Origin of the sequence: Rothia kristinae NBRC 15354 (genome assembly GCF_001570865.1) — a bacterium.
Lineage (GTDB): Bacteria > Actinomycetota > Actinomycetes > Actinomycetales > Micrococcaceae > Rothia > Rothia kristinae.
The window spans coordinates 1-106,128 of record NZ_BCSM01000010.1; the positions used below are offsets into that span (position 1 = coordinate 1).

Annotated in this window: 92 protein-coding genes, 4 tRNA genes and 1 pseudogene; 32 read left to right on the forward strand and 65 right to left on the reverse strand. The window is 71.1% G+C overall.

From position 1 onward, the window contains the following. The 3 genes and pseudogenes from KKR01S_RS06970 to KKR01S_RS06980 form a co-directional block, all read right to left on the reverse strand. Positions 1–243: pseudogene (locus KKR01S_RS06970) on the reverse strand (hypothetical protein); the annotation flags it as partial. A 502-nt stretch (positions 244–745) separates the two neighbouring features. Next, on the reverse strand, positions 746–1,411 hold the full coding sequence (locus KKR01S_RS06975; RefSeq protein WP_058731183.1) for a DUF6318 family protein: 666 nt from the start codon (positions 1,409–1,411) through the stop codon (positions 746–748). A 138-nt stretch (positions 1,412–1,549) separates the two neighbouring features. Continuing rightward, the gene (locus KKR01S_RS06980) at positions 1,550–1,984 is read right to left on the reverse strand and encodes an acyl-CoA thioesterase (RefSeq protein WP_058731184.1); all 435 of its coding nucleotides are present in this window, start codon (positions 1,982–1,984) and stop codon (positions 1,550–1,552) included. 150 nt (positions 1,985–2,134) lie between these two features. On the opposite strand from KKR01S_RS06980, the gene serB reads away from it, so the two are divergent. Continuing rightward, positions 2,135–3,277 (forward strand): phosphoserine phosphatase SerB, encoded by a 1,143-nt coding sequence (gene serB / locus KKR01S_RS11350; protein WP_244884122.1) that lies wholly within the window; start codon positions 2,135–2,137, stop codon positions 3,275–3,277. A gap of 55 nt (positions 3,278–3,332) precedes the next feature. Here the strand turns inward: serB and KKR01S_RS06990 are convergent, their stop codons facing one another. Beyond that, the gene (locus KKR01S_RS06990; protein WP_058731185.1) at positions 3,333–4,076 is read right to left on the reverse strand and encodes an SDR family oxidoreductase; all 744 of its coding nucleotides are present in this window, start codon (positions 4,074–4,076) and stop codon (positions 3,333–3,335) included. A 113-nt stretch (positions 4,077–4,189) separates the two neighbouring features. Further along, entirely contained in the window at positions 4,190–4,927 is a 738-nt protein-coding gene (locus KKR01S_RS06995) for a beta-ketoacyl-ACP reductase (protein WP_058731186.1), read from the reverse strand. A 206-nt stretch (positions 4,928–5,133) separates the two neighbouring features. Between KKR01S_RS06995 and KKR01S_RS07000 the strand changes: the two genes are divergently transcribed. The 3 genes from KKR01S_RS07000 to KKR01S_RS07010 are packed head-to-tail and all read left to right on the forward strand — an operon-like array spanning position 5,134 to position 6,866. After that, positions 5,134–5,586: a DUF3099 domain-containing protein gene (locus KKR01S_RS07000; RefSeq protein ID WP_058731187.1), complete on the forward strand. Its 453-nt coding sequence runs from the start codon at positions 5,134–5,136 to the stop codon at positions 5,584–5,586. Next, a complete protein-coding gene (locus tag KKR01S_RS07005) occupies positions 5,577–5,822 on the forward strand; it encodes a hypothetical protein (RefSeq protein ID WP_058731188.1) in 246 nt (81 codons plus the stop codon). Before KKR01S_RS07000 ends, KKR01S_RS07005 begins: the two co-directional genes overlap by 10 nt. A 57-nt stretch (positions 5,823–5,879) precedes the next feature. Then, the gene (locus tag KKR01S_RS07010; protein WP_244884123.1) at positions 5,880–6,866 is read left to right on the forward strand and encodes an SURF1 family cytochrome oxidase biogenesis protein; all 987 of its coding nucleotides are present in this window, start codon (positions 5,880–5,882) and stop codon (positions 6,864–6,866) included. A gap of 54 nt (positions 6,867–6,920) precedes the next feature. Here the strand turns inward: KKR01S_RS07010 and KKR01S_RS07015 are convergent, their stop codons facing one another. From KKR01S_RS07015 to KKR01S_RS07040, 6 genes are all read right to left on the reverse strand, one after another. Beyond that, positions 6,921–8,519, reverse strand: coding sequence for an ABC-F family ATP-binding cassette domain-containing protein (locus tag KKR01S_RS07015; RefSeq protein WP_061225638.1), 1,599 nt, complete (start codon positions 8,517–8,519; stop codon positions 6,921–6,923). Between the two features lie 129 nt (positions 8,520–8,648). Then, positions 8,649–8,984, reverse strand: a complete 336-nt coding sequence (locus KKR01S_RS07020) for a metal-sulfur cluster assembly factor (RefSeq protein WP_058731191.1) — start codon at positions 8,982–8,984, stop codon at positions 8,649–8,651. Next, complete coding sequence (sufC, locus tag KKR01S_RS07025) at positions 8,981–9,754, reverse strand: Fe-S cluster assembly ATPase SufC (RefSeq protein WP_058731192.1); 774 nt, start codon at positions 9,752–9,754, stop codon at positions 8,981–8,983. The genes KKR01S_RS07020 and sufC overlap by 4 nt, the downstream gene beginning before the upstream one ends. Positions 9,755–9,806: 52 nt before the next feature. Then, the gene (gene sufD / locus KKR01S_RS07030) at positions 9,807–11,021 is read right to left on the reverse strand and encodes a Fe-S cluster assembly protein SufD (RefSeq protein ID WP_061225671.1); all 1,215 of its coding nucleotides are present in this window, start codon (positions 11,019–11,021) and stop codon (positions 9,807–9,809) included. Between the two features lie 97 nt (positions 11,022–11,118). Beyond that, a complete protein-coding gene (gene sufB / locus KKR01S_RS07035) occupies positions 11,119–12,576 on the reverse strand; it encodes a Fe-S cluster assembly protein SufB (protein WP_058731193.1) in 1,458 nt (485 codons plus the stop codon). After that, complete coding sequence (locus KKR01S_RS07040; protein WP_369472975.1) at positions 12,569–13,351, reverse strand: helix-turn-helix transcriptional regulator; 783 nt, start codon at positions 13,349–13,351, stop codon at positions 12,569–12,571. The genes sufB and KKR01S_RS07040 overlap by 8 nt, the downstream gene beginning before the upstream one ends. 111 nt (positions 13,352–13,462) lie before the next feature. On the opposite strand from KKR01S_RS07040, the gene KKR01S_RS07045 reads away from it, so the two are divergent. The 3 genes from KKR01S_RS07045 to KKR01S_RS07055 all read left to right on the forward strand — a co-directional run bounded on the left by KKR01S_RS07045 (position 13,463) and on the right by KKR01S_RS07055 (position 16,576). Then, positions 13,463–14,530, forward strand: a complete 1,068-nt coding sequence (locus KKR01S_RS07045; protein ID WP_081101624.1) for an ABC transporter ATP-binding protein — start codon at positions 13,463–13,465, stop codon at positions 14,528–14,530. Next, positions 14,527–15,315: an ABC transporter permease gene (locus KKR01S_RS07050; protein ID WP_058731195.1), complete on the forward strand. Its 789-nt coding sequence runs from the start codon at positions 14,527–14,529 to the stop codon at positions 15,313–15,315. Before KKR01S_RS07045 ends, KKR01S_RS07050 begins: the two co-directional genes overlap by 4 nt. A 196-nt stretch (positions 15,316–15,511) precedes the next feature. After that, positions 15,512–16,576 (forward strand): COX15/CtaA family protein, encoded by a 1,065-nt coding sequence (locus KKR01S_RS07055; protein ID WP_061225640.1) that lies wholly within the window; start codon positions 15,512–15,514, stop codon positions 16,574–16,576. Between the two features lie 35 nt (positions 16,577–16,611). Here the strand turns inward: KKR01S_RS07055 and KKR01S_RS07060 are convergent, their stop codons facing one another. Further along, the gene (locus KKR01S_RS07060; RefSeq protein ID WP_058731203.1) at positions 16,612–17,556 is read right to left on the reverse strand and encodes a heme o synthase; all 945 of its coding nucleotides are present in this window, start codon (positions 17,554–17,556) and stop codon (positions 16,612–16,614) included. A gap of 391 nt (positions 17,557–17,947) precedes the next feature. On the opposite strand from KKR01S_RS07060, the gene tkt reads away from it, so the two are divergent. From tkt to pgl, 5 genes are all read left to right on the forward strand, one after another. Continuing rightward, positions 17,948–20,056, forward strand: coding sequence for a transketolase (gene tkt, locus KKR01S_RS07065; protein ID WP_058731197.1), 2,109 nt, complete (start codon positions 17,948–17,950; stop codon positions 20,054–20,056). Between the two features lie 45 nt (positions 20,057–20,101). Further along, positions 20,102–21,202: a transaldolase gene (gene tal / locus KKR01S_RS07070; protein WP_058731198.1), complete on the forward strand. Its 1,101-nt coding sequence runs from the start codon at positions 20,102–20,104 to the stop codon at positions 21,200–21,202. 130 nt (positions 21,203–21,332) lie between these two features. Beyond that, entirely contained in the window at positions 21,333–22,844 is a 1,512-nt protein-coding gene (gene zwf, locus KKR01S_RS07075) for a glucose-6-phosphate dehydrogenase (protein ID WP_058731204.1), read from the forward strand. Further along, positions 22,844–23,833, forward strand: a complete 990-nt coding sequence (locus tag KKR01S_RS07080) for a glucose-6-phosphate dehydrogenase assembly protein OpcA (protein WP_058731199.1) — start codon at positions 22,844–22,846, stop codon at positions 23,831–23,833. The genes zwf and KKR01S_RS07080 overlap by 1 nt, the downstream gene beginning before the upstream one ends. Next, entirely contained in the window at positions 23,826–24,653 is an 828-nt protein-coding gene (gene pgl / locus KKR01S_RS07085) for a 6-phosphogluconolactonase (protein WP_058748412.1), read from the forward strand. The genes KKR01S_RS07080 and pgl overlap by 8 nt, the downstream gene beginning before the upstream one ends. A gap of 121 nt (positions 24,654–24,774) precedes the next feature. Here pgl and secG read toward each other — a convergent pair whose 3' ends face one another. The 11 genes from secG to uvrA form a co-directional block, all read right to left on the reverse strand. Beyond that, entirely contained in the window at positions 24,775–25,014 is a 240-nt protein-coding gene (secG, locus tag KKR01S_RS07090; RefSeq protein WP_263619119.1) for a preprotein translocase subunit SecG, read from the reverse strand. Positions 25,015–25,223: 209 nt separating this feature from the next. Continuing rightward, entirely contained in the window at positions 25,224–26,036 is an 813-nt protein-coding gene (gene tpiA / locus KKR01S_RS07095) for a triose-phosphate isomerase (protein ID WP_058730510.1), read from the reverse strand. A gap of 50 nt (positions 26,037–26,086) precedes the next feature. Further along, on the reverse strand, positions 26,087–27,310 hold the full coding sequence (locus KKR01S_RS07100) for a phosphoglycerate kinase (RefSeq protein WP_058730511.1): 1,224 nt from the start codon (positions 27,308–27,310) through the stop codon (positions 26,087–26,089). 52 nt (positions 27,311–27,362) lie between these two features. After that, on the reverse strand, positions 27,363–28,367 hold the full coding sequence (gene gap / locus KKR01S_RS07105) for a type I glyceraldehyde-3-phosphate dehydrogenase (protein WP_058730512.1): 1,005 nt from the start codon (positions 28,365–28,367) through the stop codon (positions 27,363–27,365). A 355-nt stretch (positions 28,368–28,722) separates the two neighbouring features. Further along, the gene (whiA, locus tag KKR01S_RS07110; protein WP_061225641.1) at positions 28,723–29,694 is read right to left on the reverse strand and encodes a DNA-binding protein WhiA; all 972 of its coding nucleotides are present in this window, start codon (positions 29,692–29,694) and stop codon (positions 28,723–28,725) included. Between the two features lie 109 nt (positions 29,695–29,803). Then, positions 29,804–30,829 (reverse strand): gluconeogenesis factor YvcK family protein, encoded by a 1,026-nt coding sequence (locus tag KKR01S_RS07115; protein WP_058743508.1) that lies wholly within the window; start codon positions 30,827–30,829, stop codon positions 29,804–29,806. Positions 30,830–30,833: 4 nt separating this feature from the next. Beyond that, complete coding sequence (rapZ, locus tag KKR01S_RS07120) at positions 30,834–31,685, reverse strand: RNase adapter RapZ (protein ID WP_081101633.1); 852 nt, start codon at positions 31,683–31,685, stop codon at positions 30,834–30,836. 249 nt (positions 31,686–31,934) lie between these two features. After that, positions 31,935–33,956 (reverse strand): excinuclease ABC subunit UvrC, encoded by a 2,022-nt coding sequence (uvrC, locus tag KKR01S_RS07125; RefSeq protein ID WP_061225643.1) that lies wholly within the window; start codon positions 33,954–33,956, stop codon positions 31,935–31,937. 51 nt (positions 33,957–34,007) lie between these two features. Continuing rightward, entirely contained in the window at positions 34,008–34,694 is a 687-nt protein-coding gene (locus tag KKR01S_RS07130; RefSeq protein ID WP_061225644.1) for a lysophospholipid acyltransferase family protein, read from the reverse strand. Positions 34,695–34,822: 128 nt separating this feature from the next. Continuing rightward, positions 34,823–35,551: an HAD family hydrolase gene (locus KKR01S_RS07135; RefSeq protein ID WP_081101626.1), complete on the reverse strand. Its 729-nt coding sequence runs from the start codon at positions 35,549–35,551 to the stop codon at positions 34,823–34,825. Further along, positions 35,548–38,454 carry an excinuclease ABC subunit UvrA gene (uvrA, locus tag KKR01S_RS07140; RefSeq protein WP_061225645.1) on the reverse strand — a complete coding sequence of 969 codons (2,907 nt, stop codon included), beginning with the start codon at positions 38,452–38,454 and terminating at the stop codon, positions 35,548–35,550. The genes KKR01S_RS07135 and uvrA overlap by 4 nt, the downstream gene beginning before the upstream one ends. 281 nt (positions 38,455–38,735) lie before the next feature. Here uvrA and KKR01S_RS07145 point away from each other — a divergent pair, with 281 nt between their 5' ends. After that, entirely contained in the window at positions 38,736–39,404 is a 669-nt protein-coding gene (locus KKR01S_RS07145; protein WP_061225646.1) for an MBL fold metallo-hydrolase, read from the forward strand. Positions 39,405–39,538: 134 nt separating this feature from the next. On the opposite strand, the gene KKR01S_RS07150 is transcribed toward KKR01S_RS07145, so the two are convergent. Beyond that, positions 39,539–41,233, reverse strand: a complete 1,695-nt coding sequence (locus tag KKR01S_RS07150; protein ID WP_061225647.1) for a formate--tetrahydrofolate ligase — start codon at positions 41,231–41,233, stop codon at positions 39,539–39,541. Positions 41,234–41,373: 140 nt separating this feature from the next. On the opposite strand from KKR01S_RS07150, the gene KKR01S_RS07155 reads away from it, so the two are divergent. The 3 genes from KKR01S_RS07155 to KKR01S_RS07165 all read left to right on the forward strand — a co-directional run bounded on the left by KKR01S_RS07155 (position 41,374) and on the right by KKR01S_RS07165 (position 46,134). Then, on the forward strand, positions 41,374–44,046 hold the full coding sequence (locus KKR01S_RS07155) for a DEAD/DEAH box helicase (protein WP_081101628.1): 2,673 nt from the start codon (positions 41,374–41,376) through the stop codon (positions 44,044–44,046). Further along, positions 44,043–45,464, forward strand: a complete 1,422-nt coding sequence (locus KKR01S_RS07160) for an alpha/beta fold hydrolase (protein WP_061225648.1) — start codon at positions 44,043–44,045, stop codon at positions 45,462–45,464. The genes KKR01S_RS07155 and KKR01S_RS07160 overlap by 4 nt, the downstream gene beginning before the upstream one ends. Positions 45,465–45,630: 166 nt before the next feature. Next, a complete protein-coding gene (locus KKR01S_RS07165; RefSeq protein WP_058731696.1) occupies positions 45,631–46,134 on the forward strand; it encodes a GNAT family N-acetyltransferase in 504 nt (167 codons plus the stop codon). 94 nt (positions 46,135–46,228) lie between these two features. Here KKR01S_RS07165 and KKR01S_RS07170 read toward each other — a convergent pair whose 3' ends face one another. Then, positions 46,229–47,020 (reverse strand): SOS response-associated peptidase, encoded by a 792-nt coding sequence (locus tag KKR01S_RS07170; RefSeq protein ID WP_058731697.1) that lies wholly within the window; start codon positions 47,018–47,020, stop codon positions 46,229–46,231. Between the two features lie 144 nt (positions 47,021–47,164). Between KKR01S_RS07170 and KKR01S_RS07175 the strand changes: the two genes are divergently transcribed. After that, the gene (locus KKR01S_RS07175; RefSeq protein WP_058743674.1) at positions 47,165–48,013 is read left to right on the forward strand and encodes a tripartite tricarboxylate transporter TctB family protein; all 849 of its coding nucleotides are present in this window, start codon (positions 47,165–47,167) and stop codon (positions 48,011–48,013) included. A 698-nt stretch (positions 48,014–48,711) separates the two neighbouring features. Here KKR01S_RS07175 and KKR01S_RS07180 read toward each other — a convergent pair. Continuing rightward, positions 48,712–49,413 (reverse strand): lipoate--protein ligase family protein, encoded by a 702-nt coding sequence (locus KKR01S_RS07180; RefSeq protein ID WP_058730944.1) that lies wholly within the window; start codon positions 49,411–49,413, stop codon positions 48,712–48,714. A 164-nt stretch (positions 49,414–49,577) separates the two neighbouring features. Here KKR01S_RS07180 and KKR01S_RS07185 point away from each other — a divergent pair, with 164 nt between their 5' ends. Then, on the forward strand, positions 49,578–50,804 hold the full coding sequence (locus KKR01S_RS07185; RefSeq protein ID WP_061225649.1) for a SulP family inorganic anion transporter: 1,227 nt from the start codon (positions 49,578–49,580) through the stop codon (positions 50,802–50,804). A 40-nt stretch (positions 50,805–50,844) separates the two neighbouring features. On the opposite strand, the gene KKR01S_RS07190 is transcribed toward KKR01S_RS07185, so the two are convergent. The 6 genes from KKR01S_RS07190 to KKR01S_RS07215 all read right to left on the reverse strand — a co-directional run bounded on the left by KKR01S_RS07190 (position 50,845) and on the right by KKR01S_RS07215 (position 57,055). After that, positions 50,845–51,459 carry an SRPBCC domain-containing protein gene (locus tag KKR01S_RS07190; protein WP_165590109.1) on the reverse strand — a complete coding sequence of 205 codons (615 nt, stop codon included), beginning with the start codon at positions 51,457–51,459 and terminating at the stop codon, positions 50,845–50,847. Between the two features lie 128 nt (positions 51,460–51,587). Beyond that, a complete protein-coding gene (nrdF, locus tag KKR01S_RS07195; protein WP_058730954.1) occupies positions 51,588–52,562 on the reverse strand; it encodes a class 1b ribonucleoside-diphosphate reductase subunit beta in 975 nt (324 codons plus the stop codon). A gap of 64 nt (positions 52,563–52,626) precedes the next feature. Further along, positions 52,627–54,780: a class 1b ribonucleoside-diphosphate reductase subunit alpha gene (gene nrdE, locus KKR01S_RS07200; RefSeq protein WP_058730955.1), complete on the reverse strand. Its 2,154-nt coding sequence runs from the start codon at positions 54,778–54,780 to the stop codon at positions 52,627–52,629. Continuing rightward, on the reverse strand, positions 54,777–55,271 hold the full coding sequence (nrdI, locus tag KKR01S_RS07205) for a class Ib ribonucleoside-diphosphate reductase assembly flavoprotein NrdI (protein WP_420911600.1): 495 nt from the start codon (positions 55,269–55,271) through the stop codon (positions 54,777–54,779). The genes nrdE and nrdI overlap by 4 nt, the downstream gene beginning before the upstream one ends. Before the next feature lie 133 nt (positions 55,272–55,404). Continuing rightward, on the reverse strand, positions 55,405–55,641 hold the full coding sequence (gene nrdH, locus KKR01S_RS07210) for a glutaredoxin-like protein NrdH (RefSeq protein WP_058730947.1): 237 nt from the start codon (positions 55,639–55,641) through the stop codon (positions 55,405–55,407). A gap of 328 nt (positions 55,642–55,969) precedes the next feature. Continuing rightward, entirely contained in the window at positions 55,970–57,055 is a 1,086-nt protein-coding gene (locus KKR01S_RS07215) for an App1 family protein phosphatidate phosphatase (RefSeq protein ID WP_061225650.1), read from the reverse strand. 194 nt (positions 57,056–57,249) lie between these two features. On the opposite strand from KKR01S_RS07215, the gene KKR01S_RS07220 reads away from it, so the two are divergent. After that, positions 57,250–58,713 carry an anion permease gene (locus tag KKR01S_RS07220; protein WP_061225651.1) on the forward strand — a complete coding sequence of 488 codons (1,464 nt, stop codon included), beginning with the start codon at positions 57,250–57,252 and terminating at the stop codon, positions 58,711–58,713. Between the two features lie 96 nt (positions 58,714–58,809). On the opposite strand, the gene KKR01S_RS07225 is transcribed toward KKR01S_RS07220, so the two are convergent. After that, entirely contained in the window at positions 58,810–59,571 is a 762-nt protein-coding gene (locus KKR01S_RS07225) for a GNAT family N-acetyltransferase (RefSeq protein ID WP_081101629.1), read from the reverse strand. A gap of 134 nt (positions 59,572–59,705) precedes the next feature. Between KKR01S_RS07225 and KKR01S_RS10580 the strand changes: the two genes are divergently transcribed. Next, on the forward strand, positions 59,706–60,383 hold the full coding sequence (locus KKR01S_RS10580) for an LppP/LprE family lipoprotein (protein WP_081101630.1): 678 nt from the start codon (positions 59,706–59,708) through the stop codon (positions 60,381–60,383). Positions 60,384–60,564: 181 nt separating this feature from the next. On the opposite strand, the gene KKR01S_RS07240 is transcribed toward KKR01S_RS10580, so the two are convergent. Both KKR01S_RS07240 and KKR01S_RS07245 read right to left on the reverse strand, forming a co-directional pair. Further along, a complete protein-coding gene (locus KKR01S_RS07240) occupies positions 60,565–61,005 on the reverse strand; it encodes an OsmC family protein (RefSeq protein ID WP_058730952.1) in 441 nt (146 codons plus the stop codon). Positions 61,006–61,078: 73 nt separating this feature from the next. Next, positions 61,079–61,151: transfer RNA gene (locus KKR01S_RS07245), tRNA-Ala, on the reverse strand. Positions 61,152–61,340: 189 nt separating this feature from the next. Here KKR01S_RS07245 and KKR01S_RS07250 point away from each other — a divergent pair. The 4 genes from KKR01S_RS07250 (at position 61,341) to panD (ending at position 63,167) form a co-directional block, all read left to right on the forward strand. After that, a complete protein-coding gene (locus KKR01S_RS07250; protein WP_244884124.1) occupies positions 61,341–61,862 on the forward strand; it encodes a TspO/MBR family protein in 522 nt (173 codons plus the stop codon). 21 nt (positions 61,863–61,883) lie between these two features. Further along, the gene (locus KKR01S_RS07255; protein ID WP_061225656.1) at positions 61,884–62,288 is read left to right on the forward strand and encodes a DMT family transporter; all 405 of its coding nucleotides are present in this window, start codon (positions 61,884–61,886) and stop codon (positions 62,286–62,288) included. Beyond that, positions 62,289–62,603, forward strand: coding sequence for a DMT family transporter (locus tag KKR01S_RS07260; RefSeq protein ID WP_061225657.1), 315 nt, complete (start codon positions 62,289–62,291; stop codon positions 62,601–62,603). A 138-nt stretch (positions 62,604–62,741) separates the two neighbouring features. Next, positions 62,742–63,167, forward strand: coding sequence for an aspartate 1-decarboxylase (panD, locus tag KKR01S_RS07265; RefSeq protein WP_058730703.1), 426 nt, complete (start codon positions 62,742–62,744; stop codon positions 63,165–63,167). A 230-nt stretch (positions 63,168–63,397) separates the two neighbouring features. Here panD and KKR01S_RS07270 read toward each other — a convergent pair. The 11 genes from KKR01S_RS07270 to KKR01S_RS07320 form a co-directional block, all read right to left on the reverse strand. Next, a tRNA-Ala gene (locus KKR01S_RS07270) sits at positions 63,398–63,473 on the reverse strand. Positions 63,474–63,622: 149 nt separating this feature from the next. Then, entirely contained in the window at positions 63,623–64,048 is a 426-nt protein-coding gene (rsfS, locus tag KKR01S_RS07275) for a ribosome silencing factor (protein ID WP_061225658.1), read from the reverse strand. A gap of 100 nt (positions 64,049–64,148) precedes the next feature. After that, positions 64,149–64,934, reverse strand: coding sequence for a hypothetical protein (locus KKR01S_RS07280; RefSeq protein WP_061225659.1), 786 nt, complete (start codon positions 64,932–64,934; stop codon positions 64,149–64,151). Between the two features lie 50 nt (positions 64,935–64,984). Continuing rightward, positions 64,985–65,803 (reverse strand): nicotinate-nucleotide adenylyltransferase, encoded by an 819-nt coding sequence (gene nadD / locus KKR01S_RS07285; RefSeq protein ID WP_081101631.1) that lies wholly within the window; start codon positions 65,801–65,803, stop codon positions 64,985–64,987. Positions 65,804–65,856: 53 nt separating this feature from the next. Further along, positions 65,857–66,090 (reverse strand): hypothetical protein, encoded by a 234-nt coding sequence (locus KKR01S_RS10680; RefSeq protein WP_058730706.1) that lies wholly within the window; start codon positions 66,088–66,090, stop codon positions 65,857–65,859. A gap of 70 nt (positions 66,091–66,160) precedes the next feature. After that, complete coding sequence (locus KKR01S_RS07295) at positions 66,161–67,468, reverse strand: glutamate-5-semialdehyde dehydrogenase (protein ID WP_058730707.1); 1,308 nt, start codon at positions 67,466–67,468, stop codon at positions 66,161–66,163. A gap of 32 nt (positions 67,469–67,500) precedes the next feature. Continuing rightward, the gene (proB, locus tag KKR01S_RS07300) at positions 67,501–68,703 is read right to left on the reverse strand and encodes a glutamate 5-kinase (RefSeq protein WP_058730708.1); all 1,203 of its coding nucleotides are present in this window, start codon (positions 68,701–68,703) and stop codon (positions 67,501–67,503) included. An 88-nt stretch (positions 68,704–68,791) separates the two neighbouring features. Then, on the reverse strand, positions 68,792–70,378 hold the full coding sequence (gene obgE, locus KKR01S_RS07305) for a GTPase ObgE (protein WP_058730709.1): 1,587 nt from the start codon (positions 70,376–70,378) through the stop codon (positions 68,792–68,794). A gap of 203 nt (positions 70,379–70,581) precedes the next feature. After that, on the reverse strand, positions 70,582–70,839 hold the full coding sequence (gene rpmA, locus KKR01S_RS07310) for a 50S ribosomal protein L27 (RefSeq protein WP_058730710.1): 258 nt from the start codon (positions 70,837–70,839) through the stop codon (positions 70,582–70,584). Positions 70,840–70,884: 45 nt separating this feature from the next. Then, complete coding sequence (rplU, locus tag KKR01S_RS07315; protein ID WP_058730711.1) at positions 70,885–71,196, reverse strand: 50S ribosomal protein L21; 312 nt, start codon at positions 71,194–71,196, stop codon at positions 70,885–70,887. Positions 71,197–71,411: 215 nt separating this feature from the next. Then, on the reverse strand, positions 71,412–74,570 hold the full coding sequence (locus tag KKR01S_RS07320) for an Rne/Rng family ribonuclease (RefSeq protein WP_058730712.1): 3,159 nt from the start codon (positions 74,568–74,570) through the stop codon (positions 71,412–71,414). A gap of 525 nt (positions 74,571–75,095) precedes the next feature. Between KKR01S_RS07320 and KKR01S_RS07325 the strand changes: the two genes are divergently transcribed. Continuing rightward, complete coding sequence (locus tag KKR01S_RS07325) at positions 75,096–75,731, forward strand: vitamin K epoxide reductase family protein (protein ID WP_224799522.1); 636 nt, start codon at positions 75,096–75,098, stop codon at positions 75,729–75,731. 165 nt (positions 75,732–75,896) lie between these two features. Here the strand turns inward: KKR01S_RS07325 and ndk are convergent, their stop codons facing one another. The 5 genes from ndk to ileS all read right to left on the reverse strand — a co-directional run bounded on the left by ndk (position 75,897) and on the right by ileS (position 83,074). Continuing rightward, positions 75,897–76,310: a nucleoside-diphosphate kinase gene (ndk, locus tag KKR01S_RS07330; protein ID WP_058730713.1), complete on the reverse strand. Its 414-nt coding sequence runs from the start codon at positions 76,308–76,310 to the stop codon at positions 75,897–75,899. 83 nt (positions 76,311–76,393) lie between these two features. Beyond that, positions 76,394–77,653 (reverse strand): folylpolyglutamate synthase/dihydrofolate synthase family protein, encoded by a 1,260-nt coding sequence (locus KKR01S_RS07335; RefSeq protein ID WP_058730714.1) that lies wholly within the window; start codon positions 77,651–77,653, stop codon positions 76,394–76,396. Continuing rightward, positions 77,650–78,093 (reverse strand): DUF4233 domain-containing protein, encoded by a 444-nt coding sequence (locus KKR01S_RS07340; protein ID WP_058730715.1) that lies wholly within the window; start codon positions 78,091–78,093, stop codon positions 77,650–77,652. The genes KKR01S_RS07335 and KKR01S_RS07340 overlap by 4 nt, the downstream gene beginning before the upstream one ends. Beyond that, positions 78,081–79,766, reverse strand: coding sequence for a bifunctional folylpolyglutamate synthase/dihydrofolate synthase (locus tag KKR01S_RS07345; protein WP_224799523.1), 1,686 nt, complete (start codon positions 79,764–79,766; stop codon positions 78,081–78,083). The genes KKR01S_RS07340 and KKR01S_RS07345 overlap by 13 nt, the downstream gene beginning before the upstream one ends. A gap of 8 nt (positions 79,767–79,774) precedes the next feature. Next, positions 79,775–83,074, reverse strand: coding sequence for an isoleucine--tRNA ligase (gene ileS / locus KKR01S_RS07350; RefSeq protein ID WP_061225660.1), 3,300 nt, complete (start codon positions 83,072–83,074; stop codon positions 79,775–79,777). Positions 83,075–83,467: 393 nt separating this feature from the next. Between ileS and KKR01S_RS07355 the strand changes: the two genes are divergently transcribed. After that, a complete protein-coding gene (locus KKR01S_RS07355; protein WP_174520377.1) occupies positions 83,468–83,872 on the forward strand; it encodes a DoxX family protein in 405 nt (134 codons plus the stop codon). A gap of 65 nt (positions 83,873–83,937) precedes the next feature. Here the strand turns inward: KKR01S_RS07355 and cobA are convergent, their stop codons facing one another. The 4 genes from cobA to KKR01S_RS07375 form a co-directional block, all read right to left on the reverse strand. Continuing rightward, positions 83,938–85,155 carry a uroporphyrinogen-III C-methyltransferase gene (cobA, locus tag KKR01S_RS07360; protein WP_061225661.1) on the reverse strand — a complete coding sequence of 406 codons (1,218 nt, stop codon included), beginning with the start codon at positions 85,153–85,155 and terminating at the stop codon, positions 83,938–83,940. Beyond that, entirely contained in the window at positions 85,152–86,867 is a 1,716-nt protein-coding gene (locus tag KKR01S_RS07365) for a nitrite/sulfite reductase (protein WP_061225662.1), read from the reverse strand. Before KKR01S_RS07365 ends, cobA begins: the two co-directional genes overlap by 4 nt. Before the next feature lie 173 nt (positions 86,868–87,040). Beyond that, on the reverse strand, positions 87,041–87,856 hold the full coding sequence (locus KKR01S_RS07370) for a sirohydrochlorin chelatase (protein ID WP_058730258.1): 816 nt from the start codon (positions 87,854–87,856) through the stop codon (positions 87,041–87,043). Next, positions 87,853–88,629, reverse strand: coding sequence for an SDR family oxidoreductase (locus KKR01S_RS07375; RefSeq protein ID WP_058730257.1), 777 nt, complete (start codon positions 88,627–88,629; stop codon positions 87,853–87,855). Before KKR01S_RS07375 ends, KKR01S_RS07370 begins: the two co-directional genes overlap by 4 nt. A 105-nt stretch (positions 88,630–88,734) precedes the next feature. Here KKR01S_RS07375 and KKR01S_RS07380 point away from each other — a divergent pair, with 105 nt between their 5' ends. The 4 genes from KKR01S_RS07380 to KKR01S_RS07395 all read left to right on the forward strand — a co-directional run bounded on the left by KKR01S_RS07380 (position 88,735) and on the right by KKR01S_RS07395 (position 94,948). Further along, the gene (locus tag KKR01S_RS07380; protein ID WP_099049752.1) at positions 88,735–90,636 is read left to right on the forward strand and encodes a solute carrier family 23 protein; all 1,902 of its coding nucleotides are present in this window, start codon (positions 88,735–88,737) and stop codon (positions 90,634–90,636) included. Between the two features lie 84 nt (positions 90,637–90,720). Next, a complete protein-coding gene (valS, locus tag KKR01S_RS07385; protein ID WP_061225663.1) occupies positions 90,721–93,366 on the forward strand; it encodes a valine--tRNA ligase in 2,646 nt (881 codons plus the stop codon). Beyond that, entirely contained in the window at positions 93,356–93,655 is a 300-nt protein-coding gene (locus KKR01S_RS07390; protein ID WP_061225664.1) for a hypothetical protein, read from the forward strand. The genes valS and KKR01S_RS07390 overlap by 11 nt, the downstream gene beginning before the upstream one ends. A 3-nt stretch (positions 93,656–93,658) precedes the next feature. Continuing rightward, complete coding sequence (locus tag KKR01S_RS07395) at positions 93,659–94,948, forward strand: LssY C-terminal domain-containing protein (protein ID WP_061225665.1); 1,290 nt, start codon at positions 93,659–93,661, stop codon at positions 94,946–94,948. Positions 94,949–95,062: 114 nt separating this feature from the next. Here KKR01S_RS07395 and KKR01S_RS07400 read toward each other — a convergent pair whose 3' ends face one another. The 8 genes from KKR01S_RS07400 to KKR01S_RS07435 form a co-directional block, all read right to left on the reverse strand. Then, positions 95,063–95,683 (reverse strand): mycothiol-dependent nitroreductase Rv2466c family protein, encoded by a 621-nt coding sequence (locus tag KKR01S_RS07400; protein WP_058730255.1) that lies wholly within the window; start codon positions 95,681–95,683, stop codon positions 95,063–95,065. Positions 95,684–96,028: 345 nt separating this feature from the next. Then, a complete protein-coding gene (locus KKR01S_RS07405; protein ID WP_058730254.1) occupies positions 96,029–96,220 on the reverse strand; it encodes a hypothetical protein in 192 nt (63 codons plus the stop codon). 88 nt (positions 96,221–96,308) lie between these two features. Further along, on the reverse strand, positions 96,309–96,767 hold the full coding sequence (locus tag KKR01S_RS07410) for a hypothetical protein (RefSeq protein ID WP_058730253.1): 459 nt from the start codon (positions 96,765–96,767) through the stop codon (positions 96,309–96,311). Positions 96,768–96,853: 86 nt separating this feature from the next. Further along, positions 96,854–98,149 carry an ATP-dependent Clp protease ATP-binding subunit ClpX gene (gene clpX, locus KKR01S_RS07415; RefSeq protein WP_058730252.1) on the reverse strand — a complete coding sequence of 432 codons (1,296 nt, stop codon included), beginning with the start codon at positions 98,147–98,149 and terminating at the stop codon, positions 96,854–96,856. 190 nt (positions 98,150–98,339) lie between these two features. Next, the gene (locus KKR01S_RS07420) at positions 98,340–99,014 is read right to left on the reverse strand and encodes an ATP-dependent Clp protease proteolytic subunit (protein ID WP_058730251.1); all 675 of its coding nucleotides are present in this window, start codon (positions 99,012–99,014) and stop codon (positions 98,340–98,342) included. 55 nt (positions 99,015–99,069) lie between these two features. Then, a complete protein-coding gene (locus tag KKR01S_RS07425) occupies positions 99,070–99,705 on the reverse strand; it encodes an ATP-dependent Clp protease proteolytic subunit (protein WP_061225666.1) in 636 nt (211 codons plus the stop codon). A 259-nt stretch (positions 99,706–99,964) separates the two neighbouring features. Then, complete coding sequence (gene tig, locus KKR01S_RS07430) at positions 99,965–101,290, reverse strand: trigger factor (RefSeq protein ID WP_061225667.1); 1,326 nt, start codon at positions 101,288–101,290, stop codon at positions 99,965–99,967. 163 nt (positions 101,291–101,453) lie between these two features. After that, positions 101,454–101,526 (reverse strand) — tRNA-Pro (locus tag KKR01S_RS07435). A gap of 231 nt (positions 101,527–101,757) precedes the next feature. On the opposite strand from KKR01S_RS07435, the gene KKR01S_RS07440 reads away from it, so the two are divergent. Further along, positions 101,758–101,828: transfer RNA gene (locus KKR01S_RS07440), tRNA-Gly, on the forward strand. 152 nt (positions 101,829–101,980) lie between these two features. On the opposite strand, the gene KKR01S_RS07445 is transcribed toward KKR01S_RS07440, so the two are convergent. Then, positions 101,981–102,886: an Fpg/Nei family DNA glycosylase gene (locus KKR01S_RS07445; protein WP_061225668.1), complete on the reverse strand. Its 906-nt coding sequence runs from the start codon at positions 102,884–102,886 to the stop codon at positions 101,981–101,983. Next, positions 102,879–103,373 (reverse strand): ribose-5-phosphate isomerase, encoded by a 495-nt coding sequence (locus tag KKR01S_RS07450; RefSeq protein WP_061225669.1) that lies wholly within the window; start codon positions 103,371–103,373, stop codon positions 102,879–102,881. The genes KKR01S_RS07445 and KKR01S_RS07450 overlap by 8 nt, the downstream gene beginning before the upstream one ends. 166 nt (positions 103,374–103,539) lie before the next feature. Here KKR01S_RS07450 and pepN point away from each other — a divergent pair, with 166 nt between their 5' ends. Beyond that, on the forward strand, positions 103,540–106,086 hold the full coding sequence (gene pepN, locus KKR01S_RS07455; RefSeq protein ID WP_061225670.1) for an aminopeptidase N: 2,547 nt from the start codon (positions 103,540–103,542) through the stop codon (positions 106,084–106,086). Positions 106,087–106,128 lie beyond the last annotated feature (42 nt).

Genomic DNA, 106,128 nt, shown 5'->3' on the forward strand with positions numbered 1-106,128 from the left:
CGAGGTGGGGGTGTCCCAGCTGTTCTCCGGCAAGGCGCGCCCGGGGTCGGTGGTGGGGCCGGTGGTGGTGCCGTCGCCGTAGCCGAAAGTGTAGGAGACCGGGGTGGCCCGCACCCGCACCGGCTGCCCCAACAGGGTGACCTCCAGTTCCTGGGGCCGGCTGTCGACGTAGATGTTGGTGTGGTAGTTCTTCAGCGTGTTGGGGCCGGGCTGGATGCTCACGGTCCCCGGCTGGATGGGCATCTTCTGCAGATCTTCGGCGGTGACGGTCGGGTTCGGCGGTGCGGTGACTCGTTGGGCGGCATCTTCGGGGGACTGGGAGCCGGGGGCGGCGCAGTATTGCGTTCCCGTGGACTCCCATTCGCCCCCTGCTCTGAGGCGACGGAAGATCAGGTGCACAATCCCCCGCTTCCCCTCCCCCACCGAACAGGAGGCGTTGAGTGTGCAGGCGTCTCCGGGAACGTCATCACCAGGTTTCGGGCACCCATAATATGCGAAATATTCGTAGGGGTCTTCTTCCGTCGGCTTAGACGGGCTTCCCGCCCCAGCTGAATCATTTCCCGAGGAAGGGGGTTGGTCCTCCGGTGGCCGCCCTCCCGGGCGTGTTGACTCCTTCCCGTGGATGCTGATCGTTCGCTCATCGCTCCACCCTCCCCCTGTGCCATCAGCCAACGCAGCGGGTGAATTGAGGAAGAGTGTCCATGACGCGAGGAGGAAGATCCAAGCCTTCCAGGGCGTCTTTGCATCAGAGACCGTAATCGACATCTTGGATACCCCCGAATCCCGACAGTTTCCACACACCTTGGTCCCGCGTCAGGTAGGCCTCAAGAGGCTGATTGTTGAAGTCCTGTCCCGCGATCCCCTCATCCATCCCACTGCGAGAGTAGATCTTTCCGGGAGTGCGGTTCAGGCTGACATTGATCATCCACTCACCGTCAGGGTTCTTGGTGAGCTCCTGAGCTTTGATGTCGATCTGCTGCTCCGTGCCCACGCTCCACTTGCCCTCGCGGTAGTACCGCTCGTAGTTCTCCATGACTTTGGTGAACTGGTCGTTGTCCGCCGACATCGCTTCGCGGACGTACTGCGGGTCCCCGGTCTGCAGGAGGTAGTTCAGGGAGTCCGCCCAGTACTGGAGGAACGCCCTCGCCCCGGCGTCGGTCTCCTCCCTGCCCACGTCCGGCAGGCTCGGCACCGGCACGTTGCGGGCCGGGTGCTCCGGCGTCGCCTTCTCGTACCCGGTCGAGGACGCCGACGGGGATCCAGCGCCGCCGGCCGAGGCGCTGGCCGATGCCTGCGGATCCGCGGTGCCGACCACCTCACCGCTGCTCTCACCCCCGCAGCCGGACAGCAGGAGGGCGCCGGCCAGGACCAGCGGCGCCAGGGATGATGCGGGACGGTGCGAACGGGCCACGGGAGCCTCCGGGTGCTCGAGGGTCAGACGAGGATCATGCGATGTGAATCACTCAAGTCCCCCGAGACTAGCCCATCCCACGCCCCGGCCGGAAGGTTGTCCACAGCTCCGGGGGGGCGACGCCTCCGCACCGGCGACTCAGTCCAGCCGCGTCGGGTCCTCCGGGTCGAAGCTGCCGTAGCGACCGAGCAGATCCCGCTCCCGCTCGCTCAGGGCCGTGGGCTCACCGGTCTCGGCATCGACCATGACCATCACCGTCAGGCCGTCGAAGGCCACCCGACCGTCCTGGATGCCGCGGCAGGTGATCGTGTACGAGCTGCGGCCCACGCGCCCGACGCCGAGCTCCACGCTCAGCTGCGGCCCGTAGACGACGGGGCGGCGGTAGTTCAGCTCCATTCCCGCCACGAGCGTCGGGCGATCCCGCACATCGGTCCGGTCCCAGGCCTCTCGGAGCCACCGGATGCGGGCCTCCTCGATCAGGGTGATCACCCGGGCGTTGTTCACGTGCCCCAGCAGATCCTGATCCGACCAGCGCACCTCGGGGGTGCACACGTACGCGGGATACTCGGCCATGACGTCCTCTTCCGACGAACCACCCGCGGGCATCCGAGGACGCCGGCGGCTTTCGATCACCGTACCGCCGCCCGGACGCCAGCCGCACCCGCGACCGCTCTCCGATCCCCCACCGACGGTCCCTCTCGGCACGGCACCTACGATGGGGACATGTCCGACCCCCGCCGTCTCATCGCCTTCTCCTCCCGTCCCCCGTCCGAGGAGAACCGGTCCTCCTCCGCCCCCGCCTCGGCCGCGCCGCCGCTGGGGCAGCTGCCCGTGCCAGCACCCGGGGAGAGGACGGAGGCCGTGCCCGGGCTGCTCGGATCCCGTACCCGGCCCACGGCGCTGGTGCAACGCGCAGCCGCCGCAGGAATCGGCCTTCCGGCGGGGGTCGAGGAGATCCACGTGCCGCCCCTTCCCCCGCGCGACGGCGGCACCTCCGCTCGCCGGGGACCCCGCCAGGCCCCCGGCCCCGGGTTCCGCGTGCTGCGCTGGCCCCCGACGCTCGCAGCCGATGCGGAGTCTTCCGCTCACGGAGCCGCCGCAGGGTCGGAAGCTGACGTGAACCTGGAGGTCCCGGACCCCGGCGTCGAACGGGTGCAGAGCGTCCTGGACGCCCTGGATCCGCAGGCGCGCTGGCAGGTCATGGCCGTGCCCGCGCTGCCGGAGGGCACCCCCCGACTGGTGGTCACGGACGTGGACTCCACACTGATCGGCCAGGAGGTCATCGACGAGCTGGGCGCCCGCGCCGGGGCCCGCGAGCGGATCGCGGCGATCACCGAGCGGGCCATGCGGGGGGAGCTGGATTTCGCGGCCTCCCTGCGCGAACGAGTCGCCGCCCTGGCGGGCCTGTCGGCCAGCGTGCTGGAGGAGGTGCGCGAGGACCTCGTCCTGAATTCGGGGGCGCGCGAGCTGGTGGCGCGGCTGCACGCCCGGGGGGATCGGATCGGCGCCGTCTCCGGCGGCTTCTGTGCGATCCTGGATTCCCTGGGTGCAAGCCTCGGGCTGGATCGGACCCTGGCCAACGGCCTGGAGATCGCCGACGACGGGTCCGGACCCCGCCTGACCGGTCGGGTGCTCGGGCCCGTGGTGGATGCCGCGGCCAAGCGCCGCGCCCTGACCGCCTGGGCCGGGGAGCTCGGCGTCGCCGAAGAGGCGACGACGGCGATGGGCGACGGCGCCAACGACCTGCTCATGGTCGAGGCCGCCGGACTGGGCGTCGCCTACTGCGCCAAGCCGACCCTGGACGCGGCAGCCGCGGCACGGATCCCCGTGCCGCGGCTGGATGCGCTGCTGGCGCTGCTGGGCTGAGCGCGACAGCACGGGTGCCGCCGATCCGGGACCGGCGGCACCGAGGCGGTGTCGATCAGTCTACGAAGCCCTTGGCCCCGCCGACCAGCTCCACGTGGCCGGTGGGAACACCGGCCGTGACCATCGCGGCGACCTCGGAGGCGAACTCCTCGACCGAGTACAGCTTCCCGGCCTCCGCCCGACGGGCCTCCAGCGCCCCGGGGCGAGCCCGGTTGAGCAGGGTCGCGGTGACGGTGCCCTCGATCATGTCCCCCGAGACGACGACGAAGTCGATGCCCCTCTCGGACAGCTGCGGGATCTCCTCGGTGAGGGCGTCCTCTCCGGCGCGCTTGGAGCGGGCGACGGCCTCGTACTCGGGCATCGTCTCGACCTCGCGGATGAAGTGCGCCTGGTGGCTGGTCACGTACACGACCCGACCCCCGGGGCGCATCACGGCGGCGGCGGTGCGCAGCACATCCAGCTGCGCGTCGCGGTTCAGCCGCAGCGCGTAGTCCTCCCCCAGATCGGTCTCCATGCCGCCGGAGGCGTTGAGCACCAGCACGTCCAGGCCCCCGTAGGTCTGCACCGCCGTGTCCACCAGGGTCTGCACGTCCTCGTGCTTCGTGACGTCCGCTCCCACGGCGACGGCGCGGCCCCCGGCCTCCTCGATCGCCTGGACCACCTTCTTGGCCCGCGGGGCCTTCTGCCGGTAGTTCACCACGACGCCGGCGCCCTCGGCGGCCAGCAGCTTGGCCGTGTCCGCCCCAACCCCCCGCGAGGAGCCGGTGATGATCGCGGACTTCCCGTCCAACTGTCCCATTGCTTCGTGTCCTTTCCTCGATGCCGCACCCGGGCCCGCCTCGTTCAGGCGGGCCCGGCTCGCGGCGGATGATCGGTGCGCGGGTCCCCCGGAGGGGATTCCCGCGATGTGTCTCAGTGGCCCATGCCGAGCCCGCCGTCGACGGGGATCACGGCTCCGGAGATGTACCCGGCGTCCTCCCCGGCCAGCCAGCGGACCACGCGCGCGACCTCCTCGGCCTGCCCGTAGCGCTTGGCGGGGATCGCCTCGAGGTACTTCTGCTGCGTCTCCTCCGGCAGGGCGTCGGTCATCTCGGTCTGGATGTACCCGGGGGCCACGACGTTGGCCGTGACGTTGCGCGACCCCAGCTCGCGGGTCAGGGAGCGGGCGATGCCCACCAGCCCGGCCTTGGAGGCCGCGTAGTTCAGCTGGCCCGGGGAGCCGTAGAGCCCGACGACGGAGGAGATCAGGATGACGCGACCGAACTTCTTCCGCAGGAACCCCTTGGCCGCCCGCTGCACCACCCGGAACGCGCCGGTGAGGTTGGTGTCGATGACCGCGGAGAAGTCCTCCTCCTTCATCCGCAGCAGGAGGGTGTCGCGGGTGATCCCGGCGTTGGCGACCAGGACCTCCACCGGGCCGAACTCGGCCTCGATCTCGGAGAAGGCCCGGTCCACGGAGGCTGCGTCGGTCACGTCGGCCTGCACCGCGAAGAAGCCCTCAGGCGCCTCGCCCGAGCGGTAGGTCACGCAGACCCGGTGCCCCTGCTCGCGGAAGGCCTCGGCGATGCTGCGTCCGATCCCCCGGTTGCCGCCGGTCACCAGCACGGTGCGGGGGGTCGTGGCGGGTTCGTCGGGGTGCTCGATGCTCATCGGGGTCCTTCCCGGGATGCGGTGGATGGAATCGCCCCCATCCTAGCCGAGGTCCCCTCCGGCCCGCCCGGTGGGATCCCGGACACCGGCCCCTGCCGATCGGAGCCGGAGGTGACACAATGGGCACGGTCATCAACCCAGCGGGTCCCCCTCTCCATGAGCACCGGGCGGGCGCCGCGATCATCCGGTGAGGAGGGCGGTGTCCCATGTCCGAGGCCACGACGTCGCGCTCCCGCGCATCCCGCCGGGAGGAGCCCGAGGCGTACTCCATCACCGGGGCGCAGGCCCCGCACAGTCAGGGCGTCGAGACGCGGATGCGCCGCTACGCGCTGAAGATGGCCCTGCGCCTGGTGTGCATCGTCCTGGCGCTAGTCACCGACGGCTGGATCCGCTGGACCTGCGTGGGCGCGGCCATGGTGCTGCCGTGGGTGGCGGTGGTCCTGGCCAACGGCAGCGATCGCGCGGAGGTGCGCGACGTCTCCGCCTACACCGATCCCGCGCCGCGCCCCCTGCCCTCGCCCGATCTCTCCGGGGATCACGCGAGCACGCCGCGGGAGGACGTCATCGAGGGCGAGTTCCGCGAGGGCCCGGGCGCCTCGCCGACGCGCGGAACCGGCGGGGACGGGCCGGATCCGCGCAAGGGGCGGTCATGGACCTGACCGACCTGCTCGGCGTCGGCCGGGAACCGCCCGCACCGGAGCGGCCCGTGTGCTCCCGCCGCGGGTGCACCGCCCCGGCCCGCTGGCGCCTGGAATGGAACAACCCGAAGATCCACGCCCCCGAGCGGCGCAAGACGTGGCTGGCCTGCGAGGAACACCGGGAGCACCTGGCGCGATTCCTGCGGGCCCGCGGATTCCTGCGGGACATCCGCCCGATGGACGCCCCCGACGACTGACGCCCGCCCTTTCCCCTCCCTTACCCTTTCCCGATCCGAGAGGAGCCCCTGACTTCCGTGTACCGATTTCTCGTCAGCGGCCGGTGGATCGCGGGCTTCCTGGTCTGCGTGCTGTTCTCCCTGCTGTGCGTGTACCTGGCCGGCTGGCAGATGGACCGCAAGGAGGCCCTGGATCACCGCAACAACCTGATCAGCGAGAACTACGACGCCCGCCCCCTGGAGGGCCAGGCCGCGCTGGAGCAGTTCGAGCGCTTCGATCCCGACCGGCAGTGGACCCCGGCCCGCGTGCAGGGGCGGTACCTGCCCGAGCACCAGGTGCTGGTGCGCAACCGCCCGCACGAGGGCGCCGTCGGCTTCGAGGTGCTGGTGCCGCTACGCACCTCGCAGGGTGAAATCGTGGTGATCGACCGCGGCTGGGTGCCCGCCGGGGACTCCAACGCGGCTCCGGCCCAGGCAGTGCCCGTCCCGCCGTCGGGGACGGTGCAGGTCACGGCCCGGCTGCACGCGGGTGAGCCCTCCACGGACCGCTCCGCCCCGGCCGGGCAGATCCAGTCCGTGGACCTGCCGGACTACGCCCGGCAGACGGGACTGGATCTGGCCGAGGCCGCCTACGGGATCATGGCCTCGGAGGATCCCGCCCCGGCCCAGCGGCCGCAGCAGCTGTCCGCCCCGGAGCAGAGCGCCGGACCCAACCTGTCCTACTCCCTGCAGTGGTACTCCTTCGCGGTGCTGGTGTACGTGGCCTACGGCTGGTGCGCCCGGCAGAAGGTGCGCAACGATCGCCTGGATGCCCAGCTGGCCGAGGAGCTGCAGCGCCGGTTCCGCAGCTACTACGCCGAGGACGGCACCTACATCGGCACCGAGGACGAGGCGGTGGTGCGCCGTCAGATGGAGATGATCGACGACATGCCCCCGCACATGAAGTCGATCGTGCGCCCCAAGCTCGCCAAGGCCCGCAGCCGTCCGACGGACGCCGAGGAGGAGGACGCCCTGCTGGACGCGATGGCCCGCTCCCGCGACGCGGACCCGGTGGATCGCGACTGAGCCGACAGAGCCGACGGCCCCGACGCCGACCCGGGACCGCCCCGGCCCGCCGGCTCAGGCGAGGCTGATGAGGTCCTGGTACTCCTGGGACCAGTGGTCCTCCACCGCGTCGGGCAGCATGAGCACCCGCTCCGGGTTCAGCGCCTCCACCGCGCCCTCGTCGTGGGAGACCATGACGATCGCGCCCTCGTAGGTCTTCAGCGCGTTGAGGATCTCCTCGCGGCTGGCCGGATCCAGGTTGTTGGTCGGCTCATCCAGCAGCAGCACGTTGGCCGAGGAGGCCACCAGGGTCGCCAGGGCCAGGCGGGTCTTCTCCCCGCCGGAGAGCACCCCGGCGGGTTTGGCGACGTCGTCCCCGGAGAACAGGAAGGATCCGAGGATGGTGCGCACCTGGGTGTCCTGCAGATCCGGTGCGGCGGTGCGCATGTTCTCCAGCACGGTGCGGCTGCCGTCCAGGGTGTCGTGCTCCTGGGCGAAGTAGCCCAGCTTCAGCCCGTGCCCGGGCTGCACCTGGCCGGAGTCCGGGGCGGACACCCCGGCGAGCATGCGCAGCAGGGTCGTCTTGCCGGCCCCGTTCAGGCCCAGCACCACCACGCGCGAGCCGCGGTCGATGGCCAGGTCCACGTTGGTGAAGATCTCCAGGGACCCGTAGGACTTCGACAGCCCCTGGGCCCGCAGCGGGGTCTTCCCGCAGGGGGCCGGCGCCGGGAAGCGGATCGCGGCCACCCGGTCCTGGGCCTGCTCCGGCTCGACCTCGCGCATCAGCCGCTCGGCCCGCTTGATCATCTGCTGGGCGGCCACGGCCTTGGTCGCCTTGGCGCGCATCTTCTCCGCCTGGGCCATCAGGGCCCCGGCCTTCTTCTGCGCGTTGGACCGCTCCCGCTTGCGCCGGGCCTCGTCCTGCTCGCGCTGGGCGAGGTAGTGCTTCCAGTCCATGTTGTATTCGTCGACCACGCAGCGTATGGCGTCCAGGTACAGCACCTTGTTGACCACCAGCTCCATCAGGGCGACGTCGTGGCTGATCACCAGCAGGCCGCCCGAGTAGGTGCGCAGGAACTCCCGCAGCCACTCGATCGAATCGGCGTCGAGGTGGTTGGTCGGCTCGTCCAGCAGCATGGTGTCAGCACCCTGGAAGAGGATGCGGGCCAGCTCCACACGACGCCGCTGCCCGCCGGAGAGGGTGGACAGGGGCTGGTCCAGGACGCGATCGGGCAGGTCCAGGTTGTGGGTGATGGTCGCGGCCTCGGATTCGGCCGCGTACCCGCCGCCGGCGATGAACTCGGCCTCCAGCCGGTCGTAGCGGCGCAGGGCCTTGGCCCGCACGGACTCGTCCTCGCTGGCCATCTCCTCCTGGGTGCGCCGCATCCGGGAGACGACCCCGGCGAGGTTGCGGGCGGAGAAGATCCGGTCCCGGGCGGACTGGGTCATGTCCTCGACCTTCGGGTCCTGCGGCAGGTAGCCGATGGACCCGGAGCGGGTGACCTCGCCGTCGGCGGGCAGGGTCTGCCCGGCCAGGACCTTGGTCATCGTGGTCTTGCCGGCGCCGTTGCGTCCGACCAGCCCGATCTTGTCCCCGCGGTTGATGCGGAAGCTCACATCCTCCATGAGCAGTCGGGCGCCGGCGCGCAGTTCGAGGTGGGAGACGGTCAGCAAGGGCTTACGGCCAGCCTTTCGGTTGCGGGAGTGGGATGGGGCGAGACGAGGGGCCGGCGGGCCCACAGGCGCCCGCCGACCCCTCATCCTAGCGGCGTGCGGTCACCGCGTCGGGTCGGTGCCGCGGGATCAGATGTTGAAGCCGAGGGCGCGCATCTGGTCCCGGCCCTCCTCGGTGATCCGCTCGGGACCCCACGGCGGCATCCACACCCAGTTCACGTGCCACTGGTCGATCAGCGGCTCGAGGTTCTGGGCGACCTGCTCCTCGATGACGTCCTGCAGGGGGCAGGCGGCGGTGGTCAGGGTCATGTCCATGACCAGGGCGCCGTCCTCCTCGTTCCAGCGGGTCCCGTACAGCAGGCCCAGGTCCACGATGTTGACCCCGAGCTCCGGGTCGATGACGTTGGCCAGGGCGTCCTCGATCTCCTGGTCGGAGGGCCGCCCGGCGGGTGCGGTCTCGGTCATGCCTGGGCGGCCTCCCGGTTCTGGAGGTAGTTGACGTAGCCCTCCTCCTCCAGGCGCTCGGCCAGCTCGGGCCCGCCCTGGTCGGCCATCTTGCCGTCCACGAAAACGTGGACGAAGTCGGGCTTGATGTAGCGCAGGATGCGCGTGTAGTGGGTGATCAGCATGACGCCCATGTCGTTGGCGTCGTGGGCGCGGTTCACGCCCTCGGAGACCACCTGCAGGGCGTCGATGTCCAGCCCGGAGTCGGTCTCGTCCAGGATCGCGAACTTGGGCTTGAGCAGCTCCAGCTGCAGGATCTCGTGGCGCTTCTTCTCCCCGCCCGAGAAGCCCTCGTTGACGTTGCGGGTCACGAAATCCGGGTCGATCTTCAGCTGGCCCATGGCCGCCTTGACGTCCTTGGTCCAGGTGCGCAGGGCCGGGGCCTCGCCGTCCACGGCGGTCTTGGCCGAGCGCAGGAAGTTGGACATGGTCACCCCGGGGATCTCCACCGGGTACTGCATGGCCAGGAACAGCCCGGCGCGGGCGCGCTCGTCCACGGACATCTCGGTGACGTCCTCGCCGTCGAGCAGGATCTCGCCGGAGTCCACGCGGTACTTGGGGTGCCCGGCGATGGTCGAGGCCAGCGTGGACTTGCCGGAGCCGTTGGGGCCCATGATCGCGTGGATCTCGCCGGAGTTGATGGTCAGGTTCACGCCCTTGAGGATGGGCTTGGTGTTCTCGTCATCGAGGATGACCGAGACGTGCAGGTCCTTGATTTCCAGAGTGGACAAGGGATTCCTCCTTGGGAAGGGAAGTCGGGGCGGGCCGCACGGGCCCGAGGGGTCAGTTGTCGCTGATGGCCAGCTCGTCCTCGAGGGCGTCCATGAGCCGCTCCTCGAGCTCATCCACCCGGATCTGCTGGATGATCTCGTTGAGGAAGCCGCGCACCACCAGGCGGCGGGCCTGCTTCTCGGGGATGCCGCGGGCCATGAGGTACCACAGGTGGTCCCCGTCCAGCTGACCGGTGGTCGAGGCGTGCCCGGCGCCCTCGATGACGCCGGTCTCGATCTCCAGGTTCGGCACGGAGTCGGCGCGGGCGCCGTCGGTGAGCACGAGGTTCTGGTTCTTCTCGTAGCTGTCGGTGCCCTCGGCCTCCTTCTGGATCAGCACGTCCCCGACCCACACGGTGTGCGCGTCCTGCCCCTGCAGCGCGCCCTTGTAGAGCACGTTGGAGGTGTTGTCCGGGGCGTTGTGGTCCACGAAGGAGCGGTGCTCCAGGTGCTGGCCGGCGTCGGCGAAGTACAGCCCGAACAGCTGGGCGTCGGCGCCCTCCCCGGCGTAGCGGACGTTCGCGTTCAGCCGCACGATGCCGCCGCCGAGGGTCACGTTGACGTGGCGGTAGTGGGCATCGCGCCCGACCTGCGCGTCGTGCTGGCCCACGTGGATCGCGGAGTCCTCCCACAGCTGCAGGGAGATCACGGACAGGCTCGCCCCGTCGCCGACGATCACCTCGACGTTGCCGTTGTGGTAGGCGGTGCCGGTGTGCTCCAGGACCACGGTCGCGTGGGAGTTCGGCCGCGCCTCGATGACCAGGTGGGAGTTGGCTCGGCGGCCCTCGGCCTGTCCGCGCAGGCGCACGGTCACGGGTTGGCTGCGCTCCTCATCCTGCGGGATGACCAGGTGGGTCGCGGACTCGGCGTTGGCGGAGCCGACGACGGCGGCCCGGTCGGCCGGGCGCAGCACGGTCCCGCGCGGGGCCTCGGTGCGGCCCAGGGCCGGAGCCTGCCAGGCCTGCGGGGCGTCGACCTCGATCTGCAGGGCGCCGTCCTCGGTGGGGGCGTCGGCGAAGACGGGGGCGAGCTTCTTCACCGGGGTGAAGCGCCATTCCTCCTCGCGCCCGGTGGGCTCGGCGAAGTCGGCGACGTCGTGGCTCCAGGGCCGCTCGGCCCGGGAGTGCATGACCTGGGACCCGGGCTGCCCGGCGTTGGCGGACTTGCGCACCCGGATCGTGTCGTCGGCGGTCAGCTCCGGGGAGAGCTTCTCGCCCTCCTCGCTCATCCCGGGGATGGCCACCCGGGACTCGCCGGTGTGCACGCCGTCGACCTTCTCCGGTTCGGCGGCGGGGTGCTCCTTGTTGATCTGCTCAGTCATCGGGTTAGCCTACGGATCCTTCCATCTGGAGTTCGATCAGACGATTCAGCTCGAGCGCGTACTCCATGGGCAGCTCGCGCGCGATCGGCTCGACGAACCCGCGCACGATCATCGCCATGGCCTCGTCCTCGGGCAGGCCGCGCTGCTGGAGGTAGAACAGCTGCTCCTCGGACACGCGAGACACGGTGGCCTCGTGGCCCAGGGTCACGTCGTCCTCGCGGATGTCGATGTACGGGTAGGTGTCCGAGCGGGAGATGGTGTCCACCAGCAGGGCGTCGCACACCACGTTGTTCTTGGAGTTGTGCGCCCCCTCCCGGATCTGCACGAGCCCACGGTACGCGGCGCGTCCGCCGGAGCGGGCCACGGACTTGGAGACGATCGAGCTGGAGGTGTTCGGGGCGATGTGCACCATCTTGGAGCCGGTGTCCTGGTGCTGGCCCTCGCCGGCGAAGGCGATGGACAGGGTCTCGCCCTTGGCGTGCTCGCCGACCATGTAGACGGCCGGGTACTTCTGGGTGACCTTGGAGCCGATGTTCCCGTCGATCCACTCCATGGTGGCGCCCTCGTGGGCGATGGCCCGCTTGGTCACCAGGTTGTAGACGTTGTTGGACCAGTTCTGGATGGTCGTGTAGCGCACGCGGGCGTTCTTCTTGCAGATGATCTCCACGACCGCGGAGTGCAGCGAGTCCGACTTGTAGATCGGGGCGGTGCAGCCCTCGATGTAGTGGACGTAGGAGTCCTCGTCGGCGATGATCAGGGTCCGCTCGAACTGGCCCATGTTCTCGGTGTTGATGCGGAAGTAGGCCTGCAGCGGGATCTCCACGTGCACGCCCTTGGGCACGTACACGAAGGAGCCGCCGGACCACACGGCCGTGTTCAGCGCCGCGAACTTGTTGTCCCCGACGGGGATCGCGGTGCCGAAGTACTCCTCGAAGAACTCGGGGTGCTCCTTCAGGGCGGTGTCCGTGTCCATGAAGATCACGCCCTGCTTCTCCAGGTCCTCGCGGATCTGGTGGTACACGACCTCGGACTCGTACTGCGCGGCCACGCCGGCCACCAGGCGGTTGCGTTCGGCCTCGGGGATGCCCAGCTTCTCGTAGGTCTCCCGGATGTCCTCGGGCAGCTCCTCCCAGGACTCGGCCTGCTTCTCCGTGGAGCGCACGAAGTACTTGATGTTGTCGAAGTCGATCCCGGACAGGTCCGCACCCCACGTGGGCAGGGGCTTGCGGTCGAAGAACTTCAGGCCCTTCAGCCGCAGCTGCAGCATCCACTCGGGCTCGTTCTTCTTCGCGGAGATGTCCCGGACGACCTCCTCGCTCAGCCCGCGCCGGGCGGCCTGCCCGGCGGCGTCGGAGTCGTACCAGCCGTACTGGTAGTTCCCGATGCCCTCGAGCTCCGGGTTCTTCTCCAGGATCTCGGAGATGACTCCTCCGTCGGCCTGGCGCTCAACCTGTTCAGTCATGTGAGCCTTCCTTGGTGGGTCGGACGTTTCTTCCTGAAACGCTGGCTTGTGCTCCCCGCGCGAGCGGGATGTGCGTGGTGCAGACGTGGGCCCCGCCGGCCATGGTGGACAGCCTGCGCACGTCCACCCCCAGCAGCGAGGCGATCATGCGGGTCTCCTCGTCGCAGAACTCCGGGAACTCCTCGGCCAGGTCCCGCACCGGGCAGTGGCCCTGGCACAGCTGGACGCTGGAGAGCAGGTGCTCCGGAAGCTCCACCGCCTTGGCGGCTTCGCTCATGGCCATCGTGGAGGTGCTGGCGACGAAGCCGTCGCGGGTCATCGCGTCCCCCAGGGCCCGGGCGCGGGCGCCGATGTCCGGGCCCGCCGCCTCAACGACGGGGCGGTAGCGCCGCTCCATCTCCTCGAAGCGCGACTGGGCGAAGCGCTCCAGGGCCCCCTCCCCGAGTGCCGCCCGCAGGGTGCGCAGGGAGTCCAGGGCGATGTCCAGGTAGTCGTTGCCCAGCTGGGCGTGACCCTGGGGGGCGACGACGTAGCGCCGGGCGGGCCTGCCGGCCCCCGCCCCGGGCTTGCGCACCAGGGTGACTTCCACGAGCTGGTCCTTCTCCAGGGCCTCGAGGTGGCGCCGGATGGCCCCCGGGGTGAGCCCGAGGGCGCTGGCGAGGTCGGCCGCGGAGACCGGACCGTGAGCCAGCACGCCCTGGAGGACGCGGTCGCGCGTCCTCTCCTCGGGCTCCCCGGCACCGGCGGCGCGGGGCGCGGACTGCTTCTGCTTCACGGAATACACAACCAAAGTATGTGCTTATTTGTTCCGGGCGATCCAGTGAGGCAGACCTTTCCTCGTGCCACCCGCCCGCAGGGACCACTCGGTGGAGGCGCGAGCCCCGAGATGCCCCTGCCCTCCCGCCGCGGACCGTACACTGGGACGGTGCCGAACCACGGATCCACCCCGACCGCCGTGGCCCCCGCGGAGACCGCGCCGGGGCCCCTCGCCGACGAGCAGCCCGCCGTGCTGGTGCAGCGGCTGCGCAAGGAGTTCCCCGCCGCCGGTTCCCGCCGGACCCGGGGCGGGCGCACGGTGTGCGCCGTCGACGGGGTGAGCCTGAGCGCGCGCGCCGGGTCCGTGACCGCCCTGCTGGGCACCAACGGCGCCGGCAAGACCACCACGCTGTCCTGCGCCCAGGGCCTGGTGCGCCCGAGCTCCGGTACCGTGCGCCTGCTGGGCGAGGATCCATGGCGGGCCGGGCCGCAGCTGCGCGCCCGCGTGGGCATCATGCTCCAGGACGGCGGACTGCCCCAGGCGATCCGGCCCGTGCCCCTGCTGCACCACGTGGCCTCGATGTATGAGGACCCGGTGGACATGGATGCCCTGATCCGGCGACTGGGCATCGATGAGTTCGACGGGACCACCATCCGGCGCCTGTCCGGCGGGCAGCGCCAGCGGGTCAGCCTGGCCGCCGCCCTGGCAGGCGGCCCGGAGGTGCTCTTCCTGGACGAGCCCTCGGCCGGGCTGGACCCGCACTCGCGCAAGGTGGTCTTCGACCTGATCCGCGAGGTGAGGGCTGCCGGGACCGCCGTCGTGCTGACCACCCACCTCATGGACGACGCCGAGCGGCTGGCGGACCAGGTCTACATCATGGACGCCGGGAAGGTGGTCCTGGAGGGCACGGTGGATCAGCTGCTGGCCGGCTCCCGCGACGCCCAGACCCTCGTGTTCACCCTGCCGCGCTGCGGGCTCGGGATCGAGGACCTCCTCCCCCAGCAGCTGCGCGCGGGGCTCACGCTGTCGGAGGACTCCCCCGGCGCGTACACCCTCACCGGCCCCCTGGGCCCGGCGCACCTGGCGGCGCTGACCGCCGGGTGGGAGCGGCAGGACGTGCTGCCGACGCACCTTGAGCTGACCCCGCGCTCCCTGGAGGACCTGTTCCTGGACATCTCGGAAGGAGAGCGGTCGTGAGCGCGACTCCCACGGACTTCACCCGCCGCACGGGCCGGCCGGCACCGGCCGCCCGGCGGATCCTGCGCCAGGGCGGATACGAGATCCTGGCGATGCTGAAGAACGGCGAACAGCTGCTGCTGCTCATCCTGTTCCCGCTGATGGCGCTGATCGGCCTGACCAGCACGGGTTTCCTCGACGGATGGGCCCGGGAGTTCGGCGCGTCCCGGGTGGACCTGGCGATGCCCGGGATCCTCGCCCTGTGCACGATCTCCACGGCCCTGTCCGGTCAGGGCATCGCCACCGGCTTCGACCGCCGCTACGGGGTCCTGCGCTTCCTGTCCACCACTCCCCTGGGTCGCGGCGGGCTGATCGCCGGCAAGGCCCTGGCGGTGCTGGGGGTCATGGTCGTGCAGTACGCCGTGATGGGCGCGGTCGGGCTGTTCCTGGGCTGGGAGCCGCGCCCGACGGCGGTGCTGGCCTCCGTGCCCACCCTGGTGCTCGGGGCCGCGGCCTTCACCGCCCTGGGGCTGCTGGTGGCCGGTACGATCCGGGCCGAGGCGACCCTGGCCGTGGTCAACACGCTGTGGGTCCTGCTGGCCACCGTCGGCGGCACGCTGCTGCCGGCCCGGCACTTCCCCGGCGCGGCCGCCGCCCTGATCGAGCTGCTGCCCTCCGGGGCCCTGGGCTCGGCGCTGCGCGCGGAGATGCTGGGCCAGGGGCCGCTGTGGGGTCCGCACCTGGTGCTGCTGGTCTGGGCCGCGGCCGCCGGGCTGCTGGCGCGCCGGCTGTTCCGGTGGTCCTGAGCATTCCCTGCGCCTGCCCGCCAGCGTCGGCGTCGCAGGCATCTGACGCGGGCATCACGGCGTCACGGTTGGCTCCGCGCACCACCGACGGCGGATAATCGACGGGGGCCCAGCGCCCCGCACGCACGCGGAAACCGGGAATGCGCCCCGGCCCCTTTTGACGATTCAGCCCACGACCAGGACGCGAGGTGTCCGCTTGAGCACGAGCAGCACACAGCCCCAGACCCGCACCCCTTCCGACTCCGCGCCGGCCCGCCTCTGGCGCGTGCTGACCCCGCTGACCGTCACCGGGTGGGTGCGCGGCACGGCCCTGGCGTCGGTGCTGGCGAACCTGCTGCTGGTGATCACCGGGGGGCTGGTGCGCCTGACCCAGTCCGGGCTGGGCTGCCCCACCTGGCCGCGCTGCACGGACGACTCCTGGAACAACGTCCCGGAGATGGGGATCCACGGCTTCATCGAATTCGGCAACCGCACCCTCACCGGGCTCCTCGGGATCGTCGCCGTGCTGACCGTCCTGGCCGTGATGCGCCTGCGCACCGAGTACCGCGACCTGTTCTGGCTGGCGATCCTGCTGTTCGCGGGGATCCCGGTGCAGGCCGTGGTCGGCGGCTTCTCCGTATGGCTGCGCCTGAATCCCTGGATGGTCGGGGTGCACTTCGTGCTCTCGGCCGTGATGATCGCGCTGGCCGCGGCCCTGTGGAGCCGCACCCGACGCTACTCATTGCCGCGGGTGCGCGAGGTCGAGCGGCTGGAGCGCCTCGAGGAGTCGGATCCGACGATGGGACGCCTGGGGGCGATCCTGCTGGCGCTGACGGGCATCGCCGTGTACCTGGGCACCCTGGTCACCGGCACCGGCCCGCATTCCGGGGACGCCACCAGCGCCCGCCACGCCTTCGACGCCGTGATGGTCGCCCGGATGCACTCGATCTCCGTGTGGTTGACCGTGCTGACCGTGGCCCTGGGCATCACCCTGTGCGTGCGCCGGGGCTGGGCCCCCGGGGTGCGGGCGGCGCTGCTGCGGATGGTGGGGGTGCTGGTGCTGCAGGGCGGCATCGGCTACCTGCAGTACTTCAACGGCCTGCCGATCTGGATGGTGGAGCTGCACCTGCTGGGCGCCGGGCTGACCGTGTGGGCCGCGGCCGCCGCCTACGACCGGATGGCGGTGCTGGCCCAGCCCACCCGTCGGGAGACGGCCCTGGTGCACACCGTCACGGCCCCGGAGTGGCGTGCGGCGCAGGAGATCGCGGGGACCGAGGCCTGACGCAACGCCGCCCCGGAACGCGGCGGGCGCCGTCCTCAGAGGACGGCGCCGCCGACGAAGGGGTCCACGGCCACCGCGACGAACAGCACCGTCAGGTAGGTGATGGAGGCGTGGAAGACGACCATCGCGGTGCGGCTGGTGGCCTGCTCGGCCATGGCCAGCGCGTGCAGCCGGTGGCAGGTCCAGATGAACCAGGCCCCGGCGCCCAGCGCCGTGAGGCCGTAGACCCAGCCGGCCCCGCCCACTGGGATCAGCAGCAGCGAGCAGATCACCGTGGCCCAGGCGTAGAGCACCACCTGCACGGACACGGCCTTGGCCGACGCGATCGCCCCGAGCATCGGGATCCCCGCGCGCTGGTAGTCCTCCGCGTACTTCATCGACAGCGGCCAGTAGTGCGGCGGGGTCCACAGGAAGATCACGAGGAACAGCACGACGGCGGCCCAGCTGAGGGTCCCCTGCACGGCGGCCCAGGCGATGAACACGGGCATGCACCCGGCGATCCCGCCCCAGACGATGTTCTGGGAGGTCCGGCGTTTGAGGAACAGGGAGTAGAAGACCACGTACAGCAGGATCGCGACGAGGCCCAGCGCCCCGGCCAGGAGATTCACGGCCAGGCTCAGGTACACCACGGAGACCGCGGACAGCGCCCAGGCGAAGATCAGCGCCTCGCGATCCGAGACCTCCCCGGTGACCAGGGGGCGGCGCTCCGTGCGCTTCATGAGCCGATCGGCCTCGCGGTCGATCCAGCAGTTGAAGGCGCCGGCGCCCCCCGCGGCCATCGCCCCGCCGAGCATCGTGTTCAGGATCAGCCACAGCGAGGGCATCCCGCCGGCCGCGAAGATCATGGTCGGCGCGGTGGTCACCAGCAGCAGCTCGATGACCTGCGGCTTGGTCAGCAGGAGGTAGGCGCGCAGCTTGCGGCGCAGGCCCACCCGGCCGGTCTTCCCGGCGGGGGCGGGGACGGCGGGCTTGGCCTCCAGGAGGGATCCATGGTCCGTGCTCTGGCGCTTCACAGGTGCTTCCTTACGCGATCGATGCCGCTGTCCTCCCGGTCTCGGGGCGGGCGCGCACGACGGGCGCGCGATGGTCACAGCTTCCTTCGAGCATATATCCCAGCCCGCGCGGCCTTCCAGGACGGTGCGGTGATGTTTCACTCCCTCGGCGGGCCGCCCCCCCGGGACTCGCGGCGTCCGCCCACAGCGTCACCGACAGACGCGCGGCGCGGCGGTGGCCTAGAGTTGGGTGGAGCACCGCGGCCCCTTCAGGTATACGGTGGCCGCGCGGCGGGCTCGGGAATCGGGCCGGCGCCGCGGCGACGCCGTCGGACCGGGGCCACGCGAGACGACTTCCGAGACGAAAGGGGCATGCCTCGTGTCCGACGACCGCGAGAACCTCGAGTGGACCGACCTGGACCGACGGGCGGTGGACACCGCCCGGGTCCTCGCCGCCGACGCCGTGGAGAAGGTCGGCAACGGCCATCCCGGCACCGCGATGAGCCTCGCCCCGGTGGCGTACCTGCTCTTCCAGAAGATCATGCGCCAGGATCCCTCCGATGACCGCTGGACCGGACGGGACCGCTTCATCCTCTCCCCCGGCCACACCTCCCTGACCCAGTACATCCAGCTGTACCTCGGCGGGTACGGCCTGGAGCTGGAGGACCTGCAGGCCCTGCGCACCTGGGGGTCGCTGACCCCGGGGCACCCCGAATACAAGCACACCCGCGGCGTGGAGATCACCACCGGCCCGCTGGGGCAGGGCCTGGCCTCCGCCGTCGGCTTCGCCTACGCCCAGCGCTACCTGCGCGGCCTGCTGGATCCTGACACCGCTCCGGGGCGCAGCCCCTTCGACCACACCGTGTTCACCATCGCTTCCGACGGGGACCTCGAGGAGGGGGTGACCAGCGAAGCCTCCTCCCTGGCCGGGCACCAGCAGCTGGGCAACCTCGTGGTCATCTACGACCAGAACCAGATCTCCATCGAGGACGACACCGACGTCGCCTTCACCGAGGACGTCGCCGAGCGCTACCGCGCCTACGGCTGGGACGTGCGCACCGTGGACTGGCGGGCCGGCGGGGAATACCGCGAGGACGTCCAGGCCCTCTACGACGCGATCCAGGAGGGTCGGAAGGTCACGGACAAGCCGACCTTTATCAGCCTGCGCACCATCATCGGCTGGCCCGCCCCGACCAAGCAGAACACCGGCGGGATCCACGGCTCCAAGCTCGGCGCCGACGAGGTGCGCGCGACCAAGGAGGTCCTCGGCTTCGATCCGGAGAAGACCTTCGACGTCGCCCCCGAGGTCATCGAGCACACCCGGGCCCTGCAGGCCCGCAGCGACGAACGGCGCGCCGCCTGGGATCGGTCCTACCAGCAGTGGCGGGAGGCGAATCCGCAGCGGGCCGAGCTGCTGGATCGGCTTCAGGAGGGCCGCCTGCCCGAGGGGTACAGGGACGCCTTCCCGGCCTTCGAGGCCGGCGGCTCCCTGGCCACCCGCGCGGCCAGCGGCCAGGTGATCAACGCGGTCGCCCCGCTGCTGCCCGAGCTGTGGGGCGGCTCGGCGGACCTGGCCGGATCCAATAACACCACCATCGAGGACGCCTCCTCCTTCAACCCCACCTCCCGCTCCACCGCCAAGTTCACCGCCAGCCCCTACGGGCGGGTGCTGCACTTCGGGATCCGGGAGCACGCGGCGGCCGCGATCGTCAACGGCATCGTGCTCTCCTCCCCCACGCGCGCCTTCAGCGGGACCTTCCTGATCTTCAGCGACTACCAGCGCCCGGCGATCCGCCTGTCCGCGCTGATGGGAGTCCCCTCCATCTACGTGTGGACCCATGATTCCATCGGCCTGGGCGAGGACGGGCCCACTCACCAGCCGGTCGAGCAGCTCTCGAGCCTGCGGGCCATCCCGGGCCTGGACGTCGTGCGCCCGGCGGATGCCAACGAGACCTCGGTGGCCTGGCGCACGATCCTGGAGCACCGGGACCGCCCCGCCGGCCTCGTGCTGACCCGGCAGAACCTCACCACCCTGGCCCGCCAGGACCTGCACCCGGAGGCGGACGGGGAGAAGTTCGCTTCCGCGGAGGGTGTCGCGCGCGGCGGCTACGTGCTGGCCGACGCCGAGGGCGAGCCCGACGTCATCCTCATCGCCACCGGCTCCGAGGTGGAGCTGGCCCTGCAGGCCCGCACCCAGCTGGCTGACGACGGCATCGCCGCCCGCGTGGTCTCCATGCCCTGCCGGGAGTGGTTCGACGCCCAGGACGCCGAGTACCGCGAGCAGGTGCTCCCCCGCGGGATCACCGCCCGGGTCAGCGTGGAGGCGGGCCTGGCCCAGTCCTGGCACGACCTGCTGGGCTCGCGCGGGCGCGCGGTCTCCCTGGAGCACTTCGGTGCCTCCGCGGACTATCAGACCCTCTTCCGCGAGTTCGGCATCACGGCCGACGCCGTGGTCGAGGCGGCCCGGGAATCCCTCGCCGCCCGCTGAACCCCCACCGACATCCATCCCTCGAGCGAAGGAGCACGAGAACCCATGACCGAAGCGACCCAGAAGCTCTCCGACGCGGGAGTCTCCCTCTGGCTGGACGACCTCTCCCGTGAGCGCCTGGAGACCGGCAACCTGCAGGAGCTGGTCGAGACCCGCAACGTCGTCGGCGTGACCACCAACCCCACGATCTTCGCCCAGGCGCTCTCGCGCGGGGACCGCTACGACGCCCAGATGCGCCGCCTGGCCGAGGAGGGCCGCGACGTCGAGGAATCCGTGTTCGCGGTGACCACTGACGACGTGCGCGAGGCCTGCGACGTGCTCGCCCCGATCTACCGCCAGACCCGCGGGCAGGACGGGCGGGTCTCCATCGAGGTGGATCCCCGCCTGGCCGTGAAGGGCGAGGAGACCGCCGAGATGGCCCGGCGCCTGCACCGGACCGTGGACCGTGAGAACGTGATGATCAAGATCCCGGCCACCGAGGAGGGCCTGGAGCCGATCGCCGCGACCCTCGCCGAGGGGATCAGCGTCAACGTGACCCTGATCTTCTCCCTCGAGCGCTACCGCGCGGTGATCAACGCCTACCTCACGGGGCTGGAGCGGGCCCTGGAGCAGGGCCGCGACCTGTCCAAGATCCACTCCGTGGCCTCCTTCTTCGTCTCCCGCGTGGACTCCGAGGTGGACGCCCGCCTGGAGCAGATCGGCACCGAGCAGGCACTGGCCCTGAAGGGTCGGGCCGGCCTCGCCAATGCCCGGCTGGCCTACCAGGTCTTCCAGGAGGCCTTCTCCTCCGAGCGCTGGAAGCTGCTGGCCGAGGCGGGGGCCGTGGTCCAGCGGCCGCTGTGGGCCTCGACCGGCACCAAGGACCCGGCCTACCCGGACACGATGTACGTGGACGGCCTGGTGGCCCCGGACACCGTGAACACCCTGCCGGAGAAGACCCTGGAGGCGGCCGCCGACCACGCGGAGGTCACCGGGGACACGATCACCGGCACCTACGACGACTCCGAGCGGGTCCTCAACGAGCTGGAGCAGCTGGGCATCTCCTACCAGGAGGTCGTCGAGAAGCTCGAGCGCGAGGGGGTCGACAAGTTCGTGGCCTCCTGGGAGGAGCTGCTCGAGACCGTCACCGCCAATCTGCACGACTGAACCCCGCCTCCGCCCCGCCCGCCGGCCTCCTCTCGACGTCGGCGGACGGGGCGGGAGCGCGCCGCACCCATCCCCGACACGAGGAGCCCCTGTGTCCCCTTCCCCGGCTCTGCCGCCGGATCCCAATCCCCTGCGCGACCCGAAGGATCGGCGCCTGACCCGGGTCGCCGGTCCGTCGGCGCTGGTGCTGTTCGGCGTCACCGGCGACCTGGCGCAGAAGAAGCTGCTGCCGGCGATCTACGACCTGATGAACCGCGGCCTGCTGCCCCCGAGCTTCGCGCTGGTGGGCTTCGGGCGCCGGGACTGGTCCGATGAGCGGTTCCAGCAGGTGGTTCGGGAGTCGGTGGAGGCCCACTCCCGGACCCCGTTTCGGGAGGACGTCTGGCATCAGCTGACCACCGGCATCCGCTTCGTGCAGGGCGCCTTCGACGACGGCGAGGCCTTTCGGCGCCTGGGTGAGACCCTCGCGGAGCTGGACGAGACGCGCGGGACCCAGGGCAACCACGCCTTCTACCTCTCGATCCCGCCGAACGCCTTCGAGACGGTGTGCCAGCAGCTGGCCGACCACGACCTGGCGGGCCGGCACACGGAGCACGGGTGGCGGCGAGTGGTCATCGAGAAGCCCTTCGGGCACGATCTGGACTCCGCCCGGGAGCTGAACGCGATCGTCGAGCGGGTGTTCCCGGCCGACTCCGTGTTCCGCATCGACCACTACCTCGGCAAGGAGACCGTCCAGAACATCCTGGCCCTGCGCTTCGCCAACCAGATGTTCGAGCCGCTGTGGAACGCGAACTTCGTGGACCACGTGCAGATCACCATGGCCGAGGACATCGGCATCGGGTCCCGCGCCGGGTACTACGACGGGGTGGGCGCCGCCCGCGACGTCATCCAGAACCACCTGCTGCAGCTGCTGGCCCTGACCGCGATGGAGGAGCCGATCACCTTCGACGCCCAGCAGCTGCGGGCCGAGAAGGCGAAGGTCCTGGCGGCGGTCACCCTGCCCGAGGACCTCTCCGCCGGCTCCGCCCTCGGGCAGTACGAGGCCGGGCTGCAGGGCGGTCGCGCGGTGAGCGGATTCCTGCAGGAGAAGGACATTCCCCCGGATTCGCGCACGGAGACCTTCGCCGCGCTGAAGCTGGGCATCGACACCCGCCGCTGGGCCGGAGTGCCGTTCTACCTGCGGGCCGGCAAGCGGCTGGGGCGGCGGGTCACGGAGATCGCCGTCGTGTTCAAGCGCGCCCCGAACCTGCTGTTCCAGAAGAACGACCACGAGGAGTTCGGACAGAACGCGATCGTGCTGCGCATCCAGCCGGATGAGGGCATGACGATCCGCTTCGCCTCCAAGGTCCCCGGGACCCAGATGGAGCTGCGCGATGTGTCCATGGACTTCGGCTACGGCCAGTCCTTCACCGAGTCCAGCCCGGAGGCCTACGAGCGGCTGATCCTGGATGTGCTGCTGGGTGAGCCGCCGCTGTTCCCCCGCCACGAGGAGGTCGAGCTGTCCTGGAAGATCCTCGATCCCTTCGAACGGCACTGGGCCGAGCACGACGTGCGGCCCGAGCCGTACGCGCCCGGATCCTGGGGTCCGGAATCCGCTCATGAGCTGCTCGCCCGGGACGGGCGGGCCTGGAGGAGGCCGTAATGAGGACCGAGCTGAAGGACACCACCACCTCCGAGGTGGACAAGGAGATCTCGCGCCTGCGCGGCGAGATCGGGTTGCGCACCCAGGGTCGAGTGCTCACGCTGGTCATCATGGCGGAGAAGGGGCACTCCAAGAACGCGGTTCAGGCCGCGATCTCCGCCAGCCGGGAGCACCCGTGCCGGATCATCGTGCACATCGCCCACAGCGTCGAGAAGCCGAACCGGCTGGACGCCGAGGTGAGCATCGGCGGGGACGCCGGAGCCAGCGAGGTCATCGTGCTGCGCGGCTGGGGGGAATCCTCCCACCCGACCGAGTCCCTGCTCTCCGCGCTGCTGCTGCCCGACGCGCCGATCGTGGCGTGGTGGCCGCACGCGCTGCCGGAGTCCCCGGTCGATCACTCGGTGGGCCGGATCGCGACCCGCCGGATCACCGACTCCGCCCGGGAGCCGGATGCGATGCGCGCCCTGCACCGGCTGCGCGAGGTCTTCGCGCCCGGGGACACGGACCTGGCCTGGACGCGGCTGACGCAGTGGCGCATCCAGCTCACCGCCGTGCTCGATGACCTGGAGCCCTCCCCGGTGCGCAAGGTCATCGTGGAGGGATCGGACCGGTCCCCCTCGGTGATCCTGCTCGGGGCGTGGCTGGGCCACCGGCTGGGCGCCCCCGTGGAGTTCTCCGGCGCAGACCAGCCGCGGGGCCTGTACCGGGTGCGGCTGGAGCGGGAGGACGGCGAGGTCGTCCTGTACCGTCCCGGCCGCAGCGTGGCCACGCTGAGCCCGCCCGGTGCCCCCGAGCAGCAGATCGCGCTGCCGGTGCGCACCCTGTCCCAGTGCCTGGCCGAGGAGCTGCGTCGACTCTATCCCGACGAGGCCTACGGCGAGGTCCTGATGGACGCCCTCACCTCGACGCCGCTGGACTGGTGCCGCACGCACCAGGAGCCCGCGGCGGATGAGGATCACTCTCGATACACGGAGGTCTTCGATGCCTGAGCAGTCCCCTCTCTCCCCCGCCGAGCCCCTGGTGCCCGCCCCGGCCCCGGTGGTCGTGGAGCACCCCGACAAGGAGGCCCTGGCTCAGGCGGCGGCGGCCCGCCTGGCGCTGACCCTCTCGGATGAGCTGGCCGAGACCGACGAGGACGTGCACGTGTGCCTGACCGGCGGCTCCCTCGGCATCGCCGTGTGGGAGCGGCTGGCCGACTCCGCGCTGCACCGGATCGTGGACTGGTCCCGGGTGCACTTCTGGTGGTCCGATGAGCGCTACGTGCCGGAGGGCCACGAGGACCGCAACGTGCAGCAGGTCCGCGAGGTCTTCTTCGACCGGGCCGAGGTACCGGCGGGCAACATCCACCCGATGGGTTCATCGGACGCCTACCCCACCCCCGGGGAGGCCGCCGAGGCCTACGCCCGGGAGCTGGCCGAGCACGCCCCGACCGGCGAGAAGGCCCCGGTGTTCGCGGTGTCACTGCTGGGCATGGGTCCGGACGGGCACATGGCCTCCCTCTTCCCGGGACGCCGGGAGATCCTCGACGACGCCGTGGACGTGCTGCCCATCGAGGACTCCCCGAAGCCGCCGCCGCGCCGGGTGACCATGACCCGACCGATGATCGACCTGGCCGCGCGCATCTGGTTCCTGGTCTCCGGGGCGGATAAGGCCGAGGCGTTCTCCCGGCTCGAGCAGGCCGCCCGCGTCGAGGCCCGGGACGGGCGCGCCCCGGATGAGCAGGCGCTGCTGGAGGCACCGGCGGTGGCCGCCCGCGGCTGGGCCCAGACCCTCTACCTGGTCAGCCGGGAGGCGCGACCGGCCTCCTGACGACGGGTTCCAGGTCCCGGCCCGCGGCCGTCACGGGCCGCGGGTGCGGAGAAGGCCCCGGTGAGCCGAAGCTCACCGGGGCCTTGTCATACCGGGGTCCGGGCGACACCGCCCGTGGTGCTCACACCGCGTCGAAGCGCAGCACCAGGCCGTAGCCGATGATCGCGAAGACCCAGATGAGGATCGTCGTGACGGTCAGGCGCACCAGGTTGCGCGAGGCGACGCCGGAGGAGTTCAGGGAGCTGGTCATCCCGCCGCCGAACATGTCCGACAGCCCCCCGCCCTTGCCCTTGTTGAGCAGGACGAAGAAGATCGTCATGATGCTGGTCAGCACGATCACGCCCAGCAGGATCCAGCGCAGCGTCTCCACGGGTGTTCCAGGCCTTTCCTCGGCGGGCGGTGCCGGCGCCTCGAGCGCTCCGGCTCACCGCCGCGCATGATGTTCGCGGGTGTCCTCGCCCCACTGTACGCCATCGGGCGCGCGGGACTCGGGTGGGCGCAAGCCCGAGGCCGCCCGCGGGGATCATCCGATCCGACCGGGGCGGCCTCGGGCTCATGAGAGCGGGTGGCTCATGCCACCACGTGCTTCTCGAAGCGGGCGATGTTGGCGAACTCCTCCGCCTTCAGGGAGGCCCCGCCGACCAGGACGCCGTCGACGTCCTTCTCCGCCAGCGTGCCGGCCGCGGTCGCGGCCTTGACGGAGCCGCCGTAGAGGATCCGGATCTTCCCGGCGGTCTCCTCATCGAACAGCTCGGCCAGCTGCCCGCGGATGGCCGCGGACATCTCCTGGGCGTCCTCGGGGCCGGCGGTCTCGCCCGTGCCGATGGCCCAGACGGGCTCGTACGCGACGACGAGGCTTGCGGCCTGCTCCTTGGTGAGCCCGTCGAGGGAGCCGCGCAGCTGCTCGAGGGTGTAGGAGACGTGGTTGCCGGCCTTGCGCTCCTCCAGGCCCTCGCCCACGCACAGCACGGGGGTGAGCCCATGGCGGTAGGCCGCCTGGACCTTCTGGGCGCACAGCGCATCGGACTCGTGGTGGATGCTGCGGCGCTCGGAGTGCCCGACCAGCACGTAGGAGCACTCCAGCTTGGCGAGGAACTGCCCGGAGATGTCACCGGTGTAGGCCCCGGAGTCCTGCTCGGAGAGGTCCTGCCCGCCGTAGGCGATGCTCAGCTTGTCCCCGGCCACCAGGCTCTGCACGGAGCGCAGGTCGGTGAACGGCGGGAAGACGGCCACCTCGACGCGGTCGTAGTCGAAGTTCGCGTCATCCAGGGTCCAGGCGAGCTTCTGCAGCAGCGCCACGCCCTCGGAGTGATCCATGTTCATCTTCCAGTTGCCGGCGATCAGCGGCTTCCGGTCGAAGCTCCCGTTGGTCTGGGTGGTCATGCGGATGGTCCTTTCGGGTCGTCTGCTCTCGGTGCGGTGGGGATCCGGGCTCAGGCGCCCAGGGCCTCGAGACCCGGCAGGGTCTTACCCTCGATGAACTCCAGGGAGGCCCCGCCCCCGGTGGAGATGTGCCCGAACTCGTCGTCCGAGAAGCCGAGGTTGCGCACCGCGGAGGCGGAGTCGCCGCCGCCGATCACGCTGAAGGCGTCGGAGTCGGCGATGGCCCGGGCGATGGCCTCGGTGCCCTTGGCGAAGGCGGGCATCTCGAACACGCCCATGGGGCCGTTCCAGAAGATGGTGCGGGCGTCCTTGATCCGCTCGGAGAACAGCTTGACCGTCTCGGTTCCGATGTCCAGGCCCTCGCCCTCGGGGCCGATCTTCCCGCCCTCGAGGTCCTCCACGGGGCGGATCTCGTGCTCGGCGTCGGCGGCGAAGTCCGCGGCCCAGGTGACGTCCACGGGCAGCACGATCTCGGTGCCCTTCTCCTTCGCCTCGGCCAGGTACCGCTTGACGGTGTCGATCTGGTCCTTCTCGAGGATGGACTTGCCGACCGCGTGACCCTGCGCGGCGGCGAAGGTGTAGCTCATGCCGCCGCCGATCAGGAGGGCATCGGCCTTGCCGATGAGGTTCTCGATCACGGCGAGCTTGTCGGAGACCTTGGCCCCGCCCATCACGACCACGAAGGGCCGCTGTGGGTCCTCGGTGATCCGCTTGAGGACCTCCAGCTCGGTCTTGACGAGGTCGCCCAGGTAGGCCGGCAGCTTCCGGGCGACGTCGTAGACGGAGGCGTGCTTCCGGTGCACGGCGCCGAAGGCATCGTCCACGTAGGCGCCGTCCTGACCCGTCAGGGCCACGAGCTCGTCGGCGAACGCCTCGCGCTCGGCGTCGTCCTTGGAGGTCTCCCGGGGGTCGAAGCGCACGTTCTCGACGACGAGGACCTCGCCGTCGGACAGCGCCTCGGCCTTGGCACGGGCGTCATCCCCCACGACGTCCTCCGCGAGCTGCACGGGGAAATCCGCGAGCTCACGGAGGCGGTCGGCCGCGGGCTTGAGGGAGTACTTGGGGTTGTGCTCCCCCTTGGGCCGACCGAGGTGGGCGGTCACGATGACCCGGGCACCGGCGCCGGTCAGCTTCTCGAGCACGGGCAGGGACGCCCTGATGCGTCCGTCGTCCGTGACCTGCTGTCCGTCCAGCGGGACGTTGAGGTCGGACCGGACCAGGATCCGGCGTCCCTTCACGCCCGCGTCGATCAGTTCATCCAGTGCCTGTGCCATCGCTTGCTCCCTTGCCTCGCGTCGAAAGGTGATGTTCCCGCTCAGTCCGCGCTTACAGCGCGGCGGCGATCTTGTTGGTGAACTTCACCGTGCGGGAGGTGAAGCCCCACTCGTTGTCGTACCACGCGAAGACCTTGACCTGGCCGTTCAGCACGGAGGTCAGCTGCGCGTCGAAGACCGTGGAGATCTCCTCGCCGACGATGTCGGTGGAGACGATCGGGTCCTCGGTGTACTTGATGATGCCCTGGTACTCGCCCTCGGCGGCCTCCTTGACGGCGGCGTTGATCTCCTCGACGGTGGCGTCCTTCTCCAGGGTCAGGGACAGGTCCACGATGGAGCCGGTGATGGTCGGCACGCGGAAGGCCATGCCGTCCAGCTTGCCGGCGACCGGCTCGTAGACCTTGCCCACGGTGCGGGCGGCGCCGGTGGAGGTCGGGATCATGTTCACGGCCGCGGCCCGGGCGCGACGCAGATCCTTGTGGGGGGCGTCCTGCAGGCGCTGGTCCGCTGTGTAGGAGTGGATGGTGGTCATCAGGCCGGACTTGATGCCGAACTTCTGGTCCATCACCTTGGCCAGCGGGGCCAGGCAGTTGGTGGTGCAGGAGGCGTTGGAGACGACGTTGTGCTTCTCGGCATCGTAGGTGTCGTCGTTCACGCCCATGACGAAGGTGCCGTCCAGGTTGGTGCCCGGGGCGGAGACGATGACCTTCTTGGCGCCGGCCTCGATGTGGGCCTTGGCCTTGTTGCCGTCGGTGAACAGACCGGTGGACTCCAGGACGATGTCCACGCCCAGGTCCTTCCACGGCAGGTTGGCCGGGTCCTTCTCGGACAGGACCTTGATCTCCTTGCCGTCGACGACGATGTTGCCGTCCTTGACGGACACCTCGGCCTTCAGCGGCCCGAGGATGGAGTCGTACTTGAGGAGGTGAGCCAGGGTCTCCGGGGAGGTGAGGTCGTTGACGGCGACGATCTCGATGTTCTCGCCCTGCTCCCGCACGGCGCGGAAGTAGTTGCGCCCGATGCGTCCGAAGCCGTTGATGCCGATGCGTACAGTCACTGTGATCAAACTCCTCAGTTTGAGTATTCGTGGTCGAGGGGACCCGCGGGGGCCTCCCCAGGTCCGGACCCGGCGGCGGGTGGAACCGCCCTCGCATCCGGTGCTGGTTCCAGCCTAGTGGATCGCGTGTGTGTTTGGGTGCGATTCCGGGGGTGAATTTTGTTTCCGGTGGGATTTCACACCCTCCGAGCCCTCCTTCTCGTGACGCCCGCCACCGAAATGGCCGTCTCCCGGGCCGCTGAGCCGCCGGATCTGGGATCGTGTGGGTTTCTCATCGCCGATGGCGAACAGCGCGGGCGGCGCGGCGTCATCGACGCGCGGGCTCACCGGCCCGCGGCGTCATCGACGCGCGGGCTCACCGGCCCGCGGCGTCCTGCTCCTCGCCCGCCCGCGCCTGCTCGGCCTCGGCCGTGCGCCGGGCCAGGGCCAGCAGCCGCCGGATCCGCCCGGCGATCGCGTCCTTGGTCAGCGGCGGATCCGCCAGGCGCCCCAGCTCATCCAAGCTCGCGTGTCGGTGCTCCAGTCGCAGCCTCCCGGCCTCGCGCAGATGCTCCGGGACGTCATCGCCCAGGATCTCCAGGGCGCGCTCGACCCGCGCCCCGGCGGTCACGGCCGCCTGCGCGGAGCGCCGGAGGTTGGCGTCGTCGAAGTTGGCCAGCCGGTTGGCCGTGCCGCGCACCTCCCGGTGGACGCGGCCCTTCTCCCATCGGCGCAGCGCCCGGGTGGCCCCCAGGGCGCGCAGCAGCGCGCAGATCCCGGCGCCGTCGCGCACGAGCACCCGGTCAGCCCCCCGGGACTCCCGGGCCTTGGCCAGCACGTCCAGGCGCCGGGCGCAGCCGACCAGCGCCAGGGCCGCCTCGGAGCCCGGGCAGGTGAACTCCAGGGCGGCGGAGCGGCCCGGCTCCGTCAGGGATCCGCGGGCCAGGAAGGCCCCGCGCAGGGCGGCGGCCGCATCATCGACGGAGCCGTTGACCACGGCCGAGGGCAGCCCGCGCGCCGGCCGACCCCGGGCATCCAGCAGGCCCGTCTGGCGCGCCAGGGCCTCCGCGCCCCGGTCGATGCGCAGGACGTAGTGCCCGCCCTTCTTCAGCGCGCCGCCGGCCACCGAGTACAGCCGTCCCGTCTGCCCGTACAGCTCCCCGATCTCCGCGAGCAGCCGCCGCCCGGTGGGCAGGTGATCCAGCTCGGCCTCGATGACGATGCGCCCGCCGACCAGGTGCAGACCCCCGGCGAAGCGCAGCAGCGCGGCGGTCTGCGCCTGGCGCGCGGAAGCCCGGGGCGTCTCCAGGCCTGCCAGCTCGTCCTTAGCCAGTGCGGTCAGGGCCATGGTGGGGGATTCCTCTCCGAAGGGGGTCTGGGCCGGGTGCCCGCGGTGAGACGGCGCTCAGCGGAGGCACCGGCCGGGATGGTCAGTGGGTGGGGTCAGTCGCGGGGCCTCAGTCGTGAGGCGCCGCGGGCGGGCTGAGCACGGGCTCCTCGGGCAGGCCCATGGCCTCCTGGTAGGCCGCGGCCAGGCGCAGGTGGCTGTGCACGTCCTCCCCGCGGCGCCGACGCAGCGACTGGCTGACCAGCCGCGCGCCGCGTTCGCGCACCGCCGCGTCGAACCCCTGCGGATCCGACAGGGCCGAGGGGTCCGCGACGACGGCGTCGATCTGCAGGCCGGGAGCGTACCGCTCCAGGACCTCCAGGTGCCCGACGGCACCCAGTCCGGCGGTCTCGCGCCGCTCCATCGCGAGGTTCATGCACACGCACACCCGCGCCGCGGAGGAGCAGATCGCCTCCCGCAGCTCCGGCAGCAGCAGGTGCGGGATGACCGAGGTGTACCAGGACCCGGGGCCCAGCACGAGCCAGTCCGCCGCGCGGATCGCCTCCAGCGCTTCGGGGCAGGCCCGGGCCTCGGCCGGCTCCAGGCTGATCCGCTCGACGCGCTCGGCGGTGGCCAGGCGCGCCTGGCCCGTGATCCGCTTCGGGGCGCCCTGATGGTCCCGCACCCACCCGGAGACCACGAGGGGATCCACCGCCATCGGCAGGACCCGCCCGCGGGCCTTCAGCAGCTGGGAGGCCCAGTCCAGTCCGGCCACCGGATCATCCAGCAGCTGCCACAGGCTCAGCAGCAGCAGGTTGCCCATCGCGTGCCCGTCCAGCTCCCCCGAGGAACCGGGCAGGGTCGAGAAGCGATGCTGCATCGCCTCCCGCCACAGGTGCCCCCACGCGGAGTCGTCGCACAAGGCGGACAGCGCCATGCGCAGGTCCCCCGGCGGCAGCACGTCGAACTGCTCCCGCAGCCGCCCGGAGGAGCCGCCGTCATCGGCGACCGTGACCACCGCGGTCAGCTGCGGGGTGAGCAGGCGCAGCGCCGAGAGCGAGGCGTAGAGCCCGTGGCCCCCGCCGAGGGCGACGACGCGCGGGGCGCCGGCCCCGGCCTCCGGGACGGCCTCGCCCCGGGATCCGATCGCGGCCACGGCGCTACTCCCGCCCCAGATCGCGGTGCTGGACGTTCACGGTGACGTTGGGCAGGCCCTTGAGCCGCCGGGCCAGCTCCTCGGTCACCGCGACCGAGCGGTGCTTGCCGCCGGTGCAGCCGATCGCGATGGTCGCGTAGTGCTTGTTCTCCGAGCGGTAGCCGGCGATCACGGGCTTCAGCGCCTCGGCGTACTGGTCCACGAAGGTCTGGGCGCCGCTGTCCTTGAGCACGAAGTCCCGCACCTCCGGGTCCTGGCCCGTCTTGGGCCGCAGGGCGGGAACCCAGTGCGGGTTGGGGACGAAGCGCATATCGGCCATGAAGTTCGCATCGGCCGGCACCCCGTACTTGAAGCCGAAGCTCATGACCGTCAGGTTCACCACCGAGGGGCCCGTGGCCGAGTAGGTGCGGGAGATGACCTTGGACAGCTCGTGCACGTTGTACTCCGAGGTGTCCAGCACGACGTCGGCCCGGCGCTTGAGATCGGCCAGCAGCTCCCGCTCGGCGTGGATCCCGTCCAGGATGCGCCCCTCCCTCTGCAGCGGGTGGGGGCGGCGCTGGGCCTCGTAGCGGGCGATGATCGCCTGATCCGAGGCGTCGAGGAAGAGCACCGTGTACTCGACCGGGGCGGCGTTGAGCACGTCCAGGGCCTCGCGGAAGTTCTCGAACAGGGCGGTGCCCCGGATGTCGATGATCACGGCCAGGCGCGGCATGGCCTTGGGGCTGCGCGCCACCAGATCCACCAGGGGGGTGAGCATCTGCGGCGGCAGGTTGTCCACGACGTACCAGCCGTTGTCCTCCAGCGTGTGCGCGGCGGTCGAGCGCCCGGCCCCGGAGATCCCGGTGATCACGAGCATCTCCGACTGGGCGGCGGGCTTCTGGGGCACGAGCGGATCATTCCCGGCGTCGGGGGCGGGGGTCTCGGACCGGTCGCGGGGCGGTTGTGGGGCGGATGCTGAGGGGGGCTGCTGCGAGGTCACCGGGTGCTCGTCTCCTGCTGGGTCGTGCCTGTGGTCAGGGGCGCGTCCCCGGACGGGGGAAGCGGGACGCGGCTGCCCCTCCAGGATACTCCGGCGCCCCAAGACCCCAGGGCCCCAAGGCCCCGATCAGGCGCCGTCGGCGGCCGGTGCCGGTCCCGATGCCGATTCCGGCTGCGGATCCGGCGCCGGTTCCGGCTCCTCGGCGCGCAGGTGCTCCTGCACGGCCTCGGCCAGCTTCGGCCCGATCCCGCGCACCCGGGTGAGCTGCTCGACGTCGGCCTCCCGGATGGCCTGCAGCGTGCCGAACTGCGCCAGCAGCGCATCCCGGCGGGCGGCCCCGAGCCCCGGGATCCCGTCCAGGGCCGAGGAGAGCATGGCCTTGCCGCGCTTGGAGCGGTGGAAGGTGATCGCGAACCGGTGGGCCTCATCGCGCAGGCGCTGCAGCAGGAACAACCCCTGCGAGGCGCGCGGCAGGATGACCGGGAAGTCGTCGTCCGGCACCCAGATCTCCTCCAGGCGCTTGGCCAGCCCGACCACCGCGACGTCGGAGATCCCCAGCTCGTCCAGGGCCTGGCGGGCCGCGGCGACCTGCGGGGGCCCGCCGTCCACGACGACGAGATTGGGCGGGTAGGCGAAGCGCTGCGGCTCCGGGGCCCCGGCCTGCTCGGCGTCGATCTGCCCGGTGCGCACCCCCGCCCGGGCCCGCTCCTCCTGATCTGCCAGGTGGCGCTTGAAGCGGCGGGTGATGACGTCGTGCATCGAGGCGGTGTCGTCGCGGGCCGCCTCCCCGCGGATGGAGAACTTGCGGTACTCGGATTTGCGGGGCAGCCCGTCCTCGAAGACCACCATGGAGGCCACCACGTTGGTGCCCTGCACGTGGGAGATGTCGTAGCACTCGATGCGCATCAGCGGGTCCGGCAGCCCCAGGGCCTCCTGCAGCTCCTGCAGGGAGGCGCTGCGGGTGGTCAGGTCCCCGGCCCGGCGGGACTTGTGCAGCATCAGGGACTGCTTGGCGTTGTCCGCGACGGTGCCCATCAGCTGCGCCCGCTCCCCGCGCTGCGGCACGGAGATCCGGACACGCGAGCCGCGCAGTCCCGTCAGCCACTGCTCCAGCTGCTCGCGGTTGCTGGGCAGCACGGGCACCAGCACGGTGCGGGGGATCTCGTGGGCGCTGGTCTCGTCCTCATGCGGGGTGGAGGCCAGGGTCACGGCCGATTCCCCGTAGACCTGCTGCAGCAGCTGCTCGACCATCTCCCCCGGGGTGAGGTCCTCGACCTTCTCCACGATCCACCCGCGCTGGCCGCGGATGCGCCCGCCGCGCACGTGGAAGACCTGGGCGGCGGCCTCCAGCTCGTCCTCGTGGAAGGCGAACAGGTCCGCGTCCACCGAATCCGAGAGCACGACGGCGTTGCGCTCGAAGGCGGTGCGCAGGGCCTGGATGTCATCGCGCAGCCGGGCGGCGACCTCGAAGTCCATCTCCTCCGCCGCCCGGTGCATCCGCCGGGTCAGCTCCCGGATGAACCGCTCGGAGTCCCCCGCCATGAACCGGCAGAGTCGATCGGCCAGCTCTCGGTGGTCCTCCGCGGAGATGCGCCCGACGCACGGGGCGGAGCACTTGTCGATGTACCCGAGCAGGCAGGGCCGATCCTGCTGCTCGGCGCGGCGGAACACCGCCCCGGAGCAGGTGCGCACGGGGAAGACCCGCAGCAGGGCGTCCAGGGTCTCGCGGATGGCCCACGCCTGGGAGAACGGCCCGAAGTAGCGGGTGCCCTTCTTCTTCTCCCCGCGCATCACCTGCGCGCGGGGGTACTTCTCGGCCATGGACACCGCGAGGTACGGGTAGGACTTGTCGTCCCGGTATTTGATGTTGAACCGCGGGGTGTACTGCTTGATCCAGGTGTATTCCAGCTGCAGGGATTCCAGCTCGGAGGCCACCACGGTCCATTCGACCCCGGCCGCGGTGTGGACCATCGCGTAGGTCTTCGGCGCCAGCTGCTCGGGTTTGGCGAAGTAGCTGGTCAGCCGGTTGCGCAGGTTCTTGGCCTTGCCCACGTAGATGACCCGCCCGACGTCGTCCCGGAAGCGGTACACGCCGGGGTCGGTGGGGATGTCCCCCGTGCGGGGCCGGTAGGTCGCCGGATCGGCCATGGGAAGGGTGTCCTCCTGAGTGCTCGGGCACCGGGTCCTCCCCGCGGGACGTCAGGCGCCGGCGTCCTTGGCCAGGGAGGGCGAGGTGTTGTATTCGTTCTTGCGCGGCTGCCCGCACAGGCGGGCGATCTCGTCCATGATCGCGTCCGTGGTGGCCCGCCGCTGGGCCCCGGACTGCTTCTCGCCGAGCTTCTCGAAGCTCATCGGCTCGCCGACGCGCACCGTGAAGCGCACCGGGCGCAGCAGCTTCGTGCCGGGCGGCTGGATCCGCTCGGTGCCGATCAGCCCGACGGGGACGACGGGGGCGCCGGTCATGTGCGCCAGCCACGCCACCCCGATCTTGCCGCGGTAGAGGTAGCCGTCCAGGGAGCGGGTGCCCTCCGGGTAGATCCCGAAGACCCCGCCGCGCTCCAGGCGCTCCAGGCCGATCTCCAGGGCCTTGAGCCGTTCGATCTGATCCGCGCGGTTCACGGGGATGATGTCGATCAGCTCGAAGATCCGCTTCATCAGCCGACCCTTGAACCCCGGGGAGTTCACGTACTCGGCCTTCGCCAGGAAGGCCACCCGCCGCGGCATGAGCGCGGAGATGATGACGGAGTCCAGGAAGGCCCGGTGGTTGGAGGCCACGATCACGGGACCGGAGGCGGGGAAGCGCTTCAGACCGGTGACCCTGGCCCGGAAGACGGTCTTGATCAGGCCGGTCACGGCCGTCTGCGTCAGCCGGTACAGCTTCTCCATGGGTCTGGTCAGGGTCCTTCCCTCATCCGAGCCGGCGACCTCGCCGGTGTGGTGCGCGTGTCATGAACACTGTACATTTCCCCGACACCGGCTCCCACCCCCGGGCGCGGCACGTCACGGCGGCGAGGTCATCCCGTCCCCTCCAGCCGCAGGTCGCAGCGCCGGGCCAGCTGGGCCCGCAGCGCGTCGACGTCCTCCGCGACGGCGGCGGCCCCGTGTGCGGTGAGCTCTCCGGGGGCGGCGAACCCCCAGGCCACTCCGATGCAGTCCAGGCCGTGGACCCGGGCGCCCTCGACGTCGTACTCCCGGTCCCCGACCATCACGGTGCGCCGCGGATCGGCCGCCAGCCCGCGCCGGGCCAGCAGGTCCAGGGCGCGGGCGATGACCCCGGCCTTGTCCACGGGCAGGTGGGCGGTCTCCGGGCGCAGCTCATCCCTCGCCCCGGAGATGACGTCCGCGAGGGCGTCCAGCCCGAAGTGCGCGGCGATCCGCTCGGCGCTGGGCTGCGGCTTCTGGGTGGCCAGGGCCACCGCGGCCCCCGCGGCGCGCAGGTCCCGCAGCAGCTGCGCCACCCCGGGGTAGAGCCGGGAGTCCCGGGCAGCCCGGGCGGGATACGCCTCGCGGTAGGCGGCCAGGGCGGCGCGGCGCTCGGCCGGGGAGAGGTCCGTGTGCCGCTCCAGGCCCACCGAGGCGGGCGGCCCTACGAACCGGCGCAGCGTGGCCTCCTCCGGGCGCGGATGGCCCTGGGCCTGGATGGCCTCGGCGATGGTCTCGGTGATGGCCCCGGCCGGATCCAGCAGGGTCCCGTCCAGGTCGAACAGCACCGCCGGGACGGATCCGGCGGGAGCGCCGCTCACGCGCCGTGCCCGTCGTCGTCGGTCCCGAGGATCTCCGCCAGGAAGCGCCCGGTGTGGCTGCCCGGCTCCTGGGCGACCTGCTCCGGGGTGCCCTGGGCGATGACCTGCCCGCCGCCGGAGCCGCCCTCCGGACCCATGTCCACGATCCAGTCCGCGGATTTGATGACGTCCAGGTTGTGTTCGATCGTCAGGACGGTGTTGCCCTTGTCCACGAGGGACTGCAGGACCTTGAGCAGCTTGGCGATGTCCTCGAAGTGCAGGCCCGTGGTCGGCTCATCCAGCACGTAGATGGTCCGCCCGTTGGAGCGCTTCTGCAGCTCGGAGGCGAGCTTGACCCGCTGGGCCTCACCCCCGGAGAGGGTGGGGGCGGGCTGACCCAGCCGGATGTAGCCCAGCCCGACGTCGACGAGGGTGTTCAGGTGCCGGGCGATCGGGGTGAAGGCGGAGAAGAACTCGGCGGCCTCCTCCACGGGCATGTCCAGCACCTCGGCGATGTTCTTGCCCTTGTAGCGGATCTCCAGGGTCTCCCGGTTGTACCGGGCCCCGTGGCAGACCTCGCACGGCACGTACACGTCGGGCAGGAAGTTCATCTCGATCTTCAGCGTCCCGTCCCCGGCGCAGGCCTCGCAGCGCCCGCCCTTGACGTTGAAGGAGAAGCGCCCCGGCTGGTAGCCGCGCACCTTGGCCTCGTTGGTCTCGGCGAACAGCCGCCGGATGTGGTCGAAGACCCCCGTGTAGGTGGCGGGGTTGGAGCGGGGCATCCGGCCGATGGGGCTCTGATCCACGTGCACGATCTTGTCCAGGTGCTCCAGGCCCTCCACCCGCCGGTGCCGACCCGGAACCTGCTTGGCGCCGTTGAGCCGGTTGGCCAGCGCGGTGTAGAGGATGTCGTTGACCAGGGTGGACTTGCCCGAGCCGGAGACCCCGGTGACGGCGGTGAGCACGCCCAGGGGGAAGGACACCGTGACGTCGCGCAGGTTGTTCTCCTTCGCCCCGACCACCTTCACCATCCGCTTGCGGTCCACCGGGCGCCGCCGCGCGGGCACCGCGATCTGACGGCGCCCGGACAGGTAGGCCCCGGTCAGGGACTCCCGGTTCTCCAGCAGCTGCCGGTACGGCCCGGAGTGCACGATGCGCCCGCCGTGCTCGCCCGCGCCGGGTCCGACGTCGACCACCCAGTCGGATTCCCGGATGGTGTCCTCATCGTGCTCCACGACGATCAGGGTGTTGCCCATGTCCCGCAGCTTGGTCAGGGTCTCGATCAGCCGCCGGTTGTCCCGCTGGTGCAGGCCGATCGAGGGCTCGTCCAGGACGTAGAGGACCCCGACCAGCCCGGAGCCGATCTGGGTGGCCAGGCGGATGCGCTGGGCCTCCCCGCCGGACAGGGTCGCGGCCGCCCGGTCCAGGGTCAGGTAGTCCAGGCCGACGTCGAGCAGGAACTGCAGCCGGGCATTGATCTCCTTGAGCACCTGCTCGGCGATGTGCCGCTCGCGCTCATCCAGGCGCAGCCCGGCCATGAACTCCTGGGCCCCGGTCATCGGCATCGCGGTGACCTCGGCGATGGACTTCCCGCCCACGTGCACCGCGAGCATCGTCGGGTTCAGCCGGGCGCCGCCGCAGGCCGGGCACGGGGTCTGGCGCATGTACTGCTCGTAGCGGTCCTTGGCCCAGTCGGACTCGGTCTCCTCGTGCTTGCGCTGGATGTACGCGTAGACGCCCTCGAAGCCGGAGGTGTAGCGCCGCTCGCGGCCGAAGCGGTTGCGGTAGGCGACCTCCACCTTGAAGTCCTTGCCGTGCAGGATCGCCCGGCGGGCCTTCTTCGGCAGCTCCTCCCACGGGGTGTTCAGGTCGAAGCCGACCTCCCGGCCGAGCCCGCCGAGCAGACGCAGCCAGTACTCGGTGGTGGACTTGCCCTGGGACCACGGGGCGATGGCCCCCTCCCCCAGGGTCTTCTCCGGGTCGGGGACCACCAGGGACTCGTCGACCTCCAGCCGGGAGCCGATGCCGTCGCACTCGGGGCAGGCGCCGAAGGGGCTGTTGAAGGAGAAGGAGCGCGGCTCGATCTCGGTCTGGCCCAGCTCGTGGCCGTTGGGGCAGGCGAGGTTCTCGCTGTAGGTGCGGCTGCGCGCCTCGGAGTCCTCGGGCTCGTCCACCCAGTCGATGGTCACTCGCCCCTCGGCCAGACCCAGGGCGGTCTCGATGGAGTCCGTGAGCCGCTGGTGGGCGGAGTCCTTGATGGCGATGCGGTCCACGACCACGGAGATGGTGTGCTTGTACTGCTTCTTCAGGCTCGGCGGCTCGGTGAGTCGGATCTGCTCCCCGTCCACCACGGCCCGGGAGTAGCCCTGCTGGGCCAGGGAGGAGAACAGGTCCTGGAACTCGCCCTTGCGGGCGCGGACCACCGGGGCGAGGACCTGCAGGCGGGTCCGCTCCGGGCGGGTCATCAGCTGGTCCACGATCTGCTGCGGGGTCTGCTTCTCGATCGGCTCCCCGCAGACCGGGCAGTGGGGGTGCCCGATGCGCGCCCAGAGCAGGCGCATGTAATCGTAGATCTCGGTGATGGTGCCGACCGTCGAGCGGGGGTTCTTGGAGGTGGACTTCTGATCGATGGACACCGCCGGGGACAGGCCCTCGATGAAGTCGACGTCGGGCTTGTCCACCTGGCCGAGGAACATCCGGGCGTAGGCGGACAGGGATTCGACGTAGCGGCGCTGGCCCTCGGCGAAGATGGTGTCGAAGGCCAGGGAGGACTTGCCGGAGCCGGACAGACCGGTGAACACCACCATGGCGTTGCGGGGGATCCGCAGGTCCACGGTGCGCAGGTTGTTCTCCCGCGCCCCCTTGACGATGATCTCGGTGGGGTCCTGGGCGCCCGCGGCGGGCGCGGCGGCGGTGGTGCTCATGGGTGCGGGAGGGCTCCCTTCCGGGTTGGGGGCGGCGCGGTCGCCGGGCATTCGAAGATCTATTCTACGGCTCGCGAAGCTGTCCGGAACGACCGCCGGGCGGATTTCCCTCACCGGCGAACGCACCGGCCCGCCCCTTCCGCGCCCCATGAGCCCGGCAGGGGTCGCGGCGTGTCCGAGGCTCACGGGCGCGGGTCCACGGGTGCGGAGGGGCGGTCGCGTTGCGCGTGCGTCACGCGCGTGTTGCGGGGGCGGGGCCGCGGGGCCCTAGAATCGTGCGCATGATGGCACTCGCGACCGAGAAGCTCGACCTGTCCGAGGTGACGATCCGGTGGATCAGCGTCTCCTCGATGGACAACAACGTGTACCTGATGACCTGCCGCTCCACCGGGGCCCAGCTGCTGATCGACGCGGCCGACGAGCCGGAGCGGATCTCCGGGTTGGTGGCCGCCGGGCGCGAGGACGTCTCCGGGTCCTGCACCTGCTGCGGCAACGTGCAGCTGATCGTGACCACGCATTCGCACTGGGATCACGTGCGGGCGCTGGCGGAGATCCGCTCCCGCTCGGAGGCACTGACCGCCTGCGGGGTGCGGGACGAGCAGGACATCGACGTGCCCATGGACATCACCTTCCAGGACGGGGACACCGCGGATCTGGAGGGATTCTCCCTCAAGGTCATCGAGCTGCGCGGGCACACCCCCGGCTCGATCGCCCTGGCCTACGAGGACCCGGCCGGGCGCACCGTGATCTTCACGGGCGACTCCCTGTTCCCGGGCGGGGTGGGCAAGACCGACTCCCTCGAGGCCTTCCGCGCCCTGCTGCACGATGTGCGCACCAAGATCTTCGACGTCTACGACGACGGCACCCTCATCCTGCCCGGTCACGGCGAGTCCACGACTCTGGGAGCCGAGCGCCCGCACCTGGACGAGTGGGAGCGGCGCGGCTGGTGAGCCGCGGATCGGCAGCCGGGAGCGTGGTCTCGGCCGATCGCTGATCCCTCCCCCGCCCTCCCGACGACGCCGCGACGCCCCGTCGACCGCCCTCGTGCGAGCGGTCGACGGGGCGTCGTCGCGCCTGAACCGGCTCAGAACAGCCCGTGCACGGCGCCGTCGGCGTCGAGCCCGATGCGCTCGGCCGCCGGGGAGGCGGACAGCCCCGGCATGGTGCGCATGGTCCCGCAGATCGCGTAGACGTAGCCGGCCCCGGCCGCCAGGCGCACCTCCCGCACCGGCAGGCGCCATCCCGTCGGGGCGCCCTTCCGACTGGGATCCGCGGTCAGGGACAGGTGCGTCTTGGCGATGACCACGGGCAGGTCCCCGCAGCCCTGCTCTTCGCAGCGGGCCAGCTGGCGGGCAGCCGCCGGGGCGATCTCCAGCCCGTCGGCCCCGTAGACCTTCCGGGCCACGGCGTCGAGCTTGTCCGTCAGGGAATCCTCGGGGGCGTAGGTGGGCACCAGCTCGTGCGGCTGCTCGCAGGCCTCGGCCACGGCGTCGGCCAGCTCGGTGGCGCCGTCTCCACCGCGGGCCACGCCCTCGTGCACGGCCACCCGCGCCCCGGCCCGCTCGGCGATCTCCCGGATGACGGCGTGCTCGCTGGGGTGGTCGGTCGGGAAGGCGTTGATCGCCACGACGGGGCTGATGCCGAAGCCGCGCAGGATCTCCAGGTGCTTGAGCAGGTTCGGGGCCCCGGCGCGCACGTCCTCGGGGTTCTCGGCCAGCAGCTCCTCGGGCAGGGGCTTGCCGGGCACGATCCGGTGGCGTCCGGAGTGGGCCTTCAGCGCCCGGACGGTGACCACGAGGACCGCGGCGTCCGGGGTCAGCCCGGAGACCCGGCACTTGACGTTGACGAAGCGCTCGGCACCCATGTCCGCTCCGAATCCGGCCTCGGTAATGACGTAGTCGGCGTGCTCCAGGGCGGCGTAGTCGGCGAGGATCGAGGAGTTGCCGGTGGCGATGTTGCCGAAGGGCCCGGTGTGGATCAGGGCGGGGACCCCTTCGAGGGTCTGCATCAGGTTCGGGTGGATCACGTCGGCCAGCAGAGCCGCCAGCGCGCCGTCGGCCTTCAGGTCCTCGGCGGTCACGGGCGCGCCGTCCCGGGTGGAGGCCACGACGATGCGGGCCAGCCGGGCCTTCAGATCCGCCAGATCCGTGGCCAGGGAGAGGATGACCATGATCTCGCTGGCCGAGGTGATGTCGAAGCCGCTCTGGCGGGTGACCCCGTCCTGGCGCTCCCCCAGGCCGATGACGACGTGGCGCAGGGAGCGGTCGTTGATGTCCAGGACGCGCCGCCACGTGATGCTGCGCTCGTCGATGTCCAGGGCGTTGCCGTGGTGCAGATGGTTGTCCAGCAGCGCCGCGAGCATGTTGTGCGCGGCGGTGACGGCGTGGAAGTCCCCGGTCAGGTGCAGGTTGAGCTTGTCCATGGGGATGACCTGCGAGTACCCGCCGCCGGCGGCCCCGCCCTTGATCCCGAAGGTCGGGCCCAGGGAGGGCTGGCGCAGGGTGAGCATCGCGGAGCGGCCGGTGCGCGCCATGCCCTGGGCCAGGGAGACGGAGGTGGCGGTCTTGCCCTCCCCCAGCGGCGTCGGAGTGATGGCGGTGACCAGGACGTAGCGGCCGCGACGCCATTCGGGGGCGGCGTCGGCGGCGGGCAGGAGCTTGGCGACGTGGCGGCCGTAGGGCTCCAGCCGGTCGCGCTCGATGCCGGCGGTCGCGGCGATCTCCTCGATGGGCCGGGGCTGGGCCTGCTGGGCGATCTCGAGGTCGGAGGGCATGCTCATGGGGACTCCCGTCGTCGTGGGGATGGGTGCGTTCCCTCTCCAGTATGGTGGCGGCGGGACCCAACCCGGCCGAGGCGGCGGGGTCGGGTCGGGCGGGCGCAAGCGGGGCCGACCCGGGCGGGTCGGTAGACTCGGGCCCGATGAGACTGCTCGAAGCCCTGGACCCCCGCCTCGCCGATGACGACCGCCGCTACTTCCGGGGAGATTTCGCCTCGAATCCGCTGACCGCGGAGGAGATCGCCGACGGCTTCTCCCGGTGGATCGACTCCCGGGGGATGCAGCTGTACCCGGCGCAGGAGGAGGCGGTGCTGGAGCTGGCCTCCGGGGCCAACGTCATCCTGGCCACCCCGACCGGCTCCGGGAAGTCCACGGTCGCGGTGGCCGCGCACTTCACGGGCCTGGCCCGCGGGCAGCGCTCCTACTACACGGCGCCGATCAAGGCGCTGGTCTCGGAGAAGTTCTTCGACCTGTGCGCGATCTTCGGCGCGCAGAACGTCGGGATGGTCACCGGGGACTCCTCGATCAACGCCGGTGCGCCGATCGTGTGCTGCACCGCGGAGATCCTGGCGAACGTGGTGCTGCGCGAGGGCGCGGGGGCCGATCTGTGCCAGGTGGTCATGGACGAGTTCCACTTCTACTCGGATCCCCAGCGGGGCTGGGCGTGGCAGGTGCCGCTGCTGGAGCTGCCGCAGGCGCAGTTCCTGCTGATGTCCGCGACCCTGGGGGATGTGACCCGGTTCCGGCGGGAGCTGAGCGAGCTGACGGGCCGGGAGACGGCCTACGTGACCTCCTCGGAGCGGCCGATCCCGCTGCACTACTACTACTCGGAGCAGCCCGTGCACGAGGCCATCGAGGAGCTGGTGCGCACGGACCGGGCCCCGGTGTACGTGGTCCACTTCTCCCAGGCCCAGGCCATGGAGCAGGCCCAGGCGCTGATGAGCATCGCGGTGCTGTCCAAGGAGGAGCAGCAGGCGGTCTCCGAGGCGATCGCGGGCTTCCGGTTCTCGGCGGGCTTCGGCAAGACCCTGAACAAGCTGGTGCGCCACGGCATCGGGGTGCACCACGCCGGGATGCTGCCCAAGTACCGGCGGCTGGTCGAGCAGCTGGCCCAGCGCGGGCTGCTGAAGGTCATCTGCGGCACGGACACCCTCGGCGTCGGCATCAACGTGCCGATCCGCACGGTGCTGATCACGGCCCTGTCCAAGTTCGACGGACGCCGCACCCGGCGGCTGAAGGCCCGGGAGTTCCACCAGATCGCCGGACGGGCCGGGCGGGCCGGATATGACACGGCCGGGACCGTCGTCGTGCAGGCCCCGGAGCACGAGATCGAGAACGCGAAGCTGCTGGAGAAGGCCAGGAACCGCTTCGGGGAGGACGAGAAGCGGATCGAGCAGTCCCTGCGGGGCAAGCGGAAGAAGCCCCCGCAGGGCTTCGTGACGTGGTCGCGCCAGACCTTCGAGCAGCTGGTGGCCGCCGAGCCTGAGCCGCTGACCAGCTCCTTCGGGGTGACCCACTCGATGCTGCTGAACCTGCTGCACCGGCCCGGGGACCCCTTCGCCGCGGCCGGCCGGCTGCTGCGGGAGAACCACGAGACCCCGGCCCGGCAGCGGGAGATGATCCGCCGGGCCCTGGGCATCTACCGGGAGCTGCTGGCTGCCGGCGTCCTGCGCCGCCTGGATCGCCCGGATGAGGAGGGCCGCCCGGTGGCGCTGACCGTGCAGCTGCAGGAGGACTTCGCGCTGAACCAGCCGCTGTCCCCCTTCGCCCTGGCGGCCCTGGAGCTGCTGGATCGGGAGTCGCCGGACTACGCGCTGGACGCCGTCTCCGTGATCGAGGCGACCCTGGATGACCCGCGGCAGGTGCTCATCGGCCAGGAGCGCAAGGCCCGCGGGGAGGCCATCGCCGCGATGAAGGCCGAGGGCATGGAGTACACGGAGCGGATGAACGCCGCGGACCGGATCACCTACCCGCAGCCCCTGGCCGAGCTGCTGGAGCAGGCCTTCGAGACCTACCGCTCCGGGGCGCCGTGGATCGCGGAGTTCGAGCTGTCCCCGAAGTCGGTGGTGCGGGACATGTACGAGCGGGCCATGTCCTTCGGCCAGTACGTGCAGTTCTACGAGCTGTCCCGCTCGGAGGGCATCCTGCTGCGCTACCTCTCGGACGCCTACCGGGCCCTGCGCCAGACGGTGCCCCCGGCGGCGCTGACCGAGCAGCTGGAGGATCTCATCGCGTGGCTAAGCGAGCTGATCCGGCAGACGGACAACTCCCTGATCGACGAGTGGGAGCGAATGAGCGCCGGGCAGGACGCGGCACCCGCGCAGGAATCCCTGGAAGAGCTGGTGGCCGAATCCGCCCCGAAGGTCACGGACAACCCGCGGGCCTTCCGCGTCATGGTGCGCAACGCCCTGTTCCGGCGAGTGGAGCTGTTCGCCGACGAGCGCGAGCGCACCCTGGGCTCCCTGGACGGGGACTCCGGGTGGGATGCCGACCGGTGGGCGGATGCGATGGACGAGTACTTCGAGACCTACGACGACCTGTTCACCGATGCCCAGGCGCGCTCCCCGCAGCACCTGATGATCGATGACTCGCAGTCCGGGATCTGGCGGGTGCGGCAGGCCTTCGCGGATCCGGAGGAGGCCTACGACCACGGGATCACGGCGGTGGTGGATCTGGCGGCCTCGGATGAGGCGGGCGCCCCGGTGCTGCGCATCGGGCACGTCGGTCCCTTCGCCGAGGCCGGACCGCTGGAGGCCGCGGAGGACCTGCTGGAGGGTGAGGCGCCGATGGGCGGGCCCGAGGGGGTGCGGCGATGAGCCGGGTTCTGCCCGCGCCCGGCGCGACCCCGGTGCCGCACCGGGCCGGTCCCGTGCACGAGGTCGGGAGCCTGCGGCTGAGCGAGCATCGGTTCCGGGTGCCGCTGGCGCACGCCCGGGCCTGGACCCACCCGGAGGATCCGGCGGTGCCGAAGGCGGTGGCGGACCGGGAGATCGAGGTCTTCGCCCGGGTGGCCACGAGTGCTGATCCGGAGGCGCCGGTGCCGGTGCGGCGTCGTCCGTATCTGGTGTATCTGCAGGGTGGGCCGGGGATGGCCTCCCCGCGTCCGGCGTCGGATTCCGGGTGGCTGGGGCTGCTCGCCCCGCACTACCGGGTGGTGCTGCTGGATCAGCGCGGCACGGGCCTGTCCACCCCGCTCAGCGCAGGTTCCCTGGCGCGGGAGGGCGACGCCGCGGCGCAGGCGGCGTACCTGGAGCATTTCCGCGCTCCGGACATCGTGGCCGATGCGGAGGCGGTGCGCGCGACGCTGCTGGCCGGGGAGCCGGAGACCCGGTGGGCGAGCCTGGGGCAGAGCTTCGGAGGCTTTCTGACCCTGACCTATCTGTCCTTCGCCCCGGAGTCCCTGCTGCACTGCTGGATGACCGCGGGCCTGGCCCCGATCCATCGGAGCTCCGAGGAGGTCTACCGGGCGACGTACCGGAGGATGGCCGAGCGCAGCCGGGAGTTCCACTCCTGGTACCCGGAGGATGCCGAGCGGGCCGGGCGCATCGCGGATCTGCTGGCGGGGCGGGAGGCGCTGCTGCCGGATGGGTCTCCGCTGAGCCCGGAGCGGTTCCAGAGCGTCGGGATGCTGCTGGGCGGCACCGGGCGGGTGCACCGGCTGCACTACCTGCTGGAGTCGGCCTTCGCCGAGGGCCCGGATGGCCTTGCGGAGGGCTTCCTGGCGGAGGCGGCCGGCGTCGTCGGCTTCGCGGGGCACCCGCTGTACGCCCTGATGCACGAGGCCATCTACGCGGATGGCCCGGGCACGGCGACGGCGTGGGCGGCGCAGCGGGTGCGGGAGGAGCTGCCGGAGTTCTCCCCGGGGGCCCGGCCGCTGCTGTTCACCGGGGAGATGATCCAGCCGTGGCACTTCCGCCTGGATCCGGCGCTGCGCCCGCTGCGGGAGGTCGCGGAGCTGCTGGCGGCCAAGCAGGACTGGGGGCGGCTCTACGACCTGCGGGTTCTGCGGGGCAACGAGGTGCCGGTGGCGGCCAGCGCGTATGAGCACGACGTGTACGTGGACTTCGACGCGGCCCGACAGACCGCGGCGTCGGTGGGGTCGCTGGACCTGTGGACCTCCCCGACGCTGCACCACGACGCCCTGGGCAACGACTCCCGGGAGGTGCTGCACGGGCTGGGCGAGCTGCTGGCCCGCGCCGGGGCCCTGCCGGGCAATCCGGTGTCGCCCGCGTGAGGTCCGGGGCGGCCCTGAACGCGGCCCTGAGCGGACGCAGACGGTCATCTGCCCGGTCCCCATGTGGCGCCGGGTACACTGACGTGCAGGTTCCCGGGCGCCCACCCCGGTCCCGCCCGATCCTCGGCGCGGGACCCGAGGCACCCTCTCCCGGAAGGAGCAACCCATGAGCGGAAAGATCACGCTGATCGGGGACACGTGGACGTCCACCCGCCCGGTCACGGTCAGCACCCGTCCGGTGGCCCGCCAGGACGCCGACGGCCTGGCCCGGCTGTTCTTCACGGCCTACGATGACGGTTCGGTGACTTCCCAGGCCCACGCTCTGGAGATCCTGCACCACATGTTCGACGGCGAGTACGGCGCGGTGCTGCCGAAGGCCTCCCCCGTGGTGGTGGATGATGCGGGCCGGATCATCGCCGCCGCCCTGGTGCTGGAGTCCCGGGTGGGCGATGACCTACCGGATTCGCCGTATATCTTCGAGCTGTTCACGGAGTCCTCCCGGCGCCGGGAGGGCTTCGCCGAGCAGCTGCTGCGCGTGGCCATCACAGAGCTGAAGGAGGAGGGGTTCGAGCACGTGGCCCTGCGGATCAGCGAGGACAACGCCGCGGCGCTGGCCCTGTACCTGACCCTGGACTTCCACCGGTGGTTCCCCGAGGAGGATGAGCTCTAGGCTCCCACGGGACGCCGCCGCGCGGGCCCGATCGCACCGAGGTGCGCTCGGGCCCGCGCGCGTCTGACGGGTCTGCTGTGTCTGCCGTGACTGCTCAGAGCAGCCGCCGCTGCCCCGCCGGTTCCAGCAGCTCGGGCCCGTTGTTCCGGGGGCTGCCCACGGCCGGTCCCACCTCGCGCAGGCGCCATGCGGCGGCGACATCGTAGGCTCGTTCCCGCACCGCGTCGATGGCCCGCTGGGCGGCCTCGGCGCCCTCGGCGGCGGTGCGCAGCCAGGTGCTCAGCCCGTCCTGCGGGTCCCCGGTGGTCTCCAGGGGGATCGGCAGGCGGTCGTGCAGCCGGGAGAGCTGGCGCAGGGTCTCGGAGTTCCGGGTATCGGCCTCCTCGGCGGACGGCGAGTCCATGGTGAGGATGGTCGCCGAGAGCAGCCACTGTCCTTCATCGGGGCCGCTGGGGATGCGCCACCAGTCGTAGAGGCCGGCGAAGTAGATGCTCTGCTCCTCGGCGGGAGGGTGCACGTAGTACGGGGTCTTCTCGGGGGTCTTGCGGCCGGGGACCTCGGTGCGCAGCCACTCGTAGTAGCCGTTGGCGGGGATCGCGCAGTGCTGGGCACGGGCGGCGTGGCGGAAGGCGGGCTTGGTCGCGGCGGTCTCGCTGCGGGCGTTTAAGGTCCGGGAGGAGAAGGTCTCGTCCTTCGCCCACCGGGGCAGCAGGCCCCAGCGGGCCGGGTGGATGGCGCGGGACCAGGTGCCGTCCTCCTGGGCGTGGTCCACGATCACGGGCACCGTGTGCGTGGGTGCGACGTTGTAGTCCGCGCAGCTCTCCTCCAGCTCCACCCCGGCCAGCAGGTCCCCCGCCGCCCGGGCGATCACGTAGCGTCCGCACATCGCCGGTCCCCCTCTCCCAGTCCTCGGCGTCTCCCCTCGTCCGACGGCCATCATGCCACGCCGACGTCGCCTCCCCCACACCCTGGGAAAAACCTGTAAGGTTCTTCGGGTTCCCATCCATCTCGCACCAACAGGAGATCCCCCGTGTCCGAGAACCCCCACGGCTCCCACCCGAGCCAGGAGCCCACCCCCGAGGGCTACCCCACACCCACCCACCAGAGTGGCCAGCAGCAGGCCGGCTACCCGCAGGCCCCCTACGGCGCTCCCCAGGTTGCGCCCCAGAGCAAGGCGCGCAACGTCGTCGGCATCATCGCCATGATCTGCGCGATCCTCGGGACCATCCTGGCCTGCATCCCCGGGATCTTGGCCCTGGGATGGATTCTGCTTCCGGTGGGCTTCATCATGGGCATCGTCGCCGTGTGCCTGAAGGGCAAGGTCAAGTGGCAAGGGATCACCGCGATCATCGTGTCGGTGGTCGGGACGCTGATCGGCTTGCTCGTGTTCTTCCTCGTCATCGCCGACGCCGTCAACGACGCCGTGCAGGATAGTGATACCTCGCCGTCCACTTCAGCGTCCTCCTCCGCCGCGGCGGGTTCCGCCGCCGAGGAGACGGGCAAGTTCGGCCAGACCGTCCAGTGGGATGATGGTCTCAAGGCCACCGTGGGCGAACCGCAGGAGTTCACCCCCTCGGAAAGCGCTTCCGTCCAGGGCGATGGACAGGCTCGGAAGTTCACCATCACCGTGCACAACGGCACCGACAAGGCCATCGATGCCATGGGCATCAGCTCCACGGTCCAGTCGGGTGGAAAGCAGGCTGACTCCGTCTTCGATTCCGCGCAGAACATCGAGATTCCTTCTGGGAAGATCCAGCCCGGCAAGGATCTGACCTTCGACGTCGTCTACCAGGTGGCCGATCCGTCGGACATCAGCTTCGACCTGTCGATCATCGATCCGGACAGCTTGGACACCCATGAGGTGACCTTCGTTTCCTGATCGCCCTCGCGATCCGCCTCGGGCCCCGACATCCCAGCGATGCCGGGGCTCTTTGCGTCCATCCGGATTTTCCCTGCCGCGCAACATGGTCCTTCTTCCGCTCCCACGCGACGAAGACCCCTCCACGCCGTGTTCCGCGGGCTCGCGATGCCACGCCGACGTCGCCTCTCCCATACCGTGGGAGAACCCGGTAATGTCCTGTGCACCCTCATCCCGTCTCGCCCCGCGGGAGATGCCCCGTCTCCGAGACACCCCACGGTCCCCACCCGAGCTGGCAATCCGGTCCCGCGGGCCTACCCCTCCCGGGCGGCCACCCGCAGGTCCCCGACGGGACTCCCCCGTTCCCGCCGGGAAGGACCGGATCCAACGTCGTCGGCATCATCGCGCTGGTCTGCTCGATCCTCGGCACCGAGCTGATCTTCCTCCGTGTCCCCCTGCTGGGGCTGTTCGGCGTGATCCTGCTGCCGATCGCCTACTCCTGGGCATCATCGGCGTGTGTCAGAGACGGAAGGCCAAGTGGCAGGGCGCCACCGCGATCGTCGTGTCGGCGGCCGGCACGGTGGCCGGCTTCATCACGCTCACCCTGCTCATCGCGATCCCGATCTTCGGCCTCCACCTTAGACCTCCGACCCGATGCCATCCGCCGTGTGCACTTCGAGCTCACACGCCATCCGGGCGATGAGGCCGACCGCGCCCGCTCACCCGAGCCCGCCCCGGGCAGCCCGCTCCCACGCGGCGTAGCGTTCCAGCACGGCATCCTCGACGTCTTCGATCCTCGCCTCGGGGATCAGCTGCCGGACCGCTCCCACGGTGCCGGGATCCAGCTCGAGACCCAGGGCCGCATAGACCTCGGTGAGCACGGCGGCCAGCGGCTCCCGCCGGTCCACGACGACGGCGGCGGAGAACCACCAGGCGCCGGCCACCACCCGCTGCGCGGTGCCCACCAGCTTCGTCAGTCCGATGCCACCGGCCGCGCCGTGGACGCTGAACTCCCCGGGACAGTATTCGCCCGGCAGCTCCCCCACCCCGGCGTCGACCCCCAGGTCGGCCAGGGCCCGCGCCCACAGCGCCCCGAACTCGCGGTAGCGGCGCTGGTTGCCGCCGGTGGCATCGGCGTCAGGGCACAGGTGGTCCACGATCAGGCAGTCCCGGTGATAGGCCGCAGCCCGCCCGCCGACCTTGCGCACCCACGGTTCGAAGCCGTGAGCCGCGGCGGACGATGCCGCCCGGGCGAAGCCGGGGTTCAGCTCATCCCGACGCCCGAAGGCCACCACCGGCGCCGGACGGGACAGGCGCAGCACCTCCGGGTGCTCCCCGCGCCCGACGGCGCGCAGCAGCTCCAGGGTCCGCGCGTAGTCCGCGGCACCCGGGGCCGCGGCCTCGACCCGCTCGATGCGCACCGGCGCCTCCTTCTCCCGATTCCCGGCCAGCCTAGTCCAGCGCGGACGCTCGCTGTGGCCCCTATTCCGGTTCGGGGCACCGGGCAGGTGCCCGTCCCGGGCGCGGGGGTATCCTCGAACAGCGCCGCCCCCCTCATTCCCGTCTCGAACCGAGGTCTCCGCCCGTGCCCACCGCCACCCCGTCTTCCGGGCGCGATCAGACCGACCCGTCCGAAGGCGGCGCCGTCCTCAACGCGCTGCGTCACCCCCGGGTGCTGGGACGGGAGGTGACCGCCGGGTTCATGACCTCCCTGGCGCTGATCCCGGAGTCCACGGCCTTCGCGGTGGTGGCCGGGCTGGATCCGCGGATGGGGCTGTACGGCGCCGTCATCGTCGCGGTGGTGACCTCGGTGCTCGGCGGGCGCCCCGGCATGGTCTCGGCCGCGGCCGGCTCGGTCGCGCTGGTCGCCGCTCCCCTGGTCCGCTCCCACGGGGTGCAGGCCTACCTGCTGGCCGTCATCCTCTCCGGGGCGCTGCAGGTGGTGCTCGCGGTGTGCGGGGCGGCGAAGCTGATGCGGCTGATCCCGCCGGCGGTGATGCGCGGGTTCGTGGATGCCCTGGCCATCCTGATCTTCACCTCGCAGCTGCCGGAGCTGATCGGCGTCCCCTGGGCGGTGTACCCGCTGGTGGCCCTCGGGCTGCTCGTGGTCTTCCTGCTCCCCCGCCTGAGCACGGCCGTGCCGGGGCCGCTGGCCGCCGTCGTCGTGGTGACGGCCGCGGCGTGGCTGCTGGGGTGGACGGTGCCGACCGTCGGGGACCGCGGCGCGCTGCCCCACGGCCTGCCCAGCCTCGGGCTGCCGAGCCTGCCCACGGATGCGGGCGCGTGGACGGCGATCGTGCCGATCGCGGCCGCGATGGCCGTGGTCGGGCTGGTGGAGTCCCTGCTGACCGCCCGTCTGGTCGATGACATCACCGGCACGGGCTCGGATAAGACCCGGGAGGCCTGGGCGCTGGGCGCGGCGAACATCGCGGCGGGATGCTTCGGTGCGATGGGCGGGTGCGCGATGATCGGGCAGACCATGATCAACGTCCGGCACGGCCGGGCCCGGACCCGCCTGTCCACGCTGGCCGCGGCCGGCTCGGTGCTGCTGCTCGCCCTGGTGCTCGCGGACCTGCTGGCGGCGATGCCGATGGCGGCGCTGACCGCGGTGATGGTGTTCATCGCCGTGACCACCTTCGACTGGCGCTCGGTGGCCCCGCGGACCCTCAAGCGCTCCCCCTGGCCGGTCACCGTGGTGCTGGTGGCCACCGTCGGACTGACGGTGGCCACCCATGACCTAGCGATCGGCGTCATCGTCGGCACGGTGCTGGCCCGGCTGCTGCCGCGCGGGACCCGCCCGCAGGTCATCTGACCTCAGCGGGCGGGCCTCGACGGAGGGATGAGCGGGCGGCTCAGCCGAGCAGCCGCGCCGCGGCCTCGGAACGCTGCCGCGCGTCATCCTCCTCGGCGCCGGCGGCCACGTGCTCCTGACGCCAGGCCTCCACGAGCCGGCCGCGCAGGGCATCCTTGCCCTGTTCGGCGTGGATCTGCTCGAGGACTTCGCGGGTGTGCCCGATGTTGCCGGACAGGTGCACGTCCAGGGCGGCCAGGGCCTCGTCCCACGCGACGCCGAGCTCGGCGGGACCGTACTGGCCCCACCGCTGGTCATCGACCACGGTGTGCCGCACGGTCACTGAGGTCCCGGTGACCCCGGTGGTCACGGCGACGGCGACCTTGCCGGTGCGCTCGGCCTCGGTCCACTCCAGCTGCAGGGCGCGGTGGCGGTCGCAGTACTGGATGGTGCCGGTGACGCCGCGGTCCTCGACGGCGAAGCTCCCGCCGGTGCGCAGCTCCCCGGTGACGGTTCCGAACCAGTCGGCCAGGCGCTGCGGCTCGGTGAGGGAGTCCCAGACCTCGGCGATGGGGTTGGTGTAGTGGGTGGCCAGCATGACCACGTGGGTCTTCTCGTTGTCCTTGACGTGGCGGTCCACGCGCTCGAACTGCTCGGTGGGATCGGGAATGCTCATGATCTCCGTCATACAGGACCGCGGGCCCCGGCGCCACTCGTAAAGACCGGAGACGCCGAGGAGCCCGGTCTGCGCCCCCGGGTGGGGGCGGGCCGGGCTCCTCGACGCCGGAGGATCCGCTCAGCGGATCAGAAGTCCCAGTCCTCGTCCTCGGTGTTCACGGCCTTGCCGATCACGTAGGAGGAGCCCGACCCGGAGAAGAAGTCGTGGTTCTCGTCGGCGTTCGGGGACAGGGCGGAGAGGATCGCCGGGGAGACGTCGGTGACCGAGGCCGGGAACATCGCCTCGTAGCCCAGGTTCATCAGGGCCTTGTTGGCGTTGTAGTGCAGGAACTTCTTCACGTCCTCGGACAGCCCGACGCCGTCGTAGAGGCTGTGGGTGTAGGCCACCTCGTTCTCGTACAGCTCGAACAGCAGCTCGAAGGTGTAGTCCTTGATCTCCTGCTGGCGCTCCGGGGACTCCTTCTCCAGGCCCCGCTGGAACTTGTACCCGATGTAGTAGCCGTGCACGGCCTCGTCGCGGATGATCAGGCGGATCAGGTCCGCGGTGTTGGTCAGCTTCGCGTGGGAGGACCAGTACATCGGCAGGTAGAACCCGGAGTAGAACAGGAAGGACTCCAGCAGGGTGGAGGCCACCTTCTTCTTCAGCGGGTCCTCGCCCTGGTAGTAGTCCATGACGATGTTGGCCTTCTTCTGCAGGTGCGGGTTCTCCCGGGACCAGCGGAACACCTCGTCGATCTCCTTCGTGGAGGCCAGGGTGGAGAAGATCGAGGAGTAGGACTTCGCGTGCACGGACTCCATGAACGCGATGTTCGTGTACACGGCCTCCTCGTGCGGGGTGAGCGCATCCGGCAGGAGGGAGACGGCCCCGACGGTGCCCTGGATGGTGTCCAGCAGCGTCAGGCCCGTGAAGACCCGCATGGTCAGCTGCTTCTCCTCCTCGTTCAGGGTGTTCCAGGACTGGACGTCGTTGGACAGCGGGACCTTCTCCGGCAGCCAGAAGTTCCCGACCAGCCGGTCCCAGACCTCCTGGTCCTTCTCATCCTGGAGGCGGTTCCAGTTGATCGCCTCGACCTGGTGGACCAGTTCGACCTTCTCGCTCATCATGGCGTTCTCGGTGCTCCTTGTGCGTGGTGGCGGATTCGACGACGGCGGCGGGCGGGGCCGCTCACAGCATGCAGGACACGCAGCCCTCGACCTCGGTGCCCTCCAGGGCCAGCTGGCGCAGCCGCGAGTAGTAGATCGTCTTGATCCCCTTGCGCCACGCGTAGATCTGGGCCTTGTTGATGTCCCGGGTGTTCGCGGTGTCCCGGAAGAACAGGGTCAGGGACAGGCCCTGGTCCACGTGCTGGGTGGCCGCGGCGTAGGTGTCGATGACCTTCTCGTACCCGATCTCGTAGGCGTCCTGGTAGTACTCCAGGTTGTCGTTGGTCAGGTACGGGGCGGGGTAGTAGACCCGGCCCAGCTTGCCCTCCTTGCGGATCTCGATCTTCGAGGCGATCGGGTGGATCGAGGAGGTGGAGCCGTTGATGTAGGAGATGGACCCGGTCGGCGGCACGGCCTGCAGGTTCTGGTTGTACATCCCATGGGCCTGCACCTGCTCGCGCAGCCGCTCCCAATCCTGCTGGGTGGGGATGTGCACGCCGTCGAACATCTCGCGCACCTTCTGCGTGGCCGGGGCCCACTCCCGCTGGATGTACTTGTCGAAGAACTCCCCGGAGGCGTACGCCGAGTCCTCGAAGCCCACGAAGGACTCCCCCCGCTCCTTGGCGATCAGGTTGGAGGCGCGGATCGCGTGGTAGAGCACCGTGTAGAAGTAGATGTTCGTGAAGTCGATGCCCTCCTCGGACCCGTAGTACACCTCCTCGCGGGCCAGGTAGCCGTGCAGGTTCATCTGCCCCAGCCCGATGGCGTGGCTCATCCGGTTGCCCCGCTCGATCGAGGGCACGGAGTCGATGTCGGACATGTCCGACACGGCGGTCAGCCCGCGGATCGCGGTCTCGATGGTCTTGCCGAAGTCCGGGGAGTCCATGGTGTGGGCGATGTTCAGGGAGCCCAGGTTGCAGGAGATGTCCTTGCCCACCTCGGCGTAGCCGAGGTCCGCGTCGTAGGCGGAGGGCTCGGAGACCTGCAGGATCTCGGAGCACAGGTTGGACATGATGACCTTGCCCTGGATGGGGTTGGCCCGGTTCACCGTGTCCTCGAACATCACGTACGGGTAGCCGGACTCGAACTGGATCTCCGCCAGGGTCTGGAAGAACTCGCGGGCGTTGATCTTCTTCTTCTGGATCCGGGAGTCATCGACCATCTCGTAGTACTTCTCCGTGACGGAGATGTCCGAGAACGGCATCCCGTAGACGCGCTCGACGTCGTACGGGGAGAACAGGTACATGTCCTCGTTGCGCTTGGCCAGCTGGAAGGTGATGTCCGGGATGACCACGCCCAGGGAGAGGGTCTTGATGCGGATCTTCTCGTCCGCGTTCTCCCGCTTGGTGTCCAGGAACTTGTAGATGTCCGGGTGGTGGGCGTGCAGGTACACCGCCCCGGCGCCCTGGCGGGCCCCGAGCTGGTTGGCGTAGGAGAAGGAGTCCTCCAGCAGCTTCATCACGGGGATGACCCCGGAGGACTGGTTCTGGATCTTCTTGATCGGGGCGCCGGACTCGCGCAGGTTGGTCAGGGCGAAGGCCACCCCGCCGCCGCGCTTGGACAGCTGCAGGGCGGAGTTGATGGAGCGCCCGATGGACTCCATGTTGTCCTCCACGCGCAGCAGGAAGCAGGAGACCAGCTCACCGCGCTGCTTCTTCCCGGCGTTGAGGAACGTGGGGGTGGCCGGCTGGAAGCGCCCGGAGATGATCTCCTCCACCAGCTCGGTGGCCAGCTGCTCGTCGCCGCGGGCCAGGGTCAGGGCGACCATGACCACCCGGTCCTCGAAGCGCTCCAGGTACCGCTGCCCGTCGAAGGTCTTCAGCGTGTAGGAGGTGTAGAACTTGAACGCGCCGAGGAAGGTCGGGAAGCGGAACTTCTTGGAGTAGGCCAGCTTGGACAGGCCCTTGATGAACTCGAAGCTGTACTGCTCCAGGACCTCCGGCTCGTAGTACTGGTTCTCCACCAGGTACTCCAGCTTCTCCTCCAGGTCGTGGAAGAACACGGTGTTGGTGTTCACGTGCTGGAGGAAGTACTGGCGGGCGGCCTGCCGGTCGGCGTCGAACTGGATCATGCCGTTCGCGTCGTAGAGGTTCAGCATAGCGTTGAGCTCGTGGTAGCCCAGGCCCTTGTACTTCTCGGGGATGGTCTTGTCGGCGGCGGGGGCCTCGTCGGTCATGCCGGCAGCGGCGGGCAGTTTCGTGTCCAAAACGCGGTGAGTCCTTCGTGTACGCGGGTCACGTCCTCGGACGTGCCCATGAGTTCGAATTTGTAGAGTACGGGGACCTGGCACTTGGCGGCGATCTTGTCCGCGGCGATGCCGAAGTCCTCCCCGAAGTTGGTGTTGCCCGCGCCCATCACGCCGAGCATCAGCTCGCGGTTGCGGGGCTCGCGCAGGAACTTCATGACCTGCGGCGGGATGGTCTCCCCGGAGCGGGGACGCCCGTAGGTGGGCACGCACAGGACGAACGGCCGGTCCATGATCGGGGTGTCCTCCCCCGTGCGCAGCGGGATGCGCACAGTGGGGAAGCCCAGCTTCGCCACGAACTTGGCGGTGTTGCCGGAGATCGAGGAGAAGTAGACGACGAGGGGGTCCTGCGGTGCCGCGGCCCGAGGGTGCGGCGGGGTGTTCGGATCGATGGTGTGCGATGAGTCCGCGGCGCTGGACACTTCGACCTCATTCCTCACAGGGGTGGTGCGGTGGACGACGTCGGGCGGGCGCGTCCTGGGGTGCGTGCGCGGTCCGCGGGCGGCTCGTGGAGGAAGGCGACCGGCCCGGTGCCCGCGCGTGCAGGCGGGGGCTTCAGGAGACGAACGTGGCCTCCAGGGCGGCGATCTTGTCCGGGCGGAAGCCGGACCAGTGGTCGTCCTCGGTGATCACGACGGGGGCCTGCAGGTAGCCCAGTTCCTTGATCCGCTCGAGGGCGGCGGCGTCCTCGGTGACGTCGACGACGTCGTAGGAGATGCCCCGCTTGTCCAGGGCGCGGTAGGTCGCGTTGCACTGGACGCAGGCGGGCTTGGTGTACACGGTCACAGACATGGTGCTCCTCCGAAGACTGCTGGGATGGATCCGCTCGGAACGGGTGCGCGCGGGCCTGATGCGGCGGGTCGCGCTCGTGGGCGGCGGAACGGCTCCAATACTACATCTAGTGGCGACCCCCGCAAGGACCCCCAGATAGTGTGCTCAACACCCCTGTCCGGGGTTATCCCCAGGCGCGGCCGCGGGTTTCCGCGGGGCGGTCTCGGTTGTCCACAGCGGCGCCCCCGATGCCGCGCCGTCGGGAGGCCCGGCATGGAACATCTCACAGCCGGATCTGCCCGTCTGGACCCCCTCGCGGGGGTAGTGGGAGCGTTCGGCGCGGGCCGGGTCAGAGCAGCCCGGCCGAGCCCAGCTTGTCCGACAGGCTCGCCCCGTCGTTGGCCTCCATCCACAGGGAGCCGGCGGCGATCTGCTTGGCCCGGTCATCGCTCCACACCCGCCCGGAGGCCAGCACGGACTCCCCCACCGTGAGGTTGCGGATCAGGATGGCGGCCACCCGGTCCGGGTAGCGCAGCGCGAAGCCGTTGTACACGTCCGGGTCCCGCTGCCCGTCGTCGCCGATGAGGATCCAGCGCACGTCCGGGAACTCCTCGGCCAGCCGGCGCAGGGAGCCGACCTTGTGCTCGGCCCCGGAGCGGAACCAGCGGGTGCGAGTAGGACCCCACTCGGTGAGCAGCAGGGTGCCCTCGGGGTAGGCGTTGCGGGACAGGAAGCGGCGCAGCGCCGGGGCCACGTTCCACGCCCCGGTGGACAGGTACATGATCGGCGCCTCGGGGTGGGCCCGGTGGATCCGCTCCAGCAGCACGGGCATGCCCGGGGTGGGCATGCGCGCGTGCTCGCTGAGCACGAAGGAGTTCCACGCCGCCAGCAGCGGGCGCGGCAGAGCGGTGACCATCACGGTGTCATCCACATCGCAGACCACCCCGATGCGCTGCCCGTCCGGGACCACGTACACCGTGGTCTCGGTGGGCTCGGCACCGGGCATGGTCAGGGTGACCCGGTGCTGGCCGGGGGCCAGCACGAGGGGCAGGCGCACGTCCAGCACCCCGCCCTCGTCGGCCCACACTGGGAACTCCCGGCCCTCGATGCGCACCGTGATCGGCGCTTCGGAGATGGGCACGGAGGTGAAGGAGCGCCAGCCGCGGGCCGCGCTGGTGCGGCGGGGATTGCCGGTGAGCATCTCCGTGAGCTCGGTGAACAGCTGGGTCTTGTACAGCGCCCGGCACAGCACCCGCACCCAGGAGGTGGTGCCGTAGCCGACGAAGGGCACGATGACGGGTTCGTTGCCGGCCTCGCGGGCGGCCCTCTCCCGGTGCTCGTGCACCCGGTCCATGATGCGGTAGCCGAGGTTCAGGGCCTCGGCGCCGACGACGGAGGTCGAGGAGCCGCGGACGCGGCGGCGGGGCAGGCGCATGGGTTCCAGTCTGGCACAGGCGACCCGGTCGCGAATCCTTCGCCGCCCCCTCCACAGACGCACACGAACCCACGGAAACACAACAGAAAGCGGGTGCCGGCGGAGTAGCATCGGGGACGGGCTCGGTCCGCCGTCGGCCGAAGGCGCCGGGCCCGCGCACCGACGCCGAGATCGCCACGGGAGGGCCGCAACAGATGAGCGCCGAGAAGACCAGCACCACCGCCGCTTCGGAAGCCAGGCGACCGCCCACGGGAATGATCATCAAGATCGCGGCGATCCTCCTGGTCACCGTCGTCGTGTACTTCCTGCCCGTACCCGACGGCGTGGATCCGCGGGGCATGCACATGGCCGGGATCTTCGCCGGGACCATCCTCGGGCTCATCCTGCAGCCGCTGCCCACCGCCTCCGTGGCGCTGATCGGTCTGGCCGCGGCCATGATCACCGGCACCATGGACGCCTCCAAGGAGGCCCTGCAGGGCTTCGGCAACGCCTCGATCTGGCTGATCGTCGCGGCGTTCTTCATCGCCGACGGCTTCCTGATCACCGGGCTGGGCCGTCGCATCGCGCTGATGTTCGTCTCCGTGCTGGGCAGGTCCTCCCTGGGCCTGTCCTACGGGATGGCCCTGACCGACCTGATCCTCGCGCCCGCCACCCCGTCGAACACGGCGCGCGCCGGCGGCGTCGTCTACCCGATCATCAAGTCCCTGGCGGAGGTCAACGGCTCCCGCCCGGACGACGCCGAGTCGCGCCGTCGGCTGGGCTCCTACCTCTCCCTGACCTCCGTCCAGGTCAACACCATCACCTCGGCGATGTTCGTCACCGCCATGGCCGGCAACCCGCTGGCCGTGGGCTTCGCCGCGAAGCAGGGCGTGGAGATCTCCTGGGGCACCTGGGCCCTGGCCGCGATCGTACCGGGGCTGGTGGCGCTGGCGGTCATGCCCTGGCTGATGTCCAAGATCTACGCCCCGACCCTGAAGCAGACCCCCGAGGCCCCGTCCCGGGCGAAGCAGGAGCTGGCCGAGCTCGGGCCGATGTCCCGCGGCGAATGGGTCATGCTGGCCACCTTCGTGCTCCTGCTGGTGCTGTGGGTCCTGGGGTCGACCCTGCACGTGAACGCGACGGCGGCGGCCTTCCTGGGCATCGCGATCCTGCTGGTCACCAAGGTGCTGACCTGGAAGGACATGGCGAAGAACTCCGGGGCCTGGTCCACGCTGATCTTCTTCTCCGTGCTGGTGGGCATGGCGACCCAGCTCAACGACCTGGGCGTGATCGACTGGATCGGGCACGGCGTGGCCTCCCTGGTCGGCGGGCTGCCGTGGATCGCGGCCTTCGCGGTGCTGAGCCTGGTGTACTTCTACGTGCACTACCTGTTCGCCTCCAACACCGCCCAGATCGTCGCGATGTACTCGGTGTTCCTCGGGGCGGCCATCGCCACCGGGACCCCGCCGATGCTCGCGGCCCTGGCGCTGGGCTTCATCGGCAACCTCTTCGGCGGCATCAGCCACTACGCCTCCGGGCCGGCCGGGGTGATCTTCGGCTCCGGATACGTCCCGACCAGCGAGTGGTTCCGGGTCTCGTTCATCGCCTCGGTGGCCAACATCCTCATCTGGTCCCTGGTCGGCGGCGGCTGGATGTTCGTGCTGGGCATGTGGCACTGACCCTCCGTCCCCGCTCGATCTGAGACCAGGGCCCCCGGCGCACCGCCGGGGGCCCTGGCCGTTTCCGTCCGGCCTGGCGTCAGTCGATCGATGGCGTCAGCCGATCCCGGCGTAGGCGGCGAACTCCCGGTGCCCGGTGACCCGCAGGTCCCAGGAAGGGCGCACGAACTCCTCGGCCTCCACCCGGTAGCGCACCTCCTCCTCGGCCTGCCGCCCGTGGGCGTCGGGCACCAGGTGGGTGCCGTTGGGTCGGTACCCGAGCTTCTCGGAGACCGCCCGGGAGGCGTCGTTCCAGGCGTAGGCGCCGCTGGATGCGGCCCGGGCGCCGAGGTGGTCGAAGGCCCACAGCAGCACGGCCTCGCGCATCTCCCGTCCCAGGCCCTTGCCCTGGTGGGCCCGGACCAGCCAGCTCGCCGTGCTCACCTGGTGCAGGAGGGTGAAGTCCCGGGCTCCCACGTCCTGCATCCCGATCAGCACCTCACCGGCGTCGGTCTTCAGGAACACGCCGAACAGCAGCATCAGGTCGGCCTGGTCCATCCGGGATCGGCATTCCCAGAGCCACGCGAAGCTGGCGTGCGCCTTCTGCTCCGGGGTCCCTTCGTTCCACGGGCTGCTGAAGGGATTGCTGCGGGTGTGGGCGATGGGCTCGGTGGTCGCGGCGAGGTAGGCCGGCAGGTCCGCGTCGCGCAGCAGCCGCAGCACCAGCCGCGGGGATTCCAGGCGCAGCCCGAACGGGGGCCACACCCGCTCCAGCGGCAGCGACGGGTCCCCGGCGGGGACGCGGAAGCCCGCGGGCTCCCCCTGCTCCTTCCCAGGCTGCGGTGACCGGTCACGGGGATCGGGTGTGGTGGTGCTCATCACCCTATTCCATCACAGGAGCCGAAGCTCGGATGCGGTGGGATGGCATTCTCGGCAGGTCACCCATGGTGTGATGTCCTTCACCTCTGCTAACTTCAGGGGTGAAGAACCCCTCCTCCAGGAAGGTGCCGCAGATGCGCCCCTCGAGACTCTCGCCCCTGGCCCTGGCCGGACTGCTGCTGCTCAGCGGCTGCGGCACCTCCCCCGGGAGCGACGCCGATCCATCGACGAGCAGCCCCGTGACGTCGTCGACGGCGTCGTCGTCGGTCGCCGCCCCCTCTCCCCCGGTGGCATCCCCTTCCGAGCCTGCGCCGGCGCCGAGCACCCTGGCCACCCTGGCCCCGGGACCGGGCCACACCGGGGACACCCTGCCCACGGATGATCCGACCGCGGCCGAGGCCTCCTGCGCCTCGGTGACCGCGCAGCAGGCGCAGGAGTCGGCCCTGCCCCAGGTCCCGCAGTTCGACGATGGCGAGCGGTGGGCGTGGGATGCGTCCACGGCGGACACCGGCGGCTTCAGCGACTGCGCGCAGCTGTCCTGGATCACGGTGGGCATCCAGGGTGCCACGGGGTCCTCCCCGTATCAGATCCTGCTGTTCCACCGGGGCGAGTTCATCGGGCCGGCCACCGAGCGGGCCTACGGCTTCGCCCCGCGGGTCCAGCGCATCGACGACGCCGCGATCCAGGTGACCTACCGCTGGGCCGGGCGCGGGGAGACCACCGCGGGGGCTTCCCGGACCGCGGTGTCGGTCTTCCGGTGGAATGAGCTGCGCGGCGCGGCGGACCGAGCCGGGGAGCTGCCGCCGACCTGATCCTGACGCCCCGCGAGACCGTACATCGCCGCCCAGACCGTACGAACGTGCCGAGACCGCACCCGTCGGGTCCGGTCTCGGCACGTCTGTACGGTCTCGGCCGATCTGTACGGTCTCAGCAGGGGTGCGCGCGGAGGAGAGGCTGCCCACGCGCCGTCGATCCCCTGGCGATCGGGGCCCCTCAGGTACCCGACTCCACCGCGGGTACCCGCACCGCGTCCTGGGCGGTGAGCAGCCGGGAGACCGGGCATCGCTGGTGGGCCCGCGCGGTCAGCTCCCGCACCTCCTGATTGGGCAGCCCGGGAATGGCCACGACGGCGGTGGGTTCGAAGCGGTAGGAGCCGTCGGGATTCCGGTGCAGCTCGACCTCGACGCAGACCTCGGGCCGATGCTGCGCGGGATCGAGTCCCTGATCAGAGAGGACGGCTTCAAGGGTCGCGGCGAGACAGGTGGACCAGGCCATGCCCAGCAGCTGCTCGGGATTGGCGCCGGACGAGGTCCGCTCAGGCGGCCCGGTGCGCAGGCTGAGGCCGTCGTCCGCGGTGACGGTGCCCTGGATGCCGCCCCGGTTGGTCACGCGGGTGCGGTACAGGACGGGATCGGAGGATTGCGGCTGGCTCATGCCCCCACGGTAGACCCCGTACAACGCAGAAGATCCCGGGCCATCCGTGCGGATGATCCGGGATCTTCGATCGTGGAGCTGAGGGGACTCGAACCCCTGACCCTCTGCATGCCATGCAGATGCGCTACCAGCTGCGCCACAGCCCCAACGGATGAAGACTGTACCAGCTGCGGGCCGCCTGTCCAACTCGGCGGATCCAGGGTGGTGCGCGCCGGCCGAGCCTCCGGGAGATCCGCGCCGCGTCTACCCTCCGCGTCCGCCCTCCGGGACCGGGCGACGTCGACGGGCCGCCTCCGCGTCCTGCGGCGCGACCCGCCTCTGACATGCTGGAAGACATGAACCACGAGAGCCCCGCACAGCAGCCCGCGAAGGCCACGTCCGTCATCGTGCTGGCGCTGATGATCATCATCCCGCTGGCCGTCGGCATGGTCGGCTCCCTGGCCAGCGCCTCCGCCGTGGACGGCTGGTACGCCGACGCCGACAAAGCCCCCTGGACTCCCCCGAACTCCGTGTTCGGCCCGGTGTGGACCGTGCTGTACGTGATCATCGGGGTGGCCGCATGGCTGGTGTGGCGCGAGCACGGGCGCCCCGGACGACGCCGTGCCCTGACCCTGTACGTCGTCCAGCTGGTGCTCAACAGCCTCTGGACCCCGCTGTTCTTCAACGGCTACACCCACTGGGGCACCACCGGGCTGATCCTGGCCGCCCTGGACATCCTCCTGCTGCTGGCCTGCGCCCTGGGCACCTTCGCCGCGTTCCGGCCAGTCCAGAGGCTTGCGGCCTGGCTGCTGGTGCCGTACCTGCTGTGGATCGCGTACGCGACCACCCTGAACCTGTACATGGTCTTCACCAACTGACCCACGAGAGGAGGGCCCCGGATGAAGCGCGCGCTGCTGCTGGTCGCCGCGATCCTCGCGGAGGTCTCGGCCTCGCTGAGCCTGAAGGCCGCGATGAGCGCTCCGTGGCTGTACGCCTGGACGGTCGCGGGATACACGCTGGCCTTCGTGCTGCTGGGGCTGCTGCTGTGGGCCGGCATGGCGCTGGGCGTGGCCTACGGATTGTGGGGCGCCGGCGGCGTCGCGCTCACGGCCCTGGCGTCCGCGGCGATCTTCGGCGAGGCCCTCTCCCCGCGGATGGGTCTGGGACTCGTGCTGGTGATCGCCGGTGTGCTGTGCGTGGAGCTGGGCTCCCAGCGGGTGCGCCGCCGGGCCCTGCGCTCGGTCGACGTCGGGCGGGCCGACGTCGGCCCGGCCGGGGACGCTCGGGACGGGAGGGTGAGGTAGGTGGCGTGGACCGTGCTCATCCTGGCGGTGGTGTGCGAGGTCGCGGGCACCTCGAGCCTGCGCCTGGCCGTGGATCGGGGCCGGGCCTGGTACGCGCTCACCGCCCTGCTCTACATCGCGGCGTTCACCGCACTGAGCGCGACCCTGCACCTGGGTATGCCCCTGGGCATGGCCTACGGGATCTGGGCGGCCCTCGGCGTGGCCCTGACCGCGGTGGTCAGCCGCGTGGCGTTCAAGGAGCCGCTGGACGCAGTGATGGCCGCGGGCATCGCCCTGATCGTGGGTGGGGTGCTGCTGCTGGAGACCGGCTCCTGAGCCTGGGCCGCGGGGAGTAGAGTATTCGGGCGCGCCCCGCCCCGGCTTCTTCGGGAGGGCGCCATCGCCGGGGGCGACGTCGTGCCGAACGCCGACCGTCTCCTGCCCCCGTACCCACACACTTCTCCAGGAGGAACCATGCTGCGCACCGTGCTGGGCGCGAAGATCCACCGCGCCACCGTCACGCAGGCGGATCTGCACTACGTCGGATCCATCACCATCGACGCCGACCTGCTGCAGGCCTCCGGGATCGTGGAGGGTGAGCAGGTGCAGGTGGTGGACGTGACCAACGGCTCCCGCCTGCAGACCTACGCGATCGCGGGACCCGCCGGCTCCGGGGTGATCGGCATCAACGGGGCGGCCGCCCACCTGGTGCATCCCGGGGATCTGGTCATCATCATGTCCTACGTGATGGTCGATGCCCGGGAGCTGACCGAGCACGAGCCGCAGGTGGTGCACGTGGACGGGGAGAACCGGGTGGTCGCCCTCGGTGCGGACCCGGCGCAGCCGGTGCCCGGGGCCGAGGACCAGATCGACCCGCGACGCGCCGCCGTCGACGCCTGACGCGGGTCGGGGCGCAGCCATCGTCCGGCGCCGAGACCGCACGCGGTCGCCGAAACCGCACAAAACTGCCGAGACCGTACCCGTCGGGTGCGGTCTCGGCGCGTCTGTGCGGTCTCGGCACATCGGTGCGGTCTCGGCACATCGGTGCGGTTTCGGCGGTGAACGCCGAGGACGCCCGGACACACGACGAGGGCCCCACCGGATTCCTCCGGCAGGGCCCTCGTCCTCACTGGTGGAGCTGAGGGGACTCGAACCCCTGACCCTCTGCATGCCATGCAGATGCGCTACCAGCTGCGCCACAGCCCCAAGATCACTCTCGCGATCCCGTGTCACCTCGCGGCGACTCATCTACTGTACTCAGACCGTCTCCCCCGCGCCAAATCCGCGAAGGGTGATCTGTCACACCCGCGCCGCCCCATGCCGCGGACCCCGCACCGCGGGCCCGGCGTCGCGGCTCAGGAAGCCGGATCCTGGGCCAGTTCGGGGCTGTCGGGCATCTGCTCGGGATCGGCCAGCTCCTCCTCCACGCCCAGGGGGATCCGCGGGGCGTCGCTCCACAGCCGGTCGAGGGCGTAGAAGATCCGTTCCTGCTCGTGCTGCACGTGCACCACGATGTCCCCGAAGTCCAGGAGCACCCAGCGGCCCTCGGCCTTGCCCTCCCGGCGCACCGGCTTGATCCCGGCCTGCTCGCGCAGCTGATCCTCCACCTCGTCCACGATCGCGTCCACCAGCCGCTCGTTGGCGGCCGAGGCGAGCAGGAAGCCGTCGATCAGGCCCATCGCCTCGGAGACGTCGTAGGCGTTGAGCTGAGTGGCGTGCTTGTCGGCGGCGGCCCGCGCGGCGATGCGCAGGGCCTGCACGGACTCGGGTGCTGCGGTCATGGGAGGTCCTTTCGGTGGGGACGGCGGCGGGTGGCCGTCCGCTGACGGTTCAGTGGGTGCGGGCCGGGTCGGTCGCGGTGAGCACGGTGAGCGGGGGGGGTTACGGAATCAGGAAGATCACGCCGAGCACGACGGCGGCCACCAGCACCAGCAGGATCAGGGTGATCAGCCAGGCCCGGCCGGTGCCGCCCGGGGCCTTCGCATCCAGCCCGGACAGGTCCAGTCCGTGGGCGTCCACCGCCCGCACGGGACGGGCGTCCTCGGGCTGCGCGGCGCCCTCCGCGGTCTCATCCTGGGCGGCGGACTCCGCCGGGGAGGTCTCCTCGGGCCCGGTCTCCTCCGGGGCGGCCACGGCGTCGTCGGCATCCGCCGACGCCCCCACACCGGCCCCCGCATCGGCATCCTGCACTCTCGGGGTGCTCCCGGTGATCACCGGGATCCCCATGGTCTGCGGGCCCAGCAGGCGCTCGTCGTAGACGGTGCCGGCGAAATCGGTGTTGCCCAGCCCCGACAGGTGCGCCGGGTTCACCGAGACGATCCCGCCGGAGACCGTCCCCGGGCCGGCCCCGAGGATCTGGCGCTGCACGTCCTCCAGCAGGGCCCGGTCCCGGTAGGTGGTGGCGGTGCGGTCCCCGACGATCGCCGCGAACTCCTCATCCGCGCTGAGTCGGACGAACTCGCCCTGCTCGCTGATCGCCTGGAACCGCCGCTGGAACTCCAGCAGCCGATCATCCGGCTCCATGACCGGCACCACCGGAACACCCTGGGTCTCGGGGTCCGGGGCGTTGCCGCGCAGGCGGTCCAGGTACTGCTCGCGGTAGCGTCGCAGCCTCCGGGGTCCCAGATCCTCCGGGGCGGGCGGGACCTGCAGGCCGTCCTCGGCCACGAACGTCTTCTGCGGGTCCGCGGTGATGTCCGTGGTGGTGCGCTGCGCGTTCAGTGCTGACTCCTTGACGAGATGCTGCCCTCCGGGGCCTCGGGGGCTCCGGTTCTCCCCGCCGGTGTGGGGACGGCGTCGTTCGGCTGCGATTCTACCGGCCGGGCCGCCGGATCCGCCCGGCATCCCGGCAGCTCATCGGGGCCCTGCCCGGCCCGCTCGGGCACCGTGACGTCCTCGCGGTGGTAGAGCTCGTACTTGTTGATGTACTGCACCACGCCGTCCGGGACCAGGTACCATACGGGCTTGCCGTCCGCGGAGCGGCGCCGGACGTCGGTCGAGGAGATCGCCATCGCCGGCACCTCCAGCAGACCCACCCCGGCCGCACGCTCCGGGGCGGCCAGCTCGTGGCCGGGTCGGGTGACCCCGACGAAGTACGCCAGGTCCCACATCTGGGCGGCGTCCTTCCAGGACAGGATCTGCGCCATCGCATCCGCCCCGGTGATGAAGAACAGGTCCGCGTTCGGGCGCAGCTGGTGCAGGTCCCGCAGCGTGTCCACGGTGTAGGTGGGGCCGGGCCGGTCGATGTCCACCCGGGAGACCGTGAACCGGGGGTTCGACGCCGTGGCGATCACGGTCATCAGGTACCGGTGCTCCGCCTCGGTCACCCGCTGGTCGGCTTTCTGCCACGGCGTGCCGGTGGGCACGAAGACCACCTCGTCGAGGTCGAAGACCGCCGCGACCTCGCTGGCCGCGACCAGGTGCCCGTGGTGGATCGGGTCGAAGGTCCCGCCCATCACGCCCAGCCGGGTCCGCCCGGGGCGGCGCGGCGGGACGGTCAGGGTGGTGTGCCCGGAGGTCTCCAGCTGGGGGTTCATGCGCTCCTGCCCGCGACGGCGCCCCGCGCGGGCGGGACGCCATCGATCATGACTCAGTGCCGGTGGTACTCGGCGTCGTACTTCTCGACGGACTCCCGCTCAACCTCGCTGAGCTCGGACGGCGCGGAATCCGGGCGCACGACGCCGCGGCCGCTGTAGGAGTGGCAGATCAGGGCCAGCGCGATGAAGCCGACCATGAACAGGATGGCGAACCAGTGCGGCGCCAAGGGCAGCTCGTTGACCACGTGCTCCTCGGCCACGGTGGAGGCCAGGACTGCGATGCTCATGGGCGCTTGCTCCTCTCCGGCGGCCGGCGCGGCCGCGGCGTTCGGTGTGCGATGGATGCTGAAGGCCAGTCTAGCCCCTGGTCTGCCCCTGACCCCGCACGACCCACTTGCTCGTGGTCAGCTCCGTCATGCCCATGGGCCCGCGGGCGTGCAGCTTCTGCGTGGAGATCCCCACCTCGGCGCCCAGCCCCAGCTGGCCGCCGTCGGTGAAGCGGGTGGAGGAGTTGACCATGACCGTGGCGGCATCCACCCGGGAGACGAACTCGTCGGCCTCGGCGAGGTCATTGGTGATGATCAGCTCGGTGTGCCCGGTGGAGTGCCGCTGGATGTGGCGCAGCGCCTCCTCCATGTCCGGGACCACCCGCACGGACATCTCCAGGGCCAGGGACTCATCCGCCCAGTCCCCGTCCTGCGCTGCCAGCACCTGCTCCGAGAGCCCGCCGGCCAGCCGGGCCGCGGCCTCGTCGGCGTGCAGGCGCACCCCGGCCTCCAGCAGCCCGCGCAGCACGGCCTCGGCGGCCGGGGCGCCCTCCTGGATGAGCAGGGTCTCCGCGGAGTTGCAGGCCGAGGGCTTGTCGGTCTTGGAGTCCACCACCAGGTCCACGGCCATCTGCTCCGGGGCCGAGGCGCCCAGGTAGATGTGCACGTTGCCCTCCCCGGTCTCGATCACCGGCACCCGGGCGTTCGCCACGACGGACTGGATCAGCCCGCGCCCGCCGCGCGGGACCAGCACGTCCACGCGGCCGCGGGCCAGCATCAAGGCGGTGGCCCCGTCTCGGCCGTACTCGTCCACGGACTGCACGGCATCCATCGGGAACCCGGCGGCATCCAGGGCGTCGCGCAGGATCCCGACCAGGGCGGTGTTGGTCTCCTGGGCGGCCGAGCCGCCGCGCAGCATCGCGGCGTTGCCGGATTTCACGGCCAGCCCCGCGATGTCCACGGTGACGTTGGGGCGGGCCTCGTAGATCGCGCCGACCACGCCCATCGGCACCCGGATCCGGGAGACCCGCAGCCCGTTGGGCAGGGTCTGCCCGTCGATGATCTGCCCGACCGGGTCGGTCTGCCCGGCCAGCTCGTGCAGAGCCGTGATCAGCGCGTCGATGCGCGCATCATCCAGGGCGAGCCGGTCCAGCAGGTTCTCCGCCATGCCCTTCTCGCGTCCGCGGGCCAGGTCCCGGGCGTTGGCCTCCAGGATCACGGATCGCCCGGCGTCGATCCCCTCGGCCATCCGGCGCAGGGCGGTGTCCTTGTGGGAGCGGTGCGCGGTGGCCAGCACCCGGGAGGCGGCGCGGGCGTCATCGGCCATGGCCTCGACGGCCTCCTGCACCTCACGGGGCACGGTCGGAACGGACGGAGTGCTGCGATCGGTGTCGGTCATGGACCCGATGATAACGAAGGTGCGCGGCGGATTCAGCGGCGGCGCAGCACGGCCAGGTTGTCCACGTGCACGACGACGCCGTCGAACCCGTCGCCCAGCTCCTCCTCCGCGGCCGCGCTGGCCAGCCCCGCGATCCGCTCGATGTCCTGGCTGGAGTAGGCGGCCAGCCCGTGGGCGAAGGTGCGCCCCTGCGGGTCCTTGATCGCGATGGGCTCGCCCGGGCGGAAGATGCCCTCCACCCCGGTGATCCCGGCGGCCAGCAGGGAGGTGCGCCGGCGCACGGCCCGCTCCGCCCCGGCGTCGACGGTCACCGCGCCCTTGGTCTTGGCCAGCTGGGACAGCCACACCAGCCGGATCGAGCGGCGCCCACCCGTGGGCTGGAACCACGTGCCCACATCCGCCCCGTCCAGGGCCGCGGCGGCGTTGGCGGCGGAGGTGACCAGCGCGGGGATGCCGGAGGAGGAGGCGATCTTCGCGGCCTCCACCTTGGTGACCATGCCCCCGGAGCCGACCCCCGCGCGTCCGATCGTGCCGATCTCCACGCCCTCCAGGTCCCGCTCCGGGTCCGTCACGGTGCTGATCCGCTCCCCGCCCTCGGCCGGGTGCTTGGTGTACAGCGCATCCACGTCGGACAGCAGCAGCAGCGCGTCCGCCTTGATCGTGTGTGCGACGAGTGCGGCGATCCGGTCGTTGTCCCCGAACTTGATCTCGTGGGTGGCCACGGCGTCGTTCTCGTTGACGATGGGCAGCACGTTCAGGTCCAGCAGCCTCTCCAGCTGACGGTGGACGTTGTGGTAGCGGCTGCGGTGCATCAGGTCCTCCGCGGTGACCAGCACCTGGGAGATCGTGACGTCGTAGCGGGAGAAGATCTCGGTGTAGCGGGTCATGATCAGGGACTGCCCGACGGCGGCCGCCGCCTGCTGGGTGGCCAGGTCCTTGGGCCGCTTGGTCAGCCCCAGCGGGGCCAGCCCGGCCGCGATCGCCCCGGAGGAGACGAACACGACCTCCACCCCGCGCCCGTGGGTCTTCGCCAGCACGTCCGCGATCGTCGCGACGGCCAGCTCGTCCAGGGAGTGGGCGATCGAGGTCAGGGAGGAGGAGCCGACCTTCACGACGATGCGCTTGGCCTTGGGCAGATCCTCCCGCCGCTCGATGGGGCTGATCCTGTTCTTCCCCCGGGACTCGGCCGAACGCTGGATCTCGGCGCGGGACAGGGACGCGGACGGGGTGAGCATGGGTTCTCCTCTTCTGCGTGGACGGCGATCGCGGGTCGGTATCAGACGGACGGTGTCGAAGCGGCCCCGGTGGGGTCGTCGCCGGGGGTCAGTCGGCGTCCTCGGCGCGACGGCGGGCGCGCCGGTCGCGGGCGGCGTCCACGGACTCCGTCCACTTGCCGGCCAGGCGCTCGGCCTCCAGCTCCTCGCGCGCGGCGGCCTTCGCGTCCTTGCGCTGCTGGTAGTCCTCCCGCTTCTCGGCGCGGGTGGGGCGGATGATCTCCTCGAGCCTGGAGTCGGTGCCGCGCGGGCTGGACAGCAGCTCCGCGCCGCCGACCATCGTCGGCTCCCAGTCGAAGACCACGGCGTCGGCCTCCTCCCCGATCACCACGGCGTCCCCGGGGGTCGCGCCCTGGGCGAATAGCTCGTCCTCGACGCCGAGCTTGGCCAGCCGGTCCGCGAGGAAGCCCACGGCCTCGTCGTTGGCGAAGTCGGTCTGCTTGATCCACCGCTCGGGCTTCTCCCCGAGCACCCGGAACAGCGGCTCCAGGTTGCGCTCCTCCCGGCGGATGCTGAACTCCCCGCGCCCGCCGCGGCGGCGGGACACGGCCCGCGGGCGCAGCACGGCCGGGGCCTCCTGCGTCTCCTGCTCCTGATCCTCCTGCGCGGCCCGGGCCTCGGCCACCAGCTCGGCCATCGCGAAGCCCAGGGCGCGCAACCCCTCGTGGGAGGCGGTGGAAACCTCGAAGACCCGCAGCCCGCGGGCCTCCAGCTCGGGGCGCACGAGCTCCGCCAGCTCCCTGGCCTCCGGGACGTCCACCTTGTTCAGGACCACCAGGTGCGGGCGCTGCACCAGGGGCGTGGCGGTGCCGGCCGTGGGATCCACGGAATAGCCGGCCAGCTCCTTCTCGATGACCTCGAAGTCCGAGATCGGGTCCCGGCGCGGCTCCAGGGTCGCGCAGTCGATGACGTGCACGATCGCCGCACAGCGCTCCACGTGGCGCAGGAACTGGTGGCCCAGCCCCCGACCCTCGGAGGCGCCCTCGATCAGCCCGGGCACATCGGCCACGGTGAAGCGGGTGTCCCCGGCCTGCACGACCCCGAGGTTGGGCACCAGGGTCGTGAACGGGTAGTCCGCGATCTTCGGGCGCGCCGCGGACATCGCCGCGATCAGCGAGGACTTGCCGGCCGAGGGGTACCCGACCAGGGCGACATCGGCGATGGACTTCAGCTCCAGGACGAGGTCCCGCTCCTCGCCGTCGATGCCCAGCAGGGCGAAGCCGGGGGCCTTGCGCTTCGGGGAGGCCAGGGCCGCGTTGCCGGCCCCGCCCTGCCCGCCGTGGGCGGCGACGAACTCATCGCCCATCCGCACCAGGTCCGCCAGCACCTTCCCGTCCCGGGTCTTCACGACCGTTCCCTGCGGCACGGACAGGACCAGGTCCGCCCCGTGGGTGCCGTGGGAGAGCCCGCCGCGGCCGATGTCGCCCTTGGGCGCGGTCTGGTGCGGCGAGTGGTGGTATTCCAGCAGCGTGGTGGACTGCCCGTCCACCCGCAGGATCACGTCTCCCCCGTTGCCGCCGTTGCCGCCGTCGGGGCCGCCCAGGGGCTTGAACTTCTCGCGGCGCACGGACACGCAGCCGTTGCCGCCGGCGCCTCCGCGGGCGTGCAGGACCACCCGGTCCACGAAATCGGCCACGTGCAAAACCCCTTCGGTCAGCGGATGGGAGGGGCGCCGCGGGGTGCGGCGCCGGACTCCGGCGGGCCCTTCGATCCTATCGGCCCCGGAGGTCATGGACGAGAAGAGGGCCCGCTCTCCCGTCAGGGGAAGGCAGGCCCTCTTCTGCATGGTCACCGGCTGGTTGCGGCCCCCGGTGCGAGCCGTGCTCCTCGCGGGGAGAACTACTCCGCGGCGGCGAGGATGTTGACGACCTTGCGGCCGCGGCGACGACCGAACTCGACCTGGCCGGCGGCCAGGGCGAACAGGGTGTCGTCCCCGCCGCGCCCGACGTTCTCACCGGGGTGGAAGTGGGTGCCGCGCTGGCGGACGATGATCTCGCCGGCGTTGACGGACTGGCCGCCGAAGCGCTTCACGCCCAGGTACTGGGGGTTGGAGTCGCGGCCGTTGCGGGTGGAGCTTGCACCTTTTTTGTGTGCCATTACTGCCTGCCTTCGTAGGGGTGACGGGTGGGTGAGCGGAGCCGATCAGGCGTCGATCGCGGTGACCTTGACCTGGGTCAGCTCGGCGCGGAAGCCCTGGCGCTTCTTGTAGCCCGTCTTGTTCTTGTACTTCTGGATGACGATCTTCGGGCCGCGCAGGTCCTCGACCTTCTCGGCGGTGACCTTCGCGGAGGCGAGGGCCTTCGGGTCCGCCTGGACCTTCTCGCCGTCCACCAGCATCAGGACGGGCAGCTCGATGGTGCTGCCGGCCTCACCGGCGACGCGGTCGAGGGTAACGAGGTCTCCCACGGAGACCTTTTCCTGGCGGCCGCCAGCGCGGACAATCGCGTACACCACTTGGGAACTCACTTCTCTCGACATTCAACGTACTGGGGTTCTGCTCAGAGCACCGCAACCACCGGGGACGTGGCCGCCGGACGTGGGACGCACCCGGAGGACGGGTCCGTCGAGGAAGGTCGCAATGAGCACCGACAGTCAAGGATACGGCACAGCCCCGCGCCCGGGCAAGTGTTCGCCCGGGCGCGGCGGCCGCGACGCCGCTCGGCCGCGGGTCACTCGGGCCGGCGGATGTCCTCGGCCTTCACGCCGACGCCGAGCATCATGACCTCCTCGGCCTGTGCGGCCGCGGCGGTGGTGCCGTCGGTGCTGGGGGCGGCCGCGGCCGTGGCGACCCGGACCCCCGAGGCCTCGCCCTGCTGACCGGCGACGATGCTCCCGCCCTGCCCGCCGTCGGAGCTGGCCCGACGGGAACGGCGCTTGGGGCGGGAGGCGGAGGCCGGCCGGGCCCGCTCCTCCTGCGCCGGGGCAGCTAGTGCGGCCTGGGCGGACTCCTGGGCCTGATCCGGCTGCTCGGAGCGGCGCGAGGCGCCCGGGGTGGCGACTCCGGTGACCGTGGGCCGCTGCTCGGCCGGGTCCTGCGCGGTCCGCGCCGGGGACTGGGCCCGCCGGGGGGTGCGGGAGGTCCCGGACCGGCGGCCCTGCTCCTGCCGGTCCTCGCCCCGGGTGCGCCCGCCCCGCTCCTGAGCGGAACCGGACTGCCCGGCGTCGGACTTCCCGGTGCCGGACGTCGCGGAGCCGGAGTTCTCTGCGCCGGACTGTCCGCCGCGCTCGGTCTGCTCCGAGCGGCGCGAGCGCCGGCCGGGCTTCATGTCCTCGAGGGCCTCGAGTGCGGCCTGGCGCGCGGCGTCGGCGGCCTCGCGTCCGGCCCGGCGGCTGTCCTCCCGGCGCGTGCGCCCGGCGCGTGCGGAGCGGGTGGTCCCGGCCCGGCGCGGCGCCGGCAGCCCGGTCTCCTCCTCGACCGACGACGCCGAGTCCTCCCGGGTCCGGCCCCGGCGGGACTCGCCGCGGGGCGCATCCTCGCGCGGGGAATCCTCGACGGCGGAGGACTCGGTCCCGGCCCCCTCACGGGGCGCCTTGCGGTCGAAGGCCTCGCTCAGCGAATCCAGGTCCAGAGACGGCTCGGAGCCCTCCTGCTCCTGGGCGGGCTGCTTCTGCTCGCCGTGGGGTAGGGTGACGACCTCGCCGTGGATGGTCACGACCATATCCGGGTCCTCCGGCAGACCGTGGCCGGAGCCAGCCTCGTCGCGTCCATCCGCGGCGTGGGCCGTCTCGCCCTGGGCCTGGGACCCGTTCTGCGAGGACTCGCCCTGCTGCGTCTCGGCCTGCTCGCCCCGGGAGCGTCCGCCGCGCTTGCGGCGCTTGCGCTTCTTGGCGGCCTTGGACTCCTGTCCCGCGCCGTCGTGCTGCTCGACCGAGTCCCCGGAAGACGCCGCCTGCTGGGTGCGCTCCTGGTCCTCTGCGTCGTCCTCGTGTTTGGAGGAGGCCGCGGCGATCGTCGCGAAGGCCGTGCGGGCGGCCTCGGCGCGCGCGTCATCCTGCGGGTTGCGGGGGCTCTCCTCCCGCTGCTGGCGGTTGCGGGACCGCTTGCGGTCGTGCCGGTCATGGCGGTGGTGGGTCTCGGAGCCGTGACCGCCCGAGCGGCCCTTCAGCGGCTCGTCGTGCACGACGACGCCGCGGCCGTCGCAGGCCTCGCAGGGCTCGGAGAAGACCTCCAGCAGACCCGTGCCCATGCGCTTGCGGGTCATCTGCACCAGACCCAGCGAGGTCACCTCGGCCACCTGGTGCTTGGTGCGGTCCCGCCCGAGGCACTCCACCAGACGCCGCAGCACCAGGTCCCGGTTGGACTCCAGGACCATGTCGATGAAGTCGACGACGATGATCCCGCCGATGTCGCGCAGGCGCAGCTGGCGCACGATCTCCTCGGCGGCCTCCAGGTTGTTCTTGGTGACGGTCTCCTCCAGGTTGCCCCCGGAGCCGGTGAACTTGCCGGTGTTCACGTCGATCACGGTCATCGCCTCGGTGCGGTCGATGACCAGGGAGCCGCCGGAGGGCAGGAACACCTTGCGATCCAGGGCCTTGGCCAGGCCCTCCTCGATCCGGTAGTGGTCGAAGACGTCCTCCTCCTCGGTCCACTGCCGCAGCCGTCCCACCAGATCCGGGGCCATGTAGGTCACGTACGCCTCGATGGAGTCCCAGGCCTCCTGACCCTGTACGACCATCGCGGAGAAGTCCTCGTTGAACACGTCGCGCACGGTCTTGATGGACAGGTCCGGCTCCTGGGACAGCAGCTCCGGGGCGGTGGTCTTGCGGGAGTTCGCCTTCTTCTGGATCTCCTCCCACTGCACCCGCAGTCGGTTGATGTCGTGGGCGAGGTCCTCCTCGCTGGCGCCCTCCGCGGCGGTGCGCACGATGACGCCGGCGCCGTCGGGCAGGTGGTCCTTGAGGATCTTCTTCAGCCGGGCCCGCTCCGTGTCCGGCAGCTTCCGGGAGATCCCGGTCATGGACCCGCCGGGGACGTAGACGAGGAAGCGCCCGGGCAGGGAGATCTGCGAGGTCAGCCGGGGGCCCTTGTGCCCGATCGGATCCTTGGTGACCTGCACCAGCACGGAGTCCCCGGACTTCAGGGCCCGCTCGATGCGCCGGGGCGCGCCGTCCAGGCCCGCGGCGTCCCAGTTGACCTCACCGGCGTAGAGCACCGCGTTGCGCCCGCGGCCGATGTCGATGAACGCCGCCTCCATGGAGGGCAGCACGTTCTGCACCTTCCCGAGGTAGACGTTGCCGATCAGGGAGTCCTGCTGGGTCTGGGACACGAAGTGCTCGGCCAGCACCCCGTCCTCCAGGACGCCGATCTGGATGCGCTCATCCTTCTGGCGCACGATCATCTGCCGGTCCACGGACTCCCGACGAGCCAGGAACTCGGCCTCGGTGATTCCGTGCCGACGGCGCCCGGAGGCGCGGGATTCCCGACGGCGCTGGCGCTTGGCCTCCAGGCGCGTGGAGCCCTTCACGGAGGTCACGGCGTCGGCCGAGGTGGACTCGACGATGCGCGGGGTGCGGACCTTGGTGACGGTGTTGGGGTCCTCCTCCTCGTCCACCAGCTCCAGGTCCGTGTCTCCGCGGCGCCGCCGACGGCGCTTGCGGGCCACGACCTCGCCGTCGTCCTGCGGCTCGTCCTCGGCGGCCTCGAGCTCGGCCTTCTCCTGCTGCTTCTTCGCCAGGGCCGCGGCCTTCAGCTCCTCGATGTCCGGGGCCTTGAACAGCACGGAGGTCGCGCCGAACGGGTCGGCGGCGACCTCCGGGACGGAGGAGGCGGCGGGTGCGGTCTCGGCGTCCTCGCCCCGGGGGGCGGCGCCGTCGTTCTGGGTGCTCATCGTCTGCGGATGCTCCTGTGGTGCGGCCGCGGAGCCGTGCCGCACCCGGTCCGCCGCCGCGGATGGTGGCCGGTCGGCGCCCCGCCCTAAGGCGGGCGGGACGAGCCGGAAGTCGTCTGGCTGCCCAGCACCGTCTCTCCAGCCGTGGCATCGCCCGGCGATCAGGCCCCGCCGGGGATCATCTCCCCGCGGGCCGCGGTGGGTGGGCCGATGGTCGCGCCGAGCTCCGCAGTCTCACGGGAGTCTTGCCCGGGTGGTCTTCGCCCGGGCGCTCGCTGGAGCGCTGCCAGGCGGTGCACGGCACCCGTCGGCGGCACATCGGACCGGAGGAGACCGCGTGCGGCGCGGCCCTCGGCCTCCCCCAGTATCGCACACCCCCGCCGCGGGAGGGAGGGGCGGGGCCCCGGTGCGTGCAGGACACATCCAGGAGACGCACGGTCGACGCCGCTAAGATGACCGACGCACGCCCACCGGCGGCGCCCCGGCGCCACCGGATCATCCCCGACCCATGAAGAAGGTGCCCGCGTGAGCGCAGCAGTGACCGAACTCCCCGAGGATTCCGCGGCGGAGGGGACCGAGACGCTCCCCCAGCGTCGGCGCCTGGCCTGGCTGATGGTCGTGACCGGCGCCGTCGGCTTCTTCGCCGCGGCGATGCTGGTGTGGGAGCGGCTGCAGATCTACGTGGATGCCGGCCACGTCTCCAGCTGCGACCTGAACTCCCTGGTCAACTGCGGCACCGTCATGCGCACCAGCCAGGCCGCGGCCTTCGGCTTCCCGAATCCGCTGATCGGCATCGTCGCCTACGCGATCATCCTGACCATCGCGACGGCGATGCTCGCCGGGGCGCGCCTGGCCCGCTGGTACTGGTGGTGCGTGCAGATCGGGGTGACCCTGGGCTTCGTGTTCATCTGCTGGCTGTGGTACCAGACCACCTTCCGCATCGACGCGCTGTGCCTGTACTGCATGATCGTGTGGATCATGCAGACCACGCTGTTCGTGCATGTCACGGTGCACAACATGCGCACCGGGGTGATCCCCGTGCCGCGGCGGGTCGCCTCGGCGATGACCGGCTGGGCCTGGTTCCTCACCGTGATGATCCTGCTGGTGCTGTTCGGGATCATCTTCATCCGGTTCTTCTCGGTGATCATGGGCATGTTCTAGGCGCCGGGTGCGACCCGCGCGGGTCGCCCGCAGGCACGGACGGGGCCCGTCCCGACGCACCGCTTCACGCGGTGGTCGGGGCGGGCCCCGTCGTAGTTCACGACACCGAGCCAGCCGCGGGGTGCTGCCCCGGGCGGGGCGCAGCGGCGGCGCACAGGCGGCGGTTCAGCCGAACCAGATGCCGATCTCGCGCTGGGCGGATTCCGGGGAGTCCGAGCCGTGCACGAGGTTCTTCTGCACGTCCTCGCCCCAGTCGCGGCCGAGGTCCCCGCGGATCGTGCCGGCCGGGGCGGTGGTCGGCTCGGAGGGGCCCATGATGGTGCGCAGGCCCTCGATGCAGCGGTCCCCCTCGATCACCGCGGCCACGACGGGCCCGGAGCCCATGAAGCGCACCAGCGGCTCGAAGAACGGCTTGCCGGCGTGCTCGGCGTAGTGCTGCTCCAGGATCTCCCGGGAGGGGGTGAGCATCCGCAGCTCGGCGATGCGGTAGCCCTTGGTCTCGATGCGCGAGAGCACCGCGCCGATGAGGTTGCGTTCCACGCCGTCGGGCTTGACGAGGACGAGGGAGCGTTCGGTCATGGGATCCTCCTGATCCGGAAGACGTGCGGACGGTCTGAGTCCATCCTAGCCAGCCGCACCCGCGCCACGGCGGAGGCGGAGGGTCAGCCGCGCGGGGTCTCGAGGCTCCACAGCCGCCGCACCTGCACCCCCAGCTGCCGCAGCACGGCCGTGCCGAAGGAGATCGTGCCCAGCGCGAGCTCGACCCGCGTCGGATCGGAGGCGGCGTCCCGGCCCGGCCGAATCCGCTCCAGCAGCTGCGCCAGCCCGATCACCGGGACCCTCTCCGTCAGCTCACCGGGCAGCCGGTAGTCCAGGTGCCCGTCCCGCCCCAGGTCCACGAAGGCGTGCTCGACGCCGCGGTCATCCAGCAGATCGGCGATGGCCCGCCAGTCCTTGGTCATCGGCACGGACCACCACACCCGCTGCACCCGCCCCGCATCGGAGACGGCCCGCGCGGCCTCCAGCGCGTGGGCCGCCCCTGCCGCGTCGATTCCCGCGTCCACGACCAGCAGGCAGCCGTCCGGAAGGCGGTGGGCGCTGCCGCGCCCGGGCCGACGCACCGGGCTGGACCCGAAGCCTTCCGGCGGTTCGTCCACGCCCAGGGCGCGGGCCGCCGCGCGCGCCGCGGCCAGCGCGACCCGTTCGTTCTCCACGAGGAAGTCACCCGCGGGCACCACCACCAGGGGTGCTGCGTGGCGGGCGCAGGTCCGGCGCAGGAGCCGGTCCGGGCCGGGCGCCTGCGGGACGCTGGCCACGGGGGCTGGCCCGTGCACCAGGCCGATCTTCTCCTGGGCCACGTGCATCAGGCTCGGTCCGAACACGTCCAGGTGCTCCGGGAGAATCCGGGTCAGGGCCACGGCCACCGGGTCGAACAGGCTCACGGCGTCGTGGGCCCCGCCCATCCCGGCCTCGTGGACCACGACCTGCGCCCCGGCCGCGCGCAGCATCGCATGCCCCAGCACCGTGAACAGATCCGTGGGCGCCAGATACGCGCCGGGGGCCGGGGCCGCCTCGGGCAGGACGGCGGCCAGGCGGTGCAGGCCCGCGCGGTAGGCCGCGGCCGGCAGCACCTGCCCGTCCAGGACGAAGCGGTCCCGGTTGGAGATGATCCCCGGGGAGCTGACCAGCCCGACCCGCAGCCCGCAGGCCTGCAGCCGCCAGGCGATCTCCGCGGCCGTCTGCCCCTTGCCCTTGGAGCCGGTCACCACCACGCTCGGCGCGGGGTCCCCGCCGCGCAGCAGGCCTTCCAGGACCCGGCCGGCCCCGGCGACGTCGCGCACGGCGTCGGCGGGCCGAGCCGCCCAGCCGGCGAAGACCGTCCGGGATTCCAGGGCCCGCAGGCCCTCATCCGTCGCGCTCACGCGCGCCCGTGGGTGCGCTCCCACTCCTGCTCGGCCTCGAAGCGCTCGGCCTTCTCCCGGTCCAGGCGCGCGCCCACGACCATCGAATACCACCAGCAGGCCAGGAAGCACGCGCCGATGAAGAACATCGCCGGCACCAGGAACCCCGTGGCCACCAGCAGCACCTGCAGCACCCAGCCGGCGGTGTACCCCCAGGGCCTGCGCAGCAGGGCGCACAGGGCGACGAAGGCCGCCGCGAAGATCAGGCCCCCGATCATCACCGCCGTCTTCAGGCCCGCCCCCGCGTGGAAGACCGAGAGGCCGAAGAACGCCAGGGTCGCGAAGAACACCACGAGGGCCTCGAGGACCAGCACGGTGGAGGCGAACATCATCCGCACGGAGCTGGGCTTCTTGACCTGCCCGGGCCGCCATTCCCGCTGCGCGCGCGTCAGCCGAGCCACGGGCCCTCCTCCCCTCCGGTCGGCTCCCCGTCGGCTCCCGTCAGACCGGATTCCGGCAGCGGGCCCAGCAGCATCCGGGCCTCCCCGGCCACGGTCACCGACCCGGTGATCAGCACGGCGGCGTCCAGCTCCTCGCGCACGGCGGCATCGGAGACGGCCGCGGTGATCGCCTCGTCCAGGCCGGCGAAGGCCTGCACGACGTCCTCGTCGAAGCCCTCCGCCACGGCCAGGCGCGCCAGCTCCTCCGGGTCGATGGCCCGCGGGGAGTGGGAGGCGCTGACGTACAGGCGGGCGTCGAAGCGCTCGGACTCGGCGTAGGACTCGCGCAGGATGCGCAGCATCTGCGCCGCATCCTTATCCGCCAGGATCCCCAGGACGATCTCCAGCTCCCGGGCGGGCACGGTCTCCTCGACGGCGCGCACCTGCGCACGCAGCCCGTGCGGGTTGTGCGCGGCGTCGATGATGACGGTCGGGGCGGTGCGCACCGTCTCCATGCGGCCCGGGGAGCGCACGGCCGCCAGGCCCGCCCGCACCAGCTCGACGTTCAGCTCGCGTTCTCCCCCGCCCAGGAAGGCCTCGACGGCGGCGATGGCCAGTGCGGCGTTGTCCGCCTGGTGCTCCCCCGCCAGGGGCAGCGCCAGGTCCTCGTAGACCCCGGCCAGCCCCTGCACCGCGAGCACCTGACCGCCGGTTCCCGGGACCCGGGAGCGCACCCCGAACTCCACGCCGCCGAAGCGGAACGGAACCCCGGCCTCCCGGGCCGCCTCCAGCAGGATCTCGGCCGCGGCCGGACGCTGGGCGGAGGAGACGAGGAAGCCGCCGGGCTTGATGATCCCGGCCTTCTCCCGGGCGATCTCCTCCACGGTGTCCCCGAGCATGCGGGTGTGGTCCAGGTCGATCCGGGTGAGCACGGAGACCGCGGCATCGGCGACGTTGGTGGCGTCCCAGCGACCGCCCAGACCCACCTCCAGGACCATGACGTCCACGGGGGCCTCGGCGAACACGGCGAAGGCCAGCACGGTCATCGCCTCGAACTCGGTCAGCGCCACCTCCCCGCGCTCGGTGAGCCGCTGGTCGGCCAGGAGCAGGAAGGGCCGGATCTCGTCCCAGGTGCGCACGAAGGTCGCGTCGTCGATCGGGGCGCCGTCCACGGCGATCCGTTCGGTGACGCGTTCCAGGTGCGGGGAGGTGTAGCGCCCGACCCGCAGATCGTGGGCCATCAGCAGGGCCTCGACCATCCGGGCCGTCGAGGTCTTGCCGTTGGTGCCGGTCAGGTGGATCACCGGGGCCGCATGAGCGGGATCCCCCAGCAGGTCCATGGCCAGGCGCATCGCGTCCAGGCGCGGGGCCATCTGGGTCTCCGGGGCACGCCCGCGCAGCTCCGCGGCCACCGACTCCGCGGAGAACGCGTCCTCGCGCGGGTCCGGGGCCAGGTGCGGCAGATCCGCCTCGAGGTCCTCCCCGATGCCGTGGGGCACCGGGGAGGAGGAGCCGGTGCGCTCCATCTCGGTCAGCTCGCGGGCGATCGCCTCGTCCTCGTCCTCCAGCTCCTCCTCCCCGCCGAAGTGCGGATCCAGCGGATCCAGCTCCGGGGGGAAAGGCGCGGGCTGCGGCTCGGCGCCGTCGTGGTCCTCGCGGGGATCCTGCTCCTCGCGGAAGGGCTGCTCGCTCATGCTCTGGCTCAGTCCTCGGTCGTCACGGTCACGTGCAGGCCCTCGCCCGGCTCCAGGACGAGGTCCTCGGTCAGGGTCTCGGCCGTCACCAGCTCGGCGTGGGCTTCCACGGCCGCGCGGGTCGCGGCGTCGGCGATCACCACGGTGCGGATCCGGTCCGAGACCATGAGGTCCTCGTCCTTGCGGGCCTGCTGGATCGCGCGGATGACGTCCCGGGCGGTGCCCTCAGCCTGAAGCTCCGGGGTCAGGTGCGTGTCCAGGACGAGGAAGCCGCCGTCGATCACCGCGACGGCCCGCTCGGCCCCGGCGGACTCGTCCACCACGGTCTCCAGCTCGAACTCACCGGGCTGCAGGCCCAGGGGCTCCTCGAGGGTCTCGGAGCCCACCACGACCCCGTCGCCATCGGTCCGCCAGTCCCCCGCCTTCGCAGCGCGGATGACCTGCTGCACGAGCCGACCCAGCCGGGGTCCGGCGGCCCGGGCGTTGACCTTCAGGCTGCGGGAGATGCCGTAGTCCTCGGCTGAGGTCTGCTCGGCGTCCAGCACGGTCACCGTCTTGATGTTCAGCTCTGAGGCGATGATGTCCGCGTAGGTCCCGGCCAGATCGGCCCCCCGCGGGGCGGCGACGGTGAGGGAGGCCAGGGGCTGGCGCACGCGCAGCCGGTGGGCCTTGCGCAGCGCCGAACCGGCCGAGCACACGGCCCGGGTGGTGTCCATGAGCTCGGACAGATCCGCCTCCTCGGCGAAGGCCCCGGCGTCCGGCCAGTCGGCCAGGTGCACCGAGCGGCGCCCGGTCAGCCCGCGCCACATCTCCTCCGCGGTCAGCGGCAGCAGGGGTGCCGCCACCCGGCACACCGTCTCCAGGCAGGTCCACAGCACGTCGAAGGCGACGATGTCCTCGTCGAAGAAGCGCTGGCGGGAACGGCGCACGTACCAGTTGGTCAGGGCGTCGGCGTAGTGACGCAGGTGCTCGCAGGCGCTCCACACGTCGTAGGCGTCCATCGCCGCGGTGACGTCCGTGATCAGCTGGCGGGTGCGGGCCAGGATGAACCGGTCCATCACGTGGTCCGAGGTGTAGCGGGGCCGGGCCTCGTAGCCCTCCCCGTCGAAGGCCGCGTTCGTGTACAAGGTGAAGAAGTGGTACACGTTCCACAGCGGCAGCATCACCTGGCGCACGCCCTCGCGGATGCCGCACTCGGTGACGATGAGGTTGCCCCCGCGCAGGATGGGGCTGGACATCAGGAACCAGCGCATCGCATCGGAGCCGTCCCGGTCCAGGACCTCGGAGACGTCCGGGTAGTTGCGCAGGGACTTGGACATCTTCTGCCCGTCCGAGCCCAGCACGATGCCGTGGGAGACCACGTTCTTGTACGCGGGCCGGTCGAACAGGGCCGTGGCCAGGATGTGCAGGGTGTAGAACCAGCCGCGGGTCTGCCCGATGTACTCCACGATGAAGTCCGCCGGGTAGTGGTGCTCGAACCACTCCTTGTTCTCGAAGGGGTAGTGCACCTGGGCGTAGGGCATGGACCCGGAGTCGAACCACACGTCCAGCACGTCCGGGACGCGGCGCATCGTGGACTTCCCCGTCGGGTCATCCGGGTTGGGCCGGGTCAGCTCGTCGATGAACGGCCGGTGCAGATCCGGCTCTCCGTCGTGGTTGAGCGGCAGGCGCCCGAAGGCTTCCTGAAGCTCCGCCAGCGAGCCGTAGACCTCGGTTCGCGGGTAGTTCGGGTCATCCGAGACCCACACGGGGATCGGCGAGCCCCAGTAGCGGTTGCGGGAGATGGACCAGTCCCGGGCGTTCTCCAGCCACTTGCCGAACTGGCCGTGCTTGACGTTGCCGGGGATCCAGTTGATCTGCTCGTTGAGCTCGACCATGCGGTCCTTGAACTCGGTCACCGACACGTACCAGGAGGTGATGGCCCGGTAGATCAGGGGGTTGCGGCAGCGCCAGCAGTGCGGATACGAGTGCACATAGGACTTCTCCCGGATCAGCGCGCCCTTGGCCTTCAGCGCGTTGATGACGGTGCGGTTGGCCTCGAAGACCTGCACCCCGGCGATCCCGGTCAGGGTGTCGTCCCCGGAGGCGGTGGGCTCGGCGAACAGCGGCAGGAACTTCGCGCCCTCGTCCACGGAGAGCACCACGGGGATGTCATGGGCCTCGCAGACCTTCTGGTCGTCCTCACCGTAGGCGGGGGCCTGGTGGACCAGCCCGGTGCCGTCGGTGGTGGTCACGTAGTCCGCGACCAGCACCTGCCAGGCGTTGCCGGTGCCGTAGGTCTCGGCGTCGACGAAGTGATCCCACAGCGGCGCGTAGCGCACCCCGGCCAGCTGGGCGCCGTCGTAGGTCCGCACGACGCCGGCCCGGGCCGCGGCGGCCGGATCCTCGGCGTCGGCGTACCCGAGGTCCTTCGCGTACTCGGCCAGCAGGTCCTCGGCGACCACGTAGCGGGCCCCGGCCCGCTCACCGGCACCCTCCACCAGCACGTAGCGGATGTCCGGGCCGACGGCGATCGCCTCGTTGGTCGGCAGGGTCCAGGGCGTGGTGGTCCAGGCCAGCAGGTGGGCACCGGCCAGCTGGCGGGCGACGTCGGGCTCGGCGGCCAGGGAGGTGTCCTCGGTGACCTCGAAGGCCACGGTCACCGTGGGGTCCTGCCGGTCCTGGTAGACGTCGTCATCCATGCGCAGCTCGTGGTTGGACAGCGGGGTCTCGTCCTTCCAGCAGTACGGCAGCACGCGGAAGCCCTGGTAGGTCAGGCCCTTCTCGTGCAGCCGCTTGAAGGCCCAGATGACCGATTCCATGTACTCGACGTTGAGCGTCTTGTAGTCGTTCTCGAAGTCCACCCAGCGGGCCTGGCGGGTGACGTACTTCTGCCACTCGTCGGTGTACTTGAGCACGGAGGAGCGGCAGGCGTCGTTGAAGCGGTCGATGCCCATCTGCTCGATCTGCTTCTTATCCGTCATGCCCAGCTGCTTCATGGCCTCCAGCTCGGCCGGCAGCCCGTGGGTGTCCCACCCGAAGCGGCGATCCACCTTGTGCCCACGCATGGTCTGGTAGCGGGCCACGAGGTCCTTGACGTAGCCGGTGAGCAGGTGCCCGTAGTGGGGCAGACCGTTGGCGAAGGGCGGCCCGTCGTAGAACACGAACTCGTCGGTGGGTCCCTCCGGGTTCTCGCGCTGGTCGATGCTGGCCTGGAAGGTGCCGTCCTGCTCCCACTGGGAGAGCACGGCCTCCTCGATCGCGGGGAAGGAGGGGGAGGCGGGGACGGCGTCGCCTGCGGCGGAGGACTTGGGGTACTGGCTGCTCACGAGGACATCCTGGGGCTGGTCGGGTCGCTTGCTCGTCAGGACGCCCGCCGCCGCGGGACCGCCGGGGTCCCGGACCGCGCACGCGGTACCACCTCACTTGCCGGGGGCCGAGGAGCCCGCGGCGGCGCACAGGGGCCGCCGCGGGAGGTTCTCGACGGTCCTCGACCGCTTCATTCGTCGGCTGTGACGGGCCTGCCCGTCCGGGTCTAATGAGGCTGTATCTGTTCCGCCTTCCCCCGCGCCGCAGCGCATCGGTGGGGGTTGGCAGGTACCGCCCGTTCTTCCGGATTGCTCGCCGGTGATGGCCGGGTCATCGCACCGACCCCAGTGTAGGCCCGCCCGCTCCGGGGTGTCTAACGCCGGGGTCTCCCGCCGCGGCGTACCGTGGGGCCCATGGCCGATTCCCCCCAGCCCCTGACCCCGTCCGCCCGGCGGCGCACCGCACGCTCCGCCCGCCTCCAGGCCGGGGCGCTGACCGGGATGGGCCTGCTGCACGTCATCCGCCCGGGTGCCTTCGACCCCCTGATTCCCCCGGCCCTTCCCGGCTCGGCCCGCGCCTGGACCTACGGCTCGGGGGCTGCGGAGCTCACCGTGGCCGCCCTGCTGGCCCGGCACCGCACGCGCCGGATCGGCGGGCGGGCGGCCGTCGGGCTCTACCTGGCAGTGTGGCCCGGCAACGTCCAGATGGCCTGGGATGCCCGGCACGACTCCCCCGCGCGCCGGATCATCACCCTGGCCCGCCTGCCGCTGCAGATCCCGATGATCCGCGCCGGCCTGCGGGTCGCGCGCGAGGCCTGAGGCACCCGCCCCGCAGCCGCCCGGCTCGTCCCGACCCGCCCGGCCCCTTCCGGTGTGGGCCGCGTTCAGTCGGTCGAGGCGCCCATCGCGGCCACGTCCCCGACGACGATCACCGCGGGAGCGCGCACCCCGCGCCGCCGAGCCAGCTGCGCGATGGTCTCCAGGGTGCCCACCGTGGTGCGCTGCTCGGGGGTCCAGCCGCGTTCGACGATCGCGACCGGGGTGAGCGGGTCGTGGCCCAGCTCGATCAGGTGCCGGGAGGTGTCGGCCAGTCGGCGCACCCCCATGAGCAGGATGAGAGTATGCGCCCTGTCGTGCGGGACCACCGGGAGCTCGGTGTGCGCGGTGACCACGCTGAAGCCGTGGGAGAGGTTCCGATGGGTCACCGGGATTCCGGCGGCTGCCGGCACGGACACGGCCGAGGTGATCCCGGGCACGACCTCCACGGGCACCCCGTGGGCCGCGCAGTATTCCTCCTCCTCGCCGCCGCGGCCGAAGACGAACGGGTCCCCGCCCTTCAGGCGGACGACCCGCAGGCCCTTCCGGGCCTCCTCCACGAGGGTCGCATTGATCCGGTCCTGGGTGACCTTGTGGTACCCGGCGCGCTTGCCGACGTCGATGATCCGGGCGTGCTCGGCCAGGCGCGGCAGCAGATCCACCGGACCGAGCCGATCCGCCACCACGACGTCGGCATCGGCCAGCAGGTGCCGCCCGCGCACGGTGAGCAGGCCGGGATCTCCGGGGCCGCCGCCGACCAGCGCCACGCCGCCGGGAGGCAGCCGCGACTCGTCCGGGGATTCCAGCACCTGCTCCCGACGGGCCCGGACCGGGGCTTCCCCCGTCTCCAGGCGCGCCTGGATCCAGGCGGCCACGGCCTTGGCTCGGGCGGGATCCGCGGCGGCGTTGACGCCCACGCTCACCCCGTGCGCCCGGGCGGCGGCCGCGGACCACGCGGTCGAGGCCTGGGGATCGCCGCCGATCACGGCGAAGATCCGACGGCTCTCGGCGGCCTCGGCCAGCTCCCGCTGGGCCCTCGGGCTGCTCGTGTGAGCGAACAGGAGCCACACCCCGTCCAGATCCGCGGCCGCGGCCCGGCGCCGGTGCCACACCAGGTGGGGGTCCTGATCGGCCAGACGCGCCAGCTCCTCGGTGACCTCCGGGGCCACCAGCAGCACCCGGGCCCGCTCGATCAGCAGGGCCCGGACCCGCCGCTCGGCCACCGGGCCGCCGCCGGCGACGAGCACCGTCCGACCCGCCAGCCGCAGGCCGACGGGCAGGCTCACGCCACCAGCTCCTCATTGGCGGTGCGCGCCCAGTCCGCGAAGCCCTGCTCGGGGTCCTGCCGGTGGCGCAGGTAGGAGCGCACCAGGCGCTCCACGTAGTCGGCGATGCCCGTGGCCGGGACCTTCAGCCCGCGCACGGTGCGCCCGGTGACCCCGCCGTCGTTGGCGTACCCGGACAACTCCCCACCCAGGTGCACCTGGAAGCCGGGCACCTGCTCCCCGACCTCATCCGTGATGATCTGGCCCTTCAGCCCGATGTCCGCGGTCTGGATGCGCGCGCAGGAGTTGGGGCAGCCGTTGATGTGCAGGGTCAGCTGCTCGGGCAGCCGATCGGCCACGTCGGCCAGGCGCTCATCCAGGTCCCGGATGACCCCCTCGGCGGTGTCCTTGGTGTCCACGATCGCCAGCTTGCAGAACTGGATGCCCGTGCAGGCCATCGTGGTGCGGCGGAACAGGGACGGCTCGGCCTCCAGGCCGATCTCCCGGGCTCCCGCGACGAAGGCCTCGACGTCGTCCTCCGGAACGTCCAGGACCACGATCTTCTGGTAGGGGGTCAGCCGCAGCCGGCCCGCGCCGTGGTCCTGCATGAGGTCGGCCAATCGGTTCAGCAGCCGCCCGCCGACGCGCCCGACCACCGGGGACAGCCCGACGTAGTATCGGCCGTCCTTCTGCCGGTGCACCCCCACGTGATCGCCCGTGCGGGTCGGGCGCTGCGGGGCGGGCCCGTCCGGCAGGCGCCAGCCGAGATACTCCTCCTCCAGGACCTCGCGGAACCTCTCGGGACCCCAGTCGGCCATGAGGAACTTCAGCCGGGCCCGGTTGCGCAGGCGGCGGTAGCCGTAGTCCCGGAAGATGCTGGTGACCCCGAGCCAGACCTCGGCCGCGTGCTCCGGGGCGACGAAGGCGCCCAGGCGCTGGGCGAGATGGGCGTTGGTGGACAGCCCGCCGCCGACCCACAGGTCATAGCCGGCCCCCAGCTCGGGGTGGACCACCCCGACCAGCGAGATGTCGTTGATCTCGTGCACCACGTCCTGGCTGGGGTGACCGGTCACGGCGGTCTTGAACTTGCGCGGCAGGTTGGACAGCTCGGGGTCCCCGATGAAGCGCTCCTTGATCTCCCGGATGGTCGGGGTGGGATCCAGGATCTCCTCGGCGGCCACTCCGGCCACGGGCGAGCCGAGGATCACGCGGGAGACGTCCCCGCAGGCCTCGGTCGTGGACAGGCCCACGGACTCCAGACGCCGCCAGATCTCCGGGACGTCCTCGATCTGCACCCAGTGCAGCTGGATGTTCTGCCGATCCGTGACGTCCGCGGTGCCGCGGCCGAACTCCTCGGAGATCCCCGCGATCACGCGCAGCTGCTCCAGGGTCAGCGCACCGCCGTCGATGCGCACCCGCATCATGAAGTACCGGTCCTCCAGCTCGGAGGTCTCCAGCTTGGCGGTGCGCCCGCCGTCGATGCCGGGGCGGCGCTGGGTGTACAGCCCCCACCACCGGAACCGGCCGTGCAGGTCGTCATCGGCGATCGCGTCGAATCCCTCGCGGGCGTAGACGGACTCGATGCGCTCCCGCACGTTGAGTCCGTCGTCCTCGAGCTTGAACTCCTCGTTGTGGTTCAGCGGGGCGCGTCCGTCGATCTTCCACTGGCCGTTCGGTTTGGCGGCGCGCTTGCGCTTCGGGGTGGGCTGCGCAGCCGGTGCGGTACCTGACATGGTTCGACCCTAGGGAACCCCCGCGGTGAGCGGAAAAATCGGCTCAACACGGAACAACGCGGGGACGCGCGGCGTCATCTGAGGTGATCCGAGCGAAACATGATGCCGCGCGAGCACCCCGGGGCGCGCGTCCGGCGAGGCGGGGGCCGCCCGGGGCGCCGTCGGTGCCGGGATCAGGTGGATTGGGTCTCGACCTCGACCTCGCCGCCCCCGGCGGCGGCCGCGGCCCGGCGCAGGGCCAGCAGGGCGACGGCGCGCAGCCCCGCCTCGTCCTCGGCCTCCACCAGGGGTCCGGCCAGGCGCTGCGGACCGGCGGCGGCCAGCCGGTCCTGGAAGGTCCCCGGGGTGAGCAGATAGGAGGAGCAGGCCACCGCATCCGCCTCGCTGCCGGCGGCGCGCACGACCTCGGCGATGCTGGGCCGGCCGGCGCCGTAGCCCAGGTGCACCGGCAGGCCCAGGGCATCGGCGAGCAGGTCCCGCTGCCGGGCGGCGGCCCGCCGGCCGGCGGTCACCGAGGAGCCGGCCGCCCCCATGACGACGGCGCCCGGCTCCACCTCGGGGCTCCACCCGGCCTCTCGCAGCCGCCGCACCTGCAGGGCCGCCAAAACCGGGTCCGGGCCCAGGGCCCGGGCCACGACCATGCCGTGTCCGCGGCGCAGTCCGGGATGCCGCCGGGCAGCGTTCTGCAGATCCACCCGCGTGTGGTAGCCGGTGGACAGCAGCAGCGGCTGGATGACCCCCGGGCGATCAGGGGGCAGGGCGCCGACCACCGCGTCGGCGGAGGGCTCCTGCACGTCCACCGAGGCGGCGTGCACCGGTCCGGGGGCGAGGGAGCGGATCGCATCCACCAGGGCGGCCATGGTCCGCTGGCCCAGCGCGCTGCGGGTGCCATGCCCGCACACCACCAGGTGCACCCCGGACAGGGCCCGCCGCTCGTCCGGGTCCAGCGGGTCCTGGGTGTCCGGCCGGGCCGGCCGGTGCCCGCTCACGAGGGGTCCCGGCGGATGACCTTGTGCTGGGCGGCCTGGGCCACCGGGCGCAGGGTCACGGTGTCCAGGGCGATGTGGTGCGGCAGGGTCACGGCCAGGACGTTGACGCGGGCGACGTCCTCGGCGGTCAGCGGCTGCTCGACCCCGCGGTACACGGCATCGGCGGCTTCCCGGGAGCCCAGCCGGTTCAGGGAGAACTCCTCGGTGCGCACCATCCCCGGGCGGATCTCGATCACGCGCACGTTGTGCTCGGCCTCCTCCAGGCGCAGCGCCTCGGTCAGGCCGCGCTCGGCGAACTTCGCGGCGTTGTAGCCGCCGCCGCCCTCGTAGCCGGCCTCCGCGGCGGTGGAGGTCAGATTCAGCACGGTGCCGCGCCCGTTGGCGCGCAGGTCCGGCAGGAAGGCGCGGACGGTGTTCAGGGTGCCCAGGACGTTGACCTCGTACATGGCCCGCCAGTCCTCGGGATCGCCGTCGGCCACGGCGTCCATGCCGATCGCGCCGCCGGAGATGTTCAGCAGCGCGTCCAGCGGTCCGTGCTCCCGCCGCACCCGCTCGGCCAGGGCCGCCACCGCCTCGGGATCGGTGACGTCCAGGGGGTGCGGGATCACCCCGGTCTGCTCGGCCAGCTCCTCCAGGCGCTCGGCGCGGCGGGCCGCGGCGTACACGGTCCAGCCCTCGGCGCGCAGCTGACGGGCTGTCTCCCGCCCGATCCCGGAAGACGCTCCGGTGACGACGGCGGTGCGGGTGGTGCTCGATGCGGTGGTCTCGCTCATGTCCCCCACCCTAGCGACGCCCGGATGACGATCGTGTGACCCGGACGATGGGAGGTCTTCTGCGGCGGTACCCTCGATGGGGTGAGCCTCCCTGCATCCGCGCCCGTGCGCCACCCGGTCGACCGCGTCCCTCCGTTCCCCCGCCTGGCGGCGCTGGGCGTCCAGCACGTCCTGGCATTCTACGCCGGCGCGGTGATCGTGCCGCTGCTGATCGCCCAGTCCCTGCACCTGGATGCGGCCACGACGATCCACCTGATCAACGCGGATCTGCTGACCTGCGGTCTGGCCACCCTGATCCAGTCGGTGGGTCTGGGTCGCCGGGTCGGGGTGCGCCTGCCCATCATCCAGGGCGTCACCACCACCGCCGTCGCCCCGATCATCGCGATCGGGCTGGGGGCCACGGACGGGCGCGGCGGCGTCGAGGGCCTGCCGATGATCTACGGGGCCGTGATCGTCTCCGGGCTGTTCACGTTCTTCGCCGCCCCGGTCTTCTCCCGGCTGCTGCGCTTCTTCCCGCCGGTGGTCACCGGCTCGGTGCTGCTGTGCATGGGCACCTCGCTGCTGGCGGTCTCCGCGAACGACGTCGTGGACCACGCCCAGGACGCCCCGGACGCCAGGGCCATCGCCTACGCCGCGGGCACCCTGTTGGTGATCGTGCTGGTCCAGCGCTTCTTCCACGGGTTCCTGGGCACCCTCGCGGTGCTGATCGGGCTGGTGGCCGGCACCGCGGTCGCCCTGCTGCTGGGCGATGCCCACCTGGACGAGGTGGGTCGGGCCGATGCCCTGGGCATCACGACCCCCTTCTACTTCGGCATCCCGCAGTTCAGCGTCTCGGCGATCCTCATGATGGTCATCGTCATGATGATCACCATGGTGGAGACCACCGGGGACGTGTTCGCCACCGGGGAGATCGTGAAGAAGCGGATCCGGGCGAAGGACGTGACCGCGGCGATCCGGGCCGACGGCGTCTCCACGACCCTGGGCGGGGTGCTGAACTCCTTCCCGTACACCTGCTTCGCCCAGAACGTGGGCCTGGTGCGCATCACCGGGGTGAAATCCCGGTGGGTGGCCGCGGCCGCGGCGGTCCTGATGATCGTGCTCGGGCTGCTGCCCAAGGCCGGGGCCGTCGTCGCCTCGATCCCCTCGCCGGTGCTGGGTGCTGCCTCCCTGGCGCTGTTCGCCAACGTCGCGTGGGTGGGGATGCAGACCATCGGGCGGGCGGACATGTCCGACAACCGCAACGCGGTGATCGTCACGACCGCCCTGTCGCTGGCGATGCTGGTGACCTTCAAGCCGGAGATCGCCCAGGTGCTGCCCTCCTGGGCGCAGATACTGCTCTCCTCCGGGATGATCGCCGGGTCCATCACGGCCATCGTGCTGAACCTGCTGTTCTTCCACGTGGGTCGCCAGAGCGGCGGGCTCATCGCTCGCTCCCCGGAGGGCGAGGGTCTGACCCTGGAGCAGATCAACGCCCTGGACCGGGAGGGCTTCGTGCGCGCCCTGGGTGAGCTGTTCAACCGCGAGACCTGGCCGCTGGAGCAGGCCTGGGAGTCCCGACCCTTCGCCGACGTCGCCGCGCTGCGCGAGGCGATCCAGGTGGCCGTGCTCACCGCGCCCCGCCAGCGGCGCGAGGCCCTGATTCACGACTACCCGGACATGGCCCAGCTGATCACCGCCCCCGAGGAGGAGCACGCCCGGATCTCCCGGGACCGCGGCTCCCTGGGGCTGGAGGACCTGGACGATGCGCAGCTGGCGGCCCTGCAGGAGCTGGCCGCCCAGTACCGCGAGCGCTTCGGGATGCCGTGGGTGGCGTACCTGTCCACCACGGATTCGGTGGATCGGGTGCTGCGCTCGGGGGTGCGGCGCCTGGCCAACTCGGCCGCGCAGGAGCACCGGGTGGCGCTGACACAGATCGTGGAGATCGCCAACGACCGCTTCGACGCGCTGCTGGCCGGGGCGAATCCGGTGCGGGCCTCCTGGGATCGGAAGTTCACCGAGCTGGACTGACCGGGCCGGAGCCGATCCGGACCGGGTGGAGCCGGGCCCGGTGGGCCGACGGCTCACGGCGGCGTGCGTGAGACAATGGGCGGCATGGCTGAGATCAACCAGGGCACAGACGCGCCCGCACGCACCACCGTCCCCGACAAGCCCGGACTGGAGGGCCTGGAGGAGAAGTACTCGCAGGCCTGGCGGAAGGCCGGGACCTATGCCTTCGACGCGCAGACCAGCCGCGAGCAGGTCTACTCCATCGACACTCCCCCGCCCACGGCGTCGGGCTCCCTGCACGTGGGACACATGTTCTCCTACACGCAGACGGATGTGATCGCCCGCTACCAGCGGATGCGCGGGAAGAACGTGTTCTACCCGCTGGGCTGGGACGATAACGGCCTGCCGACCGAGCGGCGGGTGCAGAACTACTACGGGGTGCGCTGCGACCCGTCGAAGCCGTACGTGGAGGGGTATCGCCCGCCGGAGAAGCCGGCGCGCAACCAGCGGGACTGGGATGTGATCTCCCGGCAGAACTTCATCGAGCTGTGCGAGGAGCTGGCGGTCGAAGACGAGAAGGTCTTCGAGCACCTGTTCATGACCCTGGGCCTGTCCGTGGACTGGGATCGCACGTATCGGACCATCGACGCCCATTCCCGCCGGGTTTCCCAGCGGGCGTTCCTGCGGGATCTGGCGGCCGGCAACGCCTACATGGCCGAGGCCCCGACCATGTGGGACGTCACCTTCCGCACCGCGGTGGCCCAGGCGGAGCTGGAGGACAAGGAGCGCGAGGGCGCCTACCACCGGATCTCCTTCCACCGGCCCGACGGGCAGAAGGTGTGGATCGAGACCACCCGCCCGGAGCTGCTGCCCTCCTGTGTGGCCCTGGTGGCGCACCCGGAGGATGAGCGGTACCGAGAGCTGTTCGACACCACCGTGACCTCGCCGCTGTTCGGCGTCGAGGTTCCGGTGAAGGCCCACGAGCTGGCGCAGCCGGACAAGGGCGCGGGGATCGCGATGATCTGCACCTTCGGCGACACCACGGACGTGACCTGGTGGCGGGAGCTGGATCTGCCGACCCGCGCGCTGATCGGCCGGGACGGGCGCTTCGCCCGGGAGGTCCCGGAATGGATCACCGACGAGGACGCCCGGGCCCGCTACGAGCGGATCGCCGGGGCCACCGTGTTCACCGCGCAGAAGACCGTGGTGGAGATGCTCGGGGAGAACGGGGAGATGGAGGGTGAGCCGCGGCGGATCACCCACCCGGTGAAGTTCTACGAGAAGGGGGACAAGCCCCTGGAGATCGTGACCTCCCGGCAGTGGTACCTGCGCAACGGCGGTCGCGACGAGGACCGGCGGAGGACGATGATCGAGCGGGGTCGGGAGATCTCCTGGCACCCGGCGTTCATGCGCAGCCGGTACGAGAACTGGGTGGAGGGCCTGAACGGGGACTGGCTGGTCTCCCGCCAGCGGTTCTTCGGCGTGCCCTTCCCCGTGTGGTACCCGGTGGATGAGCACGGGGAGCCGGACTACTCCTCCCCCATCCTGCCCGCCGAGGAGCAGCTGCCGGTGGATCCGGCCGCACAGGCCCCGGCCGGCTACGCCGAGGGTCAGCGGGATCAGCCCGGCGGGTTCACCGCGGACCCGGATGTGCTGGACACCTGGGCCACCTCCTCCCTGACCCCGCAGATCGCGACCGGGTGGGGCGAGGACGACGGGCTGCACGCCAGCACGTTCCCGATGGATCTGCGTCCGCAGGGCCACGACATCATCCGCACCTGGCTGTTCTCCACCGCGGTGCGCGCGGATTCCCTGGAGGATTCCGTGCCGTGGCGGCACACGGCCCTGTCCGGGTGGATCCTGGATCCGGACCGGAAGAAGATGTCCAAGTCCAAGGGCAACGTGGTGGTGCCCCACGAGGTGCTGGACAAGTACGGGGCCGACGCCGTGCGCTACTGGGCCGCCTCGGCCCGCCTCGGGGCGGACACCGCCTACGACGAGGGGCAGATGAAGATCGGCCGGCGTCTGGCGATCAAGCTGCTCAACGCCTCCAAGTTCGTGCTCATGCAGGGGGTCACCGCGGATTCGGTGATCGGCCGCGGCGCGGACGCGACGGTGGTGGTCAACGGGCTGGATCGGGCCCTGCTGGCCCGGCTGGAGCAGGTGGTGCGGGAGGCCACGCAGGCCTTCGAGGACTACGAGTACGCCAAGGCCCTGCAGCTGACCGAGACCTTCTTCTGGACCTTCACGGATGACTACGTGGAGCTGGTCAAGGACCGGGCCTACGGCGGGCGCGGTGAGGCCGAGCAGGCCTCGGTGCACGCGGCGCTGGCCACGACCCTGGACGCGCTGCTGCGGCTGTTCGCCCCGTTCCTGCCCTTCGCCACGGAGGAGGTGTGGTCCTGGTGGCGCGGCGGCGTCGAGCAGGGCGCCTCGGTGCACCGGGCCGAGTGGCCGAGCACGCAGGCTTACGCGGGCGTGACCGGGCAGGCGGAGGTCCTCGACGTCGTCGGCCGCGCCCTGTCCGGGGTGCGCAAGGCCAAGTCCGAGGCGAAGGTCAAGCAGCGCACCGAGGTCCTCGAGGCCACCGTGCGCGCCGAGCAGGCCGTGCTGGACCTGCTGGCCGAGGGCGCGGAGGACCTGAAGGCCGCGGGCAACGTCCGCGAGCTGCGGCTGCTCGCGCAGACCGGAGCGGAGCTGGCCGTGGCCTCGGTGCACCTGGCCGCCGAGGACGCCGCCGATGCCCGCTGAGCGCTCCGAGACCGAGCAGCCGCGCCCGGCGGTCGAGGCGGAAGCCTCGCCCGCCGGGCGCGGCCCGTCCCGCTACGCCACCTCCGAGGGCCGCGGGCGGGACCCGCACTACCCCGAGTACCAGGGGGATACGGATCAGACTCAGCAGACCCGCTTGCAGCAGCAGCTGCAGGACGAGCGGCGCCTGATCGACGACTGGCCGGACAAGGTCTACTTCATCCTGGCCGGGCTCGCCTCGATCTGGCTGGCCGTGGTGGCCCTGACCCAGGCCGTGCACATGAGCTGGTGATCGGTGCTGTTCATCCTGATCTTCTGGGGGCTGGCGGCGTACCTGGCCCTGCCGCGTTTCCACCGGATCATGACGACCATCTACGTCCCGGACTACTTCTTCGGCCGCACCCAGACCGGTGACGGCCTGCTCGGGGATCCGGTGAACCTGGCGTTCCTGGCGGAGGAGGACGACATCCACGAGGCGATGCGCCGGGCCGGGTGGACGATGGCGGAGCCGGTGACGCTGAAGAGCTCGTGGCAGATCATCATCTCCTCGCTGACCAAGCGCTCCTACCCGTCCGCGCCGGTCTCCCCGCTGCTGCTGTTCGGGCGCCGCCAGGATTTCGCGTACCAGCAGGAGGTGGACGGCAACCCGTCCAAGCGCCATCACGTGCGCTTCTGGAAGACCCCGGAGGACTGGATGCTGCCGGGCGGGCAGCGGGCGGACTGGGTCGCGGCCGCGACCTACGACAACGCCGTCGGGCTGTCCCTGTTCACCCTGCAGGTCACCCACAAGGTGGATGCGGCCACGGACCTGGAGCGGGATTACGTGGTCCAGACGCTTGGCTACACCAGCCCCGAGGCTTCGGTCCGGGTGCTGGAGGGGTTCATGAGCGGGTACAACTCCCGCAACGGCGGCGGGGACCAGATCCGCACGGACGGGAACCTGCCCATCGTGGACCTGGACGAGGTGGTGCCCGGGGACCACGAGGAGGATTCCGGGGAGCAGGCCCGCGGGCCGCGCGGACACCGGAACCTCTCCCAGCTGGCCGAGAAGGCGCCGCCGCAGGTCTGGCTGGCCGGGGCGCTGGTCTCGCTGGTGGCCCTGCTGCAGATGGGACGCAGCCTGTACCGGCTGTTCACCCCGGAGTTCACCCGGTCGGTGCGCGAGCAGCGGCTGATCGACGCGGCGGAGGCCTTCGCCGCGGACACGGGCAGCGACCTGTGGGATGTGACCCTTGCGCTGGTGACGGCGGCGATCGCCGTGATCGCGCTGGTGCAGGTGCTGCTGGCGATCAACGTGGTGCGCGGGCGGTACCGGGCCCGGCAGATCAGCCTGGCCCTGCTGCTGGTCAGCTTCGTGGCCACCGCGGTGGAGGTGTTCAACGGGACGGCGGACTCCTCGATCACCTACGCGGTGTTCGTGGTGATGGCCAGCCAGGTGTTCGCGATGATCGAGTACACCTCGGATGACGCGATCAACTACACGTGGGCGGCCCGCCAGACGCTGCGCCGGCGCAAGGCGCAGAAGCGGAAGGATCGGCGCGAGACCCGGAGCGCGGCGCGCGGCGGATCCTCCGACCGGGGGTGAGCCCCGGCGGGCACGAGGGCGCGGGAGCCGCCCCGATGCGCGCAGGCCCCGGCCGCCCTTCCCGGGATCGGGAATCGGCGGCCGGGGCCTTCGCTCGCGGCGGGGTCGGGCGGCTCAGTCGAACTGCGGTCCGCGGGTGCGGGAGCGCTTCAGCTCGAAGAACCCCTCGTAGGAGGCCAGGGCGAGCGCCCCGTCCCAGACCTTTCCGGCCTCCTCGCCCGTCGGCGCCGGGGACATGACGGGGCCGAAGAACGCCGCACCTTCCAACGCGATGATGGGCACGCCGACGTCGTCTCCGACCAGCTTCAGCGCGCGGGCGTTGGAGGCGCGCAGGGCGTCGTCGTAGGTGTCCTTCTCGGCCTCCTCGGCCAGCTCCGCCGGCAGCCCGGTCTGCTCCAGGGCCCGCTCGATGGCCTCGCGGAGGCGCTTGGTCTCGTCCTGCTCCCCGGTGTTCTCCGGGTGGATCGCGGTGCCGACGGCGTCGTAGAAGGCCTTGACCTTCTCCTGCCCCTGGGTCTCGCGCACGGCCATGGCCACGCGGGCCGGTCCCCGGGAGCGGTCCAGGTGGGCGCGGTAGTCGGCGGGGATGTCCTTGTCCTCGTTGAGGAGGCTCAGGCTGAAGGGATTCCAGGTGACCTCGACGTCGCGGATGCCCCCCACCTCGGTCATCCAGCGGGAGGTCATCCAGGCCCACGGGCAGATGGGATCGAACCAGTACTCGACCTTCTCGGTCATGGCGTGTGCTCCTTCTCGGGTCGCGTCGGGCCCCTTCCGGGGCCGCTGCCGTCCAGCACAGCCGCGCAGGAACCCCGATTATTCCCCGGCGGCGCTCCGACTGCGCAGCTGGCGCAGCTCCCAGCGGAAGCAGAGCGCCGCCGCGATCACCCCGACGGCCAGCTCCGCCCCGAGGATGATCCCGTCCACCGCGGTCACCGCCCCGCCGAGAAGCACGATGAGGCCGAACAGCGCCAGGCAGGCCAGCCAGGCGCCCAGCCCGCAGCCGATCCGCCAGCCGATCGCTTGCGGGCTGGTGCGGCGGTAGCGGGTTTAGGTGACCTCGGGGATCCATCGATTCATGGCTCACTCGATGAGGACGCCCACGACCACGGCCACGGCGAGGCCCAGCAGGGAGGACGGCGCGATCCACGGGTCATCCCCGCGGAACGCGGTCCACACCAGCACGGCCGCGACCACGCCGAGCGGCTGGGCGAGCCCGCGCAGCCCCAGCTTCCAGGGGGCCGGCGCCTCAGGTGCGGAGGGCGGGCTCATCATCAGGCCGTCTCCTCTCGGCGTGCTGTGATCTCCAGAACAACAGAGGTGGAACCGGAGAGTCAAGGCCGGTCCCGCCCCGGGCACGCGGCTAGAGGGAGGGCGACGCGTCGTCCCGCTCCCTCGCGATCTCCTCCATCCGGCGCACCCCGGCGAGGTAGGACACAGCGGAGAACACCGCCATGGCCGCGAGGACGATGATCATCAGGGTCGCGTTGCCGAAGATGCTGAAGCGGTAGGTCGCCGCGGTGCGGCTGACGATGAAGGCCGCTGCGATCCACGCGGTGACGAACAGGAACGGGACGAGGGCCCGCCAGAGGATCATCCGGCGGGAGGAGTACTTGGCCCGCTCCAGCTCGGGGTCCTTCGCATCGGCCAGCGTCCGCGGCAGCAGCGCCAGACCCGCCACGAAGCCGATCACGATCGGCACCAGCGCCCAGTTCTGGGAGCGCTCCTGCGGGATGCCCAGGACGACGCCGAGAAAGATCGCCGACGTCGTGAGAAACGGGGACCCGTATTCGCGGATCAGGACCTTGGGGATGCTGTGCACGATGCTGCGGACTCCTTGCGTTCATGGATGAGGTCTGACGACGGGATCGGCCGGAACAGTGTCCCGGTACCCTCGGACCGGGAAACTCAGGAGGCGCTCTTGCGCTGCGCCTCGAGCTCCTCCCGAGTGATGATCTCCGGCTCGCTCTGCCCGCGCACGGCCTCGGCGGTGACCACCACCTCGGCGACGTCCTCCCGGGAGGGGATCTCGAACATCACCGGCTGCAGCAGCTCCTCCATGATGGCGCGCAGACCGCGGGCCCCGGTGCCGCGGGAGATGGCCAGGCGGGCGATCTCCCGCACGGCGTCGTCCGTGAAGTGCAGGCGGACGTCGTCGAAGGAGAACATCCGCTGGTACTGCTTGGCCAGGGCGTTGCGCGGCTCGGTGAGCACCCGAGCCAGGTCCTCCTCCCCCAGCTCGGACAGGCTGGCCAGCACCGGCAGGCGCCCGATGAACTCCGGGATCAGCCCGAACTTCAGCAGATCCTCCGGCAGCAGCTTCTGCAGGATGTCCGTCTCCTGGGCTGCCTGCTCGATGGGAGCGCCGAAGCCGATGCCCTTCTTCCCGACGCGCGCCCCCACGATCTCCTCCAGGCCCGCGAAGGCACCGGCGACGATGAACAGGACGTTGGTGGTGTCGATCTGCACGAAGTCCTGCTGCGGGTGCTTGCGCCCGCCCTGGGGCGGCACGGCGGCGACGGTGCCCTCGAGGATCTTCAGCAGCGCCTGCTGCACCCCCTCCCCGGAGACGTCGCGGGTGATCGAGGGGTTCTCGGACTTGCGGGAGATCTTGTCGATCTCATCGATGTAGATGATCCCGGTCTCGGCCTTCTTCACGTCCCCGTCCGCGGCCTGGATCAGCTTGAGCAGGATGTTCTCCACGTCCTCGCCGACGTAGCCGGCCTCCGTCAGGCTCGTGGCATCGGCGACGGCGAAGGGCACGTTCAGCTTCTGCGCCAGCGTCTGGGCGAGGTAGGTCTTCCCGGAGCCGGTGGGCCCGACCAGCAGGATGTTGGACTTGGCGATGTCCACGTCCTCACCGCCGGAGGCCAGCAGCTGCTGACCGCTCACGGGGGTCGCGGAGTCCTTGGCCCGGATCCGCTTGTAGTGGTTGTACATCGCCACCGCGAGGGCCCGCTTGGCCGAGTCCTGGCCGATCACGTACTCCTGGAGGAACTCGTAGATCTCCCGCGGCTTGGGCAGCTCCGCGGAGGCCAGCTCCGTGACCTCGCTGAGCTCCTCCTCGATGATCTCGTTGCACAGCTCGATGCACTCATCGCAGATGTACACCCCGGGGCCGGCGATGAGCTTGCGGACCTGCTTCTGGGATTTGCCGCAGAAGTTGCACTTGAGCAGGTCGGCGGTCTCACCGAGACGGGACATGGTTCCTCACTTCACGCGGCGACGAGGGCGGGATGCGCGGGCGGTGGGCCCGCTCGCGCGCAGGGTCCGGGCCGCCGTCGGGCGGGCGCATCGGATACCAGGCTACCGGCTGCGACGCCCCCGCGTCTGCCCTGTTGCGCAGGGTGTGGATATGACGCGGGGGCGCTGCGAGATGACGGATCCGAACGGATCAGTCCTGGGTGTTGATCTGCGGCTTGTTGATCTTGCGCGACTCCAGGACCTGGTCGATCAGGCCGTACTCCTGGGCGTCCTTGGCGGTGAGGATCTTGTCCCGCTCGATGTCCTTGTTGACCTGCTGGCTGGTCTTGTTCGAGTGCAGGGCCAGGGTGTCCTCCAGCCAGGTGCGCATGCGCATGACCTCGTTGGCGTGGATCTCGATGTCCGAGGCCTGCCCGCCCTGCTGCCCGGCCAGGGCCGGCTGGTGGATGAGCACGCGGGCGTTGGGCAGGGCCAGGCGCTTGCCGGGGGTGCCGGCGGCCAGCAGGACCGACGCCGCGGAGGCCGCCTGCCCCAGGCACACGGTCTGGATCTCCGGGCGGATGTACTGCATCGTGTCGTAGATCGCGGTCATCGCGGTGAAGGAGCCGCCCGGGGAGTTGATGTACATGACGATGTCCCGGTCCGGGTCCTGGGCCTCCAGGACCAGCAGCTGGGCCATGATGTCATCGGCCGAGGCGTCGTCGACCTGCACGCCGAGGAAGATGATGCGGTCCTCGAACAGCTTGGCGTAGGGGTCCTGGCGCTTGTAGCCGTACGGGGTGCGCTCCTCGAAGGAGGGCAGCACGTACCGGTCGGTGGGCATGGTCAGGCCGGAAGCCTGGGCCTGCGGGGAGGTGAAGTTCATGGAAGTCTCGTGTCTCCTGGGAAGAGGTGGGGTGTGCGTGGCGGACCGGGGAGGTTCAGGAGTGCTTCAGGGTCCCGCCGCCGCCGGAGACGGAGCCGGCGGACTGGGCGATGTGGTCGAAGAAGCCGTACTCCAGGGCCTCCTGGGCGGTGAACCAGTTGTCCCGGTCGTTGTCCTCGAGGATCTGCTCCACGGACTTGCCGGTCTGCTGCGCGGTCAGCTCGGCCATGCGCTTCTTCATGTCCAGGATCAGCTCGGCCTGGGTGCGGATGTCCGAGGCGGTGCCGCCGATGCCGCCGGAGGGCTGGTGCATCAGGATCCGGGCGTTGGGGGTCGCGTAGCGCTTGCCCGGGGTCCCGGAGGAGAGCAGGAACTGCCCCATCGAGGCGGCCATGCCGGTGGCGATGGTCACGACGTCGTTGGGGATCAGCTGCATCGTGTCGTAGATGGCCATCCCGGCGGTGATGGATCCGCCCGGGGAGTTGATGTACAGGTAGATGTCCGCCTGCGGGTCCTCCGCGGAGAGCAGGAGCATCTGGGAGCAGATCAGGTTGGCGTTGTCATCGCGCACATCCGAGCCGAGCCAGATGATGCGCTCCTTGAGCAGACGGTTGTAGACGTGGTCGTCCTGACCGCGGGGCTCGCGGCTCATCTGCGGGGCCGAACCGTGGGCGGAAAGCTGCTGTGCCATCGGTGGTGTGTCCTCTTCTCGTCGCTGAGCGGCAGGCCCCCGTCCACCCGGGACGGGGCGTCGGCGGGGGCCTTCTCCGCTGGTGTCTGTCTACGACAGTAGTAGGCCGACGCCCGCGCGCCCACGGGTGCCCGAGCCAGTTCGCTGTTGGCTTGCCGGGGGCTGGACGGCAGAACGACGCCGCCCCGACTCCCCTCCTCAAGGCGGGAGGGGGTCGGGGCGGCGTCGTCGCTCAGCGAGCGCGAAGGGGCGGAGGGGATCAGTCCTGCTGGGCGGTCTCCTCGGCGGTCTCCTGCTCGCCCTGCGGGTTGAGGTAGGAGCTCAGGTCCACGGCGTTGCCGGAGGCGTCCACGACCTCGGCCTGCTCCAGCACCTTGGCCAGGGCCTTGGAGCGGCGGACCTCGCCGACCATCATCCCGGCCTGCCCGGAGGAGTCCAGCATCTGGGCGAACTGGTTGGGGTCCATGCCGTACTGGGAGGACATCGTGATGATGTAGTCGATCAGCTCGGCCTGCTCGACGCCGATCTCCTCCTTCTCGGCGATCGCGTCGAGGATGACCTCGTTGCGGAAGGCCCGCTCGGTGTTCTCCCGGACCTCGGCGCGGTGCTCCTCGGAGTCGTGGTCGGCCTCGGCGTTGGGGTTGGAGAAGTGCTGCTCGACCTGCTCGTCGATGACCTTCTCCGGCACCGGGACCTCGACCAGCTCGACCAGGCGGTCCAGGGCCTTGTCCCGGGCCTCGGCGCCCTGCTCGGCGACCTTGGCCTGGGCGGCCTGCTTCTTCAGGTCCTCCTTCAGCTCGTCGATCGTGTCGAACTCGGAGGCCATCTGGGCGAAGTCGTCGTCGGCCTCGGGCAGCTCGCGCTCCTTGACGGCGCTCAGCTTGACCTTCACGGTGGCGTCCTCGCCGGAGTGCTCACCGCCGGCCAGCTGGGTCTCGAAGGTCGCATCCTCCCCGGCGGACAGGCCGGTGAGGGCCTCATCCAGGCCCTCGAGCATGGTCCCGGCACCCACCTGGTAGGACAGGTCGTTGGCGGCGTCGACCTCCTCGCCGTCGATCGTTGCCTGCAGGTCCAGGGTCACGAAGTCGTCCTCGGCGGCCGGGCGGTCCACGGCCTTCAGGGTGCCGAAGCGGGAGCGCAGCTCGTCCAGGGCCTTCTGCTCGTCCTCGGCGGTGACCTCGGCGTCGGCGACCTCGATCTTCAGCCCGGTGTACTCGGGAAGTTCGATCTCGGGGCGCACGGTGACCTCCAGGGAGACCTGGATGTCCTTCTCGCGCGTGTCAGACTCGGGCTTGGCTACGACGTCGACCTCGGGCTGGGACAGCGGGGTCAGCTCGTTCTCGGCCAGGGCCTGCTGGTAGAAGCCGTTGAGGGCGTCGTTCAGGGCGTTCTCCACGACGAAGTCGTAGCCGACGCGCTGGTCGATCAGCGCCGCGGGGACCTTGCCCTTGCGGAAGCCGGGCAGCTGGATCTGGTTGGCCAGGTCCTTGTAGGTCTTGGTGAGAAACGGTTTGAACTCCTCGAAGGGCACATCGACCTGGATCTTGGCCAGGGTGGGGTTCTGCTTCTCGACGGTGGTCTTCACGTCCGTTGGTCTCCTACGGGTCGTCTTGGATGGAGCCCGCGCGGATGCCCGAGCGGGCGGGTTGCGGCGTGCTCGCCTACACGGCGGGATGCGCCGCGCACGTGTGATCGGAGAAGGGCCGCGCGAACGCCGCGTCGACGTCGCAGATCCGGCCCCTCCACCGTCGGGGTGACAGGACTCGAACCTGCGATCTCCTGCTCCCAAAGCAGGCGCGCTAGCCACTGCGCTACACCCCGTCAGCCTCAGGTCAGTTTAGCGTCTCGCCCTCGCATTGCGAATCATGCTCGCGCAGTCTGCTCGCCGCATCCACCCGGAACGGCCACCGCGGGGCCCGTCCCGCGTCTCCTGTGGGTGGTGCTGGTGCCGCCCGGAGCGCGCCAGCGGATTTGACGCCCGGCGAGCCGGTGGTGTTCGATGAGGTGGTCCGCCGAGGCCCCCCGTTCCGGGGTCGGTTCCTCGCGCAGCGCGGGGATGTAGCTTAATGGTAAAGCCTCAGTCTTCCAAACTGATGACGCGGGTTCGATTCCCGTCATCCCCTCTCACGGCCCCGTCACCCTCCGGTGGCGGGGCTTCGTCGTCTCCTGACGCCGGTCGCGACGCCGCCGAGACCGTACCCGACGGGTCCGGTCTCGGCACCTTCGTACGGTCTCGGCGTGTGTGCGGTCTCGGGGTCCTCGCCTCCGGGGCCGCTCAGCGCGGGGCCTGGCAGACGGTGCACCAGTAGAGCTTGCGCCCGCCCAGGTCCTCCACGACGATCGCGTCCTGTCCGCAGACCCGGCAGGGGCGTCCGTGGCGCAGGTAGACGTAGTTGGCGTGCTCGCGCCAGGCCCGCTCGGCGGGCACCCCGGGCCGGTGCTCCGGGGCGGTGGTCACGATCCGACCCAGCCGCACGGCGGCCTCCATGAGGGTGACGTTGTCCCGCCACAGCAGCTCCAGCCGCTCCCGCGGAACCCGAGCTGCCGGGGTGTGCGGGTGCTGACCGGCCCGGAACAGGCTCTCCGCGCGGAAGATGTTCCCGATGCCGGCCACCGCCTTCTGATCCATCAGCACCGCGCCGATGGGTCGGGAGGTCGCAGCCGCCGCGGCGTAGAACGGCTCGGGGTCGGCCTGCGGGTCCAGGGGGTCCGGGCCCAGCTGGGCGTCCAGGGCCGCCACCCCGGCGGGTTCCAGGACCCGGCAGATCGTGGCCCCCACCAGGTCCGCGTAGCCGTGCTCCCCCACCAGGCGCACCCGGGTGGTGGGTCGCGGGGCCGGCGGCCCGGCGTAGGCGGCCGGGGCGTCGTCTGCCTCGGTGCCGGCGGTCTCCCGCTCGGCCATCCGTCGGGGCGCCCCGATCGAGGAGGCGGCGGCGAAGGTCTCATCCCCGCCGAAGGTCCACGCCCCGTACATCCCCAGGTGCACGTTGAGGGTGAGGTCGTTGTCGAAGCCGAGGAAGAAGTGCTTGCCGTGGGCCCGGGAGGTGATCGCCCGCGCCCCGTCCAGCAGGGCGGCTCCCTGGGCGAAGCGCCCCTGGGGGCTGGAGACCCGCAGGGTCTGGCCGAGGAAGCCCTCCGCGAAGCGGCGGGCGACCCGGTGGATCGAGTGGCCCTCAGGCATCCGCGTCCAGAACGCTGCCGGCGATCCCCCCGGTGCGCTCGTACTCGCCGATCTGGCCGATGCGGCGCACGTGCCGCTCGTCGCCGCTGAACGGGGTGGACAGGAAGACGCGGATGATCTGCAGGGCCTCCTCCTTCTGGTGCTGGCGTCCACCCACCGCGGCGATCTGCGCGTCGTTGTGCTCCCGGGCCAGTGCCGCGGTCGTCTCGCTCCAGATCAGGGCCGCGCGGATGCCGGGCACCTTGTTCGCGGCCATCTGCTCGCCGTTGCCGGAGCCCCCGAGCACGATCCCGAGGGCCTCGCGCCCGGCGTCGAGGTCCCGGCGCACGGCGATGGCGGCGTCGATGCAGAACGCCGGGTAGTCATCCTGCGGGTCATAGGTCTGCGGCCCGTGGTCGACCAGCTCGTGGCCGTCGGAGGTGAGGCTGTCCACCAGGTAGCGGCTGAGCTCCAGCCCGGCGTGGTCGGTGGCGATGTGGATGCGCAACGTCGCTGCTCGCTTCCTCGGTCGCGGCCTCCGCGAAGCGGCGGGGCCTGTGCGGTGCTAGGGGTGTGGGCCGCATGGGGCCCGGCCCCGCCCACACTACCCGGTGGGGTGTAATACCCTGAGAGTCAGGTTGAAACCGCTGTCCCCGATGAAAGGCCACGCGCCCATGCCCGGAATGAATCTGACGCGCCAGGAGGCGGCCGAGCGCGCCGACGTCGTCACCCGCGTGCACTCCTATGACATCCGCCTGGACCTGACCGGGTCCGCCCGGACCTTCGCCTCGACCACCACCGTCGTGTTCGACGCCGTGCCGGGTTCCTCCACGTTCATCGACGCGGTCACCGACTCGGTGCAGCGGGTGCGCCTGAACGGGCGGGACCTGGATCCCGCGGAGGTCTCCGACGGGGTGCGCATCCAGCTGCCGGAGCTGGCCGAGAGCAACGAGCTGACCGTCGAGGCCCAAGCCCTGTACACCAACACCGGCGAGGGCCTGCACCGCTTCGTGGACCCGGTGGACGACGAGGTCTACCTCTACACCCAGTTCGAGGTGCCCGATTCCCGGCGCATGTACGCCGTCTTCGAGCAGCCGGACCTGAAGGCCGAGTTCACCTTCACCGTCACCGCTCCGGCCGCCTGGACGGTGATCTCCAACCAGCCGGTGGACTCCCGCGAGGAGCAGGGCGAGCAGGCGGTGTGGCGCTTCCGCCCCACCCCCCGGATCTCCTCCTACATCACCGCCCTGGTGGCCGGGCCCTACGCCAAGGTCTCGGATTCCCTGACCAACGCCGAGGGCCGGGAGATCCCCCTGGACCTCTACGCCCGGCGCTCCCTGATCGAGCACCTGGACGCGGAGGACATCTTCACCCTGACCAAGCAGGGCTTCGCGTTCTACGAGGAGCAGTTCGGGGTCCCCTACCCCTTCGAGAAGTACGACCAGCTGTTCGTCCCCGAGTTCAACGCCGGGGCGATGGAGAACGCCGGGTGCGTGACCATGCTGGAGGACTACATCTTCCGCTCCAAGCCCACCGAGGCCATGGTGGAGCGCCGGGCCATCACCGTCCTGCACGAGCTGGCGCACATGTGGTTCGGGGACCTGGTGACCATGAAGTGGTGGAACGACCTGTGGCTCAACGAGTCCTTCGCCGAGTTCATGTCCCACCTGGCGGCCGTGTCCAACACCCGGTTCACCCACGCCTGGACCACCTTCGGCGCCTCGGAGAAGACCTGGGCCTACCGCCAGGACCAGCTGCCCTCGACCCACCCGATCGTCGCCCCGATCAACGACCTGCAGGATGTGCAGGTCAACTTCGACGGCATCACCTACGCCAAGGGCGCCTCCGTGCTGCGCCAGCTGGTGGCCTGGGTGGGCCAGGAGGAGTTCATGCGGGCGCTGCGCTCCTACTTCGAGAAGCACTCCTGGTCCAACGCGACCCTGGCGGATCTGCTCGCGGAGCTGGAGTCCACCAGCGGGCGCAAGCTGGATTCCTGGTCCAAGGTCTGGCTGGAGACGGCCGGGGTCAACACCCTGACCCCCTCCATCACCGCCGCCGAGGACGGCACCCTGGAGTCCGTGGAGGTCATCCAGACCGCCCCGAACGACTACCCGACCCTGCGTCCGCACCGGATGACCGCCGGGTTCTACGACCTGCGGGACGGGAAGCTGGTGCGCACCCACCGGGTGGAGTTCGACGTCGAGGGCGAGCGCACCGCGATCCCCGGCGTCGCCGGGCGGGCCCGCCCGGATCTGATCCTGCTCAACGACGAGGACCTCGCCTACGCCAAGGTCCGGCTGGATGAGCGCTCCTTCGATACGGCCGTGGCGCACCTGCGCGACTTCGAGGAGTCCCTGCCGCGCGCCGTCGTGTGGGGGGCGGCCTGGGACGGCACCCGGGACGGGCAGATCCCGGCCCGGCAGTTCGTGGACCTGGTGCTGAACAACATCGACGCGGAGACGGACTCCACCTCGATCATGACGCAGCTGCGCAACCTGGCTACGACCCTGAAGATGTACGTGCGCTCGGATGCCCAGGAGGCCACCCGGGAGAAGGCCGCACAGCGGCTGTGGGAGATCGCCCAGTCCGCCCCGGCCGGGTCGGACCGCCAGCTGCAGTTCGTGCAGGCCTTCGCCGCCCACGCCACCACGGAGGAGCAGAAGGACACCGTGCGCGCGCTGCTGGAGGGTCAGCAGCGGCTGGAGGGCCTGGAGATCGACCGGGACCTGGCCTGGCGTCTGCTGATCGCGCTGGCCGCGGCCGGGCGGGCCGACGAGGCGGAGATCGACGCCGCCGCGGCCGAGGACAACACCTCCACCGGCGCCCAGAAGGCCGCCCAGGCGAAGGCCGCGATCCCCACCGCGGAGGCCAAGAACCGGGTGTGGGAGCAGGTGGTGGAGCACCACGACCTGCCCAACGTCATCCAGCGCTCCGCGATCATGGGGTTCAACGCGACCACCAAGAGCTCCCTGCTGCGCCCGTTCATCCCCCGCTACTTCGCCGCGATCGAGCGGGTCTGGCAGGAGCTGTCCCACGAGATCTCCCAGCAGATCATCACCGGGCTGTTCCCCCAGGTGGTGGACCGGGACGTGCTGGAGGCCTCGGAGCAGTTCCTCAGCCAGCTCGGCGAGGGCCGGGACTCCCTGCGCCGCCAGGTGATCGAGGGGCGCGACGGCATCGAGCGGGCCCTGCGGGTGCAGGCCGCGGACGTCATCGGCTGACGAGTCGTGAGCGCCCCGAGCCTATATGAGCAGATCGGCGGG

Excerpts from the sequence above, each read along its gene's own strand:
- KKR01S_RS06980 (WP_058731184.1), bottom strand. The coding sequence starts at position 1,984 with ATGGCCGAGTATCCCGCGTACGTGTGCACCCCCGAGGTGCGCTGGTCG.
- serB (WP_244884122.1), top strand. The coding sequence starts at position 2,135 with ATGTCCGACCCCCGCCGTCTCATCGCCTTCTCCTCCCGTCCCCCGTCC.
- KKR01S_RS06990 (WP_058731185.1), bottom strand. The coding sequence starts at position 4,076 with ATGGGACAGTTGGACGGGAAGTCCGCGATCATCACCGGCTCCTCGCGG.
- KKR01S_RS06995 (WP_058731186.1), bottom strand. The coding sequence starts at position 4,927 with ATGAGCATCGAGCACCCCGACGAACCCGCCACGACCCCCCGCACCGTG.
- KKR01S_RS07000 (WP_058731187.1), top strand. The coding sequence starts at position 5,134 with ATGTCCGAGGCCACGACGTCGCGCTCCCGCGCATCCCGCCGGGAGGAG.
- KKR01S_RS07005 (WP_058731188.1), top strand. The coding sequence starts at position 5,577 with ATGGACCTGACCGACCTGCTCGGCGTCGGCCGGGAACCGCCCGCACCG.
- KKR01S_RS07020 (WP_058731191.1), bottom strand. The coding sequence starts at position 8,984 with ATGACCGAGACCGCACCCGCCGGGCGGCCCTCCGACCAGGAGATCGAG.
- sufD (WP_061225671.1), bottom strand. The coding sequence starts at position 11,021 with ATGAGCGAGGAGGGCGAGAAGCTCTCCCCGGAGCTGACCGCCGACGAC.
- sufB (WP_058731193.1), bottom strand. The coding sequence starts at position 12,576 with ATGACTGAACAGGTTGAGCGCCAGGCCGACGGAGGAGTCATCTCCGAG.
- KKR01S_RS07045 (WP_081101624.1), top strand. The coding sequence starts at position 13,463 with ATGCCCCTGCCCTCCCGCCGCGGACCGTACACTGGGACGGTGCCGAAC.
- tal (WP_058731198.1), top strand. The coding sequence starts at position 20,102 with ATGACCGAAGCGACCCAGAAGCTCTCCGACGCGGGAGTCTCCCTCTGG.
- KKR01S_RS07080 (WP_058731199.1), top strand. The coding sequence starts at position 22,844 with ATGAGGACCGAGCTGAAGGACACCACCACCTCCGAGGTGGACAAGGAG.
- pgl (WP_058748412.1), top strand. The coding sequence starts at position 23,826 with ATGCCTGAGCAGTCCCCTCTCTCCCCCGCCGAGCCCCTGGTGCCCGCC.
- tpiA (WP_058730510.1), bottom strand. The coding sequence starts at position 26,036 with ATGACCACCCAGACCAACGGGAGCTTCGACCGGAAGCCGCTGATCGCC.
- KKR01S_RS07100 (WP_058730511.1), bottom strand. The coding sequence starts at position 27,310 with ATGGCACAGGCACTGGATGAACTGATCGACGCGGGCGTGAAGGGACGC.
- whiA (WP_061225641.1), bottom strand. The coding sequence starts at position 29,694 with ATGGCCCTGACCGCACTGGCTAAGGACGAGCTGGCAGGCCTGGAGACG.
- rapZ (WP_081101633.1), bottom strand. The coding sequence starts at position 31,685 with ATGCTCGTGATCACCGGGATCTCCGGGGCCGGGCGCTCGACCGCCGCG.
- uvrC (WP_061225643.1), bottom strand. The coding sequence starts at position 33,956 with ATGGCCGATCCGGCGACCTACCGGCCCCGCACGGGGGACATCCCCACC.
- KKR01S_RS07130 (WP_061225644.1), bottom strand. The coding sequence starts at position 34,694 with ATGGAGAAGCTGTACCGGCTGACGCAGACGGCCGTGACCGGCCTGATC.
- uvrA (WP_061225645.1), bottom strand. The coding sequence starts at position 38,454 with ATGAGCACCACCGCCGCCGCGCCCGCCGCGGGCGCCCAGGACCCCACC.
- KKR01S_RS07145 (WP_061225646.1), top strand. The coding sequence starts at position 38,736 with ATGATGGCACTCGCGACCGAGAAGCTCGACCTGTCCGAGGTGACGATC.
- KKR01S_RS07150 (WP_061225647.1), bottom strand. The coding sequence starts at position 41,233 with ATGAGCATGCCCTCCGACCTCGAGATCGCCCAGCAGGCCCAGCCCCGG.
- KKR01S_RS07155 (WP_081101628.1), top strand. The coding sequence starts at position 41,374 with ATGAGACTGCTCGAAGCCCTGGACCCCCGCCTCGCCGATGACGACCGC.
- KKR01S_RS07160 (WP_061225648.1), top strand. The coding sequence starts at position 44,043 with ATGAGCCGGGTTCTGCCCGCGCCCGGCGCGACCCCGGTGCCGCACCGG.
- KKR01S_RS07165 (WP_058731696.1), top strand. The coding sequence starts at position 45,631 with ATGAGCGGAAAGATCACGCTGATCGGGGACACGTGGACGTCCACCCGC.
- KKR01S_RS07170 (WP_058731697.1), bottom strand. The coding sequence starts at position 47,020 with ATGTGCGGACGCTACGTGATCGCCCGGGCGGCGGGGGACCTGCTGGCC.
- KKR01S_RS07190 (WP_165590109.1), bottom strand. The coding sequence starts at position 51,459 with ATGAGCATTCCCGATCCCACCGAGCAGTTCGAGCGCGTGGACCGCCAC.
- nrdF (WP_058730954.1), bottom strand. The coding sequence starts at position 52,562 with ATGAGCGAGAAGGTCGAACTGGTCCACCAGGTCGAGGCGATCAACTGG.
- nrdE (WP_058730955.1), bottom strand. The coding sequence starts at position 54,780 with ATGACCGACGAGGCCCCCGCCGCCGACAAGACCATCCCCGAGAAGTAC.
- nrdH (WP_058730947.1), bottom strand. The coding sequence starts at position 55,641 with ATGTCTGTGACCGTGTACACCAAGCCCGCCTGCGTCCAGTGCAACGCG.
- KKR01S_RS07215 (WP_061225650.1), bottom strand. The coding sequence starts at position 57,055 with ATGCGCCTGCCCCGCCGCCGCGTCCGCGGCTCCTCGACCTCCGTCGTC.
- KKR01S_RS07220 (WP_061225651.1), top strand. The coding sequence starts at position 57,250 with ATGAGCGCCGAGAAGACCAGCACCACCGCCGCTTCGGAAGCCAGGCGA.
- KKR01S_RS07225 (WP_081101629.1), bottom strand. The coding sequence starts at position 59,571 with ATGAGCACCACCACACCCGATCCCCGTGACCGGTCACCGCAGCCTGGG.
- KKR01S_RS10580 (WP_081101630.1), top strand. The coding sequence starts at position 59,706 with ATGCGCCCCTCGAGACTCTCGCCCCTGGCCCTGGCCGGACTGCTGCTG.
- KKR01S_RS07240 (WP_058730952.1), bottom strand. The coding sequence starts at position 61,005 with ATGAGCCAGCCGCAATCCTCCGATCCCGTCCTGTACCGCACCCGCGTG.
- KKR01S_RS07250 (WP_244884124.1), top strand. The coding sequence starts at position 61,341 with ATGAACCACGAGAGCCCCGCACAGCAGCCCGCGAAGGCCACGTCCGTC.
- KKR01S_RS07255 (WP_061225656.1), top strand. The coding sequence starts at position 61,884 with ATGAAGCGCGCGCTGCTGCTGGTCGCCGCGATCCTCGCGGAGGTCTCG.
- panD (WP_058730703.1), top strand. The coding sequence starts at position 62,742 with ATGCTGCGCACCGTGCTGGGCGCGAAGATCCACCGCGCCACCGTCACG.
- rsfS (WP_061225658.1), bottom strand. The coding sequence starts at position 64,048 with ATGACCGCAGCACCCGAGTCCGTGCAGGCCCTGCGCATCGCCGCGCGG.
- nadD (WP_081101631.1), bottom strand. The coding sequence starts at position 65,803 with ATGAACCCCCAGCTGGAGACCTCCGGGCACACCACCCTGACCGTCCCG.
- KKR01S_RS10680 (WP_058730706.1), bottom strand. The coding sequence starts at position 66,090 with ATGAGCATCGCAGTCCTGGCCTCCACCGTGGCCGAGGAGCACGTGGTC.
- KKR01S_RS07295 (WP_058730707.1), bottom strand. The coding sequence starts at position 67,468 with ATGACCGACACCGATCGCAGCACTCCGTCCGTTCCGACCGTGCCCCGT.
- proB (WP_058730708.1), bottom strand. The coding sequence starts at position 68,703 with ATGCTCACCCCGTCCGCGTCCCTGTCCCGCGCCGAGATCCAGCGTTCG.
- rpmA (WP_058730710.1), bottom strand. The coding sequence starts at position 70,839 with ATGGCACACAAAAAAGGTGCAAGCTCCACCCGCAACGGCCGCGACTCC.
- KKR01S_RS07320 (WP_058730712.1), bottom strand. The coding sequence starts at position 74,570 with ATGAGCACCCAGAACGACGGCGCCGCCCCCCGGGGCGAGGACGCCGAG.
- ndk (WP_058730713.1), bottom strand. The coding sequence starts at position 76,310 with ATGACCGAACGCTCCCTCGTCCTCGTCAAGCCCGACGGCGTGGAACGC.
- KKR01S_RS07345 (WP_224799523.1), bottom strand. The coding sequence starts at position 79,766 with ATGAGCGAGCAGCCCTTCCGCGAGGAGCAGGATCCCCGCGAGGACCAC.
- KKR01S_RS07355 (WP_174520377.1), top strand. The coding sequence starts at position 83,468 with ATGGCCGATTCCCCCCAGCCCCTGACCCCGTCCGCCCGGCGGCGCACC.
- KKR01S_RS07365 (WP_061225662.1), bottom strand. The coding sequence starts at position 86,867 with ATGTCAGGTACCGCACCGGCTGCGCAGCCCACCCCGAAGCGCAAGCGC.
- KKR01S_RS07375 (WP_058730257.1), bottom strand. The coding sequence starts at position 88,629 with ATGAGCGAGACCACCGCATCGAGCACCACCCGCACCGCCGTCGTCACC.
- valS (WP_061225663.1), top strand. The coding sequence starts at position 90,721 with ATGGCTGAGATCAACCAGGGCACAGACGCGCCCGCACGCACCACCGTC.
- KKR01S_RS07390 (WP_061225664.1), top strand. The coding sequence starts at position 93,356 with ATGCCCGCTGAGCGCTCCGAGACCGAGCAGCCGCGCCCGGCGGTCGAG.
- KKR01S_RS07400 (WP_058730255.1), bottom strand. The coding sequence starts at position 95,683 with ATGACCGAGAAGGTCGAGTACTGGTTCGATCCCATCTGCCCGTGGGCC.
- KKR01S_RS07405 (WP_058730254.1), bottom strand. The coding sequence starts at position 96,220 with ATGATGAGCCCGCCCTCCGCACCTGAGGCGCCGGCCCCCTGGAAGCTG.
- clpX (WP_058730252.1), bottom strand. The coding sequence starts at position 98,149 with ATGTCCCGTCTCGGTGAGACCGCCGACCTGCTCAAGTGCAACTTCTGC.
- KKR01S_RS07420 (WP_058730251.1), bottom strand. The coding sequence starts at position 99,014 with ATGAACTTCACCTCCCCGCAGGCCCAGGCTTCCGGCCTGACCATGCCC.
- KKR01S_RS07425 (WP_061225666.1), bottom strand. The coding sequence starts at position 99,705 with ATGGCACAGCAGCTTTCCGCCCACGGTTCGGCCCCGCAGATGAGCCGC.
- KKR01S_RS07445 (WP_061225668.1), bottom strand. The coding sequence starts at position 102,886 with ATGCCTGAGGGCCACTCGATCCACCGGGTCGCCCGCCGCTTCGCGGAG.
- pepN (WP_061225670.1), top strand. The coding sequence starts at position 103,540 with ATGCCCGGAATGAATCTGACGCGCCAGGAGGCGGCCGAGCGCGCCGAC.